Raw genomic sequence first — 97,035 nt, 5'->3', positions numbered from 1 at the left:
CAAGACTGTAATCCTTACAAGTCCGCCTACGATAATCACTAACTCCTGTATCTAACATATAAGTCAACTTTTGTGTCAACCTATTTTAGGACGAGGCAATTTGTTTAATAGGAAGGTCGCCTCTGTGGGACCTTTTTTGTTTCCCGGTATTTCCCGAAGGCCGGCGGCGTTAGCATTGTTCCGCCAGCTCTAATTCAGCAATTTGAAATAACACACCGAAACTTCTGTCAGGCGTAAGCAACAAACCTGAAATCCGAAATCACACGTCTGAAATCCTTCGTCGTGCGTCAGCCTTACATCTGAAATCTGAGATCATCGATCTGAGATCCACTAAATAAAAAGCCCCGACGATACCGTCGGGGCTTTTTATTTAGTGGCAGTTGTGTTAGAAGTTCACACGCACACCCACCTGGCTGATCCAGCGGGCGGAGATGCCCGGGGCGGTGCTGGTGCTCAGGTTGTAGGGGGTGCCGGCCTGCGGCGTAAACTGGTAGCGCGGAGTCAGGTCGGTCTGGCTGTTGAAGCGGGTGACCGTGATCAGCGAGTAGTTGTCGTTGGCCAGGAAGTAGGTACGACCCCAGTTGCGGTTGATCATGTTGCCGAAGTTGTACACGTCGTAGGTGAGCTGGAGGCTGTACGTACGGCCACCGAGCTTCAGGTTGAAGTCCTGCTTGATGCCAAGGTCTATGATGTGCTGGAAGGGGAGGCGGTCGCCGTTACGCTCGGAGAACTGGCCGCGGCGGGTGCTGAGGTAGCGGTTCCCACCGATGTAGTTCTCGAGGAGGGCGCGCTGCTGGTCGGGCGTGTAGGTAACGCCGTTCGAAGTCACGCTCTCGAAGGTCATGGTGCTGATCTCCTGGGACGTAGGCACATAGATCAGGTCGTTGCTGGAGTTGAATCCGTCGTCGCCCATGATGCTGTTGCGGTATACATAGCTGAAAGGCTGACCCTGCTGGCCGTTGTAGTTCAGGGTGATGGTGGTGGCAAGGCGGCCACCGGCATAGGTGAAACGCTTGGAGCCGTATACCTGGAAGCGGTGACCCATATCGAAGTCGGAGCGGGAAAGCTCAACGAAGTTCTTGCCGCGGACCGTTTCCATGAAGCGCCACTGCGAGTTGTTCTGCGAGGAGGTGCCCTCGTTGGTCACCTGGGAGTTGCCCCAGTTCCAGCTGGCCTGCACCGAAAGGCCACGCGTGAAAGCCTTGTTGATGGTGGCGCTTACGTTGTAGGAGTAGCCCTTCTTGCCGGGGTTGTTGTACAGCAGGAACACGCCGGTGTAGGGGTTCGTGCCGTTGGAGCGCATCGGGATGAAGTTGTTGCGGGATTGGTTGTTCGTAGCGTTGTAGCCGTACACCGGGCGGGCACCCGGGCCTTTCGACATCAGGGTGGCCGGCAGGATGTTTACGTTCTGGTAGTAGATCTCCTGGATGTTCTTGGTGAACATGAGGTCGAGTGAAGCCGTCCAGCCGTTGCCGATACGCTTGTCGATACCGAAAGAGGTGCGCAGGATCTTGGGGAGCTGGAACTCTTTCGCCATCAGGTCCACCTGGCCCTTGGCGTTGGTAAGCGGGATGCCGAAGTCCTGCGCCGTGTATTGGCCGAAGGGATCGTCGCGGAAGGGAACCTGCTGGGCAGCAGTGGGCGGGTTGAGGTCGATACCACCAACCGACACGCCGTTGTTGTTATACACGCCACCAGGCCATACGAGGGGCATACGGCCGGTGAACATACCGATACCGCCGCGGACCGTGATGTTCTCGTCGGGCATCTGGTACGTGAAGCCGATGCGGGGAGAGATCGACCAGGGAACCGTGGTCTTCTGTCCCGAGCGGGCGCCGCGCAGATCGTAGTACGTGCTGATGGCCTTGATGGCCGTATCGTTGAAGAAGGCGTCCGTGCGGGGCGTGTTCAGGAACTCGGTCTTGTCGGCGCGAATACCAAAGTTGATCGTCAGGCGATCCGTCACCTTGAACTCGTCGTTCACGAAGAAGGCCAGGTTCAGGTACTTAACGGCAGCAGCAGCAGCCGTGTTCTTCTCGTCCTTGAAGTCGACAAGGGGGAAGGAGCGCTGGTAGCGGCGGGGCTGAGCGCCGCTGTAGAAGGCGTCAAGGCTGGCATACTCGTAGGTGCCGTAGAAGTCGCGGATGAAGGTGTTCACCGACTCGTTATACAGGTTGTCGGTACCAACGGTGATGAGGTGCTTGCCGGCCGTGATACGGAAGGCGTCGAAGATCGACAGGTTCTTTTGTCCGAGGTAGTTGGCGCCGGAGAAGTTCTCGGTGCCGAACACGAGGCGGCCGGCGCCGTCGTTGATCGTCACGCGCGGGAACGGATCGCCGATCGGGTCGCGGTTGTCTTCGACGTCGGAGTAGGTGATCAGCAGTCGGTTGGAGGTGCCGCTGTTGAAGTTCGAGCGGAGCTCACCGGTGAAGGTGTGGGCCTCGGTCGGGAAGATGTAGCCGTTGTTGTAGTAGTTGATCGTGGTGCTGCCCGAGGAGCTCGTGTTGAAGCGCTCACCCTGGTTGTAGCGGTAGCTGAGCGTGAACTTGTTCTTGGCGTTGATGTTCCAGTCCAGCTTGGTAACGATACGGTTTGCCTTTACCTCCTCGGGGTTGTCGAGGAACTGGCCGGGGTTGTAGGTGTAGCGACGACGAAGGGTATCGGCGAGGGCGTTGACCTGGGCGAGCGTGGCGTTGCCGCGGTAGCCGGAGAAGTCGAAGGGCTGGGGACGGATGTCGCGCTGGATCTCGCCGAGCACGAAGAAGAACAGCTTGTTCTTGATGATCGGGCCGCCCACACGGAAACCGTAGATCTGGTTGGAGAGGTCGCCGAGGCGGGTACGCTGTGCTTTCGGAACGTCGCCCGGGGTCTTGCCCGCAAGGTTCTCGTTACGGTAGTAATACCAGGCAGAACCGGTGAGGGTGTTGGTGCCCGAGCGGGTAGTGGCGTTGATGCCGCCGCCGGTGAAGCCGCCGATGGAGGCGTCGAAGGGCGATACGATCACCTGCATCTGGTCGATGGCGTCGATGGAGATCGGGTTCACGCCGGCTTGTCCGCCGTTGGTGCCGGAGGCGGCAAGGCCGAACACGTCGTTGTTGATGGCGCCGTCGATGTAGAAGGCGTTGTAGCGGTTGTTCTGACCGGCGATCGATACGCCGCCGTCGCCCGTGATCTTGGCCTGGGGCGTGAGGCGGATATAGTCGTTGAGGCTACGGTTGATCGTTGGGAGGTTCTGGATGCGGTCGCGGGAGATGTTCGTTTCCACACCGCCGCGGGCTGTGGCAGCCACCCGGCGGCTCGATACCACCACCTCGGTGAGGTTGCCGGCCTGGTTGGCGAGTGCGAAGTCGAAGCGGTGCTTCTCACCCAGGTTCAGGTACACGTCGTTGCGGGTCTCAGGAGTGTAGCCCACATAAGTAATCGTGAACGTGTAGGGCCCGCCCGGGGTCATGTTGTTGATGTCGAAGCGGCCGCCCGTACGCGAAACGACGCGGTAGGTCGTTCCGGTGGGCCCGTGCACCGCCGTTACGGTGGCGCCGGTTAAGGCGTCGGCCGTGGCTCCCTTCACAATACCGGTAACGGAGCTGTTGGTTTCCTGGGCGAGGACGAATGAACTGGAAAAAAGCAAGACTAAGAATAAATGCAGGATTTTCTTAAGCATAGGAAGTCTTTGTTTCTGGCTGCAAAGAAAGGTAAAAAAAACAAGACGCTTAAGGACTTTATTAACATTTAAAGTAGTAACAACGGGGGCTGGCGGCGCCCCGGGAGGCCCGCCGATACTTCGTTTGAGGGGCATCCGGTTTGGGCCTAACTTTGCACCATGACCCGCATACTGCACTCCATCGAAAGCGCCATCGAGGACATCCGGAACGGCAAGATCGTGATCGTCGTCGATGACGAGGACCGCGAGAACGAAGGCGACTTCATCGTGGCCTCCCACCACGTCACCCCCGAGGTGATCAACTTTATGAGCAAGCATGGCCGCGGCCTCATTTGCATCGCCCTCCTCGAGGACCGCTGCACCGAGTTGGGCCTCGAGCTGATGGTCAACAACAACACCGCCCTGCACGAAACGGCCTTTACCGTATCGGTGGACCTCCTCGGCCACGGCTGTACCACCGGCATTTCTGCCCACGACCGCGCCAAGACCGTGCAGGCGCTCATCGACCCGGCCACCCGCCCCGACGAGCTCGGCCGCCCCGGGCATATCTTCCCCCTCCGCGCCAAGAAGGGCGGCGTACTTCGCCGCGCCGGCCACACCGAGGCCGCCGCCGACCTCGCCCGCCTCGCCGGCTTCGCCCCGTCGGGCGTGCTGGTGGAGATCCTGAACGAGGACGGTACGATGGCCCGCCTGCCCCAACTCATCGAGGTGGCCGAGAAGTTTGACTTCAAGATCATCTCCATCAAGGACCTCATCGAATACCGCCTGAAGCGCGATTCCCTCATCGACGAGATCGTGCGGGTAGACATGCCTACGCAGTTCGGGCACTTCAAGCTCATCGCCTTCCAGGAGAAGGGCTCGCCCAACGAGCACCTCGCCCTCGTAAAAGGGGAGTGGTCCGCCGGCGACCCGGTGCTGGTGCGGGTGCACTCGTCCTGCTTTACCGGCGACATCCTCGGGTCGCTCCGCTGCGACTGCGGCGAGCAGCTCCACGGCGCCATGCGTATGGTGGAAGAGGAAGGCCGCGGCGTCATCCTTTATATGAACCAGGAGGGCCGGGGCATCGGACTGCTCAACAAGCTGAAGGCCTACCGCCTCCAGGAAGAGGGCATGGACACGGTGGAGGCCAACCTGCACCTCGGCTTCCAGATGGACCAGCGCGATTACGGCGTCGGTGCCCAGATCCTCCGGCACCTCGGCATCCAGAACATCCGCCTCATCTCCAACAACCCGCGCAAGCGCGTCGGCCTCCTCGGCTACGGCCTTGAGATCGTGGACAACGTGCCCCTCCGCATCGAGCCCAACCCGCACAACCACCAGTACCTCGAGACGAAGCGCGATAAGCTCGGACACGAGTTGTGATCTCAGATCTCGGATCTGGGATCTTAGATCTGTTCAAAGCAGTATGGCCGTTCCGCGAGGGGCGGCCTTCTTTTTTCTGGTGCGCGTGGAATTATCCGGTGCGATCGCGCTTTGATATTTAAACGCCTAAACGATAGCAACAGTTTGCTACAGGTGGAATCGCAGGAAACGAGCCCCCATCCGACCATGGTTGTCTTGCGCCAGCCCAGATCCCAGATCCGCGATCCGGGATCTGAGCTCCTCCCCCGCGGTCCCGTTTTTGCAAGCCCTGCGGCTACATGAAGCCGTTTCCGAAACATCGTGCCTCCACCCGGTGGCTGCTCCTGCTGCTGGCGGCCCTTTCCGGCGCGCAGGCGCTGGCGCAGGACACCTTGCCCCACGACCTTAAGTACATCACCTTTCCGCTGGCGCCGCAACGACCCTGGACGGTAGGCGTGGGCATCACGGCCACCACGATGCCCTACGAGGTGACCGAGGAATTTCACTACCAGGTGCCCGCCGTCGAGGTGCAGGCCCTGCGCCGCCTCGGAGCCGGCTTCTCGCTCCAGGGGCGCGCTTCCCTGCAAGTTTTCCAGAATTACTTTTCGATCGGGCCACGCTGGAGCGCCCGGATCACCGACCGCATTTCAGCCGGTGTGGGCAATGATGTGGCGTTCTGGTTCGGCTCCGTCAACGTGGAGGGCTTCCGCACCCGCGCCACGGGCTGGCAGAACTTCCCGAACGTGAGCGTCGGCTACCGCTTCGGGCGGCAGGTGCTGCTCACCCTCCGCGCCGAGTCGATCATGACGCTCGACATCTCGCCGCGCGCGGGCGACATCAAGATCCGCGACGACTACCGCCTCTTCAGCGGCTCCGCCTACACGCTCCTGCTCGAGCAGCCGTTCTACGGGCGCAACAAGCGGCTCGCCCTCGGCCTCCGCGGCATCTATACCTCCTCGTTCTGGCAAACCTGGAGCATCTTCTCCGCCCTCGACCGCAATTACTTTTACCCTCAATTCATCGCATGCCTTATTCTCTGACGCGAACCACCTTCCTCGCGCTGGGCCTGCTGCTGCTCGGCGCCTGCCGCCGCGACTTCGACGTGCGCCTCCCCGACAATCGCTGGGAGGCTTTTGAAGCCCCCGGAACCGCGCCGCTCGGTGCTTCCGTGGCGGCGCGCATGGAAGGCGTCTACACGGTTGCCGCCGGCTCCGACCGCTTCGGCGCCGATGCGGTTGGGAAATGGAGCCATACCGCCGCTGGTGCCGACACGGTTTTTCATTTCTCGCTGTTTTTCGGAAAAGACATCAGCTACCTCGTGCTCGAAGGTCGGCGTCGCGACTCCACCCTGCTGCTGCACGGCTACTGGCGGAGCATGACCGGTATCGAAACGGGGGCAGTGCGCCTCACCGTGACGCCGGAGGCCGGCGGACGGGCTCTGCTCCTGGGCACGGCCATCGGAGCGGGCGGCTTGGTGCTCGAGGGAGCGTATGGCGATGGGAACGGCACACCCGACCGGCCGCTGCGCTTCAGCTTCGACCGGCCGCTCGCAGCGAGCCGCCCGCTCGAGATCGTAGCCCACCGCGGCGGCGGCACCTCCGCCGACCTGCTGCCCGCTTCCGAGAACTCCCTCGAGATCCTTCCGTACGCGGCCCGCTTTGGCGCTACCGGGGTGGAGATCGACGTGCGCCTTACCCGCGACGGGGTGCCGGTGCTGTACCACGATGCGACGCTGAACGAGCGGCTCATTGTCAAGAACGGGCTCGTAGGCCCGATCGAGAATTACACGTTTGCCCAGCTCGACGGGCTCGTGCGGCTGGTGCGGGGCAATGAGCGGATCCCCACCCTTCGTGCCGCGCTCGAAACCATCCTCACCCGCACGCCGCTCCGGTTTGTTTGGCTGGATACGAAGTTCGACGCGCCCATCGACGGGCTGCGGGCCCTGCAGGCCGAATTCCAGCAGCGCGCCGCCGTACTCGGCAGGCCGCTCGAGATCGTGATCGGCATCCCCGACGAGCAAGTGCTGGAGCGCTTCCGCGCCTTGCCCGGTCACCGCGATGTGCCGTCGCTGGTAGAGCTTGAAACCGCCGATGCTGAAAGCGTCAACGCCCGTATCTGGGCACCCCGCTGGACGCTCGGCCTGCAGAACGACAAGGTGGCCGCCATGCAGGCGCAAGGCCGCCGTGCGTTTGTATGGACGCTCGACCTCCCCGAGAACGTTGCCTTATTTCTGCGGGAGGGCCGCTTCGATGGCATTCTTTCCAATTACCCTACCGCTGTAGCTTATGCGCACTATATCCGTCCGTAACCACGTCACCTTGATCCTGTCCTTGCTGCTGTCCCTCGCAGGCGCGGCCCAGGATACCACGGAATTTACCTCGAAGCCCGGAAGGGCGGGGCGCTATTCGCTGGTGGCCTATTTCAATGCCGGGGGCAGTTATTATTCCGCAAACCGCGGCGCGCCCGCCTACCTGCAGCCGTCGCTGCGCCGCGTCAATCCCCTGGCTACCGTGCGCGTGCTCTGGCACCCCGACCGGCAGCTCAAGGCCGGCCTCGAGTCGGGCTTCATGACGTTCTATTCCTATGGGCTCAAAGACAGCCTCGGCAAGAAAGGGCGCGTGTCGCTCGACGCCGTGCCGGTGCTCCTGGTCTGGTCGATGTCGGTGACGGACCACCTCAACATCTTCGCCGGGTCGGGCGCGTACTTTCTCACCACGCACCTCGACTACGAGGGAAAGTCGAAGGCTTCGCGGCTGGCGATGGGCTGGATGGCAGCCGCCTCCTATATCTGGCCACTCGGAAAGAACGCGGGCCTCGGCACGGAGTTCAAGTGGATGTATGCTTCCGGCACCTCGAGCGGTGTGCTGGCGCTGCAGGTGCAGTACGTCTGGAAGTTCGCGCACTGGTGATCCCTGCGCTGCGCTACGCGGTGACAAAGGCGCTCACTTACATCATAGAAACGGTCGCTGCGCTACGGGATGACAAGGCACTTACCCTGATCAGGGATACGTTCGCTGCGCTACGGGGTGACAAGGGCTCTCCAACCAATTTGGGTTACGGTAGCCACGCTGGTAATAATACTATAAAACTCGAATCGGACAGGTCATCAATATGCAGCCGCCTATGGCGTGCTTAGCGCCAGTTTGTCATTGATCTTTCCGCCGTCCAAACAGGAACAGCAGCGGCTCTTCGAGACGGGCTGCCCAGGCTCTTTCGGAATGGTCGGCACCGGGGAAAACGAGTGTGCGGTAATTCCGGGAGCCGTATTCACGTTTTTTCGCGATGCTATCAATGACGGGCTGGAACGGCGCGTAAAAACTGTCCAGTGTTCTGTCGCCGCGGTCGAAGTAAAGACGTCGTTTTCCCGGCTTTTTCAGGCGTAAGCCGACGTATTCCTTGATATAGGGAAAGTTCGTTTCGGTACCCGAAAAGCGCTTGAGGCTGCCGGGCCAGTGGGTAGAAAGGCAAGCCGCGCCGCCGAACACTTTCGGGTATTCCGTAAACCCATACAAGGAAATGAGCCCGCCCATACTAGAGCCCGCGATAAAGGTATGTGCTGCGTCTGTATAGGTGGCGAAGTGCCGGTCGATGTAGGGCTTCAGCTCCTCCGTAAGAAATTTCATGTAATAGAAGGAGCGTACCCGGCCCTGCAATTCAATACGCAGGGAATCGATCCGAGTGAGGTTCACCGACATTACCTTAGCCGCGATCGAGGGAAAGTATTCGGCAAACCGGTACTTCGGGTGATTCGGTATCGCTACGACAATGAAAGGGATAGTCAGGCCTTCGCGCTGCAACCGTCCCGCTGTCTCGTCCACTCGCCATTCCTGCCGGTTCCAGGTAATCGTGCTGTCGAACAGCATCTGCCCGTCGTGCATATACAGCACGGCGTATGTTCCGGCGGCAGGATAGCCATCCGGAAGCCACACGTCGATGTTCCTGGCGTCGACGTATTTCGACGGAAACGCTTCGAGCCGTTGTATCGATCCTGACGAAACCTTCGGCACCTGCGCGCGAACGAGCGTGGAGATCAGGAGCAGGAGAAAACTAAATAGCCGTTTCATGCGGACAAGTTACAGTCTTTGTACATGTTCGTAGTTGCCGGGAAACACCGGGGAACACGGATCTGACGGGTGGTGCGGATTAGGACGGATCGCCCATTAGCACATCAGCACATTAGCACATTCGCACATTAAACTACCCGCTTACGATCAGCACCGGGATACGGAGGGAGTGCCGCACCGAATCGATGGTTTGCCCGTAGAGCCAATCAAGTACCCCGCTGTGTCCGTGTGCGCCGATGATGAGGAAGTCGGCACCGGATTCCTTTACGAGGCGTACGATTTCGCGCGAGCGGCTCCGGAAGCCCAGGTGACATACCGCTTCAAATCCGCGCTCGCGCAGTTGCGCCGCATAGGCCTCCAGCTGCTCGAGGTCTTTGCGCGTCTCGAAGTCGTCGGTTTCAGTGCCCAGCACTTTAGCCGGCGCACTCTCCACCACATGGATCAGCACGAAGCGCGTGCCTTCGGTGGCGTGACCCAGCGCATGGGCCAGCAGCGTTGCGTCGAACTTGCTGAAGTCGAGTGCCATGGCAATGGCCTTATAGTGCGGAACGATTGGTTCCCCGATCGCCGTTTCTCCATGCTTGTGCACCCGGAGCGGGATGGCTTTGACGTCTTTTTTCAGCAGCGGGTACAGGATGGTGATGAGCAACAGGGCCACGAAGCCCAACACGCCTCCGATCATCAGCACTTTGACCCAGAAGTTGCCGTCGCCCCGGAAGTAGCCGGCCATCTGCTCCAGCACCATCCGCAGGTTGAGGTACACGAGCACCGCCGCGATGACCCAGGCCGCGATCTTCATCCAGAGCGGGATCACGAAGGCGCCCATCGTTTTTTTATCGCTTACGAAGTGGATCAGCGGGATGATGGCGAAGCCCAGTTGAAGACTGAGGATCACCTGGCTCAATACGAGGAGCGCGTCGATGTTGTTCTCCCCGTTGATCAGGATCACGATCACCGCGGGGATGATGGCTACGGCCCTGGTAATAAGGCGGCGGATCCAGGGATTGATGCGGAGGCGCAGGTAGCCTTCCATCACGATCTGGCCGGCCAGCGTTCCGGTAACCGTGGAGCTCTGTCCCGCCGCGATGAGTGCCACCGCGAAGAGGATCGGGGCGAGCTTGCTGCCCAGCATGTCGTTGAGCAGCGTATGGGCCTCCTTGATCTCGGCCACGTCGGTGCGCCCTTTATAATAAAAGGCCGTTGCCGCCAGCACCAGGATGGCCGCGTTCACGAAGAAGGCCGCGTTGAGGGCGATGGTGCTGTCGATGAAGTTGAGCTTGAGCGCGCGCTTGATGCCTTTTTCGTCGCGCTTGATCTTGCGGGTCTGCACGAGCGCCGAATGGAGGTACAGGTTGTGGGGCATCACCGTGGCGCCAATGATGCCGATGGCGATGTACAGCGCCGTGTTGTTCGGTATCGACGGAACGAAGCCCTTCACTACTTCGCCCATATCGGGCCTTGCCAGGAAGATCTCGATGGCAAAGGAGATGCCGATGATGGCTACGAGCGTGATGATAAAGGCCTCCATCACCCGCATGCCGAGGCGCTGCAGGAAAAGGAGCAGGAAGGTGTCGAGCAGCGTGATGAGCACGGCCCAAAGGAGCGGCATGCCGGTGAGCAGCTGGATGCCGATGGCCATGCCCAGCACCTCGGCGAGGTCGGTGGCCGCGATGGCTACTTCGGCCAGCAGGTACAGCATGAAGTTTACGCCACGGGGGTAGGTCTCGCGGTTCGCCTGCGCGAGGTCGCGGCCCCGCACGATGCCCAGGCGGGCCGAGAGGCTTTGCAGGAGCAGGGCCATCAGGTTGCTCATGAGGAGCACCCAGATAAGGCGGTAGCCGAACTGCGAGCCGCCGGCGAGGTCGGTGGCCCAGTTGCCGGGGTCCATATAGCCTACGCTCACGAGGTAGGCGGGGCCGAAGAAGGAGAGGATCCGCCGGAAACGCGACTTTCCGCCGCCGGCGGTGGTGTCTACCGACCCATGTACTTCACTGAGGGATTGATCGGATAATGGCTTCATAGCTCGATAATGATGGTTTGCGCCAGCTGGGCGCTGATGGTTTCTGAACGGTTGGGGCGCACCTGCACCTGCAGGGAGCCGTCGTAGGTGAAGCGGCGCCGCACTTCCACGCGCGTGCCGATGCCGATGCCTTTTTCGCGCAGGAGCTCGAGCAGCTCGCTCGACTGCCCGGCCACGCGGCACACGCGCGCCGGCTGCTGCAGCGGCAGCTCGCTGAGCGGCACCGTGCCGGCCTTGTCCATACGGCCCTTGCTGTCGGGGATGGGGTCGCCATGCGGGTCGAAGCGCGGAAAGCCGAGAAAGGCGTCGAGCTTATCCACGAGTTTTTTGTGGCGTACATGCTCGAGTTCCTCGGCCACAGGGTGCACCTCCTCCCAGGCGAAGCCCAGCTTCTCGGCCAAAAAGAACTCCCAGAGACGGTGGCGGCGGATGATGCCGAGGGCGGCCTTGCGCCCCTCCGGGCTCAGGGTGAAGCCATAGTAGGGCCGGTAGTGGAGCAGCTTCTTGGCGTCGAGCTTCTTCATCATGTCGGTGATGGAGGCAGGCCGGGCCTGCAGCGACTCGGCCAGCGCTTTCGTCGACACATTGCCTCCCCCGGCCTGGAGGTGGTAAATCGCCTTGAGGTAGTTTTCCTCACTCGCCGAAAGATTAAGCATGGCTAATGAAATATTTAGGCGAATCTAAAAAAACTGTGCCGTATGGCCAAGCCCGGCCGGGGCGAGTCTGGCGGTATTTCCGTTTATTTACAGCAAATTGGAAATATGCGCCTTTGGGGGATCCTGCTCGCTTTGACCGGATTGGCAGCTTGCTCGGACGAGAAAAAGCCGGCTGTGGCTACAGACGAAAAGGGTACGGGCAGCACCGCTGCCACCAGCTTTGGAGGCTTCCGCGCCGCCAGGGTTCCGTACAGCCTGTCGGACACCGCTTTGCTGCGGCACAGCGACACGACGGCGCTCGATGCCGACCGGTTCACGGGTTACCTGCCCGATTCACTCCGCAGCGCGCTTTTCGGCAGTGCCCGGATCCGGTACAGCCCGCTGGCGCGCATCGGTGGCGAGGAGGGAAGCGAAACTTATTACGTGGTGAAAGCCGCGGCAGGGGCGCGCCAGGCGGCCCTGCTGTTCGTGTTTGATAAGCAACAAGCCCTCGGGGGCGCGTTCCCGTTCCTTGCTCCCGACAGCGACCCGTCAACGGCACAGACGTCCGGCATCGACAAGTCGTACTCGATCGTGCGCAGCGTCGTCCGGAAAAAAACGAACGAAACCTCGTCGGACGGCAAGGACGTGTTCATCTACAATGCGGCCGCGAAGACCTTTACGCTCATCTCCACCGATCCGCTCGAAGACCGGCGCGACGTGCTCAACCCGATCGATACGATGAAGCGCACCCACCCGCTCGCCGGCGACTATGTTCGTAACGAGCGCAACTTCATCTCGGTGCGCGATGCGCGCAGCCCGAGCGAGATCTCCTTTTTCGTGCATTTCGAGAAAGACGAGGACTGCAGCGGCGAGCTGAACGGAACGGCGCTCCTGACTTCGTCGAGGACGGCTGTATACCGCCAGGGCGGCGACCCCTGTGTGCTGGAGCTGACGTTTTCTGCCAACTCGGTGAGTATGAGAGAAATGGAAGGCTGCGGCTCGCACCGGGGTGTTCAATGTTTGTTTGAAGGCAAGTTCCCGCGCAAAAAGGAGGTTTCACCGAAATCCACCCCGAAGAAAAAAGGGAAAAAGTAGTTTCGGCATCCTGAATGTGTAGCAAAGACACGATTTATCCAATTGCCTTATATTGCGCAGCTAAAATCCACCACTAAATGAATTTCAGATCTTTCCAGGTCCCCTATACGATCGACGATCGGTTCAACAAACGCGTCGCTTACTTCTCGATGGAGTTCGCGATCCACCAGCCGCTGAAGATCTATAGCGGCGGCCTCGGCTTCCTTGCCGGCTCGCACATGCGCTCCGCCTTCGAGCTGCGCCAGAACCTGGTGGGCATCGGCATTCTCTGGAAATACGGCTACTACGACCAGGCGCGCAACCAGGACCAGACGCTCCAGGTAACCTGGATGGAAAAGATCTACAGCTTCCTGGAAGATACCGGTATCAAATTCGAGATCACGGTGCACGAGCACCCGGTGTGGGTGAAGGTGCTCTACCTGCCGCCGAACGTGTTCCAGTCGGCCCCGATGTTCCTGATGACGACCGACATCCCGGAGAACGACTACGTATCGCAGACCATCACCCACCGCCTGTACGATGCCAACGTGGCCACCAAGGTCGCGCAGTTCATCCTGCTCGGCGTAGGCGGCGCGAAGCTGCTCGACGAGATCGGCTTCAACCCCGAGGTATACCACCTCAACGAGGCCCATGGCCTGTCGTCGGCCTTTTACCTCTATAACAAGTTTGGCCGCAAGATCGAGGAAGTGAAGAAGCGCCTCGTGTTCACGACGCATACCCCTGAAGAAGCCGGCAACGAGAAGCACGATATCTACCTCTGTCATAAGATGAGCTACTTCTGCGGGCTTTCCGTAGAAGAAGTGAAGCGCCTCACCGGCATGCCCGACGACCAGTTCAACCACTCGCTGGCTGCCCTTCGCTTTGCGCGCATCGCCAATGGCGTGTCGCAGCTGCACGGAGAGGTGAGCCGCCACATGTGGGCCAAGTACGATAACATCTGCGAGATCCTCGCCATCACCAACGCGCAGAACTGGCGCTACTGGGCCGATAAAGCACTCTACCGCTTCCGCGAGGATGGCGACGACAAGGGCTTCGACGACCGCAAGACGTGGATGAAGAAGCGCGCCTTCGAACTCGTGGCCGACCAGACCGGGAAGATCTTCGACCCCAACGTGTTCACCATCGTATGGGCCCGCCGCTTCGCCGGCTACAAGCGCGCTAACCTCATTACCCGCGACATCGAGCGCTTCAACAAGCTGATGGCCGATACGAAGTACCCGGTGCAGATCATCTGGGCCGGCAAGCCCTACCCGGTCGATTACCCGGCGATCTCGGAGTTCAACGAGCTCGTGCACCTGAGCAAGAATTACAAGAACATGGCCGTGCTGATCGGCTATGAGCTTGCTCTTTCGAAGCGCCTCAAGCAGGCCGCCGACTGCTGGCTCAACAACCCCCGCGTTCCGCGCGAGGCCTCCGGCACTTCGGGTATGACCGCCTCCATGAACGGCGCGGTGAACGTATCCACCAACGACGGCTGGATACCTGAATTTGTGCACCCGGGCAACAACGGCTTCATCGTGCCGCCGATCGACTATACCAAGATCAGCACGCCGGAGCAGGACGAGTATGACCTCGACCAGCTGTACGAGCTGCTGAACAAGCAGATCCTGCCGCTGTACTACGACGACTACGACACCTGGCGCCAGATCGTGAAGAACGGTATGCGCGACGTGCAGCTGCAGTTCGACTCCAACCGCATGGCGGAGGAATATTACAACCTGCTGTACCTGCGTCCGTATAGCGCCTAAGTAAAGACGCGTTCCTATGCGTCTCCTTGAATATCGGATATCCAACAAGAAATACTGAATAGCGAAGTAAAAGGCCCCGCAATGCGGGGCCTTTTCAGGTCATTGCGAGCGAAGCGAAGCAGTCTCCTCCATTACGCGGAGGGTTCGCAAAGCTTCGGTTACAAAAACACTCCGTAAGTTGTGGAGATTGCTTCGCTCGCAATGACATTTACGCGAACTGCGCCGTTACTTCCTCTACCGTTTTGCTGCCAGGATAGAAGGTTAACAGTCTGCGGATAATCCCTTCCACCAATGCATCCGGGCAGGAGGCGCCCGAGGTGATCAAAATGGTTGCCGGTTGTTTTGCGGGCAGGTATCCTTCCGTTACGTTCTCGGTGCCGTTGTGGAAATTGTAATGCAGCACCGTGTCTTTCGACAGCAGCTTCGCCTCCTCGTTGATGAAGTAGGTAGGCAGCTTTTCCTCGCACAATTCCACGAGGTGGGAGGTGTTGGAGGAATTGTAGCCACCGACCACGATGGCGAGATCGGCATCGACACCGAGCATACCGGAAACGGCCGTCTGGTTGTCGTTAGTGGCGTAACAGAGCGTGTCGCGCGTATCGGCGAAATGCTCGCGGGCATTGGCTTCCGTAAGCCCGTATTTTTCGATCATCACTTCTTTCAGGTAGTCAGCGATCGCCTGCGTGTCGGAGGCCAGCATCGTGGTCTGGTTTACCACGCCGATGCGCTGCAGGTCGCGCAACAGGTCGAAGCCTTGGGAGTACTGACCGGCGAATTCGGTGTAAAACTGCGCCGCGTCTTTTTCGCCCCGGATATACTTCGCGAGCTCGATCGTTTGCTTCATATCCTCTACTACCACCGACGGAGCGTCTTTGGACGCATGGGAGAAGGTAGCTCTCGTTTCCTCGTGCTTCGGCTTACCGTGGATCACGATGCTGTAGCCTTTCTGTGCGATGCCCTCGCTGCGGTTCCAGACCTTTTCCACGAAGGGGCAGGTGGTGTTGTACAGCTCGGTGCGGATGCCGATGTCGTTGAGCCGCTGCTCGATGGCGAGCGTGGTGCCGAAGGCGGGAATGAGCACGATGTCGTCGGCCGTCAGCTCCTCGAAGGGCACGATGGCCTTCCCCTTCGTATCCTGGAGAAAGCGTACGCCGGCGGCCACGAGGTCGGCATTCACCTGCGGGTTATGGATCATCTCGGAGAGCAGGAAGATGCGGCGGCCCGGGTTCTCGGCCACGGTGCGGAAAGCGATGTCGATGGCATTCTCCACCCCGTAGCAAAAGCCGAAGTGCCGCGCGAGGTAGATGCGCACCGGCCCGAAGTCGAGCAACGTCGGCGCAAAATCCTTTTTCATACGGTCGGCCTCCTTGCGCTTCTTCTTGATGGCGGAGATCAGCGGGCTGCGGTACACAACGGGGACATCGAAGGTTTTCATGCTGGGCAAATTTACGCCATAGGGAAGGAATGTTGCGGCCAGGCTTCGGATTTAGCATTTTAAGGGGCACGCGGAACACGCGGAAAACGCGGAAATTTTTTGGTGCTGGTTACGCTGGTCTGGTACTTTTTCCTTTTGCTTCCAGCTCCGGCAGCTCTTACCCGACGGGAGCTTTACCCAGGTGCAACTGTTTCTTAAAACGCGGAAAAGCCCGCAAGCGGGCTTCCGGCGCCAGGTATGCCAGGATCTATAATTGCATGGACATTTTGGGCGCATTGCGCCTTTCTGCGTTTTATTAAAGTTTCCCGGAGGATGATATACGTGTTGATCAGGAGCAGTCGTTTTAAAGCTGTTACGGACCAGGTCAAGTACCCATCGGAAAGAGAACTCCCGCCACCTATTTTCCGCGTTTTCCGCGAATTCTGCGTGCCCCTTCCCACCAACACTTAGATTTGACCCATGACCCCTGAAAAGTCCTGGATCCTCCATACGAACGTGTACGAGGTGAACCTGCGCCAATACACACACGAAGGCACCATCAATGCCTTCCGCCCGCACCTCGCGCGTCTGCGCGATATGGGCGTGGAAACGCTCTGGTTCATGCCCATCACACCCATTGCCCAGAAAGAAAAGAAGGGCTCGATGGGTTCCTACTACGCCTGTTCCGACTATACCGCGGTGAGCCCGGAGTTCGGCAGCCTCGAAGACTTCCGGGCGCTCGTGGAAGAAGCGCATGGCCTGGGCTTCCGCGTTATCCTCGACTGGGTGGCCAACCACACCGGCTGGGACCACCGCTGGACCTGGGAGCACCCCGAATGGTTCGAGCGCAACGGGGCGACGGGCGACTTTGTGCGGGCCCATGGCATGGACGATATCATCGAGCTCGACTTCAACAACCCCGACATGCGGCGGGCGCTGATCGACGCGATGCGCTGGTGGGTGGAGGAGACCGGTATCGACGGCTTCCGCTGCGATCTTGCCTTTTGGGTGGGGCTCGACTTCTGGGTGGAGGCAAAGGCGGCGCTCGATGCCGTGCGGCCCCTGTTCTGGCTCGGCGAGCTCGACCCGCTCACGCATCCCGAATATATGCAGGTGTTCGATGCCGCCTATACCTGGAGCTGGATGCACAGCGCGCAGGAATATTACCACGGACGCACACCGCTCCAGGACCTGTATGCACTGCTCGAGCGCTACCGGACGGCCCCGGGGCTCCCGGCCTGGTTCACCGCCAACCACGACGAGAATTCCTGGAATGGCACCGAGTTTGAAAAGTACGGCGCGGCGGCACCACTTCTGGCCGTGTTCAGCTGCACCTGGCCGGGAATCCCCCTGCTCTACAGCGGGCAGGAGCTGCCCAACGAGCGCCGGCTGCAGTTCTTCGAAAAGGACCCGATCGGCTGGACGCAGGAAGCCCCGCAGTTTCACCGCTTTTACCAGTTGTTGCTACAGCTCAAAAGTGCGCACCCGGCCCTGGCCGCAGATGCCGGCTGCACGGTACTTGAAACGAACGCCGGGAAAGGGGTGCTGGCCTTTCTCCGCCAGGCCGGAAACGATGAAGTGCTGGTGCTGCTGAACCTGACGGGCCGCCTGCAGGACCTGGCGCTCGCGGCTCCGCTGACCGGTGCGTGGCGGGAGCTCTTCAACGGGGCCAGGTGGAGCACGGCTGAACCGGGGCAGCTGCTGCCTCCCTGGGGTTTCGCCGTGTACACGCGCGGCTGAGGCAGGCCCCGCCTTGCGGTGCAACGTGGCAGGGTCGCCACAATGCGCCTTCCGCAGGCTTGCTTCGCGGGCTTGAAAAGTTTGGTATAATATTCGATTTTAATGTATTGAGCGTCCGCCGCCGCTGCTTCCCGCAAACCGATTCCCTTTGATTTCGGGTTCAGCTGCCGGCAACAGGAGGACGTGTTGGTTTTTCGTGGTGATTCAAGAGAAAGAGGCAGCCCGGAACGTGCTGCCTCTTTCTCAAACTTATTGTGGTGCATGTATCGGAACGGCCGGGTATTCCCGGCCGTTCCCATGTCAAATCGGTGATCGCAGATCTGAGATCTTCCTCCGGTTCCGCCTTCACCCCGGCAACGCACCTAAAGCTCGGGCATCAGTAGTGCATCTTTGAACGGAAGCAGCTCACAGATCCGAGATCACAGTTCTGAGATCCTCCTCTGGCTCGATTGTTAAAGTAGTACGTTTGCATACGGCGACCCGCGAGGGCGGCGTTATTCACTGCAGGTTTCAACTTCAACCAACGTGTTCAACTTCAAAAACACCTGGAACCTATGGCAGATGACAGCAAGCAGGAGCGGGCCTACGGCTACGACTCCTTCGATGGACGCGGACCGCGCTCCGGATCCAACTTCTTATGGTGGTGCGCCGGCGCGCACCAGCCACTCCTGAAACAGTATCCTTCCGAAGGCGTCAAGTACGGCGGCCTCGGCGGCGTGCTCCTCGCCACCTTTGCGCTGGCTACCCTTTCGTCCGGCTATGCGTTTTACAGCATTTTCGGGCATGCCGGCTGGGCAATTCTGTTTGCGCTCGTCTGGGGCGCCATCATCTTCAACTTCGACCGCTTTCTCGTGAGTACGATGCGCAAGTACGGGGTGTCGCGCAACCGGCAGCTCCTGCTCGCGCTGCCCCGCCTCGGACTTGCGCTGCTCATCGGGCTCACCATCGCGCGCCCGCTCGAGCTCAAGATCTTCGAGAAGGAGATCAACGTGAAGATGGTGGAGAACACGCACCGTAAGATCCAGCGTAACGACTCGCTGCTCGCCCTCGAAACGAAGCAGCAGCTGGCAGCGGCAGAAAGTGAGCGGGCCCGCATCACGGCGCGCCGGGCGGCGCTCGAAGACACGCTCCGTGGCCTCCAGAGCGCCTATGTGCAAGAGGCCGACGGCACCGGCGGCTCGGGCCGCCGCGGCATCGAGCAGCTGACGCGGCTCAAGATGGGGGCCTGGCAGTCGGCACAGGCCCAATACGCACCCGAACTCGCTGAGCTGTCGGCGGGGCTGCGTACGCAGGACTCGCTCATTGCTATGGCAAGAGCCGTGATGGAAGAGAAGCGCCGCGGCTACGAAGGCACCGCGTTCGCCAACCAGGGATTCCTCGAGCGCAACAAGGCGCTCAGCGACCTGGCCGACGAAGAATCCAGCGTGTGGTGGAGCAGCCTCATGATCTCGCTGCTCATCATCCTGCTCGAGATCGGGCCCATTCTCTCGAAGCTGATCATGCCGGTTGGTCCTTACGATATCGCCCTTGCCCGGGACGAATTACTACAGATGGCCGCCGACGAGAACGCGATGTTCAAGGGCCGCGACCTGCTCTTCGACAAGAAGAAACGCTTTTACGACCGCCAGCGCGAACTCTCCACTGAGCTCGTCGACAAGCTCACTGCCCTGCAGCGCAAGCACATCGACGAGGAGCTCGACAAATGGGAGCGGGGCGAGTGGAACGCGAAGGAGTACCGCGCCTCGATGGACGAAGTGCTGCGGAAGATCCGGAAGAACTACCAGGTGGATGATGAAAGCCTCTTGTAGATCTAAGGTCTGAGATGGCTGAATTGTGATCTGTTGGAATGGAAGATGTGCTGATACGATGGCCCGCCCGTTTCTACTACCCGCTGATGCGTGCCGGCAACAGTACGTGAAAGGTTGCCCCTTCGCCTTGGCGGCTCCGTGCATAGATGTCGCCGCCATGACGTTGCACGATGCGCTTGCAGAGCGCGAGCCCGAGCCCCGTGCCTTCGTAGCTGTCGCGTGTCGGTAACCGGGTAAATACGGCAAACATCCGGTCGGCTTGGTCCTGGTCGAAGCCAATGCCGTTATCGCGCACCTCGAAATGCCAGAACGCCTTGCGCTGCCCGTCGGTTCCGCGCTCTTCCTGGCGTGCGCTGATATGTATATGGGGTGCCGTGCCGGGCTTCGTGAATTTGAGCGCGTTATTGAGCAGGTTGGCAAACAACTGGTGCAGCAGCAGCGCGATCCCGGGTACCACCGGCAGGGTTCCGAACTCGATGCGCGCACCCTTTTGCAGGATGGCCAACTCGAGGTCGCTTTGCACGTCGCTAAGCACGCGGTTGAGGTCAACGGGCTCGTTGGGGTGCTGTGCGGCGCTGAGGGTGGAGTAGGTGAGCACTCCTTCGATCATGCCCGCCATCCGGCGCGAGGCGTCGGAGATCTTTTCGAGGTAGATTCTTCCTTTTTCGGTCAGGGTCTCTTTCTCGTTCTCGCTGAGGATGCCGCTGAAGGTGCTGATCTTCCGGAGCGGTTCTTTCAGGTCGTGGGAAGCCACGTGGGCAAAGCGCTGGAGATCTTCGTTGGAGCGGGCGAGTTCTTCCGTGCGGACGGCTACGAGGTGTTCCATTCGCTCCCGGTATTGACGCAGTGCTTCCCTCATCCGAATCAGGGCCTGGGCCAGCAGGTCATGTTCGCTGCGCGGGGTGATGACCGCGTCGAAGTCACCCCTTCCGATGGCGGTGGCAGCGTTGGCGAGCGCCCGGTTGCTTTGGTCGATGGTCGATATCGAAACCGCGAGCGAGCCGAGGGCATCTTTCGATTCGGGTTGCAGCGACTCGCCGGCCTCGCCTTTTGCAATGCGCTCGGCGGCCCGCCGGAGCCGCAGCAGCGACTGGGTGATGAGATAGACGATATAGGTCACGGCGGTGATCACTGAAAGAAGCGAAAGCACCATCAGGACCAAGGTGCGCCTGCGTGCTGCTTCTTCTTCCTGGTGTAAGGTATTCACCGTCGTATTCAGGCGGTCCCAGATGCGGTGCTGGAAGTTCCGGAGCGCTCCCACGCCTTCGTCGGACACTTTCCACCAGGCCACCGCCGTATAAGTACTGTCGAACGCAAAGCGCTTGAAGAGGCTGTCGATATAAGCCGTGGTATGCCCGAAGGGTGTACTCCTGCGCAGTCCATCGTATTGGGCCAGCATGTCGGGTGTGGCCTTTGCCCGGAATTCCGCTTCGTAAGACCGGTACACGTCGTATGCGCCTGCGGAGCCGGCGAGCGTCTCCGTCGCATACCTGCCGGTATGAAGTACGTTGTAGATATTGCTGCGGATGATCCCGAGGTAGGTCATCATCTCCGACAGGATCTTCTGGGCCACCAGGTCTTTGTACACCGGGTGCAGGAACGCGGTGTTGGCGGGTGGGAGGGTATTGAGCGTGTTGAGGCGGAACACGGTATTGCTATAAAAGTGCATCACCCCGTTGGGCGCCGTGCTGAAACTGTCGATGCCGTTCCGGATGCTGTCGAGCTGCCCGAGCCGCGTGTAGCCGGTGAAGCCTTCCAGCGCCGGGTCGCCGCAACGGAGCAGCCGGCGGATCAGGGAGTCGGTGCGGGGCCGCTGCCGCTCCAGCTCAGGCCGCATGCTGCGCGTCATCGCATAGTCGAACGAATACTTGCGCTCTTCCTGGAGCGCGTCGATGAGCGCGTTTATGTCAGCCGATTCGTCAATAAAGGAATGATATTGCCGGAACAGGCGCAGTTTTTCGGTCTTTTCCTGGTACACTTCGATGGTGAGGAAGATGAGGAAGCACAACGGAATGAACCCGATGAGCATCAGTTTGGCCAGGAGGGGTAATCGCCGGAAGAATGCGTTCATGCAGGGGGGCAAAGATTGATCGGGCTAAAATAGACAAACTTATCTTCGCCCGCATGGCCATGTCGTTCGACTCGATCTTTACCCACCGCCGCACCGGCACCGATAAAATACCCGAGGGGCCCCGCTCCGGCTTCCAGCGCGATTTCGACCGCCTCGTGTTTTCGTCGGCCTTTCGGCGCCTGCAGAACAAGACGCAGGTGTTCCCGCTGCCCGGCACGGCCTTCGTGCACAACCGCCTCACGCATTCCCTCGAGGTGGCTTCCGTGGGCCGCTCCCTCGGCAAGATGATCGGGGAGGAGATCTCGAAAGACTACCGCGGCAACGACGACGTGTACGAGTTCTACCGCTACGAGCTGCCCAACGTCATCGCCGCCGGCTGCCTCGCCCACGACATCGGCAACCCGGCCTTCGGCCACTCTGGTGAAAAGGCCATCTCCGCCTGGTTCATCGAAAACGAGCAGGTGGAGATCGGCGGACGGCCGCTGCGCTCCTTTTTTGGCGATACCGAGTGGCGCGACGTCACGGCTTTCGAAGGCAACGCCAACGCCATCCGCATCCTGACCCACAGCTTCCGCGGCCGCTTCAAGGGAGGCTTCGGGCTCACGTATACCACCATCGCGTCGATCCTCAAGTATCCCTGCGAGTCTACGGCAGTGGACAAGGGCTGGAAGCACCGGAAGAAATACGGGTTCTTCCAGAGCGAAAAGGAAACGGTGCTGGAGGTGATGCGGGGCTGCAACATGATCCCGGAAGGGGAGTCCCCCCTCGTGTACCGACGCCATCCCTTCGTTTACCTGGTGGAAGCCGCCGACGATATCTGCTACTCCATTGTAGATATGGAAGATGCCCACCGACTCGGCATCCTGTCGACGGAAACCGTCCGCGACGCCTTCCTGGAGGTGTGGGACAAGACCCGGCCTGCCGGCGACGACCGTACCCGCGACCATTATACGAGCATCTCCGATGTGAACGAGGGCATCGCCTTCCTGCGGGCCCGCGTCATCAACGGCCTCGTGCAGGCCTGCACCCGCATCTTCCTCGACAACCGCGCGGCCATCCTTGCCGGGACCTTCAACGACACCCTGATCGACCACCTGCAGGACGCGACGGGCTGCCTTTCGACGGTGAAGGCCCTGTCGGTGGAAAAGATCTACCGCCACGACACGGTGCTGCAGATCGAGCTGGCCGGGTATAACGTGATGTCGGAGCTGCTCGGGCTGCTCGTGCCGGCGCTGCTCCGGGATCGCCCGACGCACAAGGAGGGGATCATCCTGCAACTGTTCCCCTACCAGCTCACCGAGTTCCGGGAAACGACGTCGGGCTATGAGAAGGTGCTCAGCGCCCTCGACTTCCTGAGCGGCATGACCGACGAGTACGCCACCGAGATCTACCGCCGGCTGAAAGGGATTTCCACACCGGTACACGGGTAAAACTCACGCCCATACCCAATTAAGGGTACGTTTTCAACGGCCAAAGCACCCGTTCCGGCCGCTTATCCGACGGCGATATAAAAGTTTTCTCTTATTTTTAACTTTGCAACCGTCCCTTCTATAATCACCAAATGCTGTCATGAGAAAGATTTTCGCACTCTTCCTCGGAGTGATGCTCTCTGCTTATGGGAACGCTCAGTCCTCGGAGGCCACCTATGATTCCAACACCTCCAACGGCCGCCAACCCGGCTCCGGGGCAGCCGGCTTCGCCGGCGCCGGCCGTGTCTTCAACACCGACAGTATCGCCTTTACCGGACCGGCTACGGCCGGATTCTGCCCGGGCGGCAACCTTCGCCTGCAGGCAAAATATTCGACCCCGGGGTCGCTGTATCAATGGCTGCTGAACGGCAACCCCATCGGCGGCGCTACCGATTCGCTCTACACCGCTACGGCTCCCGGCGACTATTCGATCGTGGTGACGGCGCCCGGCGGCACCGTGTATAACTGGCCTACGCTCACCGTGGTGGAATTCCCGGTGCCGGCGGCCCCCTCGTTCACGTTTACGCCCAATAACCAGTGCTCGATGCAGGACATCACCTTCACCAACACGACCGGTGACCCGAGCCTGACCTACGCCTGGGACTTCGGCGACCCCAACTCGGGCGCGCTCAACACCTCCACGGCCAGCAACCCGGTACACCACTTCGTGGGCGGTGCCTTCGGTGGCACCCAGACCTTCGACGTGGGGCTGAAGGCAACCAACTCCTTCGGCTGCTCCACTACGGCCACACAAACCGTAACCACACTTTCCCCCAGCACCAAGCTGGGTGGCACGGGCCTCGTGGTGTATAACGGCAACCCGGTGTTCACCTCCTGCAATGCCACCGGCGCCACCCTCACCTTCGTGAACGAGTCGACCTCGAGCAATTCGGATTACACCATCATCTGGGGCGACAATACGCCCAACTTCACCGGTACCACCTTCCCGACACCGAACATCACCCACCCGTACAGCCCTGGTAACTACACCCTCCAGTTCATCGTAACGGGCACCAACGGCTGCCGCGATACGGGCTATTATTCCGTGTACATCGGCTCGAACCCCGCGGTGGGCCTCACCAACCCGGGAAATACCGTTACCTGCTCGGAAAGCAGCCTCACCTTCCCGATCACCAGCACCTCCGGCAACTCGCCCGGCACCATCTATACCATCACCTTCAACGACGGCTCGCCCGCGCAGGTGTTCCCGCACCCGGCGCCGGCCAGCGTTACCCACACGTTCAACCTGTCGTCCTGCGGCACCACGAGCAGCTCGGGCGCCAATACGTACCCGAACTCCTTCTCGGCGGCGATCAAGGCAACCAACCCCTGCGGCTCGTCGAGCGCCAACGTGGTACCTATTTATATATCCAAGAAGCCGCGCGCCAACTTCACGGTGAACCCCGGCAACCGCGTGTGCGTGAACTCGCCGGTGAACCTGACCAACTCGTCGGGCAACATGTCGAGCGTAAACAACGGCACCTGTACCCCCGGCAAGGTGGTCTGGACCATCAGCCCCGCCACCGGGTGGACCAACACCGGTAACCTCGGCAATAACAACAACTCCGCGGACCCCGCCTTCTGGACCGGCGGCTCCAACTCGCTCAACGTCACCTTTACCGTGGCGGGTACCTACACCGTAAGAATGCAGGCCGGCAACACGGCGCTTTGCCAGACCGACGAGATCATCCAGACCATCTGCGTCAGCGAGCTGCCGGTAGCGTCCTTTACGCTCAGTGACCTCCAGGGCTGCGGCCCGCTGCTGGTGACGAGCACGAACACATCGCCCGCCTCGGTATGCGGCGCCGACAGCTACGCCTGGACGGTATCGTACGACAACTTCGCCAACTGCCAGCCCAACGCCAGCAGCTGGACCTTTGCCGGCGGCACCAGCGCCACCTCGGCCAACCCGCAGATCAGCTTTACCAATCCCGGTATTTACACGGTGCAGCTCGTAACGACGCGCCCGGGTAACGTGTGCTCCAACAGTACGAGCCAAACGGTGACGGTGAAGTCGAAGCCCAACGTGACCTTCGACCCGATCAACCCGATCTGTCAGGGCGACTTCAGCCCTGTGGCTACTGCCAACGACTGCTATTCCAGCACGCCCTCCACCTTCCAGTGGAGCTTCGCAGGCGGCACACCGGCCACGGCCGTGGGTCCGGCGCCGACGGTAAACTATGCCAGCACCGGTACGTTCAACATCCAGCTCGACGTGATCAATGAGTGCGGCACCACCACGGTAACGCAGCCGGTGACCGTGAACCCGACACCCGAAGTGACCCAGCCCGGCAACTACGTGTTGTGCAACGGCGCACCGTTCCCTGGTGTGGCGTTTGCGAGCCCGCTTCCCGGCATCACCTATACCTGGACCAACGACGACCCGGGCATCGGTCTCGGCGCCTCCGGCTCGGGCAATATCCCGCCCTTCACCGCGAGCAACTCCACGTCGGTGCCCCGGGTGGCCACCATTACGGTGACGCCCAGCTCGAGCACCTGCAGCGGCCCGGCACGCACCTTCACCATTACCGTTAACCCGACGCCCCCGATCAACGGCGGCCCCGACCAGATCATCTGTAACGCGCCCACGGCCACCATGCAGGCGGTGCTGGCTCCCGGCACCACCGGCGTCTGGACACAGGTGTCCGGCCCCGCCAGCACCATTACGTCGCCTTCGTCGCCCACCACTACGATCACCGGCCTCAACGCAGGTACGTATCAGTATCGCTGGACCGTAACGGGCTCCGGCATCTGCCCAACCGTGGAGGATATCGTAACGATCCTGAACCGCCCCCTGCCGACGGCATCGGCTGCAGGCCCCGACAGCGTCATCTGTGATTACACCGCGGGCAGCGCCCTGGCCTTTACGCTTAACGCCAATAGCGTGGCACATAACTGGGAGCTCGGCACCTGGACCGTAGTAAGCAATACCACGGGTGTGGCGGTGACCCTCGCCAACCCCAACGACCCGCATACCCTGCTTTCGGATGCCGGCCTCGCCGCAGGTGTGCCGCAAGGCGCCATCACACTGCGCTGGACGATCGTGAACGACGCGGGTTGTACCCCGTCGGCGGACGACGTGGTGTTCACCATCGCGCAGCAGCCTTCGGCGGGCACCGTAGGGCCGCTGGCGGAGCTTTGCTACGAAAACAGCGTTACGCTCACTGCAACGGGCTATACCGGCACCATCCTCAAGTGGCGCCGTAAGGACGCACCGCTGGCCACCAACCCCTTCGTGGATGTTGCGAACAATACGCCGTCACTCAACCTGAACAACCTCACCGGATCCGTCGAAGTACAGTTCATCGTAGGCTCGCCCAACGGCACCTGCCCCCAGCGGGATACGGTCACGGCGATCGTTCCGGTTGCCGCCCCGATCGTGAACACCATCAACGGTCGCGTGGATTCGGTTTGTACCGGCGTGTCCTACAACACCGGCATCGTGCTCGCGTCCGGCGGCAACGGCTCGGCTCCCAGCTACCAGTGGCAGCTCAGCGACGACGGCATCGTGTTCAACGACCTCGTAACGCATACGCTTTCGCATTACACCTTTACCCCCGTTCAAACCGTATGGCTGCGCCGCGTGGTGACGATCGGTACCTGTACCTCGATCAGCGACACCATCAAAGTGTGGGTAGAGCCTCCGGTCGCCAACAACAGCATCGGCGCCGACCAGACCATCTGTATCAACACGGCCCCGGCCCCGATCACCGGCTCGGTACCCACGCCGGCAAACATCAACCTGAGCTTCCAGTGGCAACAGAGCACCAACGGCGGCTCCACCTGGACCGACATCGCGGGTGCTACGACGCAGGACTACGCCCCGGGCGTGCTGTCGCAGACAACGATGTACCGTCGTGTCGTGAGCTCCGAGCGCTGTCCGTCACCGACAGGCGGCGTCTCCAACGAGGTCACCATCAGCATCACCCCGCGGCCGGCGCCGGCCTTTGCGCCAAGCACCGTGCTCGGCTGCTCGCCGCTTACCGTGACCTTCACCAACAACACCACCGGCCTCGGAAACACGTATGTGTGGGACTTCGGTGATGGCAGCGCGCCGCTCGCCACCGCCAACAACAACCCGGTGACACATACCTATACGGTAGGTGTCCAGACCACGTTCACGATCACGCTCACCGCCACCAACGGCTGCGGCGTGGAATCTACCCAGCTTAACGTGATCGTGGTGCCCAACAGCATCGACCTCAACGTAACGGTGAACGCGACCCAGCTTGCCGGCTGCGCCCCGCACAGCATCAAGGTGTACAACGCGTCGCAGGGCGGCACCATGTTCGTGTACGACTTCAACGACGGCTCGCCGGTGGTCAGCAACCCGAACAACATCGACTCGGTGGCACACACCTTCCTCGCCCCGGGTGCCTATAACATTTCGATCCGCGCCACCAACAACTGCTCCGACACGACGGCCTACCGCGTCATCAACGTGTACGCCACGCCGACGCCGGCCTTTACCCCGAGCACCCTGCAGGCTTGCGTGGGTCAGGACTTCACGTTCACCAACGGCTCCACCGGCGCCACCAACTACCAGTGGGACTTCGGCGATAACCAGCTCTCGTCTGCTACGAATCCCACGCACAGCTATGCGGCGCCTGGTACGTACACGGTGAAGCTGCGCGCCTTCAATACCAACGGCGTGAACGTGACCTGCGTGGACAGCGTATGGATGGACGTGACCGTGCTTCCGAGCCTCGTCGGCTCCATGACCGTTTCGGGTACCGGCAGCACCTGCGCACCGTTCACGGCCACCTTCACCAACAACACGACCCCTGCCACTTCCGTGACCTGGGACTTCGGTGATGGCTCCGCACCTTCGACCCTCAACTCCGTGTCGCACACCTTCACGCGCTCCGGCACCTTTACGGTGACACTGACCGTGATCGCCCCGGGTGGCTGCCGCTACGTGACCACCCAGGATATTACCGTGGGCGGTCCGGCCGGTCAGCTGCTTTATACACCGGGCTATGTATGCGCCGGTCAGAGCGTGCGCCTCGAAGTGATCGCCACCGGGGCCACCACCTATACCTGGGACTTCGGCAACGGCGTTACGCAAACCAACTCGAACACCGTGGTCAACTATACCTACCCGGACCCCGGCACCTTCCTGCCTTCGGTAACACTCAACGGCGGCGGTTGCTCGGTATTGATCAAGAACATTCCCGATTCGGTGCGGGTGGACCGTACGATCGGCGCCTTCACCGCGGTGCAGACACGCAACTGTGGAAATACGGTGCTGACGCTCACGGATACCTCCACCGTCTTCTTCGGAAAGGCGCTCGTGGAGTGGGACCTGGGCAATGGTGTCTTCACTGCCGGCCCGGCTACGGTGACGCAGAACTTTACCGTATCGGGTAACTATACCGTGCGCCTCCGCGTTACGAGCAACAGCGGCTGCATCACAGTGAGCACGCAGGATGTGGCCATCGTGGTCAACAATACCCCCGTGATCACGCTGGTGCCCCCGGCCGGATCGACTGCCTGCGCCCGTGTGCCGGCCTCGTTCAGCGCCGTGGTGAACTCGGTGGATGCCATCGCCAACATTCAATGGAATACGTCCAACGGCATTACCGGAAGCGGCGCCACCTTCAACCCGATCTTCGGAACACCGGGCGTTTTCAACGTAGTGCTGACGGTCAATACCGTGAACGGCTGTACGGCCACCACGAACCTCGATGTGACGGTGAACCCGACGCCGACCGTGAACCTGGTGAACGACCAGGAGCGCATCTGCCGCGGTGCGAGCGTGGGCCTTTTTGCCACCGGCGCTCCGGCGGGCGGCACTTATCGCTGGGATCCGAACCCCGGCCTGAGCTGCTACGACTGCCCGAACCCTGTGGCTTCACCGCTCACAACCACCATTTTCAAAGTATCGCTCACCAACGGCTTCGGCTGCGCCTCGACCGACAGCGTGCTGGTGCAGGTGGTACAGCCGCTTGCTATCGAAGTGGATCCGCCGAGCGACTCGCTTTGCCGTGGCGACTCCGTGCGCCTCATCGCCGGCGGTGCCGAAAGCTACACCTGGTCGCCTGCAGCCGGCCTGAGCTGCACCGACTGCCCGAACCCCTGGGCTAAGCCGAATGTGACCACCATCTACACGGTGACCGGCATCGGCGAGTTTGGCTGCTTTACCGATTCGAAGCAAGTGACCATCGGGGTGGGCGACGTTCCGACGGTGAACCTTGGTCCGGACCTGCTGCTGGCTACGGGAACCGTGCGGCCGCTGACAGCTTCTGTGACCGGAGGACCCATCGCCTCCTGGAGCTGGACGCCGGCTACCAACCTGAGCTGCGCCAACTGCCCGCAGCCGGCCATGACCGCAAAAGACGCCATCACCTATATCGTGCAGGTAACCACCGGCTTCGGCTGTACGGCTACCGACACGCTCAACGTAAAAACCTTCTGCGCCAGTACCCAGGCCTTCGTGCCCAATGCCTTCAGCCCCGACGGCGACGGCATCAACGACGTCCTGATGGTACGCGGCACCGGCATCTTACAGGTGAAGTCCTTCCGCATCTTCAACCGCTGGGGCGAGGTCGTGTTCGAGCGCGCCAACTTCGCGCCCAACAACCCGAGCTTCGGCTGGGATGGTAAGGTGAAGGGCACCGTGACGCCGCCTGACGTGTACGTGTACACCGCGGAGGTGATCTGCGAGAACGGGATGACATTCACTTATAAAGGAAACGTGTCGGTATTAAAATGATCTGTGCCATGAAAAAGAAAAGCTTATTGCTGGGAACCCTCCTGACTGCATCGGTGGCTACGATGGCCCAGGACATCAACTTCTCCCAGTTCTATGAAATGCCCCTGCTCCGCAACCCGGCGCTTTCCGGTATGTTCCGCGGCGACCTCCGCGTGTCGGGCGCCTTCCGCAGCCAGTGGAATAGCGCTACCTCCGCCTACAAGACCCAGGCCCTCGGCGTGGAGTCCAAGTTCGGCGTCAGCGCCAACACCGACGACTACATCTCCTTCGGCCTGCAGCTGACCAACGACATCGCGGGCGATTCGAAGATGGGCAAGACGCAACTCCTGCCGGTGCTTGCCTATCACAAGTCGATGAGCTCCGAGAAGGATGCCTACCTCTCCATCGGGTTTATCGGTGGCGCCGTTCAGCAGCGCTTCGACCCTACGGGCCTCAAGTTCGACGACCAGTACGTGAACGGTGCTTACAGCCCGGCCAACCCGACGCGGCAGACCTTCTCCAACACGAACCTCATTTACTGGGACGCAGGCGTGGGCCTAGCCTACAGCAGCGAGGCGGGGTCGGACCTGAAGTATTACGTGGGCGCATCCTACTACCACTTCAACCAGCCTAAGGTAGCGTTCAACCCGGTGAGCGACGTGCGCCTCAATTCGAAGTTCTCGGTGAATGCCGGCCTGTCAGTGCCCACCAGCGAATACGACAACCTGATGGTGTTCGGCGACCTGTTCGTGCAGGGCGGCCACAGCCAGGCCCAGGGCGGCTTCCTGTTCCGCCACGACCTCAGCCAGCTGGGCGACGAGGGCGAAACAGTGAGCATTGCGGCCGGCGCCATGTACCGCCTCAACGACGCGGTAGCCCCGGTGATCAAGCTCGATTACTACCAGTGGTCGATCGGCGCTTCCTACGATGCCACGATCTCCAAGCTGAAAAATGCCAACGGTGGTCGCGGCGGCTTCGAGATCACGCTGAGCTACAAGAACTTCCTCAACATCCGAAACTCCTCGGCCGATAAGATGCGTTGCCCGGTGAGCTTCTGATCGGGAATCGGCAATCGGTAATCGGCAATCGGCAAAAGAACCCCTCGCAGAGCGAGGGGTTCTTTTTTTGGGGCGCAAGCATTCCCGATTCCCGATTCCCGATTGCCGCTATTTTTGCCCCATGCAGGAATACACCATCGACGTCACACAGGTGGAGGAATGGCAGACGATCCGTGACATTGATTCGCTCGAAACGATGTTCCAGCGGGCGAAGAGTACCATCGTCAACGGGGAGCGCGTGCTGCTGGTGCGCAGCGACCGACAGGGTAACCAGGCGCAGTTCGATGAGCTGACCACGCTCGAGGACCTGGAGCGTTACCGGGCCTCTGTGTTCCGGTACCTTTAAGCCAGCTTTCGAGGGGCGCGGGCCGCCTTTTTTGACGGTTCATCCGCTCCCTGGCGGGTTCCGTCACAGTAGCGCAGCCAGCCCCGGAAAAAACCGCCACCTTCGTGTAACGCAGCTCCCACCGGCTGCGTCCCACCAATATGCAAACGATGCTGCGCCCCGAGTGGAGCCGGAAAATGCGGTTCTTCTCTTTTGTTTCGATGCTGCTGCTGGTCTACGTACACGGCTACGACCTCAACGACCGCTATCTTCAGCCCTTCGGCCTCGTGCAGGAACGCACGACGTTCACCACCTTCTTCGAATACCTGACCGCCAACGGGCTCTTCCGCTTCCGCATCCCTATGCTGTTTGCCATTTCCGGCTACCTCCTTGCCCGCGGCGACGAGAAAGGCTATCTCCGCATCATCGGCAAACGATTCCGCACGATCGCCATACCGTATTTCCTCTGGAGCGCCATCGGCATTCTGATCGTTTTCGCACTCCTCCAATGGTCGTTCACCCGCGACGTTGTGGCAACGCAGCTGCCGCCCGACAAGCGCTCGCTCGGCGACGTAACGGCGAACGACTGGTTCCAGATCATGACCGGCGGCGGCATTTCGTACCAGCTTTGGTTCATCCGCAGCCTGTTCATCCTCAACCTGCTGTACCCGGTGCTGCGGTTGGGTGTGCTGAAGGCGCCGAAGGTGCTGTTCCCGGTGCTGACACTGCTTTGGCTGGCGACCCCGATGTCGCTGTTCGATACCCTTCCGCAGCAGTTCCAGGGTCCGTGGCGGATGCTGATCGATGGCGAGGGCCTGCTGCCCTTCTGCCTCGGCATCTGGCTGTGCAAGCGGGGTAAGGATCTGTCCCGGCAACCACGTTGGTTTTCGATGAAAGGCGCCGTTGCCGTGCTGCTGGTGCTGAGCATCGCCAAGACCTGGATTGCCCTCAACGCCGGTATTTTCCCCGGCGAAGCAATTCCCCGGATCACGATCTGGGTGATGCATAAGTTCGTGGTGGCGTCCGGATTGCTCGTGGCCTGGTACGGTGCCGATCGCCTCTCGGCCTGGGCGATGTCGAAGCGCTGGTTCCGCGCTGCCAGCGATCAATCCTTCATGATCTATGCCCTGCACGTGCCGCTCGTTACCTACCTGATCGACCCCGTACACGGCCTGTTGCAGCCATTCCGCTACTACCGCCTTGCTACCTACTTGCTGCTGCCTGCGGTGCTGATCCTGTTTTGCATGGCCGTAGGCGCCCTGCTGAAGAAAGTAGCTCCTCCTGTGTTCGGCATCCTCACCGGCAACCGCGGGTTGACGCCCTTGCCGGAGCCGCCCGCGGCAACCAGCGAAGAAGGCTCGGTGCGTGTGCTGCCGGTGGATGCGCCTGCAGTTCGCTGACCGTAATGATACAGCATAAAAAAAAGGAGCCCGCCAGGGCTCCTTTTTTTGTTTGCTTTTTCGGGTCAGATCAGGTTCACGCTGCGCTCGACGAATGCCGTGAGGTCGGCGCCTTTCAGCATGCCCTGCGAGAGGAGGGCCAGGTCGAAGGCCTGGCGGGCGAGCCTGGTGCCTTCCTCTTCGGGAGCGGAAAGGATACGGGAGATCAGCTTGTGGTTTCCGTTGACGGCCACCTTGTAGGAGTCGGGCAGCGATCCGTAGAATTGCATGCCACCACCACCGAGGCGCGCCATGTCTTTCATGCGGCGCATCCATTCTTCCATGGTGATGGTCACCGGCAGCTCCGCGTCGGAGAGGGCTTCCACTTCCACCTGCATGTGCTCGTTGGCAATGGCTTTCTGGAAAATGTCCTTCACCTTACTCTTCTCGTCGTCGGAAAGCTGGTGCTGCTGCGCGTTTTCTTTCACGATCAGCTTGTCGAGGATGTCGGCGTCCACGCGCTTGAAGGAGGTTTTCTCCAGCTTCGACTCGAGGTGCTGCGTAAAGTGCGTGTCGATAGGCGAGTTCATCAGCAGCACGTCGTAATCGCGCTTGTTGGCAGCCTGGATATAGCTGTCCTGGCGCTCGGCGTCGTTGGTATAGAGGTATACGAGGCGACCGTCCTTGTCGGTCTGGAAGTCCTTGACCTTCGCATTGTATTCATCGAGCGTATAGTACTCGCTCTTCGTGTTGTTCAGCAGCACGAAGTCCTTGCCCTTTTCCCAGAACTTGTCGTCGGAAAGCGCGCCGTACTTCACGAACAGGCCGATGTCGTTCCACTTTTCCTCGAATGCCTTGCGGTCTTTGCGGAACAGCTCGAGCAGCTTGTCGGCCACCTTGCGCGTGATATAGGAGTTGATCTTCTTTACGTTCGAGTCGGCCTGCAGGAAGGAGCGGCTTACGTTGAGCGGAATGTCGGGCGAATCGATGACGCCGTGCAGCAGCATCAGGAACTCGGGCACGATGTCCTTCACTTCGTCGGTGATGAACACCTGGCGCGAGAAGAGCTTGATTTTGTTGCGCTGCACCTCGAAGTCGTTCTTCAGCTTCGGGAAATAAAGCACGCCCGTGAGGTTGAACGGGTAGTCCACGTTGAGGTGGATCCAGAACAGCGGGTCGTCGGAAAGCGGATACAGCTCGCGGTAGAAATTGAGGTAGTCCTCGTCGGAAAGCTCGGTCGGCGCCTTCGTCCAGATCGGGTTCGTGTTGTTGATGATGTTGGGCACCTCGACCGTCTTGTATTTCGGCTCGCCTTCCTCGTCGGTGCCGTCTTCCTCCGTGCTGTTGCGAGTGCCGAACTGGATGGGCACGGGCATGAACTTGGCGTACTTGTCGAGGATCTGCTGGAGGCGCGAGCGGTCGAGGAACTCCTCGTTATCGGTGTTGAGGTACAGGACGATGTCGGTGCCGCGCTCCGTGCGGGAACCCTCGGTCAATTCAAACTCCGTGGAGCCGTCGCAGACCCAGCGGGCCGGCTCGGCGCCTTCCTGGTACGACAGGGTCTGGATCTCCACCTTATCGGCCACCATGAAGGCGGAGTAGAATCCGAGGCCGAAGCGCCCGATGATCTCGTTGGCGTCGCGGGCTTCCTTGAATTGCTCCATGAACTCGGTGGCGCCCGAGAAGGCGATCTGGTTGATGTATTTCTTCACCTCCTCGGCGGTCATGCCGATGCCGCGGTCGGAGATCGTGATGGTCTTGGCGGCTTCGTCCACGCTCACCTGGATCGTAGTGTCGCCGAGCTCCGCGTTGTACTTGCCAAGTGCGGCAAGCCGGCGCATCTTCTGGGTGGCGTCCACGGCGTTGCTCACGAGCTCGCGGAGGAAGATCTCGTGGTCGGAATAAAGGAATTTCTTGATGATGGGGAATATGTTCTCGGTGTGGATCGAGATCGTCCCTTTCTCTTGTACCATATCGGGTTGCAGTTGTTTAAAGAATGATGCTTCCCGGGAGCAAGCGACGTTCCAAAGCAGGTCAGCTTGCCAGAATGACAGAAAACCCTGCTGAGAAGCCGCGGCGGGGCTCGCTGACCTGTCCGGATTTCCGGTCAGCCCTTCTTTTTTCCGGTGGTTCCCGCCAGGGTTTCGTTTCGCTGTCTTCGGCAATGAAGCGCACCGGCAGCAACAGGTGGCGGCCAGGGGCGGCAGGAGGGGAACTTAGGTTCCGGATATGGAGGGGACATCGGCGGAGGCCGCTGGAACGGCGTTCCGGCGGGGAGTGGTCAGGACGGATGCTTACCCGGCGCCTGCTCGTTGCTCGCAATGGCCTCGGCCAGCCGCGCCTCGGCGCGCCACACCGACTCCGGCAGGTCCTGGTGCAGGATCTTCCAGTTGCCGCGCGCATTACGCTTCATCCGGAAAATGATCCGCTGGCTCAGGTTGGTTACGTGAACATGATAGGCAAGCTCTACCTCGGGGTGATACATGCGCCGGAAAATAAAAGTGATCCCATTCTCCACCAGCGTAAATTCTTCATTCATCATCACGCCGCAATTTATAGGGGTCGCCTTTCCCTGCCGTTCCGCATTGCCCTTATTTTTAAGGGGGTAAGAGAATGTACGGGAAGCGCCTGCGCGTTTTTGCTTACCGCGGTGTAAAGGTCTGGTAGCAAATGACTTGCAGCGACAAATTACACTCCGGGCGGGCGCGGGCCGTCAGCGCCTCTTTTTCTTGTACCGGATCTCCACGCGGGCAACGCCGCTCTGGAGCAGGCCGAGGTCACTCGCCGCAGCGCGGCTCAGGTCGATGATGCGGCCTGCCACAAAGGGCCCGCGGTCGTTGACCTTTACCTTCACCGTTTTGCCGTTGTCGAGGTTTTTGACCTTCACTTTGGTGCCAAAGGGCAGGGTGCGGTGGGCCGCGGTGTACTTGCGCTGGCGGAAGACGGCCCCGCTCGCCGTTCGGCGGCCCTCGAACTTATCGGCGTAGTAGGAGGCCTTGCCCGATTCGGTGAGGGAGCCGGCGCAGGAGGCAAGCAGCAGCAGGAGCAGCGGAAGCAGCAGGAGGCGCATCACACAAACTTAGCGAACCGGCGGCACGATGGCACCAATTTGGAGGCAATGCCGGTAAAATACGGTTATGGAAAAGGACCAGGAACACTACAAGGTGCGGGAACCGAAGCTCGAGCCACCGGCAGACGGCCACCGCGACAAGCACGTGAATTTCCGGGCTGCTGAGGAGGAGCGCCGCGACGTAAGCAGCCACGAGGGACAGGACGACTACAGCGCCGACCGGCGCCGGGAGCGGGAGGAAGGCCTCCGCAAAGGTGGCGCGGCGGCTGGGAACGAATGACGCCCCAGGGCTGCGTATCATCATCAGCAAACAGCAAAAAACACAACAAGATGACCAACGATCGCAAGCACGAAGAGCACCGCCCCGGAGCGGGCACCCAGGAACCGGTGAAAAACCCGTTCAAGCAACCGGAGGCGGCGCAGCCGGAACCTTCGGCAGGGGAGGAAGCGGATGCAGAGCAGCAGCGCAAGGAAGCGCTCACGGAGCGGGATTAAAAACGAACCCCTTTCTTTGCGGCATGGACCCCCTGCCCCTGCTTCCCTGCACCATTGAACTCGAAGGCAGTTCACTGACCTTCCTCGTACCGGATGCGGCAGCAGTGCAGGAGCGGTACCTCGCCGCGCAGGCGGCGGGGGACGCGCCTCCCTTTCCTTACTGGACAAAGCTGTGGCCTTCGGCGAAGGTGCTGGCGGCATTCGTGTTGCGGCACCCGGGATTTTTTGCCGGCAAGCGCGTGCTGGAGCTGGCGGCCGGCCTCGGTCTGCCGGCTCTTGCCGCGGCGCGGTACGCGGCGCACGTCACCTGCAGCGAGTACCTGCCCGAAGCGCTTGAGGTACTGTCGGCAACCTTTGCCCGCTACCCGGAGCTGCCTGTAGAAATACGGATGATCGACTGGAACCACCTCCCCGGCGACCTCGATGCGGAGGTGGTACTCCTGAGCGACGTCAACTATGCGCCCGGTGATTTTCCCGCCCTCCTCGACGCGCTGCAGCGCCTGCTGGCGCAGGGGGCATTGCTGCTGTTGGCGACCCCGCAGCGTCTTGCCGGCCGTGACTTCCTCTCCGCCCTGCAACCCTGGGTGCGGCACCAAGAACTTCACACAGCTCCGGACGGCGCAGACATTCAATTGCTCGTACTTAGTGCGGACAAGGAGGTTTTGGACGGTTTTGAGGGGTTTTGAGAGGTTGGTGTGCCGTTGCGGAAAGAAGCAGTTGGAACAAGAGTCAAGGATACTTTATTACCCCATCATCCCATTACTCCATTACCCCATCAGCACATTACCCCATTACCCAATTACTGCATCGCTTTCCATTCGTGGGAGAGGATGCTCATTTCGCGGAGGCTCCAGTATTCGTCGCCATAGCGCAGGATATCGCGCTGCACGCCCTCGCTGACGAAGCCGGCCTTTTCGTAGCAGCGGATCGCCGATTTGTTGAAGTCGTAAACGCCAAGCGAGATCCGGTGCAGGTTCAGCTCTCCGAAGCCCACGCGCAGCACGGCACGGATCATCTCGGTACAGATGCCACGCCCTTTGTGTTGCGTATCGCCCACAAGCACACGGCTGATGCGCGCCGAGTGGTTCTTGCGGCTGATGCTGCCGAGCGACACATGGCCCACCGTTTCGCCGCTGGCCTCGTCGATCGCCTTGTACACGAGCGCGTCGGACTTTTCCAGGTCGTTAGTGTCTTCCAGGTACCACTCGAGGCTGTCGCGGGTAAGCGGGAACCGGAACAGGGAGCCGGCCCAGTTGGTGAGCAGGTACTCGTCGTGCACCCAGGCAATCAGTTGGTCGAAGTCGGCGGGGGTAAAGTATGCTAGTCGGATCATGGCGTGTTGTGCGGTGCGCGCGAAAGTAACACCGAACCGCGTTGTTACAATCGGCAGACCTCCCGCTACCTTTGTGCCGGCCGTCGGATCTTGCCCCGCCACCCCACACTGCCACCATGAAAAAGACCTTGTTTCTTGCATTCCTGCTCGCCTCCGCCTGTTGCGCCGTTGCCCAGGAGGCCCTGCTGCGTCCCGGCTTCGATGCCCGCGAATACCGCGACCTGCTGGCGATGAACTTCAATACCTACGACAGCCTGCAGCGCGCCTCGGGTGAGGCGGTGCGCTTCCGCCGTACGTATACCTCGCGCGTGACCGGGCTCGACAACCGCTGGTTCCTCTGGCAGGCTGCCGATGCACCGGTGGCCGTACTCTGCATCCGCGGCACCGTGGCCACCAAATGGAGCTGGCTCGCCAACCTCTACTCGGAGATGCAGCCCGCTGCCGGCACCCTGCAGCTCGACGACAGCACCCGGGTCGACTACCGCCTTGCGGCCGCTGAAGGCGCTGCGGTACACACCGGCTGGCTCATTGCCCTGGCCTCCATGAGCGGCGACATCGAGCGGAAAATCCGTGAGCTGTACGACAAGGGCACGCGCGCCATCTACGTAACCGGCCATAGCCAGGGTGGGGTGCTCGCCGCACTGCTGCGCTCCTGGCTGCACTACCGCACGCTTCAGGGCGCTCTGCCGGCCGGCATTACCTACAAGACCTACAGCAGCGCGGGACCCAAGCCGGGTAACCTGCAGTTTGCCTACGATTACGACTTCATCAACCGCGGCGGCTGGGCCTTCAACGTGGTAAACGCCGCCGACTGGGTGCCCGAAACCCCGCTGAGCCTCCAGCAGATCCGCGACCTCAACCCGAACAACCCTCTGGCCGACGTGAAAGGCGCCCTGCGCAACCAGAAGCTCGTGGTGCGGCTATACGGCGCGATGATGTACAACAAGCTGACGCGAAAGAGCCGCAAAGCGGTCGGGAAGTACCAGAAATATTTCGGGGGACGCGTAGGCAAGGAAGTGCGTAAAAAGTTGCCGGCACTGCGATTGCCCGGGGCGACGCCCGGGCTCGACTATATGCGGGCGGGGGGGGCGGTGGTGCTGATGCCCGACAGCGCCTATTACCGGCAATACCCGAACGATACCTCCGGTCTTGGGGTGTGGAAGCACCACACGTTCGGGGCCTACCTGACACTGCTCCGGAAAGATTACCTGCAGCCCTGATCTGTGAATGCCGCCAGGGCATTGGAGGCCGTAATTTCCCGTAGTGCGGGAAAAAGAAGGCGGTAAAGCGCGGGACTGGCATAATTCTGCGTCCCGCTTCTGTAAAACAAGGATATGGATAAGCAGTATAACGATCCGAAAGCGCCGGGCCCCGTAATGCCCGGGGAGGTGCTCAACGCCGCGCAGGACCCTGCTTCGATGAAGGACCCGCTGCAGCAGGAACTCGAAAAAACGGAGGGCAACCAAACCGAAGCGGAGCGCCAGACGCTGGATCGCCTGCGGAAGCAATACGGCCCCGACGGGAACCCCGAGCCCTGATGTGGGGCCTTTTTTCTGGCGTCTCTTTTGTCTTAGCTATTGAAACGGAAGGCCATGAAAAAGATCCTGATGAGTGCGGCCCTGGTGGTCCTGACAACGGTGGCGGCCTCGGCACAACATAAAAAGACGAAAGGCAAAACGACGGTGGCTTCAGACAACGCGCCAACGCGCCTCACCAGCACTTCGGCCAATGCGGCCTTTAGCGGGGCAGCCGAGAGCCGGAGCACCGGGTTCTCGATTGCAGACCCGAAGGTGAACTTTCTCAACGGCCGCGCGGCCGGGGTCATACCCGATGAGCGCGTAGAGCGACCTGTGATCAATATGCCGAAGCTGCGGTATGGGATTGCCCGCGGGCACCTGCTGTTCTATAATACGACGGCGCCCACGATGGGCTCCTTTACAGGTACCGGCTCGGTAGGCACCGGCTCCTCGATCGGGAGCGTCGGCACGAGCGGGCGGGCGACAGGGGTAAACGGAAAAAATCCGTATGCCGGTCCGGGCATTTACGGAAACAGGGTAGGGGTAAGCGGGGCACCGGTCAACCTTCCGCCGACCGATACCCGCGATTGATTCAGAGGCCCTGGTAGTTGCCTACGGGACCATCCTTGCTGTAGGACGCGGGGTAATACACCGGGCGCGGGTTCAGGGTGAGCGGTCCGGTGAGATTGCGGGTAATGAGTTTTTCGGTCTTGATTTTGGAGTGTACGATCTTGAGAACTGAGGTGTTGACCTGAAGGGCTTCGGACGTGTTGGTAAGGTTTCGCTTTCTCATAGCGAATGAAGGAGCAAAAAGTATTCCTACCTGTGCCGTATTGGCTCTGGAACGAACATATTTATGTGCGCCGCTTTAGAGCGACGCATTTTTTATTTCCGCCCCCGCAGGCGATGCAGGAAACCCCTTAGCAAACGGCTGTTACAACGTCGAATGTTGGGGATTTAGTTCCCTAATTACCCATGCCGCGCTTCGTATTTTTCACAAGCGGCGAACGAACCGTCGTTATCAGCACAGGCGATCGCAGTACCCGGAAGCAAGTAATCCACAACGGGTAGAAATACGGTCAGGGTATTCAGCATCAGAAAAACATTTTCTGTGCCGGAAATGTGTTGACCGTACACAAAGTGCGTTTCTTTTTTCCGGCCGCACCTTTTCTGCAACGGGGCAACCACCTGTGCATGATATAAGGTGTTGGGACAATGCGATGCCCGCTTTTCCTTGCCCGGAGCGGATTTCCGCAACATTTTCTTTTGTGGCTGAGTCGCCGTAGGCATCATCCTTGTTTGTTAATCGCTAAACCTTCATTAAAAAAGCGATCTATGAAAAAAACAATTCTTGCTTTGGCCATGATGAGTTGCGGAGCAATGGGTTGGGCGCAGAATACCACGGGCACCAACAGCACCTCGACCAACACGACCAGTAACAGCAACACGACTTCGAGCAATACAACAAGCTCGACGACCACGAACAACGGAACGACCACCAACGGCACGACGACGACCAGTGGTACTACGACCAACGGCTCTGACCTGAATTCGGGCACCAACATGAACACCGGCACCAATGTGAATGCGGGTGTGAACAGCAACACGAACCTGAACTCCGGCAGCAACACCTCTGTTCCGCCGAGCGGCACGATGAACTCCACGAATGCAACGGTCAATGGCAGCATGGGCAACACCGCTATGGACGCCAACGGCTCCGTGAACGGCAGCACCCAGCTTTCCAGCACCGGCAACTACGCCGCCTATGGCAACGTGACCAACATCCCGGGCAACCTCAGTATGTCGCTGCAGCGCGATTATCCCGCGGCATTCAGCCCCACCTGGCAGCAGGCCGGCGACTGGTACCGCGCTTCCTTCAACAACCAGAACCGTAACATCATGGTGTATTATGCCCCCAACGGCAACAGCTACTCCGTGGCGCTCCCGGTGGTTCAGGGCTTCGTTCCCGAGGAAGTGATCACCCGCTCGCTGCAGACGTACGGCAACAACATCTACTCGATCAGCCGCGTGCGCGCTGCCAACGACTCTGATGTGTACCTGGCTACCATCATCGAGAACGGCGTATCGCGCAGCGAATACCTCACCGAAGAAGGTACCACAATGGCTGCCATCGACGTATTCCGCAACGACGCCGAGCTGCTCAACAGCTCCTCGAGCAACGCTGCAAATGCAGACATGAATGGCGGCACCCTGCAGGGCAGCAGCTCCACGCTGAGCACCGACTCTTCGATGAGCACCGGCACCGATATGAATACAACAGCTCCGGCCAGTTCATCGTCGGACCTGAACAGTAACATGAGCGGCTCCACGACCACGGATAGCAGCGGCACGAGCTCCGACTCCGGCAGCACCGGTACGGACGTGAACGCCAACACCGATATGAACCTGAATAGCAGCAACAGCGGCACCGAGATCAAGGCGAAGACCAAGATCAAGGACGCCAACGGCAACACGATTCAGAAGATCAAGCACAAGGAAGGCAAGACCAAGGTCAAAGGCGATGCCTCCGGCAGCACTTCCACCAGCGGCAGCACCGGTGGTGGCTACTAAGCCAGGAGTTAGATGGAAACCATACGCGCGCCGGGCAATGCCCGGCGCGCTCTTTTTTGGACAGGGCCATCGTGGTACGGCGCTTGCACCGCAACTTCTAAAGGAACCACATGAAAATACTTCTTGCCGCAACCCTGGTAGGCGCTGCGATCGCCGGACTCATACTTTATGCCCAGCGCCCTGTTCGTTCGGGTAATGCGCTTCCCGGAGGTCCCGATGCGGAGCCGCTGCCCGACACCGCACGGGGCACGCATGCCATGGGTTAAGGAACGCGGGCCGGGCGGGAGGCCCGGCCCATCCAATGGCACGCTTCTTTTATACCCAACCGTAAAACGGCATTTATGCATTACCTGTTCGAACGCCGGCTCAACATGCTCGAAGTGGCCCTGCACGGCCTCAGCGACGCGGCCCTGGCCGACCCGGGCCTGCCCGAGAACCTCCAGCGCGATTACGCGATCCACATCCCGGAGCTCGACACCCATAAGGTAAAGGAAGAGCACTCCAAAAAGGAACTGGTCCCTAACGAAACGCCCGAAGGCTTTCACCTGCGGAAGAAAGGAACCTTTTACGTTTTCACCTATACGGTGCCCTATACCTCGAAGGAGTTTATCACCGACATCCTCCCGATGCGCAGCTGCGACGAGGGCCTCAGTATCGGCGCCGACAACGTGGTGTACCGCGAGTGGGACCATGAGCCCATCGAGGGCAATACGCGCGAGTTGCTGCGCCTGCGCGCCAACGCGGAGAAGGCCCTTGCCGATGTACAGCTCACGCTCGACGAATACGCCGCCAATGCCCTTGAGTTCAACCAGCTGGTGCTCCCCGTGGCCATCATCGAAAAGATCCAGGCAGAGCGCCTCCTGCGTTTCGAGCTCGAAGCGCGGCGTGCCGAGGGGAAGCCCTCCTTTGCCAGCAAAGAAGACTAGGCATCAACCAGCTTCATTCAACGAAGTAGCCCCGGCATCCGCCGGGGCTACTTCGCTTTCCGTTTAGCTACGCCTTTTCAAAAGAGCTTTCCTCGAGGCGGTACACCTTATTAAGGTCGAACGAGACGCTGAGCACACAGCCGGCGCCGGGAGCCGTCTGCAGCGACAACACCCCATGGTAGATGTCTGCGCGGTTCATGATGTTGGTGATGCCGATCCCCTTGCGGTTCTGTTCCGGGTCGAAGCCGACGCCGTTGTCGGTGATGCGCAGGCGTATTTCGCAGCCCTCTTGTTCCAGCTCCACCGATGCTTCGGACGCACCTGCATATTTAAGGATATTCGTCGTTTGCTCCTGGATGATGCGCAGCATCGTGAGCTTGAGTCCGGAAGGCAGGCCGTTCTCGTCCAGGCCGGAGTGACTGAACGTAAAACGAACCGCACCGAGGTTGTTGAGGCCTTCCACAAGGTCGTCGACCGCCGAAGTAAGGCCAACGTCGTTGAGGGCGTGGGGTACCAGCGAGCGCGACAGGCGCCGTATTTCCTGGATGGCGGAGGCTACCATCTGCAGGCTGTGTACGCGGTGCTTTTCCGCATCTGCTCCCGGGGTGCCCATGATCTCGAGGTGCAGCTTCACGGAGGTCAATACCTGGTTCACGTTGTCGTGCAGCTCGCGCCCGATCTCGTTGCGCTCTTTTTCCTGCACCACCACGGTAGCCCGGGCGATGGAGCGCTGGTGGGCGATCTTTTCCTCGAGCAACTCGTGCTGCAGCTCGATGTTGCGCGTTATGTCCTTGGCCAGCACGAGCACCGCCGGCCGCCCGTTGTACTCGATGCTGTGCGAGATCACCTCCACGAAGATGCGACGTCCGTCGCGGAGCAGGTGCGTCCACACCCCCTGTTGCAGGCGCTCGCCGGAGCGGGGTGCCTGCGTTACCTGGAGGAGCCGTCCATGGTCTTCGGGTGGGCGAATGTCGAGGATGGTCATGGTTGCAAATTCGGCCGCACTGTAGCCGTAATGGGCCACCGCCATGGCGTTGACCTCGAGGAAGCGCAGTGTGTTGCGGTCGAAGATCCACATCGGCATCGGGTTGCTTTCGAAAAGGCCGCGGTACTTGCGCTCCGACTCCTGGATCTGCCGCTCGGCCTCTACAAAGGAGGTGATGTCGTGCACCCGCCCGAAGTAGCCCAGGTGCCCGCCCTGCCCGTTGCGCAACAGGGAGCGGTGCAGCGTGAGGTAGCGGGTGCCCCCCGGGCCCTGGACGGTGGCCTCCATCAGCTCCTCGTCCTGGTTGCCGGGCGCACTCCAGAAGGCGTCGTGGCCGGGTGCGACGCCCTGGAGCAGGGTGGGCGCCATGCCGCGGCCTACGAGGGCTTCGGGGGTGGTGCCGAGCTCAGTGGCGAGCGCCTGGTTGACGAAGCGGAAGCGCTGCTCCCCGTCCACTACGAACATGAGATCCGGAGTGGCGTCGATCACCGTGCGGAGCAGGGCGCCCGAATCGCGGACCTCTCCGAGCGAGCGCTGGAGCTCTTCGTAGGTGCGCGTGCTCTGGCGAAAGATCGGGGCGATCACAAGTATAGCGAGGAACAGCAGGCAGGCGATGAGCGAGATGATGGTGGCCCGGTTCATCGTTTCGATGCGCGCCTGGGTATTCTGCTCCATGTGAAGAAACTGGGCGTGCAGCTGCTGCATCAGCGGCAGGTATTCGCCGGTGGCCGCGTGAAACGGCACGGGGTCGCCGGGGTCGGTGCGGTTGGCGACGGCACTTTCAAGCGCTTGGTGCGCCCGCGCCTGTACGATGGCATAAGCGGCTTCGCTGCGGCCAAGCAGCGCCTGTACCCGCGTCGCATCCTCGCCGGCCGCAAGTGCCCGCCCGATCTGGCGCAGCTCTACCTGGCCCGCGCGGAAGTGAGCCGCGGCCTGTTCGAGGTATTTGAGCTGGTTATTGAACTGGTCGGTTGAAAAATGATGGTGGATGGACAATGCCGATACCTTGCCGGCCACCTGCTGCAGGTACACCTGCTGTCTGGCCGAGCTGTTGCCGCCCGCCTCGCAGAGGCGGTTCTGAGCCGACAGCTGCGTCACCGAAAACCAGCTCGCGATGTTGAACAGGATCACGAGGAGCAGCAGCACAAACGAAACGCGGACAAGCCTTTTTAATGGGGGCATGTGGTTACAGTTTTGGTGTGTGGAGGGCGCGGATCGGAAACATCAAATGTAAAAAAATCAGATGGCGTTTCCGGTTATTTCTGTGAGCGGCAAGCGATGCGCCTCGGCCGAATTCCGTTTCTTTGCCCTCCCGGGAACCGGCAACCCTTCCTGTAAAAACGTTCCTCCTGTATATGAAGCAAGTCGTCATCGTAACCGGCGCGTCGAGTGGCCTCGGTGAGCAGATCGCTACCCACCTGGCCGCAAAAGGGCATATTGTGTACGGAACTGCCCGCTCGCTGGGCGGCCAGGAGCGCCCGTTCCGGACCCTGTCGATGGACGTGGGCTCCCCCGAAAGCATAGCGGCGGCCGTAGCACAGGTACTCGCCGCCGAGGGGCGCATCGACGTGCTGGTGAACAATGCCGGCCTCGGGATCGCCGGCCCCGTAGAGACGCTTTCGATCGACGACTGCGCCCGCGTGCTCGACACCAATGTGCTGGGCGCCCTCCGCGCCGTGCAGGCCGTGCTGCCCGCCATGCGGAAGCAGGGGAGTGGCAAGATCATTAACATTTCGTCCATCGGCTCCGAGATCGGCCTTCCCTACCGCGGTATGTACAGCGCCAGCAAGGCCGCGCTCGACCGCCTTACCGAGGCACTCCGCACCGAGCTGGCGCCTTTTGGCGTGCAGGCCTGCGTGGTGCAGCCCGGCGGCGTGCGCACCGACATCAACGCCAACCGGCTCCGCAGCGAGCTGCCGGCAGGCAACCCCTACAAAGAGACCTTCGAAACAACTTATGCCCTTATTAACGAGAGTGTCGACGGCGGCCTCGATCCGAAGGTATTCGGGACCCTGTTGGAGCAATTGCTCGAAGCCCCGGTGCTCCGCCGGGTGTACCGGCTTGGCAAGCCGCTCGAGAAGTTTTCGGTGCTGCTAAAGCGGCTGTTGCCTTCCGGCGCCTACGACCGGATGATCCGTAACCACTACCGGATCCCCCGGAAGGGCTGATCCCTTGGGTATCTTGTACGAACGGCGCCGTGACGCGTAGTTTGGAACTATTTTTTCGGCTACAGGAAAAGTACGTTCATGAAAGCGCTGCGCCTGTTGATCGTCCTGATCTGCTTTACCGCCTGCACCGGCACCCCGGCCAAATCGCCCCCGCCGAATAACGAAGACAGCACCCAGCAGCGCCACAATACCAAGGCCGCGGGACACGACTCACTGAGTGCGCACACCCATGCGGGCGGCTCGCTGCGATAAGCATAAAGCCGGCCTTTGGTTGCGTTCCGTTTCCAGCGCAAAGGCTGGCCGCCGGTGCGCCGGAGCGTTTTCGCGCTAGCTGCTTCCCCGATCGGGTTTTTGTTTCGGGCCAGGATCCGCTGCGCTTCCGTAGCCCGTATAAATACGGGGCGGGGAAGTTGTCGTACCCGCCCGCACGGGAAAGCCGGGCCGGGTGATGCTCCTTACGACGAAGGACGGCCCATGCCGTCCTTCGTCGTTATATCTGTTTCCTGATTGCGATCAGGCGGCAGCCACCGGGCGGATCACTTTCAGCTTATGCAGTCCCTTGATGATCGGGTAGCAAGGGTCGAACTCGCCGGGCGCCGATGCAAAGTTGGGGCGCGACGGGTGCACGTGGTGGTTATTGTGATAGCCTTCGCCGAACATCAGCCAGTCGATGCGGAACAGGTTCTTGGAGGTATTGTCTGTTTCGAAGTTGACATGGCCGTACTTGTGGGCATACCAGTTGATGATGACGCCGTGCAGCGGGCCCATCACGGCATGGAGCGGCACCAGGATAAGCCACCAGAGCGAGGGAGCCAGGAATACGTACAGGGCGGTATAGGCCGCGATCCAAAGCAGGCGCGAGAAGCCGGACGACGCAAAGCGGTCGAAGCTGCGCCACTCGGGGATGTTCTTCTTGAAGCGGTCTTCCACGGGAGTGCGGTCGTTCAGGATGTCCTGGAAAATCTTTTTGGTGCGCCACATCATGGCGAACAGGTTCTTATCGTAGGCGGGACTGTGCGGGTCGTGCTCGGTATCCGTAAACGCATGGTGAATGCGGTGCATGATGCCATAGGCACGGGGACTCAGGTAGGAAGAGCCCTGCGTGATCCAGGTGAATACGTAGAAAAAGCGCTCCCAACCTTTGCTCATCGTAAACGAGCGGTGCGCCGCATAGCGATGCAGGAAGAAGGTCTGCGAAAAGAGCGACAGGTACCAGTGGGCGACGAAGAATAGAAGAATCCAGAGCATAGGCGTAACAAGAAAATAAGGGGCCAAAGGTAAGGGACGGCAGCCGCACCCGTGCGGCCGGGCTTGCGGATTGGCGGAAGTTTAAGGGAATAGCTCATCAATTGCTTATATATGTAAACAAGGGACTATATTTAATTTCTAAACCAAAAACCGACCACTATGGGCTTTTTCGACCGTCTTTCCAATGGCTGGAACATCACCATGAGCAGCTTCAAGGTGCTCCGGGCCAACAAGCAACTGATTGTATTTCCCGTGCTTTCCGGCGCCGCATTGGTACTGATCATGGCTTCCTTCGGGCTTGCCATACTCGCCGCCTTCGGCTTCGACGTTGAGTTCCTCGAATCGGAATTCTTCGGCGCAGAAAGCTCCGGCAGCATGGTGCTGAACTATGGCCTGATCTTCTGCTTTTACGTCGTCAACTACTTCGTGATTACCTTTTTCAACATGGCGCTCATCCACTGCGCCCGCCTGTATTTCCACGGTGAGGAAGTGACGGTGTCGGCCGGGCTCCGCTTCAGCCTTTCGCGCATCGGCGTCATCTTTTCCTGGGCACTCTTCGCCGCTACGGTAGGCACCATCCTCCGGGCCATCCAGGAAAACACCGGCATCGTCGGCAAGATCATTACCGGCCTCATCGGTATTGTCTGGAGCATCGCCACCTTCTTCGTGGTGCCGGTGATCGCTTATGAAAACTGCGGTCCCATCGACGCCTTCCGCCGCTCGGCGCAGCTGATGCGCGAGAAGTGGGGTGAGAGCCTCGGCTCCCGCATCGGCTTTGGCGTGGTGAACCTGCTTGCCTTTATCTTACTGGCGGTGGTCGTCGTAGCCCTGGGGGCCACGGTGCATTGGGCGCTGGGGGTGGCGATCGCCGTGATGGGCGCGTTCTCGATCATGATCGTGATGAGTGCCGCCGAAACGATCTTTATCGCTGCCGTGTACCACAACGTTACGGGTACCCCGGTAGAGCATTTCAACCAGCAGCTGATCGACGGCCTTTTCGAGCCGAAGAATTAAGCGAGCTCTCTATAAATGAAAGGCCCCGGCACAACTGCCGGGGCCTTTCATTTATAGGTCATGGTATTCGATTGCTGCGGTCAGCAACGGCTACCCGATGCGTTCTACAAGGAAGCGCTCGAAGTGCTCCCACCCGTTGGCCGACAGGTAGCGCTCGAGTGCGGCGCGGCTTACGGGCTCCTCGATGGCGTTGAGCCGGGCGATCAGTGCGGGCAACTCGTCGAAGCTCCGGTAGGTGTAGATGAGCCCAAGCTCACCCAGCTCCTTGAAGCAGCCCGTGTGGGGCCCGATCACCACCTTGCCGTGCGCGAGGCTGTGGCACAGCGCTGCGGAGCTCAGCACAGAACCGGGGGCATAGCAAAAAAGCACGTAGCGACTCCGCGCATAGAAGTCGCGCAGCTCCTCGTCGGCCACGGTATGCCCGCGGATCTCCCAGCCACCGGGGGCCTGGCTCCGGATCCGTTGTTCCAGGCCGGCGTCGGCGAAGCGGCCCGCGATCAGTACACGCAGGGCCTGCAGGCTGGGCTGCCGGGCCGCGAAAGCGGCGAAGCGGTCCACCCCCTTGTAGGGACTTACGGTGCCCCAGATGAGCAGGTCCCAGTCGGGAGCGGCCGGCTGCGGCAGCAAGGGCGCCCGCTCCACGGGGTGATCGAAGCAATGAAGGTTGCGCAGCCGCTGCAGGCCACCGATCTCCCGCGAGTGCGACAGGGTCACGTCGGCGAAGCTGCGCATCAGCACCCGAACAATCCGCTTGGCTACCCGGTTGGTCTTGTAGTGCGAGAGATTATTGTGTACGAACCAGACGATCTTTTTGCGGCTCAGCTTACAGGCGAGCAGTACCGTCAGCAACATCGGGATCTGCAGGTAGCCGAAGCGCCGGTCGGGAACGTCCTCGATCCAGTTGAAATAGACGCGGTCGTACCGGGGCAGCTTCAGCAGCAGGTCGGCCATGCCGAGGCTCGTGCCCTTGTTGACCACGCGGTAGTGGCGGTCGAGGCAGTCGCGCAGGCGAACCATATAATCGTTGCTGCCGGGGCGGTGACCCTCGGCGGAGATGGGGTATAAATACAGGGTGTTTTTCGGCGGTTTCATATGGAGCAGGTGCGCTGGGGGCGGTTTTCCGGGAGTTCTCCTAAAGAAAAAATAATGCCGGAAGCGGCGTGCCGATCTTATTTCCGGCATTTGACAAAAGAAAAGCCCCGGCGCAGTGCAGGGGCTGGTTTTGTCGGGTGCTTCCTGCTTGCGCAAGCCGGGCAGCGATGAACGACAGGAGGGAGCCGGAATACAAAAAGCTGTCAGAATATGGCCGCAATACCGGGCCCGGCCGTGCCGTTGCGCCGTTGCGGGTTGAGGTCCTGGAGGGCCTGCGCCAACACGGGAACCGATAATTCACTCAGACGCGCGATCGGGTCGCTTTCGCCGGCCCCGAGCAGCAGTCGGTGCTGCTGGAGCACTTTCTCGCCGGCCCCCTTCCATTCATGCAGCGTGATGGTGCCCCTGAGTCGCCCGGTATCGTCGGGAAGCGACTCGAACCCGAAATGGACGTTCCAGGAGCGGCAGGGCATGCGGTCGATCAGAGAAGGGGTAATGCGCAGAGGGAAGCCGTACCGCAGCACCAGATCGGGGGCCGTTTCCTGTATCAGCTCCGAAAGTTCGGCGTCTACACTCCCTGCGTCGACCTGCCAGCAAGGGATGCCCTGCACTTCGGCCCATGCCTGGAGGGCTTCGACGTCGCTGCTGCATTGATCGCCGCCCGGGGGGCAAAGTAAGGTCAGCATGCAGCCCTGGCGGAGTAGCCAGTCCATGCAGGGCATCGCGGCGCTCGTGGCGGAGAGCAGAACAATCTTCATTCGGGTGGGAAGGTCCGTGGTGGCGGCTTCGTGCCGAAGATAGCCGGCTCCGGGAGTCGCGGCTGCCCGGTGGGAGGGGAGCGCGCCGTTTTGGGAGCGAAGCCCCCTTTGCCGGGACGGAATCGGTTCCGCCTTATCTTGCACCGAACTGCTAAACCAAAGCGCATGACCGACGAGATTGCGGTACTGATCATAGAAGACGAGCCACTCTGGGCCCAGGGGCTCGCCCAGAACCTGGATGCCTTCGGCTTCTCGGTAGCCGGCGCCGCCCATGACTTCGAATCGGGGGCCCTGGCCCTGGGCAGCCTTCAGTACGATATCGTGCTGCTCGACATCCACCTCCAGGGCCGTGAGAGCGGCATCGAGCTCGGGCAGCTCCTGAGCACCGTGTACCAGAAGCCCTTCATCTTCATCACTGCCTCCTACGATGCGGCCACGGCCCTCAACGCCCTGCGGGCGCGCCCCTCGGCCTACCTCACCAAGCCCGTTAACCCAGCCTCGCTGTTCGCCACCATCCAGACCGCCCTGCACAATTTCAGCGCGCGCGCGGCGGCCCCGGTTCCCCGCGAGACGGCACCGGCGCCGGATTCCTTTTTCGTGAAGCAGGGAGACAAGTACAAGAAGGTTTTCTGGAAAGACGTGGTCAGCCTGCGCTCCGAGAAGAACTACACCGGCGTGCTCAATGCGTCCGACGGCACCACTTCCTACATTCGCAGCACGCTTCCGAAGACCTTGCGCTACCTGGTGCCCGCCGGGCTGCAGGAGGCATTCATCCAGGTCAACCGTGCGGAAGCCGTGCAGCTTTCTTTTATCCGGGAGCTCGCTCGCGAGGAGGTGCGCACCGCGTTCGGTTCCTTCAGCGTTACGGAAAGCTACCTGAAGCCGTTGAAGGAAAAGCTCCGGATCCTGGGCTGATCGGCCTGCTCGCCCATCGATTCATTTCGGCCCCGTTTTATCAGGCGCTCACCCTGTGTTGAGCGGTAACCTGACCACGAAGGTGGTGCCCACACCCGTGCCGCTCTCGACGATGATGCTGCCGCCGTGCGCCTCCACGATCTCGCGGCAGATCGACAACCCAAGCCCGACGGAGCGCTCGCCCCCGGTGCCGGTGCGCCGCGCTGCGGAGAAGGGAGCGAACAATACCCCCCGCAATTCTTCCGGGATGCCGATGCCCTCGTCGCGCACCGCGATCCAGGCCGCCGTATCTACCCGGGTGACCTGTATTTCTACGGAGCTGCCCGCTGGGCTGAACTTCAGGGCGTTGGAGAGCAGGTTCACCACCACGCGCTGCAGCCGGTCGGGCCACCCGAGCAGGTACAAGGGCTCTTCCGGTGCAAACATGCGGATCGTTTGGCCTTTTTCCAGGGCTTTGGGGTGCATCAGGGTCACCGCGGCGCGCACCAGGGCGTTCAGCTCGGTGCGCCGGCGCTCGATCGGGGCGGCGTCGCTCTGGAGCCCGAGCAGCTCGTTGGTCAGCGCGAGGGCCATACCCGAAGCTTCCTTGATCATCCGCAGTGGTCCCTCGTTCTCGCTCGTCTGCTCTTCGAGCAGCATCTGGTCGGCCAGGTAGGTCGTCACCCCGATGGGATTGCGCAGGTCGTGGGCCACCACGTGGAGGATGCGGTCCTTTTCGCGGTTGGCGGCTTCCAGTTCTTCCTTTTGCTGGCTCACCCGCTCGTTGAGCGCCCTGAGCGCGGCGATGTTCCGCTTGCTGCGGCGGTAGTTGTTCCAGATCAGCAAGATGATGACGACCGCCATCAAGGCCAGCAGCACCGACACCCAGAGGTAGATCTGCGCGAGCTGGTTGTTCTTGCGGAGCAGCCGGATCTGGAGGTCCTGGTCCTTGTCGCGCAGCTGGCGGGTAATGTCTGCCTGCTCCAGTTCCTTCTGGTGCGTGGCCAGCGAGTCGCGCAGCGCCACGTAGCGCTTGAAGGTCGGCAGCTCCAGGAGCGGCTGCTTCGTATCGCGGTAGTAGATATACTGGAGCCGGAGCCAGGCTTCCTCTCCTTCGATGTCCCTGATGGTATCGAGGGCGATACGCACGCTGTCGAGGAGCGGGCGCATGGCGGCATAGCGCTGCTGGCGGTCGTACACCTCGGCGAGCTGGAGGGCCACCAGCTGCGCGTCGCGCACCTCGTAGCCCTTGCGGTTGTTGAGCGCGAGGCTTTTCCGGAACAGGTGCTCTGCCGAATCGAGCTGTCCGCGTCCGACGTACACCTTCGCCATATTGCCGTACACCACGCCGTGGATCATATCCATCCCCACCGGCCCCAGGGAGTCGCGGAAGCGATTGGCCACGTCGAGTGCATTCCGGAAGTGAAACAGCGCGCTGTCGGGGCGCTTCAGGTGCACGTAGCAAAGCCCGATATTGCTCTGGATCTCCTGCTGCTGCAGGCCGATCGCCGCGCTCTGGTTGGGGCAGAGGTCCTGCGAGCGGTAGGCCTCCAGGAAGTTGCGGGCCGAAAGGGAATAGCTTTTCTGCCGGTACAGTACCATGCCCAGCCGGTAAAAAAAGCCGGAGCGCTCGCAGGGCTCCAGGTAGGCATAGGCCGTACTGCGTGCCCGGAAGTAGTATTCGTTGGCCTTGTCGTACAGGCGCATCTGGAAGGCAAGCTCGCCGCCGTGCAGCATGTTGCCCATATAGGCACGCGGGTAGCAGGCCTGCAGCTCCCGGGTGTTGAAGTAGGAGAGGAAGGTATCTACATGCCGGGCGGTGGCAACCGTGTTGGGGTTGATGAAGTAGTAGTAGTACCCGAATACCGCCGAGCGCTGGGCCCGGATGAAAGGTGTGCGCGGGCCGGGATCCCGGGCCAGGAGCGAGTCGTAGACCCGGAGCCCTGAATCGAGGCTGCGGGTGCGCTCGATGGTCTGGTAGGTAGGTCGCAGCACCCGGCTGTCCCAATAAACCACTTCCTCCTTTTCAGGCAGGCACTCACGCTGGCGGCACCCGGCGAGCAGGAAAAGAAAAAGGAGCAGGAATGTCCAGGAAGCGGGTCGGAACATGGAACAGCAGCAGTTGGTGCCGCAAAGATACGCCGTCCGGGTTGCGGCAGAGCTTTGCCCGCACGATTCATTGCCTGTGCTCCTCCCGCTCCGGCGCGCGGCTCACTTCCGCGCAGCGCCCTATGCCGGCCGGATGATCCCTGCCAGGCAACACTCCTGTGCCGAAACGCCTGGTACCGGCGCTCCGCCGGACCGTGCCACCCCGCGGTGGCTGTACGATCACGGAGAGCCCTTTTGTTCCGGGCCGGACCCCTTCGGCATGCAGGGGGTGCTTGCCTTTCCCGCGGCTACAAGAATGGCTTACGAAGCACGGATGCCGGCTGTGCAGCTGCAATTGCTGGAACAGGTGCGGGTCGGGCGGAGCGCGGGTACGGATCTCGGCAACACCGACCTTGCGGAGCGTTCTTCGGGTCGTACCGGCAACACATCCGCGTCCGGGCATGGTGCGGTCGTTCGCGGGGTATCGGCGGCCTGCCGGCCGGGAGGAGGTGCTGCGCCTTTTGCCCCTGTTCTTCGATGCGCGGCGCCGGGATATCCCCGTCTGCTTCTTCATCAATGCCGGCGCCCGCGCTGTCGCTGCGCCTGTGCGACGACGGCAACCTGCATGATCATTGCTCCCCGGAGCTGCACGACGCGCTGCCGGCCGCGGCCACCGAGGCTCATTTCGTAGCCGGCGATACCGAATCGTGTTCCACCTTCACCGTGGCGTACGTGGATAATGATCGCTCCGCGTAGCTACGACGCGCTTCGTTTTATCGCTCCTTTTGTCAGTTGAGCGGGCCGGTACTTCAATCCAGTCGCTGTGTGGTTGCGGCGACCGCAGGATGCTGCTATTTTGCTGCAGCAATCAAAACCCCCGACAACGCCATGAACCAACAGCAGATCGCCCTTGTCAAAGAGACCTGGAGCACCGTAGCCGCCCTCGACCCCCTGGTGGTCGGAGACCTGTTCTACAACCGTCTTTTCACGATCATCCCGGAAGTGCGCCCGATGTTCCGCGGCGACATCCCGGAGCAATCAAAGAAGCTGCTGCACATGTTGCATTATGTAATCCGCAAGCTGGATCGCCTCGACGACATCATGGACGAAGTGCGGAAGCTGGCCCAGCGCCATGTGGGCTACGGCGTACAGGCTACGCATTACCACTCCGTTGGCTCCGCCCTGTTGTGGACGCTGGAGCAGGGCCTCGGCGAGGCCTGGACGGAAGAAGCGCAGGAAGCCTGGATCGCGTGCTATACGTTGCTGGCGGGTGCCATGATCGGGGCGAGCGCCTACGAAGTGGCTGCGGCCTGAGCCGGTAACACTGGCTAGGCAGGGTCCGTGTTGCCAGCAGGGGCATCCGCAGCCTTCCGGAGCGGCACGGTGATGCTTAACCGGAAGCCGCCCAGGGCGCCGTTGCTAACGTCGACGGTACCGCCATAAGCTTCGAGCCGCGCCATTACCTGGTGGATACCTGCGCCTACGCGGAAGCCTTCCAGGTTCACGCCCCGGCCATCGTCTTCAACACTCAGCGACAAGGTGGCCGAAGCCTGCACGCGCACGCGCACCTGTGTAGCACCCGCATGCTCGCCAATGTTTTTGAGTTGTTCTTCAAGACAGCGGTACAGGTCAACCGCGATGCCCTGGGGTACCGGCCGGCGGCCTTCGAAGTGGAAGTCGACCCGGATGCCTGTGCGGTTGTGGAAGCGGCTCAGCAGGATGTCGAGTAGCTCTTTGAGATCGTATTCCTTCAGCGTCGAAGGCACGATGGATACCGTCAGGTCGCGGATGTTGCCGATGGCACGGCGCACGGCTTCACGCGAGCGGTGCAGGAGCTCGGAGCCGTCACGCGCCGTGGTGGCAGCCATCTCCAGGTAGAATTGAGCTGCGGCGAGGTCCTGCGCAATATGCTCGTGGAGCGTATTGCCGATGCTCTGGCGCTCCTCGTCGCGCTGCTGCAGCACCTTTTGCAGGAAGGATTTTTCGAGCACGAGTTGCTCTTCCGCCTTCTTCCGGAGCAACTGGTTTTTAAGTCGCAACTCAAGAAGCCTGCTGATCTGCTGCGACAGCACTTCGAGCAGGCGTTGCTCGTTGGGTGCCAGGTGACGCGGCTTCCGGTCGATGATACAGACCGAACCAAGCCGGTAGCCGCCTGCCGACACGATCGGCGCGCCGGCATAGAAGCGGATGCTGGGCTCCCCCGATACCAGTGGGTTGTCGTGAAAGCGCTCGTCCTCGAGTGCATTCTCCACGATCATCACTTTGTTCTGCAGAATGGTGTGCGCGCAAAAGGCAACATCCCGGTCGGTTTCACGGATGTTGAGCCCGGTCGATGACTTGATCCATTGCCGCGTTTCGTCGATGAAAGTGACCGCTGCGATCGGGCATCCGCAAACTTGCGTGGCGATCTCGAGCAGCTCGTCGAAGTCGTGCTCAGACGTGGTGTCGAGGATGTCGTAGGAATAAAGATCCTGGAGGCGGAGTTCTTCATTGAAGGGCAGGGACGCTACACGCATACGCTTGTTTTGATCGACCCGGTTGCGGGTAGGCATCAAAGATAGTTCTGCCGGTAGGTTCGGCCGCGTTCAAAGCGTTAAGGTTTCCCTGATTCCGCGTTCGGAATAAAGCTGTGTAAATTTTTCCGGTACGCGTTCAGCGTCCGGGTAACACAGGCCATTATCTTTGAAACAAGCGGCCGCTTTTACGAGGCGGTTCGCGACGCCACCTAAACACCGGACCATGAACATAGATCTGACTGACTCGTTTGAACGCATTCCCGTACGTATTGTGGCTGCGCCTGTGGATGGCGCCCGCTGGGTAGCTGCGGAGGTGGCCTCGGCCATCCGGCAGCGGGCAAGCGAAGGCAAGGGACTCGTGCTGGGCCTCGCTACCGGCGCCACGCCGCGCGGCCTCTACAATGAGCTCGTGCGCCTGCATCGCGAAGAAGGCCTTTCCTTTCAGAACGTCACCGCTTTCAACCTCGACGAATATTATCCCATCGAGCGCGATGCCTTGCAGAGCTATGCGCGCTTTATGCGCACCCACCTCTTCGACCGCGTCGACATCGACCCCGCCCGCTGCCACATCCCCGACGGCGAAGTGGCGAAGGACCAGCTGAAGCCCCACTGCCGCGCCTACGAAGCCCTCATTGAGGAAGCGGGCGGCATCGACCTGCAGATCCTCGGCATCGGAAATAACGGCCACATCGGCTTCAACGAGCCCGGCTCTTCGATCCACTCCCGCACCCGCCTCGTCAACCTTGATATTTCTACCCGACTCGCCAACGCCTACGAGTTCCAGGGCGTGTCCGAGGTGCCGCGCCTCGCCCTCACCATGGGCATTGCCACCATCCTGCGCGCCCGCCGCATCCTGTTGATGGGCTGGGGATCGCAGAAAGCCCCCGTCATCCAGCGCGCCGTGGAAGGCCCCGTCACCGAGTCGGTGCCGGCGTCGCTGCTGCAGCAGCACGACGACTGCACCTTCGTGGTGGATGCGGCCGCCGCCTCCGAGCTGACACGCATCAAAAGTCCCTGGCTCACCTCGGGCGAGATCGAGTGGACGCCCAAGCTGATGCGGCGCGCCGTGGTAGACATGGCCCTGAGGCTGCGCAAGCCCATCCTGAGCCTTACTAACAACGATTACAACGAGCACGGGCTCAGCGACCTTTTGGTGGAGGAAGGCGACGCCTACGCCATCAACCTGCAGGTCTTCTACGGGCTGCGCGATTCCATCACAGGCTGGCCCGGCGGCAAGCCCGGGGCGCAGCTGCCCGCGCACCCGGAACGGGCGGAGCCCTTCCCGAAGCGCGCCCTTATCTTCTCGCCCCACCCCGACGACGACATCATCTCCATGGGCGGCACCTTCCAACGCCTGCACGATCAGGGCCACGAAGTGCATGTGGCCTACCAGACCTCCGGCAATATCGCCGTCACCGACGAGTTCGTGACCCGCTTCCTGGACTTTGCCGTGGGCTTCGAGGGCCTGTTCGGAGGCGATGCGCGGCCGGCCGAGGCGGTGCTGCGGGATGCGCGGGCGTTTATTGCGGGCAAGCGGCGCCACCAGGTGGATACGCCGGAGATCCGGGCCATCAAAGGGCTCATCCGCCGCTGCGAGGCGCGGGCCACCTGCCGCCACGTCGGGCTTGGCGACGAGCGTATCCACTTCCAGAACCTGCCCTTTTACGAAACGGGCACCATCGAAAAGAACCCTATGGGCGAGGAAGACGTGCGCCTCACGATGGAGCTGCTTCGAAAAATCAAGCCCCACCAGGTTTATGCGGCCGGTGACCTCGCAGACCCGCACGGTACGCACCGGGTGTGCCTGGACGTGGTGCTGGAGTCGCTGCGGCGCATCAAGGCCGAAGGCGCGGAAGGCGACGAATGGATCGCGGAATGCTGGCTCTGGCTGTACAAGGGCGCCTGGCAGGAGTGGGACATTGCCGAGATCGAGATGGCCGTTCCCATGAGCCCCGACCAGGTGCGGCAGAAGCGCTTTGGCATTTTCATCCACCAGTCGCAAAAAGACACGGTGCCCTTCCAGGGCGCCGACGACCGCGAGTTCTGGCAGCGGGCCGAAGACCGCAACGGCCATACCGCAGACCTTTACGCACAGCTCGGACTCACCCGCTACGCCGCCATGGAGGCTTTCGTCAGGTGGCATTTTTAGCGGCAAGGAGCAGCTAACGGGCAGGGAAGAACGAAGCAACGAGGCAGGAAGCACACGCCGCGTCCGGCACGGGCGTACCTTAGGGCGGGGCAACCCTTAAAACACCCTCGATCATGAAACAATACTTCTCCCTGCTCGTGGGTCCGCTGATGGCGGCCTGCGGCGCGCCTACCAATTCAGGACAGACCAGTACGACCACGGGCGACACGTCGCGCCCGGCATCCGTAGAAACCCGGAAGCCCGTTACCGACTACACCCCGGCCTTCCCCGGCCAGACCCGTGCCGCGGCGGTTTCGACGGCTACGCCCTGGGCGGGCACCGTGCTGACGCGCGACCTCGACAAGCCTTGGGGGATCGGCGTGCTCCCGGACGGACGCCTGCTGATCACCGAAAAGAAGGGCACGATGCGGCTCGTAAGCACCGGGGGTGCGGTGAGCGGCCCCATCACCGGCATTCAGGCAGTGAACTCCTCTGGCCAGGGTGGCCTCCTTGGCATTGCCATCGACCCCGACTTTGCTAATAACCGCACCATCTTCTGGTCGTTCTCCGAGCGGCTTCCCGAAGGCAATCTTACCGCAGTCGCCCGCGGCCGCCTGGCGGCCGACGAGCGGACCATCGAAGGCGCCACCGTCATCTACCGGGCCACGCCGGCGTACAGCGGCAACCTGCACTACGGGTCGCGCATCGTGATCGATAAGGAGGGCAACTTGCTGGTAAGTACCGGTGAGCGCTCCGACCTCGAAACACGGCCGCAGGCCCAGGACCTCAACTCTGCGCTGGGAAAGATCGTGCGCATCACGAAGGAAGGTAAGCCGGCCGCGGGCAACCCGTTTGCGGGCAGGGCCGGGGCGCGTCCTGAATTGTATTCCTACGGGCACCGCAACGTGCAGGGCCTCGCCTTTCACCCGGTTACGGGCGACCTGTGGGAGAACGAGTTCGGACCCCGCGCCGGCGATGAGCTGAACCGCGTGGAGCCGGGAAAGAACTACGGCTGGCCCACGATCACGTACGGGTACGAATACAGCGGCGCCCGCATCGGTGATGCCCTCACTGAAAAGGAAGGCATGGAGCAGCCGGTCTATTATTGGGATCCCGTGCTGTCGCCGAGCGGCATGACCTTCTACAGCGGCAACGCCGTTGCCGAATGGAAGCACAACCTCTTCATCGCCGGCCTCAACTCCAACCATATCGCCCGCCTGGTGCTACGCGACAACCGCGTGGTGGGAGAGGAGCGCCTCCTGCGCAGCGAAGGCCAGCGTTTTCGCGATGTGGCGGAGGGCCGCGACGGCGCGCTCTATGCCGTGACGGACGAAGGCCGCCTGTACCGGATCGCAAAGAAGTAGCGATCGCTTCAGGTACTATTTCCACGAATGAAAAGCGCCCCGTTTCCGGGGCGCTTTTTTTATGGGCCGTAACCAGCGGGGATTACAGCTTGACGATCTGCTTGCGCTTGCTTTCACCGCTGCGTGTGTCGGTAACCAGCAGCACGTAGTTGCCGGGCGTAAGCCCTGCAAGGGATACGGTGCAGTTCGTGCCGCCGAAGGCCTGCGGACGGCCCACAGGGCTGCCCCAGGCATTGATCACCTGCACGGTGTAAGCGGCCGCCTTGCGTGCGTTGAGCACCTGCAGCGTCACCTGGTCGCGCGCGGGGTTGGGAGCCGCGGACACCGTGGCTGCGAACGTCGCCGAGCGGGCCGCGTCGGTGCCGCCCTCGCCGGTGCCGCCGCCGTTTTGTGCCACGCAGTTGCCCACCTGGTACTGGAAAGTGATGGGGGCGCCCACGCACTTGTTGGCCACGGGGGTCACGGTGATAGTCGTGGACACAGTGCCTGCGGTCGGGTTCACAGTCGTAAAGGCCGGTACTACGTCCGCTCCGCGTCGCTGCAGGAGTCCGGTAGCCGTAGTGGAGCTCGTCCAGTTATAGGTAGCCTCCGTACCCATGTTGCCCGTGAGGGGCACCGGGGCCGTGACGATGCCGCGGCAGTATACCTGGTTGCCTGGGTTGGTTGCCGTGGGCGTCGGGTTTACGGTGATGCGGAAGCGAACCGGCTTGCCCGTGCAGGTTGTCGTACCGTTGCCCTGGGGCGTTACGTTGATGAAGGCGTATACCGGCGCAGCCGTATTGTTTACTGCCACAAACGAGGGCAGGCTGCCTGATCCGGACGCGGCGAGACCGATAGACGGGTTGTCGTTGGTCCAGGTATAACCCGCGGCGCCGGTAAAGAGCTGCGCCGGTGCCGAGGCGCCGTTGCAGTATACCGGGTTCGACGGGGCATCCATCTGGGCACCCGGGAGTATAGTGATCTGTGTAGTGGCGATACCGGAGCAGGTAGCGTCCGTCAGGGTGTAGGTCACCGAATACGTACCGGGGTTGGAGAGCGCGAGGTTCACTTCGCCCGTGCTGCTGTTCATCAGCAGGCCTGCGGGAGCCGATGTGTACGTACCACCACCGCTACCGAGGTGGCTGGGGTAAGCCGCACCTGCCGGGCAATAGGGTGATCCGCCGTAGCTGATGGCGCCTGCCGAGGGTTGCGTGCTGATCGTGAACGTCATTGGCATACCGCTGCAGCTGTTGGCGCGCGGGGTCACCGTGACGTTGGCCACCTGTGTGGTAGCGGTCTGGTTCTGCGCCGTAAACGCCGCGATGTTGCCAGTGCCGATGCTGCCAAGCCCGATCGCCGTGTTGTCGTTGGTCCAGCTGAAGATGCTTCCGGGGAGGGCACCGGTAAACGTGACCGGCTGCGTCATGGAGCCGGCGCATACCGTCTGGCCCAACACCGTATTTACGGTCGGCATCGGGCGTACGGTGATCCGGAACACGAGGGCCTTGATCGGGCATCCCGTTCCACCCGTGGGCGTAACGGCGATCACGGCTTCTTCCATCGTGGTGCCGTTGTTGACGGCGGTAAAGGCGGGGATGTTACCGGAGCCCGAAGCGGCGAGCCCGATCGAAGGATTGTTATTCGTCCAGGTTACCGATACGCCGGTGAGCGTGCTGAAGTTAGCCGGGGCCGTCGCCGATCCGGCGCAGACCACCTGGTTATTCTCGGGCACCATCAGGTAGGTGGGGCGAACGGCGATCTGGGTGGTGGCCGCAGCGCCGCAACCGCCGCCAGCGCCGATGCCGTAGCTCACGGTGTAAACTCCCGGGGTGGAAGCGTCAAGATCGACAGCGCCCGTAGCCGGGTTGATCGAGAGGCCGGCAGGAGCTGCCGACCAGGAGCCGCCGGTCGTGCCCGACTGCGTGGGCAGCACGGTACCAGTGGCGTCGCAGAACGGGGTGCCCGGGTAAGCGATCGTGGCATTGAAGGAGGCCTGTATTTCTACGGTAGTGGTGGTGGTGAACTGCGGGCAGCTTCCCGACGCCGCGAAGCTGTAGGTGACCGTGTAGGTACCCGGGGCAGAGGCAGAGGGGTCGATAGCGCCCGTGGCACTGTTGATGCTGAGGCCGGCCGGCGACGCGCTGAAGTTGCCGCCGGTGCTGCCGGTAACGGTTGCGTCTACCGAAGTGCCACCGGTGCAGAACGGGCTGCCACTATAGGCGATGCTGGCCGTGGGAGCAGCGCCAACTGTGATGGTAAAGGAGATCGGCGTGCCGCTGCAGGCGCCCGAAGTGGGCGTCACGGTAATGGTGGCGGTTTCCGCCGAGATGCCATTGTTGACGGTAGCGAAGGAGCCGATATTACCCGTACCGGAGGCGGCGAGGCCGATGGCCGTGTTGTTGTTGGTCCACTCGTAGGTCGTAGCATTGCCGGTGAAGCTGATGGCCGCGGTATTGCCGCCTGCACAAACCGACTGGTTGCCCACGGCATTCACCAGGAGCGCATCGGGCTCGGATACGGAAATGTTGCTGACCGTGCTTTCACAGCCATTGTCGTCCGTGATGGTCACGGCGTAGGAGCCGCCGTTGAGGCCGCTGCGGTCTTCGGTGGTAACGCCATCATTCCAGAGGAAACTGTAGCCGGGAGTGCCACCGGTGGGGGTGAGGTTAATGGAGCCGTTGGCAGCGCCGTTGCAGGTGACGTTGCTCACCACGGTGGCCCCGGAAACGGCAGACGAGGGCTGATCGATCGTGATGTTGCTGACGGTAGTTTCACAACCGTTGGCATCGGTGATGGTCACCGAATAAGTGCCTGCGGCAAGACCGCTGCGGTCTTCGGTGGTGACGCCGTTGTTCCAGAGGAACGTATAACCGGGTGTGCCGCCCGTGGGAGTGAGGTTAATGGTGCCCGTGCTGCTGCCGAAGCAAGCAACGTTTGTCACAATGGTAGAGCCGGAAATAGCCGTTGCGGGCTGGCCTACGGAGATATTGGCGATGGTGGTCTCGCAGCCGTTGGCGTCGGTGATGGTAACCGAGTAGGTGCCTGCAGCAAGACCGGAACGATCCTGCGAAGTTGCACCGTCATTCCAGAGGTAGGAATAGCCGGCAGTGCCGCCGGTGGGGGTCAGGTCGATAGTACCCGTAGTGCCGCCGAAGCAGGCTACGTTCGTGACCACAGTGGATCCCGAAAGGGCCGCACCGGGCTGGCCCACGGAAATATTGCTGACCGTTGACTGGCAGTTATTCGCGTCGGTGATCGTAACTGAGTAGGTACCGGCAGTGAGATTGGTGCGGTCTTCGGTGGTGGCGCCGTTGTCCCACACAAACGTGTAGCCGGGTGTGCCGCCTGCCGGTGTCAGGTTGATCGCACCGGTGTTACCGCCGAAGCAGGCTACATTCGTGACGACGGTCGAGCCCGAAACCGCTGCGGAGGGCTGGCCTACGGAGATGTTGCTGATGGTGGCCTGGCAGTTGTTGGCATCCGTGATGGTCACGGAATAGTTACCTGCAGTAAGGTTGCTGCGATCCTGGCTGGTAGCGCCGCCATTCCACATATAGGTGTAGCCCGGGGTGCCGCCCGCGGGTGTCAGGTCAATAGAGCCCGTGTTGCCGCCGAAACAGGCCACACTGGTCACCCCTGTAGTACCCGACACGGCGGAAGCCGGCTGGCCTACGGAAATATTACTAATGGTCGATTGACAATTGTTGGCATCGGTGATGGTCACCGAGTAGGTACCGGCAGTGAGGTTCGTACGGTCTTCGGTAGTAGTGCCGTTGTTCCAAAGGAAGGTATACGATCCGGCGCCTCCTGAAGGCGTCAGGTTGATGGCGCCCGTATTTCCGCCGAAGCAGGCCACGTTGGTCACCACCGTGGATCCGGAAAGCACCGCAGAAGGCTGGCCTACACTAAGCGGGAACAGCGTGGTCGCGCACCCGTTGGCATCGGTAATCACCAGGCCATAGGTGCCGGCTACCAGGTTGGTTCGGTCCTCGGTGGTGACGCCGCCGCCCCAGTTGTAGCTGTAGCCGGGAGTTCCGCCCGAAGGGGTGATGTTGATGGCACCCGTGTTGCCGCCAAAGCAGGCTACATCGGTAATGGCCGAGGAGGCGGATAAGGCGGATGCCGGCTGGCTAACGCTGATGTTGTTGATCGTGTTGGTGCAACCCGCCGCATCAGTGATCGTTACCGAATACGTGCCTGCAGTAAGGCCGGTGCGGTCTTCCGAGGTAGCACCTCCGTTCCACAGGAATATATAGCCTGGAGTGCCGCCGGTCGGCGTCAGGTTGATGGCTCCGGTATTGCCGCCAAAGCAGGCGACGTTGGTAACGACCGAGCTGGCCGACGGGCTCGGGTTAATGGTGAGGTTGGAGCCGTTGTCGGTGCTGGTAGTGGAAGGGCTGGACGACGTCAGGCGAATCCGGTAGCCCGTGCCGGAGATGTTCGATGGGAGGGTGGCGCTGATCGTGCCTGAAGTGGCATTGCTGCTGATCGCACCGATAGCGGTAGGCGCCGCAAAAGAACCGGCGCTGTTAGAGAGTTGCGCAGTATAGGTGTTGCCGGCGTTCATGCCGGATGCCGTAAAGGGAATGCTTAAAGTTGCGCCGGCGCAGAACGTGGTGCCGGAGAGGCTGCCCATGGTGAGCCCCGTCGGCACCGATGCGCTCGCATTTGAGATCGTAATGTTCCAGAAGGTCATATCGTCGGGCTGGTTGCCTTGTTCGAGGAGCTGCCAGGAGATCTCCACAGACGCGGCATTCGGGAAGCCGTTCGCCGGCCAGGGAGTGGTATAGTTAAACGTGGAAATGTTGGTCAGCTGTTCGGTCAGCGGCTGGGCCGCAGCCAGGCTCCGCTCGCCGATGAGGCCACCGGAATAGTCGTACACCCTGACCGTGAACACGCTGAGGTTGCGCGTGATCTGGTTGCCGAAAATGTCCACCTGCATGTTCCGGAAGGTGAAGGTCCGCAGCACGCTGCCGCCTTCCGCCCGGATCACCACCGTTTCAATGGCGCCCTGCGTCCGGTTGTCCACGTACATCGAATTCCCTGCATCCGGGATCAGTTTGTTGGACACTTCGAATTTGTCGCCCTGGGTTTTGAAGCCGGTGCCCCCCGAGTTGTCCGCGCCAAGGTTCCGGAAGTCATAGGTGCCGTCGGCGGTGCCGGTGCCGGGAGGCTGCGCCAGCAGCCCGCTGTAGATTCCCAGGCAGAGCAAAGTGCACAGGCACCTGAAGAGTGAAGTTCTTTTCATGTTGCAGTTGTTTAAAAAAGAAGGAATGGCTTGCAGTACCGGTATGGCTACAGGGTACCGCATTGCGGGTGATTGATATCGGTGGTGTGATCAGGGGCTCGGCAGTGCCGGGCAACAGGAATTTCAGGGGAGCCTGGCAGTCAGTGATACCAGGATAGCAAAAAAAGGAAGGCCGTATTATTACTGGCCTTCCGGTTTTTTTAGTCGCGGCTCGGGTAGATGCCCTGAAGTGCGATAATGTAGTTCAGCGCAAGATATGGCTGCATGTTGTCGTGCGGCTGGCTTCCGCCTGCTACCCCGGTGTTGCCGCTCATACCCACGGAGCTTGCAGCAAGCGCCGTGTTGGTTGTTCCGCCCGAGAAGAAGGTGGCGTAGGCCGAGGCGCCGCGGCCGCCGGTGTTGACCGTGGCCAGCGATGCACCCGCAACCGGCGCGTCGATGTCGGCGTTGCCGTTGTAGACATTGAGCGTTGCGTGGGCATTGCCGTCGATCGGGTGTGCGTGCATCGGGATCTGGGTGCTCACCAGGCTAACGTTCTCCGTTCCGGCCATTTCGCCCTGGCTGCGGTTCGTGAGGCCCGGTGCCTGGCCCATGCCGATGGCCGTGCGGCCGCGAAGGTCGGGAAGTCCGAACGTGGTCACGCCGTCGCCACCGTACATGGTGCCGAGTAGGGAGAACAACGCCGAGTTTTGAGCGATCGACAGAAGCTGGCCTTGGCACATGGCCCAGCCGCGGGGTGCGAAGTTGCCGCCGAAAATTTTAATCTCGCCAATGAAAGGATCCATAACAAAAGGGGTTTAGTGGTGAATGAATGATGGTGAAAGAATTACAGGTTGTTGTTGCGGGGGCAGGTCGAAGCGGTCGCCGGCGCGGAAACCGAGGGCGCTCAACTTACCGCCGGAATACCAGCCCTCACGAAGCCCGAGCACATTGAGGCGCAGCAGCCCTCCGTCGGCACAGATCACAAAAAGCCCTTGTGCCGCATCGGCATGAACGATCGTGCCACCGGGGGTGCCTGCGGCAACGGCGCCGTCGGCGGGCGTTACCTCCAGGAGGCGCACCGGCTGCCCGCGAAAGAAAGTGAGCGCGCCGCCGGCTCCTGGGTTACTGGCATTCACGAGCTGCTCTGTTTCGGCGCCACTGAAGCGGTCCCAGTAGATATACAAGTCCTCTGCGCGGGGGCGTGGCCGGTAGCTCCGGTCTTCGGCAGGCTGGGGCGTCAGCCGGGGTAGCCTTCCGGATTGGAGCTCTGTTACCAGCGCCTGCACCAGCGGCACCGCCGCGGCGGCAAGCCGGGTGCTGTACAGTCCCTCGTTCTCTCCCGGCAACAGCGGCACTACCGTACTGCCGGCTACAGGGCCGCCATCGAGCGTGCTCGTTAGCTGGTGGAGGGTGACGCCACCCTTGGTGCACCCGTCGCGCAGCTGCCAGAAAAGGGGTGTCGGGCCGGCATACTGCGGCAGCAGGCTGAAATGGACATTGAAAAAGCGCGATGGCCCATCCGCCAGCAGCGCCGTCGGGATCCGCCACGGAAAGCAGAAACTGAGTACGAGGTGGTTGGGAAAGGCGCTGGTGAACCCACGGAGTTCTTCTTCGAGCAGGTGCTTTTCGATCCGGAAGAAAGTAACTGCGCGGCCCGCCGCCCAGTCTTCGAGTATGGGCGTGTCGGCGTTGGCAGGCAGCGGCGCGATGATGGCGCTGAGCAGCTTGCGGTCGGCAAGAAACCCGAGGACAGGCAAGGAGGCGCAGTTGTTGGTAAGCACGAGGACGTTCATGGGTCGCCTTTTGGAGGTCTGCTTTGGTAGGTGCAATGTACCCGGAACGAACATCCGCCCAACAGGTATTAGTACCTGATGGAGTTGCGTAGAATCCCACTGAAATTACACGGTAAAAGGGGGCGAAAACTCAGACCCGGTGAAGGCCGAATTTGATAGCGTAAGCGATGATGTCGGCGAGATTATGTGCCCTGATCTTGTTCATGATCCGCTCACGGTGGCCGTCTACCGTGCGTTTGCTGATCCGGAGCGCGTCGCCGATCTGTTTGTTGCTGAAGCCCTTGCACAAAAGTACAATGACCTCGCGTTCCCGTTCGCTGAGTCCTTCCCCGCGTGCGTTGGCGAGGTTGTGTTGCATCCATTCTTTCAGCTGCGCGGCCACGCCGGGCGTAAAATAGGTGCCGCCGCGCGCTACGGTGCGCACGGCCTGGAGCAGCTCGCCACGCTCCACGCTTTTCAGGAGATAGCCGCGGGCGCCGGCAGTGATCATTTCAGAGATCGAGGGAAGGTCGTTGTGCGAGGAAAGAGCGATCACCGGAATTTCCGGGTGCTCTTCCCGTAGCCGGGCGGTGGCCTGGATACCGTCCATCACCGGCATTTCAATGTCCATGAGCACCAGGTCTACCGGCACGTGCTGCAGTACCTCGAGCGCGGCCCGGCCATGCGGAGCTTCCGCCACCAGCAGCAGGCCCTCGGCTGCAAGGCGCCCGATTGCCAGCTGGAGGCCTTCGCGGAAGATCCCGTGGTCATCGGCGACCAGGATACGGATGCTCGCTTCGGAGGAAGACATGGTTTTGGTATGTAGGCGCTAAATAAGAGAAAATCAGGTAATCGCGCAAGCAGGAGGAATCCCGCTGCCGGGTGGGCGCGTCCGGCAACCAGACTACGGTCCTGGGGAGGGTATTCGCGCAAACGAACCCTGCGTCCGGCGCGCCGCTTACGGATTTGTCGGTTGCCGGGCAGATCTCTGATACCGGCCCGGTTTCCATTTTTTATCAGCGTAAGCATCCGTTCGTTCGTTTCTGTTTGGAAAACGTAGCTCGGCAGTAGAAAAAATTAATCAAAAGTTTGCTTAACAAGTGTTTAACAATCTGTCCGTTACTTAATTTTCCAGTCGCATTCCCCCTCTGCTTGTTTCGTCGGGCAGGGCAGGAACAGTTGACATCCGACAAAGAGCACCACGAGAATACCGGCTTCGTGCCGGCTTTTCCGTTCAGACTTTTCCGGCCTGTCAGCTGATCAAAAGACGCCTTAACCCTAATTATTCGTATGAACTATTTCTACCCGCGTCCGGCTACCGGCGCCCCGGGTGCCTCAACGGCCGCTCTGTTCGACCCTTCGCTGCTTCGTCGCCAAGCCCCAAGTAGCACCACGCGCTTTTTCCTGGTCCTGCTCTTCCTTGCCGGCCTGCCCCTTGCGCTGCTGGCCCAGCAGGCGCCGACGGCCCTCCGCTACCCGACGCCGAATGTATACGTTGCCGGCGTCAGTAACGTTTTCCTGTCGCCCACCGTTTCCGGCAATGTAACGGGCTACTCCATCAGCCCGGGCCTGCCCAGCGGGCTAACGTTCAATACAAGTACCGGGGTCATCTCCGGCACGCCCACTACCACCAGCCCGGCAACCACCTATACGGTGACGGCCTCCAATGCGGCAGGGTCCACCTCCACTACGCTCAGCATACAGGTGACCACCAGCTTCTATAACAATAATAACAACCAGCTCTCCTTCGATAATGCCACCCAGATAACGGGCACGAATGGTGGGCGGTCGGTAGGAGACCGGATGTTGTATACCAACGTGGTCAACATCGGCGGCACCCGGATCGACGCTATCATTACAACGACGGCGCTTACGAACGTGAGCTCCTTCGACGCCTACGACCAGCCTGCTGCCTCGGGTACGAACTTCAACTCCAACGACCCGAAGTTCTTCTCGCCCCAGTTCCAGTTCAGCGCTGCGGGCCTCGCCCGGTTCGACATTCAGTTTATCCTCGGCACCTCCTACAACGCCAGCACCAACCCCAACGGCACGCCGGTGATCCTGCAGAACGTGCTGGTGAACTCCTACGACATCGACGGTAACGGCGGCGCCAATTCCAACCAGTACAACCTGTTCGGGGGCTTCAATACCTACGCGCTCGGGAACCCCACCAATATCGCGGTCACCTACGACCCGACCACAACGCTGACGCGCTTCCGCTCTACCACCATCAACAACAGCACGACGGTGACCGCGGACCCGCACCGCATCCGCCTCACGTACAACAACGTGAGCAACTTCCCGCTCATCCTCGGGACAGATGGCAGCGGCGTCGCCCTTTACTTCGTCGACTTCAGCGCCGGCCCCACGTTTTCGACGGCAGTGGTCAACACGGCTCCCAGCATCGAGCTGAATCCCAGTACCACGGGTGTGAATAACGAGGCCACGGGTTGCGCGTCCGCCTTCAACTTCACCAGCGGCGGAACGAATGTGGCTACCCCCTCAAATAATACCTTCGACTCCCTCGTCGTGCGCATTCCGGTATCCGAAGTGCTCAACGGCGCAAGCGAGCAGCTCGTGATCACCGGTTCCACCGGAGGCCCGATCACGCTTGCGAACTCCTCGGGAACGATCACACTCGGCGGCATCAGCTATGCTTACCTCGTTACGGTGCGGAACGGAATCCGGAACGTGCGCTTTACACGCGCCGGCACCACGGCTGCGCAACTCGAGTCACTCCTCGACGCGCTGCAATACCAGAACACCGCCACCTCCATCTCGAACGGAACGCGCAACTTCACCGTCAACGCCTACACACCCGGCTTTGAAAGCCCCGATGCCGTGTTCAGCGTCACGCTGAACTGCGTCGGGATTTCCGGCAACATCTTCCGCGATGCGAACGGCCTCACCGACAATACGGTGAATGCCATAGGCACCCAATTCGCGGCCAACGCCGCCTACGCCGTGCTGGTCAATGCCAGTAACAACCAGGTGGTGCGCTCGGTGGGTATCGCCGCCGGCGGCGCTTATGACCTGGGCACCGTAGACGCGGGCAGCTACATCATCTACGTACGCAACAGCGCTGCCACCGCGGGCTCCGTGGTCACCACACCCACTTACCCCACCAGCACCTCGGGCAGCTTCGTGCCGGTAGGTGAGAACGTAGGAGCAGGAGCCGGTAATGACGGCCTTGTAGACGGCAAGATCATCCTGACGGTCGGTTCCACTTCGGTCACCAACGCCAACTTCGGCCTCGAGCTGCCGCCCACCACGCAAAGCGGCACGATCAGCGGTGTGGCCAACCCGGGCGGCTTCAACGCCTACACGATCCCGACCTCGGGCGGTTTCACCTATGCCGATGAGGACGGCACGGTTTCCTCCATCACCATCACCAGCTTCCCCACCGGCGCCAACTACATCCGCCTCAACGGGATCCTGTATACCAATGGCGGCACCTGCCCGCCGCAGTCGACCTGTACGGCCTTCCCCGGTGGCGGCGTAGTGGTACCCGCGGCGAATATTTCCTCCATTGCCGTTGACCCCACGGGTACCGCCGCCACCTCGGTGGTGATCCCATTCCGGGCAACCGATAATGCCAACGTGCAGGACGTGAACGCATCGCCGAGCACCCTCACGGTGAATTTCGTCGGCCAGGCCGTCCCGATCAGCGTGTCGGGCAATGCCTGGGACGACGTGAACGGCAACGGCATCAAGGAAGCGGGCGAAGCCTACGTAAACCCGGCCAACCCGGGCGAGACGCTCTATGCCATCCTGGTGCAAACCACCAATAGCTATTCGGGCGCCGCTACCGTGTACACCTCTACCCCCGTTACTGCGGGCGCCACGGGCTATACGTTCAACAGCGTTCCGTCGGGCAACAACTACGAGGTACGCCTCGCCTCCCTGGCGGCGCAGCCCACAGCAGGGGTTGCACTGAGCAGCATTACCACAACGCTGCCCACGGGATGGGTAGACGTGAGCTACAATAACAACGGGGCCATTACCACGGGCCTGAATACCACCACGCCCGTGATCACGCTCGGCACGGTGACGTCGACACGCAGCAACGTCAACTTCGGGCTCGACGCGCGCCCCACCGCCGTAACGGCGCCCACGGTATCCGTAACGAACCCCGGCGGGACCGGCACGGTAGCCGTGCCCGTAACGGCCTTCAGCGGTACGGACGCGGTTGACCCATCGGGCGGCATCATCAGCTATGTGCGCATCACGGCCTTCCCTTCCAACAACGTCAACAGCATCACCATCACCGGCAGCACCACGCCCGGCGGCCCGGTAACGACCACCACCTATACGGCAGGCGACTTCCCGGCTAGTGGTGTGTATGTGGCCACGACCAGCAACGGTAACCTGGCCGACGCCAATGCCGTGCGCATCGATCCGGTCAGCGGGGCTACCACGGTGGCGATCTCCTACCGTGTTGTAGACAATGCGAACATCGAATCGACCAACACGGCCACGGCCAACATTACGGTGAACGACCTCACGATCTCCGGTACGGTATTCGACGACGCCGACGGCGTCACCGACGGCCTCATCGACGGTACGCCGATCTCGAATGCGGGAGGCGTGCTGTTCGTAAACCTGGTGAACACGGCCACCAATACGGTGATTGCCAGTACGGCCCTGAATAACGGCGCCTTCGACTTCGGCACCATCAATGGCCTGCAAAGCAGCGTCACCACCTACCGCCTCGTATTGAGCGCAAGCTCTACCTCCACCGTGCCTTCGCTGCCCTCGGCAGCCTGGGTGAACACGGCGGAGGGCCTCGCTGGTACAGCCGGCGATGGCACCGGGAACGGCCTTTACGACTTTGGCGGCGCCATCACCAACAACACGGTGGTCAATTTCGGCATCGATGCGCTTCCGTCGACTACGATCCTGAGCACGGCTACCCCGCAGGTAAATCCCGGCGGAACCCGCAACGTTACGGTACCGGCGTCCACCTTCTCCGGAACGGATGCAACCGACCTTGCCGGCGGCCAGATCTCCTATGTCCGCATCACGGCCTTCCCGGCCAATGCCACGTCCATCACACTCACCGGCGCCACCACGCCCGGCGGCCCGGTAACGACCACGACTTATACGGCGGGCACCTTCCCGGCCGGTGGCGTGTATGTGGCCACCAATGCCAACGGCAACCCGCTAACCCCGGTGCTGGTTGACCCGGTCAACGGCGCGGTGAACGTTGACGTCACGTATAAGGTGGTCGACAATGCCCTTAAGGAAAGCGCCAACACGGGTACTGCCCGCCAGCCCCTTACGGAGCTCAGCCTCAGCGGTACGGTATACGACGATGTGAACGGCGGCATCATCAACGGAACACCCATCTCCAGCGTAGGCGTGCCGGTGTATGTGAACCTGGTGAACGGCACCACCTTCGTGGCGAGCAGCCCGGTGGTGAACGGTACGTATAACTTCACTACGGCAGACGGCCTGGAGTCAGGCATCACAACCTATAAGCTCGTGCTGACAACGGACCCGGGCGGCGTAACCTCACCGCTTCCGCCCACCTTTGCCAATACGGCGGAAGGCCTGACCGGCACTACCGGCGACGGCACCCCGAACGGGACCTTCATCTTCGGCGGCGCGGTGAACACAAGCCAGACGATCGACTTCGGCATCAACGCACTGCCCACGGTATCGGCCCTGAATACGGCTCCCGCACAGGTGAATCCCGGCGGAACCACAAGCGTGGTAGTGCCCGCCGCTACGTTCAGCGGCGCCGATGACGGCGATATCAGCGGCGGCCAGGTGTCCTATATCCGGATCACCAGCTTCCCGACCAACGCCACGTCCATCACACTCACCGGCGCCACCACGATCGGCGGCCCGGTAACGACCACTACGTACACCTCGGGCACCTTCCCCGGTGGCGGCGTTTATGTGGCTACCAATGCCAATGGCAACCCCCTCACCGATGTGCTCATCGACCCCCTGAACGGCGCTGTGACCGTCGAAATTTCGTACCGCACGGTCGACAATGCCGGCATGTCGAGCACCGCAACGGGCATCGCCCGCCAGCCCTTCACGGACCTCACGATCTCGGGAACCGTGTACGACGACGTTAACGGCGGCATCATCAACGGTACCCCGATCTCGAATGCCGACGGCCCGCTATTCGTGAACCTTGTCAACACGGCCACCAACACTGTGCTGGCCAGCCAGGCGCTCACCAACGGAACCTACTCGTTCGGTACCGCCAACGGCCTGAGCAACGATGTAAGCACGTACGCAGTCGTGCTCTCCAAGACAGCGGGCGGCACCACGGGCACGCTCCCGTCAGACGACTGGGTGTTCCTGGCCGAGGGCCTCTCCGGCACTACCGGTGACCCCAACGCAAACGGGCGTTACACCTTCGGCGCACCGGTAACCGGCAGCGTGGTGGTCGATTTCGCGATCGATGCCCGCCCGACGCCTGCTACGCTGACCGTTGCCGCACCGCAGGTGAACCCGGGAGGAACGGCCACGGTGACAATCCCCGCGGCTACCTTCTCGGGCACCGATGCCGAAGACCTCAGTGGCGGTGAGATCGACTATATCCGCATCACGTCGTTCCCGACCAACGCCACTACCGTGAGCTTTGCTGCGGCATCCACGACGCTGGGCGGCGCCACAGGCCCGCTGAGCTATACGGCGCTGACCTTCCCGGCCGGTGGCGTGTACGTGGCCACAAACCCTGCCGGCAACCCGCTCTCCGCGATCTCCGCGGATCCCATTGACGGCGCCGTGAACGTGGATTTCGCTTATGCTGTTGTGGACAACGCCGGTGTGGAAAGCAATGCTACCGGCATCGCCCGGCAACCGCTCACCGACCTCACGATCTCGGGCACCGTTTACAACGACGTGACCGCAGACGTGATCGACGGTACGCCGATCTCCGATGCTGATGGGCAACTATACGTAAACCTGGTCAACACCGCCAACAACACGGTAGTGGCCAGCCGGGCGCTTACCAACGGCACCTATAGCTTCACTACCGCCGATGGCGTAGTCAGCGGCGGCGCCTACCGCCTCGTGCTGACGAGCAGCGCGACGGCTACCGGCGCTACCCTGCCCGACGCCGGCTGGGTATACATCGCGGAAGGTATTTCGGGTACAACTGGCGACGGCAGTGCGAACGGTACCTACACCTTCGGCGCACCGGTAACGACGGCGCAGACCATCGACTTCGCCATCGAGGCGCTCCCCGTGCCCGCGGCGCTTACGGTAGCCCCCGCGCAGGTAAACCCCGGCGGCACCAACCTCGTTACGATCCCGGCCGCAACCTTCGTGGCCACCGACAATAAGGACCTGGCCGGAGGCGCAGTGAGCTATATCCATATCATTTCCTTCCCGACCAACACCACGACGGTGAACTTCGCCTCGGCCGCCACTTCGGTGAATGGTACCTACGGACCGTTGTCCTACACGGCCGGCACCTTCCCGGCAGGCGGCGTATACGTGGCTACCAACGCCAACGGCAACCCGCTTTCGGCCATCACCGTTGACCCGGTGGACGGAACGGTGAACGTGGACTTCACCTATACGGCCATCGACAATACGGGCCGCGAGAGCGGCACGAGCGGCATTGCCCGCCAGCCGCTAACGGCGCTGAGCATCTCGGGTACGGTATTCGACGATACCGACGGCAATACCGACAACACGATCGACGGAACGCCTGCCAGCGCAGCCGGCGGCAGCCCGCTCTTCGTGAACCTCGTGAGCGGTGGGGTAGTGGTACAAAGCGTGCCACTCACCAACGGCACCTTCACCTTCAGCAACCTCGTGTCGGGCGGTAATTATACGGTCGTACTCAGCACCTTGGCCACCGGTACCACCGGTCTCCTGCCCCCCGGCTGGGTGAATACGGCCGAAGGCACCACGGCTGCCGGCGACGGCGCCGCCAACGGCCTCGTGACGGTCAACGGCATCAGCACGTCGCAGACCGTGAACTTCGGCTTCAACGGCCTGCCCACGGCCATCAGCGTGACCACCACGGCGCAGAACAACCCGGGCGGCAACGTCTTCATTACCGCGCCTCCCTCCACCTTTGCCGGCACTGACCCGGATGTGAACGGGGAGATCGCGCTCATCCACCTCACGGCCTTCCCGGGCGGCGTCACCACCCTGCAGGCCTATTCCTCCGAAACGGTTGACGGCACTCCTGTGATCAATACCTACACGGTGGGAACCTTCCCGGCCGGTGGCATCTACATCCCCACCAGCGGTAACGGTAACTCGTTGCCCGTTGACGCAGTTAAGATCGACCCGGCCGCGGGAGCAACGCAGGCGACATTCATATACACCGTCATCGACATCGCGGGTTATGAGAGCGCTGCCACGGCAACGTCCACTGTTCCCTTCGTTACCGGAGCCATCAGCGGCGTTGTATACAACGACGTGACAGCCCTCCTCGACGGCGCCATCAACGGAACCGGCTTCGACCTTGGCAACACGCTCTTCGTGAACGCCGTGAATGGCAGCAACGTGGTTGTCGCTTCGGCCAATGTAGCTGCCGACGGTACTTACGTCATCGAAGGCCTGGGCAACGGCACCTATACGCTGGTACTCACCACGTCGGCCGTTTCCAATGGGGCCACACTGCCCGCAGGCTGGGTCAATACGGGTGAAGGCCTGACCCCCGCCGGCGATGGCACGCCCAATGGCAGCATCACCGTGAACCTGACCTCTGCCGGTGTGGACGATGCCGACTTCGGCGTCAATGCCCGCCCGACGGCTGCTGCCAACACAGCCCCTGCCCAGGTGAACCCCGGCGGCACCAACAACGTGACGATCCCCGCAGATGCCTTCTCCGGCACCGACGCGGTGGATGTGTCCGGTGGCGAGATCGACTATATACGGATTACGGCGTTCCCGGCTAACGCGACCACGATCACGATCACAGGTGTGACGACGCTGGGCGACCCGGTAACTACGAACACCTATACGGCGCTGAACTTCCCGGGCACCGGGGTGTTTGTGGCCACCGACCCCAACGGCAACCTGGCCAATCCGAACGCGGTGCAGGTAGACCCGCTCGACGGCGCCGTGACCATCACGATTCCCTACCGCGTCGTGGACAACGGCGGCCTCGAAAGCACCAACACGGTGAATGCCACCCAGCCGCTGAGCGACCTCCTCATCACCGGTACGGTGTATAACGACGTCGATGCAGGAACCATCAACGGAACGCCGATCTCGAACGTGGGCACGCCCCTGTTCGTGAACCTGGTAAGCGGCGGCAACGTGGTGGCCAGCCAGCAGCTCACCAACGGTACCTTCAGCTTCAGCACCGCCAACGGTGTCGAGAGCAACGTGAACAACTATACGCTGGTGCTCGCCACGAGTGCGACGGCTACCACCGGCCTCTTGCCGGCCACCTGGGTCAACACCGCCGAAGGAACTACCGGCAGCAATGGCGACGGAAGCCCCAACGGCGTGTACAGCTTCGGCGGCGCCGTCACTTCCAACGTCACGATCGACTTCGGTATCGACGCGCTGCCCACGGCGGTAACCGCAACAGCGCCCAGCCAGGTGAACCCCGGCGGCACCAATACCGCTCTTGTGCCTGCGGCCACCTTCTCCGGAACGGATGCCGTTGACCTCGCGGGCGGCGAGATCGACTATGTGCGGATCGTTTCCTTCCCGACGAATGCGACCTCCATCACGATCACCGGCTCCACTACGCTTGGCGGACCGGTTACGACCACGACCTATACATCGGGTACCTTCCCCGGCACCGGTGTGTTTATCGCCACCGATGCCAACGGTAACCTTACCGACGCCGACGCGGTACGCGTTGACCCGGTCAACGGTGCGGTGACGGTAGCGATCTCCTACCGTGTAATCGACAACGCGGGAGAAGAAAGCACCAACACGGCGATCGCCAACCAGCCCTTCAGCGATGTACTCATCACCGGTACGGTGTACGACGATGCCGACGGCACCAAGGATGGCCTGATCGACGGTACGCCGATCTCGAATGCCTACGGCCAGCTCTATGTGAACCTGGTGAATACCACCACCGGTACGGTAGTGGCCAGCCAGCAGCTTACCAACGGCACCTTCAGCTTCTCGACGGCCGACGGCATCGAAACGGACGTCGCGACCTACCACCTCGTGCTTACCGAGTCGGCCACGGCAACCACCCCTGGCCTGCCCAACGCAACGGCCTGGGTGAACACGTCGGAGGGTATCTCAGGCACAGCCGGGGATGCCATCCCGAACGGACGCTTCGTTTTCGGCAGCGCCCTCACGACCAACCTCACGATCGACTTTGGTATCGACGCACGTCCGACCGTTACGATCGTCAGCACCGCGGCTTCCCAGCAGAACCCCGGCGGCACCGGCCTCGTAACGATCCCGGCTTCCGTGTTCAATGCTGCGGATACCGCTGATATCAGCGGCGGCGAGGTGGACTATCTCCACATCACGACGTTCCCGACCAACACCACGACGGTGAACTTCGCCTCGGCCGCCACTTCGGTGAACGGTACCTACGGACCGCTGTCCTACACGGCCGGCACTTTCCCGGCTGGCGGCGTATACGTGGCTACCAACGCCAACGGCAACCCGCTCTCGGCCATCACGGTGGATCCGGTTGATGGCGCCGTGACGGTGGACTTCATCTTCCGTGCCATTGATAACGCGGGCGTGGAAAGCACCCTCACGGGCACCGCGCGCCAGCCGCTCACCGATATCCTCATCAGCGGCAACGTGTATGATGATGTGAATGGCGGCACCATCAACGGTGCGCTCATCTCGGATGCGAACGGCCAACTCTATGTCAACCTCGTGAGCGGCGGCCTCGTGGTTGCCAGCCAGGAGTTGACCAACGGCAGCTTCTCGTTCAGCACGGCCGATGGCGTGCGTGGCAACGTGGCTGACTATACGCTGGTGCTCACCGATTCGCCGACGGCCACCACGGCCACGCTGCCCGCTCCGGCCGACTGGGTATACCTGGCGGAAGGCACTCCCGGCAGCACCGGAGATGGCACCGCCAATGGTACCTTCAGCTTCGGTGGCATACTTGCCGGCGAGCAGGAGGTCGACTTCGCGATCAATGCCCGCCCGGTGGTCACCAACCTGATCACGGCTGCGCCGCAGGTGAACCCTGGCGGCACCAATCTCGTCACGATCCCCGCTGCAACCTTCGGTGGCAACGACGATACGGACATTGCAGGCGGCGAGGTGGACTACCTCCGCATCACGACGTTCCCGACCAACACCACGACGGTGAACTTCGCCTCGGCCGCCACTTCGGTGAACGGTACCTACGGACCGCTGTCCTACACGGCCGGCACCTTCCCGGCAGGTGGGGTTTACGTGGCCACCAACGCCAACGGCAACCCGCTCTCGGCCATCACGGTAGACCCGGTTGACGGCGCCGTGAATGTGGACTTCACCTACCTCCTGATCGACAATGCCGGTGTGGAAAGCAAAACGACCGGCACGGCCCGCCAGCCGCTGACCGACCTGCTGATCACCGGTACGGTGTATGACGACGAGGATGGCAGCACCGACGGCGTTATCGACGGGTCGCCGATCTCCGACGCAAACGGACAGCTCTACGTAAACCTGATCAACACGGCCAATAATACGGTAGTAGCGAGCCAGCTGCTCACCAACGGTACCTTCAGCTTCTCCACCGCCAATGGCGTGGAAGCCGATGTAACGACCTACGCCCTGGTGCTGACCAACGACCCGGCATCGACTGCCGCCACGCTTCCGGATGCGCCCGATTGGGTAAATACGGGCGAAGGACCGACCGGTACTACGGGCGATGTGAACGCCAACGGACGCTACCAGTTCGGCGGCGCCATCACCGGCAACGTGACGATCGACTTCGGTATCGATGCCCGTCCGGAGGCAGCCACCCTCACGGTAGCCCCGGCGCAGCTGAACCCCGGCGGCACCAATACCGTAACGATCCCGTCCGCTACCTTCTCGGGTACGGATACGGAAGACATCAGCGGCGGTGAGATCGACTACATCCACATCACATCGTTCCCCACCAATGCCACGACGGTGAACTTCGCCTCGGCGGCAACGACGCCGGGCGGCACCGCAGGCGCGCTGAGCTACACCGCGGCCACCTTCCCGGTTGGCGGCGTGTACGTGGCCACCAACCCTGCCGGCAACCCGCTCCCGGCCATTACGGTAGACCCTGTGGACGGTGCGGTGAACGTGGACTTCACCTACCTCGTAATCGACAACGCCGGTGTGGAAAGCCTTACGCCGGGTATTGCACGGCAGCCGCTGTCGGGCCTCACCATTACCGGTACGGTGCGTGACGACTTCAACGGCCTGTCCGACGCGCTCATCAACGGGGCCGGCACCAACGCCGGTGGTGCCCTGTTCGTGAACGCTATCGATGGCGCCAGCAACGTGATCGCCAGTGCAGCGGTAGCCGCCGACGGCACCTTCTCGCTCGAAGGCCTCACGCCTGGCACCTACACCCTGGTGGTGACCACGGCAGCCAATTCGGCATCCGCGGTGCTTCCCTCGGGTTATGCATTCACCGGTGAAGGAATCGGGACCGCCTCCGACGGCACCGTGAACGGCCGTGTGTCGGTAACCCTGGCCGCTACCGACGTAACGGGCATCAACTTCGGTCTCGACCGCCTGCCAGTCGCCGACGCGAAGACTTACCTGATGACGCCCGATACCAACCCGAACGTGGATAAGGGCCTGTCGATACCGAGTACCGCGAGCATGGGCGTGACCTACTCGGCCCGCGTGAACCTGTCGGGTGCCGCTTCCAGTGGCAGCACGCCCGGAGCGCTCACCGGCCTCGACCCCGATGGCGATAACGGCGCCCCGCTGACGCTTACGGCAGGTACGCCCAACGTGTTCCTGGTGATCGACCCGGCTTCGTATACCGGCACCCGCAACGGTTCGCCCTTTGCCGACCCCGGTATCGTAACCTACGCCGGCGTGCAGCTGCAGCCGGGTGGTTGCCAGGGCGGCGATATCGGCGACGGTGTATGTGCCTATTACAACACGTCGTCCGGCTACTGGGAGATCCCGGCCTACGACCTGTCGGCACTCAAGATCCTGCTGCGCACCGGCGCTTCGAGCTTCTCGTTCGAATACGCATGGCGCGACGAGGCGGGCATTATCGGCGACTTTACCACCTACACGCTCAACTTCGACCAGGCACTGCCGGTGCGCCTCATCACCTTCTCGGGTGAAAAGCGCAACAACACGGCAGCGCTGAGCTGGACCACGGTGAACGAGCAAAGCTTCCGCGGCTATGCCGTAGAGCGCAGCACCGACGGTAGCAGCTTCTCGGAGATCGGCTTCGTGAACGGACGCGGCAGCGCCACCGAGCAGCGCTACGGCTTCAACGACGACCTGAGTACGCTCCGCGTGCCGCGCGTCTACTACCGCCTGCGCCTTGTGGACATCAACGGCAGCTACAGCTACAGCCCGATCGTGCGCATCGACCTCAACGGCGGCAAGCAGCCTTCCGTGATCGTGCTCAGCAACCCGGTACGCACCTCCGGCATCCGCCTCCAGATCGACGCGCCGCAGGCCGCCCAGGCCCGCATCCTCGTGGTCGACAACCTCGGACGCGTGGTGAGCAGCCGCCAGCAGGCCCTCAGCCCCGGCAGCACGTCGCTCACGATCGACCTGCCTTCTTACCTGGCCAACGGTATTTATACGGTAGTCACGGAAATGAACGGCACGCTGTTCCGCAACAAGGTGCAACTCGATCGCTGATCGCCAAAAGCGTTCAATAGAAAAGGCCCCGACGGTATCGTCGGGGCCTTTTGCACATTACAGGGAGCCGGGTTATTTATTAGCCGGCGGGGGCGATTGCCACAGCACGTGCGTGATGAGCCAGCGGTCGCCGCGGCGGCTCAGGAGGATGTAGTCGGTGCCCCACCAGGCCGTGAGCTTGGCCGATGCCGTGCGCTCGAGTACGTCGTAGACTTCGATCTTTTTCGGAAATGTAGCCACCTTCGGGCTCGGGCCGCGCTTCGCTACGTTGGCGGCATAGGAGATGCACTGCCGGAACGACATGCTGTCGAGCGTATAGGTGCTGCTGTCGCGCGGGCGGTAATAGCCATGCTTCACGAGGTCGGGGGCGATGCTGCGGTGCACCTTGGCGGTATCCCCGTAGTAAAAGGCGTCCACATAGTCGCGAACTGCCCGCTCCACTTCTTCGCGCGGTTGCTGGGCCGCGGCTGCGCCGGCGCACAGGAGCGCCAGGCCGGTTAAAAGAGTTCTCATCCCGACAAGCTACGCCGTGCGAACGGTTTGCGCGCCGGATTTGGATGAGCGGCGCAGCACTTACATGATGATGTTACGGACCGGGTAGATACGGCCGGGGATGTCTTTCTCGCCCAGCATCTCGCGGAGGTCGATCTCGATGTTGCGGCAGATCGCGGTCATCGGGACGTCGTTTACGCTGTTCTCGAAGGGGTTCTCGCTACGGTCGCCCACGACTTCCATCACCAGGAAGACCCAGGAGATGAGCACGCTCATGGGGATCGTCATCCAGACATACACCTCGCCCAGCTTGGATAGCTCGCCCACCAGGCCAAAGGGCAGCACGCCCGCGAGCAGCCATACGAAGACCTCGCTGAAGAAGGCATACTGCCGCGGAAAGGGATAGCCCTTGATCCGCTCGCAGGCGCCCTGGTGATCGTAGAAGGCCTGGATCAGCCGGCCCAGCTCCACCTGCTTGAAGGTCTCGACGCAGCCTGATTCGTGCAGGTGCCGCAGGTGGCTGCTTTGCTTGCGGAGGATGTGGGTGGCCGTGTTGCTTTTGTTGTACAGCCATTCGGCTTCGTCGTCGTGCAGGAATTGCTTAATCTCCTTGAGCAGGTTCTGGTTGACGAACGGGGTCTTCTCGGTGACGATGGCGGCAAAGGGGTCGTGCTTTTCTTCCCACACCTTGCGTTGCCGGAGCTGGATCCGCAGACAGTTGATGTACGCGATGTGGCGGTAGACCAGGATGCGCTGGTGCTCCTTCAATGCTTCGGCATCGAGCTGACCCGAAGGCTGCAGGTAGTCGAGCAGCTGCACGGTGAACGTGCGGCTGTCGTTGACGAAGGCGCCCCAGAGCTTACGGGCTTCCCAGAGCCGCTCGTAGGAGGAGTTATTCTTGAAGCCGACGTAGAAGGCTACCGCCGTGCCGAGCAGCGAGATCGGGACGAAGGGAAGGGCGAGGAAGCGGAGCCCGGCGAGCTCGTAGAGGCAGGTCACGAATGTGGCATAGGCGGCGAAAACGAATACGGGCTTCGCGGCGAAGCGGAGGATAAAACCGGGGGTCAGGTTGCGGGCGGCGTACATGGTGGCTGTGGCTTTGGGTGGGAGAGGCAAGCGCTGCACTTGCAAGGATGATACCACCCCGATCCCGCAAAATGTGCCGCGTTGCGCCGAATGTCTTATTTTCCGACACTTTTTCCGGATGACTGCGACCAAACGTGCCCGATTGCTGCTGCTTACCCTTGCCCTGATGGGGGCCGGGCTGTGCCTGTGCGCCCAGCAGCGCGTGCCGCTCCCGAAACCGTTCTACCGGGCAGCCATCCGCGACGTTCGCTTCGACGAGGCCGGCTTTCTCTGGTTCGCCACCACGCAGGGCCTCTGGCGCTACGACGGCACCTCGGTGCAGCCCTTTGACCTGGCGCCCTACGGCAGGTCGCTCGCTACCGGCGCCTTCAGCTTTTTTTATTACGACGGCCTCCTGATCCTGGCCGACGGCACGGAGCTGCTCGCCCTCGACCCGCATACGCGCGCAACCTGGACCTACCCCGTGGTGGCCCTCGGCGCGCATTTCAGCATCGACCGGCAGAACCGCCTTTTTTTCGTGGGCCGCAAGGGGCAGGCGTTCACGTTCACCCGGAGAGAAGGACTGCGCGAGCAGTTTCCCTGGATCCGCCGCTCGCCGATCCCGCGCGGCGACGTGCAGGCCTATCACCTCGATACGGCCTCCGGCCGCGTTTACCTGTTCTCCGGCACCTCCGTGGGCATCGTAGAGCGCGACACCGTGCGCTGGCAGCCATTGCAGCTGCCGAAGCTGCCCGAGCCGATGACCGACGTGATGCAGGTGCTCCAGACGAAGCACCATTTCCTGGTCCGCTATTTCAACGGCTACCTGCTCGTAGACCGCCGCAGCCTGCAGGTGCTGGAGGCCTTCAACGGGCACCAGCTGGGGGCGGTGCTCCGCGATGGCGACCAGTTTCTCTTCTTCGCGCAGCCCGGGCAGGAGAACAGCGTCACCCCCAGCAGCGCCTGGTGCCGGGTAGCGCCGCCGCTCGCGGTGGAGTCGATCCGCCAGAACGGGCAGGATCTCCGGCACCCGCAAACCGGTACGCACCTCATTGCCACCGATAAGGGCCTGTTCGAGTGGCGCCCTGCCACCAAGGCGGGACCGGCGCCGCCGTCTTTCTCCGCCATCCTGCGCTCCTTCCAGGGACGCAGCATCCGGGGTATCTTCCGGGCCGCCGGTAAACTGTATGTAGGTACGTACGAAGGCTTGTTCGTCTGCACCGATTCCGTGTGCCGCAAGATCACCACCATGATCACCTACACGATCCGGCGCACCGGGCCAAACGAGCTGCTCCTCGGCCTCGAGGGAGGCCCCGGGTTTGCCACGCTCGACACCCGCAACGATCAGATCACGATGTTCCCATTCGGGAGCGCCACGGTAGAGCCGTTCTGCCTGGAGCCGATGGGGGATGGCTTCCTGGCCGGTGGGCGTAAGGGACTTTATACCATCCGGCGGAGCAACGATCGCTGGAGCTGCGTTCCCCGCCGCGCACCGGCCAACTGCGGCTATGTGCGTGACCTGCACCAATCCGACAGCGGGCTGTATATCGCCACGCAGACCGGCCTCTTCCTCGAGGATGCGCAGGGGGTCTTCCGAAAGGTCTTTCCCGGGCAGGAGCACCTGATGATCCATGCCGTGCTGCCTTCGGAGCGGGGGCTCTGGCTGGCAACCCAGGGCCGCGGGCTCGTGCTCCTCGGTCCGGGCGGCAAGGTACTGCAGGAGGTGGGCATGGACCGCGGGCTTGCCGGCCAGTACGTGTACTCCCTGCAGGAGCTCGACGGCTTCCTCGTAGCCGGCACCAACGGCGGCATCAGCGTACTGAACGGGCAGGGTGAAGTGGAGGTGTTGCCCACGGACGTTTCGGGCAGCGACCCCCTGTTCGAGCAGGAGTTCAATCACTCCGCCAGCTATTTCGACAGCACGCAGGACGCCCTGCTCCTGGGGGGCGTAGAAGGGCTCTACCGGCTTCCCCGCAGCGCCCTCGCGCACCTTTCGGAGCAGGCCAGCGCAGCGCTCCGCATCGCCTACGTGAAAAAGGGCGGGTCGGGCGCCAACGTGCTGGCGCCCGACCTGTTCGCGGGCCGCAGCCCGGAGCTCGTGGTGAGACCTTCGGAAAGCTATATCGGGATCAAGGTGGGTACTACGGTCGACGCCGGCCGGCGCACCGCCTTGTTTCGCCTGAAGGAGCGCAGTGCCGCCTGGCAGCCCTTCAGCCTGAGCCAGGACATCGGCTTTTACGGGCTGCCCCCGGGCACCTACACACTCCAGGTGCGCTTCAGCGACCAGGTGCGCGAAGCCCAGTGGCTCCAGCACCGCATCGAGGTGAAGCCTGCCTTCCACCAGACCTGGTGGTTCCAGGCGGCGCTCCTGCTGCTGGTGGCGGGCATCGGCTACGCCTTCTGGCGCGAGAAGGTGGCCAAGATGAAGCGGGAGCAGCAGCTGCGCACCACCATTGCGTCGGACCTGCACGACGAGATCGGCAGCGCGCTTACCCGCATCTCGATCAGCAGCGAGTTGCTATCGATGCAGCCCGACAGCCCGGCGCGCCCGGTGATGGAACGTATTTCTACGGACAGCAAGAAGGCCATCGCGTCGATCTCCGATATCATCTGGTCCATCGACGCGCGCAACGATACCGGCGAGGACCTGCTCCTGCGGATGAAGGAGCATGCGCTCAACCTGCTCGACCGCGAGCGCTTCGACCTGTCGTTCCAGGCCAGCGGCATGGAGGCCACGGGCACCGTGCCGCAGGCGATGCGCCAGAACCTGTACCTCATCTTCAAGGAGGCGGTGAACAATATCGCGCGGCATAATGCGGGCGGTGCGGTGCGGATCGAGCTGGAGAACGGCGCCAATGGCTTCCGCCTCTCCCTGCGCAACGAGCTGCGCCCGCCGGAAGGCAAGGCCACTGCCCACAAGGGCCAGGGGCTCCGCAACATGGACATGCGCGCCCGCCGCATCCGGGGCCGTCTGCGGGCGCGTACTGCCGACAACTGGTTCTCGATCGAGCTCGAGATGCCCCGCCTGTAGGTTACCCTATTCATGTGAGCCCGCCGCGTTGATTTAAAGCGCACTTTTGTACCATGATCGATGTGGCCATTATCGAGGACGATGCCGTGATCCGCTCCGGCCTGGAGCAATTCGTGGAGCTGCAGCCCGACCTTCGGCTCGTGGGCGCATACGAGAGCGCGGAAGCCTTCCTGATGCGCGATGAGCTTGGTCCGCAGGTCATCCTGCTCGACATCGAGCTGCCCGGCATGAACGGCCTGGAGGCCGTGTTCCACATCAAGGAAAAATACCCCGACACGCAGGTGCTGATGTTCACCGTGTACGAGGATGCGGAGCGCATCTTCCGCGCACTGCAGGCAGGCGCCGGCGGGTACCTCCTCAAGAATACGCCCTTTGTCCGGATCCGCGCCGCCATCGGCGAGGTACTGGAGGGCGGCGCGCCCATGAGCCCCGTCATCGCCAAGAAGGTGGTGGCCTATTTTGCCGGCATCCCGCCGATGGACGAGCACCGCACCATGGAAGGCCTCAGCACCCGCGAGAACGAGGTGGCCCGGGCCCTTGTGGAAGGCCTCACCTACAAGCAGGTGGCCGGCGAGCTCCACATCTCCACCGACACCGTGCGCCAGCACGTCAAGAACATCTACCGCAAGCTGCAGGTCAACTCAAGGGTGCAGCTCGTGCGCGAGTTCAACAAGGCGAAGCCCTTCTGAGCGGACGGCGGCCGTAATTCTACGGGGCGATCCGCTAAAATACCCTGTTCATGTCATTGTGAGATTTCCGGTATCGGTTAGCTTTGATCCAGCCAGAACCACTTCAACTGCATACCCGGGCGCCGCCGGCCGATCCCCCCGTATTCCAGTTCGTAGCTAAACAGCGCTCCGGCCCGTTGCTCATGATCGCTTCACCGCCCGTTATAGTTCAATACACATTTTCCCCGGCCGGCAAGACGACCGCGTGCTTCCGTGGTGGAGGCAGGTAACAGTTTGCCTGCCGTTTCGTTACTGCAACAGCCGGTAGTTCGACCGGCCGGTGCTAAGCGCAGCCAAAAATCAGATTATCGTCGGAATAGGATTTCCTATTACACGGCCCCTGCTTTCGCGGGGGCCTTTTTGTTCCGTAGAAATACGGTGTTCGGAAAAAAAGCCCCGCGGAAGCGGGGCCTGGCGTTCTGATCTATAAAACAAGAAATTAGAGGGTCGGGGGTAAAGCCTTCAGGAGCCAAAGATGCTGGTGCGGCATTAAGGTGGCCTTAGTAGCGGGTTAGCGGCGTGTTAGAAAATGGACCAGTTCCATCACGAGGAGGCGTGCGGGGCCCGCGGCCCCGTGCGGAACAGGAGCAGCCCGGTTAAGGCCGACCCGGTAGAGGCGAGCAGGATGGCCAGCTTGGAGCCGATGACGTGGGTAGGGTCGGGGAAGGCCAGGTTGGCGATGAACATCGACATCGTAAAGCCGATGCCGCCGAGGAAGCCGGCGCCTGCCAGCGCGCGCCACGTAAGCCCTTCCTGCAGGCGTGCCCAGCCGGCACGCACGAGCAGGAGGGGAGCGCCCACGATGCCCACGACCTTGCCGACGTAGAGGCCCGCGATGATGCCGAGCCCGTTGCGGCCCGTGACCCCCGAGAGCCATTCCGAAGGCAGGCGGATCGCCGTGTTGGCCAGCGCGAACACCGGCACGATGCCAAAGGCCACCGGCTGGTGCAGGAAGTGCTGCAGCTGCAGCGACACGTTGGCGTCGTCTTTCTCGTCGAAGGGAATGGCGAAGGCGAGCAGCACGCCGGAGATGGTGGCATGCACGCCCGATTGGAGGAAGCAGTACCACATCAGGATTCCGGGCGGAAGGTAAAACCACAGGGAGCGCACGCCGAGGCGGTTGAGGCCGCAGAGGGCCGCGAAGATGCCCAGCGCGCCGCCGAGCCAGCCAAAAAACACCGTTTCCGTATAAAAGAAGGCGATGACGAGGATGGCGCCGATGTCGTCGATGATGGCGAGTGCGGCCAGGAACACTTTTACGGAGGTCGGGACCCGGTTGCCTGCCAGCGAGAGAATGCCGAGCGCAAAGGCGATATCGGTGGCCATTGGGATGGCGAAGCCCGGCTGCGTGGGCGTGCCGGCATTGAAGGCGAAGTGAATGGCTGCAGGGAGAAGCATGCCGCCCACTGCGGCCGCGAGGGGCAGGATCGCCTTCCGGATGTCGGAAAGCTCACCCACGTAGAGCTCCCGCTCCACCTCCAGGCCCACCATCAGGAAGAAGATGGCCATCAGCCCGTCGTTGATCCAGTGCTCCACGCTGAAGCGAAGCCCTAGCGCCGCAGGACCGAGTTCCTGGTGCAGCAGGTGTGCGTAGGCATCGCCCGCGCCCGAGTTGGCGATGAGCAGCGACACCACGGTACAGGTCACCAGCAGGAGGCCGGCTACCTTTTCTGAGTGGAAGAAGCCTTTGAAGAGGTCGGTGAATTGGGACATACGCAGTGTGGCGAAGATAACCGCATCGCGGCCGATCAAGGGCCGTAGCGCCCGTTCTAAACTGTTTTTAATAAAGTCGTACGGCGGGAGGCTTAGTGCTGGAGCGAACGAAATACGATACCCGGACAGTTGAGAAAGATCTGGAGCTCCGTGCGCAACCCGGGCGTCGATCGAGAGCGCGTCATCCGGCTCCTGGAGCGCGGGTACCTGCCGGGCGGCCGTGTCGGCGAAAAGCGCCGCCGGGGTGCGGAGCCCGGGCCGACGCGGGGAAGCCGGCTTCGCACTATCTTACAGGCAAACCAGCCCCCATGAGCGAGCTCCGCAAAGAAGACATCCGCCAGGAAGTATTCGACCTCTACGACGATTATGCGCATAACCGGCTCGACCGCCGCACCTTCGTGCAGCGGCTCGGCACCTACGCCGTGGGCGGCCTCACGGTAGCGTCGCTGATGAGTTTTTTGATGCCCGATTACGGGGGCGCCGTGCAGGTGGCCGCCGACGATCCGCGCCTGCTGTCCGACTACATCACCTATCCTTCACCCAAAGGCGGAGGCTCCATCAAGGCCTTGCTCGTGAGGCCCGCGGCCGGGGCGGCGCACCCGGGAGCGGTGATCGTAGTGCACGAAAACCGGGGGCTCAACCCGCACATCGAAGACGTAGCCCGCCGCGTGGCGCTCGCCGGCTTCACGGCCCTCGCACCCGACGCGCTGACCCCGCTCGGCGGCTATCCCGGCAACGACGACGAAGGCCGGGCGCTGCAAAGCAAACGCGACCGCAACGAAATGCTCGAAGACTTTATCGCGGCGCATGCCTACCTCGCGGGCACACAGAAAGGGAAGATCGGCGTGGTGGGCTTTTGCTTCGGCGGCTGGATCGCCAACATGATGGCGGTGCGCCTTCCCGCGCTGGCGGCGGCCGTACCCTTCTACGGCGGGCAGCCCGCGGCGGCCGATGTGCCGGCCATACAGGCACCGCTGCAGCTGCATTATGCAGGGCTGGATACCCGGGTGAACGAGGGCTGGCCGGCCTACGAGGCCGCGCTCAAGGAGCACAAGAAAGAATACAGCGCGCAAATCTATCCCAACGTCAACCACGGCTTCCACAACGACACGACGCCCCGCTACGACCGGCCTGCCGCCGAGCTCGCGTGGAAGCGCACGATCGAATTTTTCGGGCAACGGTTGAAGTAGAACGTGGGGAGAGGGAGCACGCGGGCCTGACGGACTGAACGGATCTGTATGCATCCGTTAGATCCGTGTACTTAGCTGATCAGCCGCAGTATCCCGTCGATTATGTATTGATAGGCCTCCGGCGAATCGGGTTTCTGGAATACCGAAAGCGCTCCGAGCTGCAGGCATTGAACACGCAACGCTTCGCTGGCATAGGTAGAATAGATGAACACCGGGATCGCCCGGAACGCGGGGCTGCGCTTTAGTTCCGCCAGGGTCTCGATCCCGTTCTTGCGCGGCATGTTCTGGTCGAGCACGATCACGTCGGGCAGCCCGGTGCCCGTGAGCCCGTCGGACAGAAGCTCGATCACCTCCGCGCCATTTTCAGCCACGTGCACGAGCCCGGGCACCGGGCGCGCCGCGGCATAGAGCCGGAACAGTTCGCGGTCGTCGGAATCGTCTGCTGCAAGCAGGATCTTTCTCGGGAGCATCAGGCTGGCTTTTTTTCGGGTTGCAGCACCGGCAGGATGATCTCGAAACACGTGCCGACCCCTTCAGTACTGTGTACCTGGATCAGCCCGCGGTGCTTGTCCACGATCTTCTTAGTAATCGCCAGGCCGATCCCGGTGCCCTCGTAATGTTCTTTGGTGTGCAGGCGCTCGAAAAGCGAGAAGATCTTGTAGATATACTTCTCGTCGAAGCCAATGCCATTGTCCTGAATGGAAATCAGGCAGTAGGGGCCTTCGGGGTGCTCCACGCTGTCGAAGCCGGGGTGCAGCAGCTTCCTGCCCGTGATCCGGATCTCGGGTGCAATACCGGGCCTGGAGAACTTCAACGCATTCGACAAGAGGTTCTGGAACACCTGGCGCATCTGTCCGGGGTTGGCGTCCACGGACGGCAGGCCCGCATTGCTGATGCGCGCGCCCCTTTCGGTGATCATCAGCTCGAGGTCCTCCAGCAGCTCTTTCACGATCACGTCCAGATCGGTGCGGGTAAAGCGTTCCTCGCTTGCCGACAGCTTCGAGTAATTGAGGACGTCCCTGATGAGCTCTTTCATCCGGCTGGCCGAGGCGGTGACCTTGTTGAGGTACCGCGTTTCATCGGCATTCAGCTTGTGGAGGCAGGAGTTGCTGAGTATGTTGGTGAAGATCTGGATCTTGCGCAGCGGCTCCTGAAGGTCGTGCGAGGCCACCGAGGCGAATTGCTGCAGGTCGTGGTTACTCGCTTCCAGCGATTTGTTGAGCTGGTCGAGCTCCCGGTTGGAGTGCTCGAGCTGCTGCCGCACGTTCTTTTGCGCCGTGAGGTCGGTAATGATGACGCAGAGCGAGATGCCTTCAATGAGTTCCAGGGCGGTGCTCGAGAGCTGCACGGGTACGCGGGAGCCGGTGCCCAGCAATTCCACTTCGGCTTTCACGTCCGTACTCCACGATGCGCTGAACAATTCGTCGTAAGCGGGGTGCGATTCCGGCGTCAGGAAGTTGCGAAAGGGAAGGCCGATGATCCCGGAGAGGGGATGGCCGATCATCGTGGCGAACTGCGTGTTGGCATACAGCACGAGCCCGGATTCGTTGAGCGTGATGGCGCCTTCCGACATCTTTTCGATGAAGACGCGGTAGGCATGGTCGGCCGATTGCAGCGTGTAGAGCTGGTGCACGCCTTCGCTATGCACCACGAGTGCGTCTACCTGTCCGGTGCGGATGGCCTCGATGGTTTCCTCGGCCTCGTACAGCTGCTGGCGGGTTTCTTCCAGTTCGCGGAGCAGGTCTTCTATCGTTTGCGCGCGGCGTTCCATATTACGGGTTCAGCCCGAGAGCTTTCAGTACTTTTTCGGTTTGGGAAAGGTCGCCGATCAATTTGCGTTCGGGACCTGGACTTTTCTTTACGAGCAGGGGCAGCGCGATGATCTGCTCTTCCTGCACCAGGGTGCCCTCCTGGCTCACGTCGATGATCTTGAGCGAATAGCGCCCGGCCAGGTACCTATCGCAGATCTCCCGGATATTGCTCACCGCCCGGAGCGAGTTGGGGGTCGCGCCGGTAATGAACAGCCGGAGCACGTACTCCGCTTCCGCTTCGGGATCCTGGGGGACCGGGTCTTGCGCTTTCATCCTATTTTTTTACGGGGCGCAGGTCGAGGCCTACGAGCACCCTTTCTTCGTTGGAGAGGTCGCCGATGATCTTGCGCACGGGCACCGGCACCTTGCGCACCAGCGTGGGTACGGCCAGTATCTGGTCGCCCGCGGCCAGCTGCGGGTGCAGCAGCAGGTCGATGACCTCCAGCTCGTAGCGGTCGCAGAGGTGCTGCTCGCAATACTTGCGGAGGTTGGCGAGCGCCGTTGCCGATTTGGCGGTGTTGCCCGCGATATACAGCCGGAGCTGGTATTTGTCGGACTTCGGCTTTTTCGGGGCGGCGCTTTTCGGGGCGGCGCTTTCTTTCCTGGGTTTACTTGCTTTTGCCATTTCCTGTGTTTCGTGCGTTACGTTTTTCGGTCGCGTGCAGGCGATTCTTTTCCATGATCTCCCGGCGCAGGTCTTCCTCGTAGAACGACTTGCTCAGCTCTTCTTCCACCGATTCAAATTCCTCTTTCAGCGAAGCGATCTTGGCTTCGAGCACGGCGCGCTTCCGCTCGATCTCCCGGTCCTTCCGGGTGAGGGCATGGGAGCGGAACTCGACTCCGGTGGCCTCGGAGAGCTGCTGGGCCTCCCGTGCCGAACCCACCAGGATGCCGTTGGCGCCCAAGTATACATCCACCAGCTCGAGGCCCGATTGCGTGATCACGAACTCGCGCACCTGGTTGCTGTGGTGCATCCCGCGCGACTTCATGATGTAGATGCCCCGGTTGCGCTCCCCGTTCGATTCGATGTCGCGCACGAGGATCCAGGAATCCACCAGGGAGGACACGCCTTCGTCGGCCTGCAGCGACGAATCGTTGTTGAACACGAGCGCGGTGAACATCACGGTGATGCCTTCCTGCTGCAGGAAGTCGATGAGGCGGATCAGCATCGACTTCACCTCCATCATATTGCCGATGGTGGTGAGGTTGGTGATGGGGTCGAGGATCACGGTGCGGGGCTTGAACTTGCGTACCAGCTTGTGGATGTTCACGAGGTGCATCTCGAGCCCGTAGGTGGTGGGGCGGGCCGCGTGGATCTGCAGCAGTCCCTTGTTGATGTGGTCCTGCAGGTCGATGTCGATGGAGCGCATGTTGCGCACGATCTGCTGCGGCGACTCCTCGAAGGCGAAGTAGAGGCAGCGCTCCCGGCGCTTGCAGGCGGAGTCGGCAAAGTAGGCGGCGATGCTCGTTTTGCCGGTGCCGGCGGTGCCGGACACGAGGATGGAGCTGCCGCGGAAAAAGCCCTTGCCCGAAAGCATATCGTCGAGGGTGGGGATGCCCGAGGAGACACGCTGCGTGGAGATCTCCTTATCGAGGTGGAGCGATGTGACCGGTAATACGGAGATGCCTTCCTCGTCGATGAGGAAGGGATATTCGTTGGTGCCGTGCAGCGAGCCCCGGTACTTCACAACGCGCAGGAGCCGCGTGGAGATCTGGGCCTGCACGCGGTGCTGGAGCAGGATGACGCAATCGGAAACGTATTCCTCGAGGCCCTGCCGGGTAAGGTGCCGGTCCCCTTTCTCACCCGTGATCAGGGTGGTGACGCCTTTGTCCTTGAGCCAGCGGAAGAGGCGTCGGAGCTCGGCCCGGAGAATGCCGTCGTTGCTGAGCCCGCCGAACAGGTTCTCTATCGTGTCGAGCACTACGCGCTTCGCACCGATGCTGTCGATGGCGTAGCCGAGTCGGATGAACAGCCCGTCGAGGTCGTACTCGCCCGTTTCCTCGATCTCGCTGCGGTCGATGTGCACGTGATCGATGTACACGAGCCCGTCCTTCTGCAGCTTCCGGAGGTCGAAGCCGAGTGAGCTGACGTTGGTCTCGAGGTCTTCCGCTTTTTCCTCGAAAGCCATGATGACCCCCGGCTCGCCGAACTCGGTGGCGCCGCGCACGATGAATTCGATGGAGAACAGGGTCTTTCCGGCGCCCGCTTCTCCGCAGATGAGCGAGGGCCGCCCGGTGGGCAGGCCGCCCCGGGTGATTTCGTCAAATCCGGTAATGCCGGTGGGGGTTTTGCTGAGTTCGGCGGAGGCGGGCTTTTTTTTGGGGCGAGGCATGAGCGGCTGTTTAATTCATTAAAAATAGCCAAATGCCTAATGCATTGAAAACTAATATTTTGTTTGAGGCTCTGGGTAGCGGTCAAGCGGAGCCGCTATAGATGGGGCGTTGAGGATGAGCGGGTTAGCCGGCCATTCTGGCCGGGGTTATCGCATCCGGTGCTCCGTTTTTTTCGATCGCCGGTCACGTCGTGACTTTTCCCGGTGGCAGGATAAAGAACACAGGTCGTGCGGATGAAACGGGTGGGCCCGGATCCGCTCCCGTACCGATCCGTACAACCCATGTTGCGCGCTTCCGGCATCCTTACTTCTTCGCGAGCACCACGATCCCCATCGGCGGTACCGTAGCCACGCGCGTGGCTGCATGGGTAAACACATCGCGGTACTTGCCGGTCTTCAGCTTTACGTTCCGGAACGAGGCGTCCGTAGTTCCACGGTTGATCACCACGATCACTTCTTCCGTTCCGAGCGTACGGCTGAAGGCATAGAGCTGCCTGCTGTCGTCGGCCAGGAGCGTTTGGTAGTCGCCGAGGCGGATCGACCGGTATTTTTTGCGCAGCCCGATAAAGCGCTGGTACCAACGGAACAGGTCCGCGTTAAAGGCCACCGTGTCGGGCGCGTGGAGGCTTTGGTCGGGATTGCGGGTTTCGGGCTCGTAGCGGAGCTCGGTCCAGACCATCGGCTTGCGGCAGTCGGGGTCGTTGGCGCCCCACATGCCGGCCTCGTCGCCGTAATAGATCATGGGCGAGCCGGTATACAGCACCTGGAAGGCGGCCACCAGCTTCTGCTTCTTCACCTGCTCCGGGGTAGGCTTGCGCGCATTGTAATTCTTGTTGTTGCTTTTCTGGCTCCAGTTGAAATACTTGCCCCAGTCGCCGAAGCGGAGCCCGTCGGGGTTAGCCACCGCGCTGCCGATGCGCGTGGCATCGTGGCTGTTCATCAGGTTTTGCATGTTCAGCGCCACGCCTCGGCCGAAGGCCTCGCGCAGCTCACGCAGGCGCTTGTCGAAGGTGGTCGCGGAGGAGGCTAGCGAGTCCTGCACCATAAAATCGTGCACGATGAAGGCGAAGTTGTAGTTCATCGTCGCATCAAATTCGTCACCAAGTAAATACGGTCTCGTTTTTTCGATCGGGTCCACGAGCTCCGCGGTCATATAGGCCTCGGGGTTGATGGAGCGCACCCACCGGCGCCAGTCTTTCCAGAAGGCGTGGCTGACGTCGTAGGCCACGTCGAGGCGCCAGCCGTCGATGCCCCGCTTCGTGCCGCGGTTCATCGGGTTCATCCAGCGCTTCGTGGCATTGAAGATATACTGTTTCGGACCGGCTACGATGCCGGTGCTGTCTTCGCGGAACTCGGGCAGCGTGCGCACCCCGAACCAGCCTTTGTAACGGAAGGGCGTGCCCTTCGCCGAATCGCGGAAGCTTTGCACGATGAACCAGTCCTTGTAGGGTGAGCGCTCCTGGTTTTTCTCGAGGTCCTGGAAGGCGAAGTTGCGGATGCCCACATGGTTGAACACCCCGTCGAAGATGATCCGCATGCCGCGCCTGTGCACCTCGTCGATCAGCTTCAGGGCCAGCAGGTCGGCCTTCGTCCATACCCAGGTTTCCGGCCGCAGCGGGTCCTCGGTGGCCATGAGCCGCTTGTCGCCCTCGGGGTCGGGGCCGAAGGTGGGGTCGATGTGGTGGTACATGAGCGCGTCGTACTTATGCGAAGAGGGCGACCAGAACAGCGGCGTGCTGTAGATCGACTCCACGCCGAGTGCCTTCAGGTAATCGAGCTTGTCGATGATGCCCTGGATGTCGCCGCCGTAGCGCCGGCGCTGCAGGTTGAAGTAGATGTCTTTCTTATTCTCCTGTTCGTAGGGCTGCAGGCGGTACCAGTCGCTCGTCCAGGGGTGGATCTGAAAGGCCGACGTATCGTCGAAGGGGTAGGCGCCGCGCAGGTCCTCCTTCTTCGGGTCGTTGGCCGGGTCGCCGTTGCGGAAGCGCTCGGGGAAGATCTGGTACCACACGGTGCCCTTGCTCCAGCTGGGTGTGTGGTCGGGGGGCTGTTGCGCGTGTACCGGCGATGTGGAGAGCAGCAGTGCGGGCAGGCTGGAAAGTAGAATTCTTCGGAACATAGTTGTGAATTGAGGGAAGCGGCAGGGTCGCCATATCTTCCACAAGGTAGCACCGGACAGGATGCCGGCACGCACCATGAGGACCGACCCGGGCAAAGCTTTTGCAGCCGTGCTGGTATGAGTGAGCGCCCCGCATCCTTTTTCTCCGGCACCAGCAATATCCTCGTACCGCTCCGGCAGGCAGAGTACCCGCCCGAGTATAAGGGGGCGAGCCGGCTGACCTATTATGCTTCGCTGTTTACTTCGGTGGAGATCAATGCCACCTTCTACAAGCTGCCCCGGCCCGCCACCGTCGTTAAGTGGGCCGAGCAGGTGCCCGACGAGTTCCGGTTCACGCTGAAGGTGCCGAAGACCATCACGCATGCGAAAGGGCTGCAGTTCTCTGTCGACGACATCGCGCGCTTTCTCGAGGTGGCCGACGGCATCGGGAGCAAAAAAGGCTGCCTGCTCGTGCAGCTGCCGCCTTCGGTGAAGCGCGAGCGCCAGGAGGAGCTGGAAGGTCTGCTCGAATACCTGGCCGACGATGCGGACGGCTGGCGCATCGCCGTAGAACTACGGGACGTGAGCTGGTACGACAGCGCCGTATACCGGATGCTCCGGAGCCACGGCGTTACCCTGGTGTCGCAAGACCTGCCGGCCTCGGCCACGCCGCTTACGGTTGCGCCGGAGCGCGTGGCCTACCTCCGCTACCATGGTCCCGAGGGTGGCTACCGTGGCACCTACGACGACGAGTTCCTGCAGGGTCATGCCGCCCGGGTATCGGCGCTGCTCCGCCAGGGGAAGGACGTGTACGTGTATTTCAACAACACGGCCGGCGGCGCCTTGCAGAACCTGCAGACCCTGAATGCACTTGTACGCAGGGACCTGTCGGCATCGCCGCTTCGGTAGGAAGAGGGGTTGCCGGGTGATGTGCCTAACTGGTTGCCTGTGATGCCGTGGAGCTGCGCATCAGCCGCGCGCCAGCGGGCGGAGCCCCGGTGGTAACGGGATGGTGCCGGTCAGCACACTGTGCCGAGGCAGCGCTGCCAGCCGCGCTATATTCGCCCTGTTCGCCCGTTCGCGGGCTCCCGCACGCCCCTGATCCGGCGGCCCTCCCTATACGATCCGTGCGGCCGGTACTGCAGCCGGCGCACCCAACTTTTCATGGGGTTTCCTCATGTGCATATCGACAGGCCGGATCTTCATCCGGCCTTTTTTCATAGCTGCACCGGCGTCTTTTTTCGATGGCGGAGCGGTTGCACGGGGGAGCCGGAGCACGCCGGGACATTTCAGGATGGGTGCTTGCCGGAAGGGGAGGGCTGGTTGCCAAAGACAATCGTGATCCGCGTTCCGGGGTTCGCCGGCTCCAGGTGCAGCGATCCGCCGATGAAGCGCACGAGATCGCGTATGATGATAAAGCCGAATCCTTTTCCCTGGTTGTCGGTTTCCTTGAGCGTACCCTGTGCCGCGGGGTCGCCGGCCAGCTTGCGTTTCATGCCTTCGGGCATACCACGCCCATCGTCGGCCACCGAAACGAGTACCTGTGTGCCTTCCTTCCTGCATTCCAGCGTGCAGGTAGTGCCACCGGAGTGCGTAATGGCATTCAGCACCAGGTTATACAGGATCACCTGCAGGGCATCCTTGAGCTGGTAGAGCGAAATAGAGCCATCGCCCTGCAGCACGATGGCTTGACCTTTCGACCGGGCGACCGCTCCCAGCAGGCCCTGCACGTGCGCCGCGATCTCCGAAAAGGTAAAGGCTTCGGGTACCGCCTGCACCTGCTGGTGCTGGAGCCGGATCCAGTTGAGCAGGTTCACCGAAAGCAGCTCCAGCTCGAGCGAGGTGTCGTTGATCGAATCGACGGCTTTTTCGCGCAGCGCCGGGTCGAGCGAGCGCGCGTCGTCGCGCATCATGGTGGTGGCCCGGTGGATGTAGCGCAGCGGCGTAATGATGTTGTGGCTGATCACCGCAATAAGGCGCTCCTTCAGGTCGTGGGCTTCGGATACCAGCTTGAGTTGTTGCCCGAGCTGCTGTTTCTGCAGCTCGATCTCCCGGGTGCGCTGGGCCACGGTGGTCTCGAGCTGGGCGCTGCGGGCACGAAGCTGCCGGGTGCGTACGTAAAAGAGCAGCCACGACAGCGCGAAGCCCAGGAGCACCCAAAGCACCAGGAAGGGAAGGGTGGCATACCAGGGCGGCGCTACGTCGAAAGGAAAGGAGCGTACCGAGAAGTCGCCGGAAGTGAACCCTTTGAAGGTGCGTACCTCGAAAGCATATCGATCCGCCTTCAGTGCGGTGAACGTGAAGGCCCGCTGCCTCGCGGGGTCGAACGGGATCCACCGGCTAGCGCCGTCGGGCTCGCCCTTTCGGCGCAGTCGGTACCAGGCATAGAGGTTTTCACGCGCACCCCAAAAGGGTACTGTCACATCGAACTGAAACAGCTTCGCATCCGAGCCAAGCCGCGCCGGAAAGCTGTCGATCGGGCGGCCGTCGACCGTGGCGCTCACGAGGATCACGCCCGGTGGCGGACCGATCCGCAGCGAGTCGGGATGAAACTGTACAAGACCGTTGATCGAAGGGAACGACAGGGTTTTGTCGGGCAGCTGGAGGTAGGCCGGCTGGCCGCCGCCGTTGAGCTCGGTCTGCTCGAGCCCGTCTTCTTTTCCGAGGTAATGGTAATACACCGGCGCGCCGGTGAGTGCTGACGCATATAGCGCTTTTTCGGATACTTTGAAAATCCCGTTGTTGGTGCTGATGTAGCAGGCGCCCTGTCCGTCGGGTACGATCGCGTGCGCGAAGCGCAGGTGGCCCGACTTGTCCCAGGGCAGCCGGTAGCAACTGTCGTTCCGGAGGAGAAAGAGGCCATCGCCGTAGGTGCAGATAAAGACGCCCTGCCCCGTGCGCCACAGGTTCCGCACGGGCGCCGTTTCCGATACCTTGACCGATCGGAGGGTTTTCCGGTCGACGTCGAGGAAGCGCACGTAGTTTCCGGAGCCGATCAGCAAGGTGCCGGCCGACCACTCGATGGCCGTGTTGTTCGGCAGCAGGGGCACACCGGGGGATTCCGGGAAACGGTATACTTCCCGCAGCTCGTTTCCCGACAGCCGTGCCACCAGGCTGTGCGCGATGAAATAGAGCTCCTTCCGCATCTCCACCATCGTGCTCCAGTCGCCGTTCTC

The 97,035-nt window shown here is 61.6% G+C and carries 66 protein-coding genes (1 of these 66 cut by a window edge); 34 read left to right on the top strand and 32 right to left on the bottom strand.

From position 1 onward, the window contains the following. Positions 1 to 385 precede the first annotated feature (385 nt). On the bottom strand, positions 386 to 3,661 hold the full coding sequence (locus tag ABD937_RS05295; RefSeq protein WP_345253977.1) for a TonB-dependent receptor: 3,276 nt from the start codon (positions 3,659 to 3,661) through the stop codon (positions 386 to 388). Positions 3,662 to 3,820: 159 nt separating this feature from the next. Here ABD937_RS05295 and ABD937_RS05290 point away from each other — a divergent pair, with 159 nt between their 5' ends. From ABD937_RS05290 to ABD937_RS05275, 4 genes are all read left to right on the top strand, one after another. Beyond that, positions 3,821 to 5,023 (top strand): bifunctional 3,4-dihydroxy-2-butanone-4-phosphate synthase/GTP cyclohydrolase II, encoded by a 1,203-nt coding sequence (locus ABD937_RS05290; RefSeq protein ID WP_425475027.1) that lies wholly within the window; start codon positions 3,821 to 3,823, stop codon positions 5,021 to 5,023. Between the two features lie 278 nt (positions 5,024 to 5,301). Next, on the top strand, positions 5,302 to 6,042 hold the full coding sequence (locus ABD937_RS05285; RefSeq protein ID WP_345253975.1) for a hypothetical protein: 741 nt from the start codon (positions 5,302 to 5,304) through the stop codon (positions 6,040 to 6,042). After that, positions 6,027 to 7,310 (top strand): glycerophosphodiester phosphodiesterase, encoded by a 1,284-nt coding sequence (locus ABD937_RS05280; RefSeq protein ID WP_345253973.1) that lies wholly within the window; start codon positions 6,027 to 6,029, stop codon positions 7,308 to 7,310. The genes ABD937_RS05285 and ABD937_RS05280 overlap by 16 nt, the downstream gene beginning before the upstream one ends. A gap of 10 nt (positions 7,311 to 7,320) precedes the next feature. Continuing rightward, on the top strand, positions 7,321 to 7,911 hold the full coding sequence (locus tag ABD937_RS05275; protein WP_345253972.1) for a hypothetical protein: 591 nt from the start codon (positions 7,321 to 7,323) through the stop codon (positions 7,909 to 7,911). A 237-nt stretch (positions 7,912 to 8,148) separates the two neighbouring features. Here ABD937_RS05275 and ABD937_RS05270 read toward each other — a convergent pair whose 3' ends face one another. From ABD937_RS05270 to ABD937_RS05260, 3 genes are all read right to left on the bottom strand, one after another. After that, positions 8,149 to 9,066 carry an alpha/beta hydrolase gene (locus tag ABD937_RS05270; RefSeq protein ID WP_345253971.1) on the bottom strand — a complete coding sequence of 306 codons (918 nt, stop codon included), beginning with the start codon at positions 9,064 to 9,066 and terminating at the stop codon, positions 8,149 to 8,151. 133 nt (positions 9,067 to 9,199) lie between these two features. Next, positions 9,200 to 11,086 carry an Nramp family divalent metal transporter gene (locus ABD937_RS05265; protein ID WP_345253970.1) on the bottom strand — a complete coding sequence of 629 codons (1,887 nt, stop codon included), beginning with the start codon at positions 11,084 to 11,086 and terminating at the stop codon, positions 9,200 to 9,202. Next, a complete protein-coding gene (locus ABD937_RS05260) occupies positions 11,083 to 11,742 on the bottom strand; it encodes a metal-dependent transcriptional regulator (RefSeq protein WP_345253969.1) in 660 nt (219 codons plus the stop codon). The genes ABD937_RS05265 and ABD937_RS05260 overlap by 4 nt, the downstream gene beginning before the upstream one ends. Positions 11,743 to 11,916: 174 nt before the next feature. Between ABD937_RS05260 and ABD937_RS05255 the strand changes: the two genes are divergently transcribed. Both ABD937_RS05255 and glgP read left to right on the top strand, forming a co-directional pair. Further along, positions 11,917 to 12,819, top strand: a complete 903-nt coding sequence (locus tag ABD937_RS05255; protein ID WP_345253968.1) for a hypothetical protein — start codon at positions 11,917 to 11,919, stop codon at positions 12,817 to 12,819. Positions 12,820 to 12,896: 77 nt separating this feature from the next. Then, positions 12,897 to 14,567, top strand: coding sequence for an alpha-glucan family phosphorylase (gene glgP / locus ABD937_RS05250; protein WP_345253966.1), 1,671 nt, complete (start codon positions 12,897 to 12,899; stop codon positions 14,565 to 14,567). Positions 14,568 to 14,775: 208 nt separating this feature from the next. On the opposite strand, the gene ABD937_RS05245 is transcribed toward glgP, so the two are convergent. Then, positions 14,776 to 16,002: a 4-hydroxy-3-methylbut-2-enyl diphosphate reductase gene (locus tag ABD937_RS05245; protein WP_345253964.1), complete on the bottom strand. Its 1,227-nt coding sequence runs from the start codon at positions 16,000 to 16,002 to the stop codon at positions 14,776 to 14,778. 459 nt (positions 16,003 to 16,461) lie between these two features. On the opposite strand from ABD937_RS05245, the gene ABD937_RS05240 reads away from it, so the two are divergent. Next, positions 16,462 to 17,721 carry an alpha-amylase family glycosyl hydrolase gene (locus tag ABD937_RS05240; RefSeq protein WP_345253962.1) on the top strand — a complete coding sequence of 420 codons (1,260 nt, stop codon included), beginning with the start codon at positions 16,462 to 16,464 and terminating at the stop codon, positions 17,719 to 17,721. 554 nt (positions 17,722 to 18,275) lie between these two features. Then, positions 18,276 to 19,529, top strand: a complete 1,254-nt coding sequence (locus ABD937_RS05235; protein ID WP_345253960.1) for a DUF4407 domain-containing protein — start codon at positions 18,276 to 18,278, stop codon at positions 19,527 to 19,529. Positions 19,530 to 19,605: 76 nt separating this feature from the next. Here the strand turns inward: ABD937_RS05235 and ABD937_RS05230 are convergent, their stop codons facing one another. Continuing rightward, positions 19,606 to 21,600 (bottom strand): sensor histidine kinase, encoded by a 1,995-nt coding sequence (locus ABD937_RS05230; protein WP_345253958.1) that lies wholly within the window; start codon positions 21,598 to 21,600, stop codon positions 19,606 to 19,608. Positions 21,601 to 21,653: 53 nt separating this feature from the next. Here ABD937_RS05230 and dgt point away from each other — a divergent pair, with 53 nt between their 5' ends. The 5 genes from dgt (at position 21,654) to ABD937_RS05205 (ending at position 32,546) form a co-directional block, all read left to right on the top strand. Next, positions 21,654 to 23,030, top strand: a complete 1,377-nt coding sequence (gene dgt / locus ABD937_RS05225; protein WP_345253955.1) for a dGTP triphosphohydrolase — start codon at positions 21,654 to 21,656, stop codon at positions 23,028 to 23,030. Between the two features lie 139 nt (positions 23,031 to 23,169). Next, a complete protein-coding gene (locus ABD937_RS05220; RefSeq protein WP_345253953.1) occupies positions 23,170 to 29,784 on the top strand; it encodes a PKD domain-containing protein in 6,615 nt (2,204 codons plus the stop codon). 8 nt (positions 29,785 to 29,792) lie between these two features. Next, positions 29,793 to 30,821, top strand: coding sequence for a PorP/SprF family type IX secretion system membrane protein (locus tag ABD937_RS05215; RefSeq protein WP_345253952.1), 1,029 nt, complete (start codon positions 29,793 to 29,795; stop codon positions 30,819 to 30,821). A gap of 121 nt (positions 30,822 to 30,942) precedes the next feature. Further along, the gene (locus ABD937_RS05210) at positions 30,943 to 31,167 is read left to right on the top strand and encodes a hypothetical protein (RefSeq protein WP_345253951.1); all 225 of its coding nucleotides are present in this window, start codon (positions 30,943 to 30,945) and stop codon (positions 31,165 to 31,167) included. Between the two features lie 140 nt (positions 31,168 to 31,307). Continuing rightward, the gene (locus ABD937_RS05205) at positions 31,308 to 32,546 is read left to right on the top strand and encodes an acyltransferase family protein (protein ID WP_345253950.1); all 1,239 of its coding nucleotides are present in this window, start codon (positions 31,308 to 31,310) and stop codon (positions 32,544 to 32,546) included. Positions 32,547 to 32,611: 65 nt separating this feature from the next. On the opposite strand, the gene htpG is transcribed toward ABD937_RS05205, so the two are convergent. From htpG to ABD937_RS05190, 3 genes are all read right to left on the bottom strand, one after another. Next, a complete protein-coding gene (gene htpG, locus ABD937_RS05200) occupies positions 32,612 to 34,498 on the bottom strand; it encodes a molecular chaperone HtpG (protein ID WP_345253948.1) in 1,887 nt (628 codons plus the stop codon). Positions 34,499 to 34,806: 308 nt separating this feature from the next. Continuing rightward, positions 34,807 to 35,067 (bottom strand): hypothetical protein, encoded by a 261-nt coding sequence (locus ABD937_RS05195; protein ID WP_345253947.1) that lies wholly within the window; start codon positions 35,065 to 35,067, stop codon positions 34,807 to 34,809. A 171-nt stretch (positions 35,068 to 35,238) separates the two neighbouring features. Further along, positions 35,239 to 35,595 carry a septal ring lytic transglycosylase RlpA family protein gene (locus ABD937_RS05190; RefSeq protein WP_345253945.1) on the bottom strand — a complete coding sequence of 119 codons (357 nt, stop codon included), beginning with the start codon at positions 35,593 to 35,595 and terminating at the stop codon, positions 35,239 to 35,241. Positions 35,596 to 35,662: 67 nt separating this feature from the next. Here ABD937_RS05190 and ABD937_RS05185 point away from each other — a divergent pair, with 67 nt between their 5' ends. Genes ABD937_RS05185 through ABD937_RS05175 form a run of 3 tightly spaced genes read left to right on the top strand, consistent with a single transcriptional unit; the run spans position 35,663 to position 36,776 of the window. Then, a complete protein-coding gene (locus ABD937_RS05185) occupies positions 35,663 to 35,875 on the top strand; it encodes a hypothetical protein (RefSeq protein ID WP_345253943.1) in 213 nt (70 codons plus the stop codon). A 50-nt stretch (positions 35,876 to 35,925) separates the two neighbouring features. Continuing rightward, on the top strand, positions 35,926 to 36,090 hold the full coding sequence (locus ABD937_RS05180) for a hypothetical protein (protein WP_345253941.1): 165 nt from the start codon (positions 35,926 to 35,928) through the stop codon (positions 36,088 to 36,090). A 23-nt stretch (positions 36,091 to 36,113) separates the two neighbouring features. Further along, positions 36,114 to 36,776 carry a class I SAM-dependent methyltransferase gene (locus tag ABD937_RS05175; protein WP_345253939.1) on the top strand — a complete coding sequence of 221 codons (663 nt, stop codon included), beginning with the start codon at positions 36,114 to 36,116 and terminating at the stop codon, positions 36,774 to 36,776. A gap of 113 nt (positions 36,777 to 36,889) precedes the next feature. Here the strand turns inward: ABD937_RS05175 and ABD937_RS05170 are convergent, their stop codons facing one another. Beyond that, a complete protein-coding gene (locus ABD937_RS05170; protein WP_345253937.1) occupies positions 36,890 to 37,423 on the bottom strand; it encodes a GNAT family N-acetyltransferase in 534 nt (177 codons plus the stop codon). A 116-nt stretch (positions 37,424 to 37,539) separates the two neighbouring features. Between ABD937_RS05170 and ABD937_RS05165 the strand changes: the two genes are divergently transcribed. From ABD937_RS05165 to ABD937_RS05155, 3 genes are all read left to right on the top strand, one after another. Beyond that, positions 37,540 to 38,643 carry a lipase family protein gene (locus tag ABD937_RS05165; protein ID WP_345253935.1) on the top strand — a complete coding sequence of 368 codons (1,104 nt, stop codon included), beginning with the start codon at positions 37,540 to 37,542 and terminating at the stop codon, positions 38,641 to 38,643. Between the two features lie 114 nt (positions 38,644 to 38,757). After that, positions 38,758 to 38,961, top strand: a complete 204-nt coding sequence (locus ABD937_RS05160) for a hypothetical protein (protein ID WP_345253933.1) — start codon at positions 38,758 to 38,760, stop codon at positions 38,959 to 38,961. 54 nt (positions 38,962 to 39,015) lie between these two features. Beyond that, entirely contained in the window at positions 39,016 to 39,531 is a 516-nt protein-coding gene (locus ABD937_RS05155; RefSeq protein ID WP_345253931.1) for a hypothetical protein, read from the top strand. A gap of 1 nt (position 39,532) precedes the next feature. Here the strand turns inward: ABD937_RS05155 and ABD937_RS05150 are convergent, their stop codons facing one another. Further along, positions 39,533 to 39,733 carry a hypothetical protein gene (locus ABD937_RS05150; protein ID WP_345253929.1) on the bottom strand — a complete coding sequence of 67 codons (201 nt, stop codon included), beginning with the start codon at positions 39,731 to 39,733 and terminating at the stop codon, positions 39,533 to 39,535. Between the two features lie 176 nt (positions 39,734 to 39,909). Then, positions 39,910 to 40,233: a hypothetical protein gene (locus tag ABD937_RS05145; RefSeq protein WP_345253927.1), complete on the bottom strand. Its 324-nt coding sequence runs from the start codon at positions 40,231 to 40,233 to the stop codon at positions 39,910 to 39,912. A gap of 42 nt (positions 40,234 to 40,275) precedes the next feature. On the opposite strand from ABD937_RS05145, the gene ABD937_RS05140 reads away from it, so the two are divergent. From ABD937_RS05140 to ABD937_RS05130, 3 genes are all read left to right on the top strand, one after another. After that, positions 40,276 to 41,511, top strand: coding sequence for a hypothetical protein (locus ABD937_RS05140; protein ID WP_345253925.1), 1,236 nt, complete (start codon positions 40,276 to 40,278; stop codon positions 41,509 to 41,511). 110 nt (positions 41,512 to 41,621) lie between these two features. Next, complete coding sequence (locus ABD937_RS05135; RefSeq protein WP_345253923.1) at positions 41,622 to 41,777, top strand: hypothetical protein; 156 nt, start codon at positions 41,622 to 41,624, stop codon at positions 41,775 to 41,777. 75 nt (positions 41,778 to 41,852) lie between these two features. Continuing rightward, the gene (locus ABD937_RS05130) at positions 41,853 to 42,437 is read left to right on the top strand and encodes a hypothetical protein (RefSeq protein WP_345253921.1); all 585 of its coding nucleotides are present in this window, start codon (positions 41,853 to 41,855) and stop codon (positions 42,435 to 42,437) included. A gap of 67 nt (positions 42,438 to 42,504) precedes the next feature. Here the strand turns inward: ABD937_RS05130 and ABD937_RS05125 are convergent, their stop codons facing one another. Then, positions 42,505 to 44,604, bottom strand: a complete 2,100-nt coding sequence (locus ABD937_RS05125; protein ID WP_345253920.1) for a PAS domain-containing sensor histidine kinase — start codon at positions 44,602 to 44,604, stop codon at positions 42,505 to 42,507. 173 nt (positions 44,605 to 44,777) lie between these two features. Between ABD937_RS05125 and ABD937_RS05120 the strand changes: the two genes are divergently transcribed. Both ABD937_RS05120 and ABD937_RS05115 read left to right on the top strand, forming a co-directional pair. Continuing rightward, entirely contained in the window at positions 44,778 to 45,590 is an 813-nt protein-coding gene (locus tag ABD937_RS05120; RefSeq protein WP_345253919.1) for an SDR family oxidoreductase, read from the top strand. 78 nt (positions 45,591 to 45,668) lie between these two features. Next, entirely contained in the window at positions 45,669 to 45,842 is a 174-nt protein-coding gene (locus ABD937_RS05115; RefSeq protein ID WP_345253917.1) for a hypothetical protein, read from the top strand. 261 nt (positions 45,843 to 46,103) lie between these two features. Here ABD937_RS05115 and ABD937_RS05110 read toward each other — a convergent pair whose 3' ends face one another. Next, on the bottom strand, positions 46,104 to 46,838 hold the full coding sequence (locus ABD937_RS05110; protein ID WP_345253916.1) for an acyl-CoA desaturase: 735 nt from the start codon (positions 46,836 to 46,838) through the stop codon (positions 46,104 to 46,106). A gap of 159 nt (positions 46,839 to 46,997) precedes the next feature. Between ABD937_RS05110 and ABD937_RS05105 the strand changes: the two genes are divergently transcribed. After that, positions 46,998 to 47,852, top strand: a complete 855-nt coding sequence (locus ABD937_RS05105; RefSeq protein ID WP_345253915.1) for a DUF6159 family protein — start codon at positions 46,998 to 47,000, stop codon at positions 47,850 to 47,852. Positions 47,853 to 47,942: 90 nt separating this feature from the next. Here ABD937_RS05105 and ABD937_RS05100 read toward each other — a convergent pair whose 3' ends face one another. Together ABD937_RS05100 and ABD937_RS05095 are read right to left on the bottom strand one after the other, a co-directional pair. Continuing rightward, positions 47,943 to 48,944: a glycosyltransferase family protein gene (locus tag ABD937_RS05100; protein WP_345253913.1), complete on the bottom strand. Its 1,002-nt coding sequence runs from the start codon at positions 48,942 to 48,944 to the stop codon at positions 47,943 to 47,945. A gap of 203 nt (positions 48,945 to 49,147) precedes the next feature. Continuing rightward, positions 49,148 to 49,702: a formyl transferase gene (locus ABD937_RS05095; RefSeq protein WP_345253912.1), complete on the bottom strand. Its 555-nt coding sequence runs from the start codon at positions 49,700 to 49,702 to the stop codon at positions 49,148 to 49,150. Positions 49,703 to 49,867: 165 nt separating this feature from the next. On the opposite strand from ABD937_RS05095, the gene ABD937_RS05090 reads away from it, so the two are divergent. After that, positions 49,868 to 50,617, top strand: a complete 750-nt coding sequence (locus ABD937_RS05090; RefSeq protein WP_345253911.1) for a LytR/AlgR family response regulator transcription factor — start codon at positions 49,868 to 49,870, stop codon at positions 50,615 to 50,617. Positions 50,618 to 50,665: 48 nt separating this feature from the next. On the opposite strand, the gene ABD937_RS05085 is transcribed toward ABD937_RS05090, so the two are convergent. Continuing rightward, positions 50,666 to 52,705: a sensor histidine kinase gene (locus tag ABD937_RS05085; protein ID WP_345253909.1), complete on the bottom strand. Its 2,040-nt coding sequence runs from the start codon at positions 52,703 to 52,705 to the stop codon at positions 50,666 to 50,668. Between the two features lie 867 nt (positions 52,706 to 53,572). On the opposite strand from ABD937_RS05085, the gene ABD937_RS05080 reads away from it, so the two are divergent. Further along, positions 53,573 to 53,998, top strand: coding sequence for a globin domain-containing protein (locus tag ABD937_RS05080; RefSeq protein ID WP_345253907.1), 426 nt, complete (start codon positions 53,573 to 53,575; stop codon positions 53,996 to 53,998). A 14-nt stretch (positions 53,999 to 54,012) separates the two neighbouring features. Here the strand turns inward: ABD937_RS05080 and ABD937_RS05075 are convergent, their stop codons facing one another. Beyond that, positions 54,013 to 55,200, bottom strand: a complete 1,188-nt coding sequence (locus ABD937_RS05075; RefSeq protein WP_345253905.1) for a GAF domain-containing sensor histidine kinase — start codon at positions 55,198 to 55,200, stop codon at positions 54,013 to 54,015. 223 nt (positions 55,201 to 55,423) lie between these two features. Here ABD937_RS05075 and nagB point away from each other — a divergent pair, with 223 nt between their 5' ends. Together nagB and ABD937_RS05065 are read left to right on the top strand one after the other, a co-directional pair. Continuing rightward, positions 55,424 to 57,349 carry a glucosamine-6-phosphate deaminase gene (nagB, locus tag ABD937_RS05070; protein WP_345253903.1) on the top strand — a complete coding sequence of 642 codons (1,926 nt, stop codon included), beginning with the start codon at positions 55,424 to 55,426 and terminating at the stop codon, positions 57,347 to 57,349. Positions 57,350 to 57,462: 113 nt separating this feature from the next. Next, entirely contained in the window at positions 57,463 to 58,692 is a 1,230-nt protein-coding gene (locus tag ABD937_RS05065) for a PQQ-dependent sugar dehydrogenase (protein ID WP_345253901.1), read from the top strand. An 82-nt stretch (positions 58,693 to 58,774) separates the two neighbouring features. On the opposite strand, the gene ABD937_RS05060 is transcribed toward ABD937_RS05065, so the two are convergent. From ABD937_RS05060 to ABD937_RS05045, 4 genes are all read right to left on the bottom strand, one after another. After that, positions 58,775 to 63,919 (bottom strand): beta strand repeat-containing protein, encoded by a 5,145-nt coding sequence (locus ABD937_RS05060; protein ID WP_345253899.1) that lies wholly within the window; start codon positions 63,917 to 63,919, stop codon positions 58,775 to 58,777. 200 nt (positions 63,920 to 64,119) lie between these two features. Continuing rightward, positions 64,120 to 64,704, bottom strand: coding sequence for a phage tail protein (locus ABD937_RS05055; protein WP_345253898.1), 585 nt, complete (start codon positions 64,702 to 64,704; stop codon positions 64,120 to 64,122). A 12-nt stretch (positions 64,705 to 64,716) separates the two neighbouring features. After that, positions 64,717 to 65,694, bottom strand: a complete 978-nt coding sequence (locus ABD937_RS05050) for a methionyl-tRNA formyltransferase (RefSeq protein WP_345253897.1) — start codon at positions 65,692 to 65,694, stop codon at positions 64,717 to 64,719. A gap of 130 nt (positions 65,695 to 65,824) precedes the next feature. Then, positions 65,825 to 66,484, bottom strand: coding sequence for a response regulator (locus tag ABD937_RS05045; protein WP_345253896.1), 660 nt, complete (start codon positions 66,482 to 66,484; stop codon positions 65,825 to 65,827). A gap of 479 nt (positions 66,485 to 66,963) precedes the next feature. Here ABD937_RS05045 and ABD937_RS05040 point away from each other — a divergent pair, with 479 nt between their 5' ends. Then, a complete protein-coding gene (locus tag ABD937_RS05040) occupies positions 66,964 to 79,398 on the top strand; it encodes a beta strand repeat-containing protein (protein WP_345253893.1) in 12,435 nt (4,144 codons plus the stop codon). Between the two features lie 72 nt (positions 79,399 to 79,470). Here ABD937_RS05040 and ABD937_RS05035 read toward each other — a convergent pair whose 3' ends face one another. Beyond that, positions 79,471 to 79,911: a nuclear transport factor 2 family protein gene (locus ABD937_RS05035; RefSeq protein ID WP_345253892.1), complete on the bottom strand. Its 441-nt coding sequence runs from the start codon at positions 79,909 to 79,911 to the stop codon at positions 79,471 to 79,473. Positions 79,912 to 79,971: 60 nt separating this feature from the next. Next, positions 79,972 to 80,976, bottom strand: coding sequence for a bestrophin family protein (locus ABD937_RS05030; protein WP_345253890.1), 1,005 nt, complete (start codon positions 80,974 to 80,976; stop codon positions 79,972 to 79,974). Positions 80,977 to 81,094: 118 nt separating this feature from the next. Between ABD937_RS05030 and ABD937_RS05025 the strand changes: the two genes are divergently transcribed. Continuing rightward, a complete protein-coding gene (locus ABD937_RS05025) occupies positions 81,095 to 83,986 on the top strand; it encodes a sensor histidine kinase (RefSeq protein ID WP_345253888.1) in 2,892 nt (963 codons plus the stop codon). Positions 83,987 to 84,039: 53 nt separating this feature from the next. After that, the gene (locus ABD937_RS05020; protein ID WP_345253887.1) at positions 84,040 to 84,675 is read left to right on the top strand and encodes a response regulator; all 636 of its coding nucleotides are present in this window, start codon (positions 84,040 to 84,042) and stop codon (positions 84,673 to 84,675) included. A 582-nt stretch (positions 84,676 to 85,257) separates the two neighbouring features. On the opposite strand, the gene nhaA is transcribed toward ABD937_RS05020, so the two are convergent. Next, complete coding sequence (gene nhaA / locus ABD937_RS05015; protein ID WP_345253886.1) at positions 85,258 to 86,427, bottom strand: Na+/H+ antiporter NhaA; 1,170 nt, start codon at positions 86,425 to 86,427, stop codon at positions 85,258 to 85,260. Between the two features lie 308 nt (positions 86,428 to 86,735). Between nhaA and ABD937_RS05010 the strand changes: the two genes are divergently transcribed. Then, complete coding sequence (locus tag ABD937_RS05010) at positions 86,736 to 87,617, top strand: dienelactone hydrolase family protein (protein ID WP_345253885.1); 882 nt, start codon at positions 86,736 to 86,738, stop codon at positions 87,615 to 87,617. A 71-nt stretch (positions 87,618 to 87,688) separates the two neighbouring features. Here the strand turns inward: ABD937_RS05010 and ABD937_RS05005 are convergent, their stop codons facing one another. From ABD937_RS05005 to ABD937_RS04980, 6 genes are all read right to left on the bottom strand, one after another. Next, positions 87,689 to 88,087: a response regulator gene (locus ABD937_RS05005; protein ID WP_345253884.1), complete on the bottom strand. Its 399-nt coding sequence runs from the start codon at positions 88,085 to 88,087 to the stop codon at positions 87,689 to 87,691. Beyond that, complete coding sequence (locus ABD937_RS05000) at positions 88,087 to 89,388, bottom strand: sensor histidine kinase (RefSeq protein ID WP_345253883.1); 1,302 nt, start codon at positions 89,386 to 89,388, stop codon at positions 88,087 to 88,089. Before ABD937_RS05000 ends, ABD937_RS05005 begins: the two co-directional genes overlap by 1 nt. A gap of 1 nt (position 89,389) precedes the next feature. Then, complete coding sequence (locus tag ABD937_RS04995) at positions 89,390 to 89,701, bottom strand: circadian clock KaiB family protein (protein ID WP_345253881.1); 312 nt, start codon at positions 89,699 to 89,701, stop codon at positions 89,390 to 89,392. A gap of 1 nt (position 89,702) precedes the next feature. After that, positions 89,703 to 90,053: a circadian clock KaiB family protein gene (locus tag ABD937_RS04990; protein ID WP_345253879.1), complete on the bottom strand. Its 351-nt coding sequence runs from the start codon at positions 90,051 to 90,053 to the stop codon at positions 89,703 to 89,705. After that, positions 90,037 to 91,761 carry a circadian clock protein KaiC gene (gene kaiC / locus ABD937_RS04985; protein WP_345253877.1) on the bottom strand — a complete coding sequence of 575 codons (1,725 nt, stop codon included), beginning with the start codon at positions 91,759 to 91,761 and terminating at the stop codon, positions 90,037 to 90,039. Before kaiC ends, ABD937_RS04990 begins: the two co-directional genes overlap by 17 nt. Before the next feature lie 304 nt (positions 91,762 to 92,065). Continuing rightward, positions 92,066 to 93,880, bottom strand: a complete 1,815-nt coding sequence (locus ABD937_RS04980) for a glycoside hydrolase family 13 protein (RefSeq protein ID WP_345253875.1) — start codon at positions 93,878 to 93,880, stop codon at positions 92,066 to 92,068. A 117-nt stretch (positions 93,881 to 93,997) separates the two neighbouring features. On the opposite strand from ABD937_RS04980, the gene ABD937_RS04975 reads away from it, so the two are divergent. Next, positions 93,998 to 94,768 carry a DUF72 domain-containing protein gene (locus tag ABD937_RS04975; protein ID WP_345253873.1) on the top strand — a complete coding sequence of 257 codons (771 nt, stop codon included), beginning with the start codon at positions 93,998 to 94,000 and terminating at the stop codon, positions 94,766 to 94,768. A gap of 380 nt (positions 94,769 to 95,148) precedes the next feature. On the opposite strand, the gene ABD937_RS04970 is transcribed toward ABD937_RS04975, so the two are convergent. After that, positions 95,149 to 97,035, bottom strand: the 3' portion of a protein-coding gene (locus ABD937_RS04970; protein WP_345253871.1) for a sensor histidine kinase. 1,152 nt of this gene lie beyond the right edge of the window; 1,887 of the gene's 3,039 nt are visible here — the last part of the coding sequence; its start codon lies off the right edge, out of view; the stop codon is at positions 95,149 to 95,151.

Source organism: Flaviaestuariibacter amylovorans, from assembly GCF_039541815.1.
Taxonomy (GTDB): Bacteria; Bacteroidota; Bacteroidia; order Chitinophagales; family Chitinophagaceae; genus Flavisolibacter; species Flavisolibacter amylovorans.
The sequence above is the reverse complement of the archived record's forward strand: the minus strand, read 5'-3'. Positions and strand labels throughout refer to the sequence as shown.

What these genes read in the sequence shown, in the direction of transcription:
- ABD937_RS05295 (WP_345253977.1), bottom strand. Translation starts at nt 3,661, where the DNA reads ATGCTTAAGAAAATCCTGCATTTATTCTTAGTCTTGCTTTTTTCCAGT.
- ABD937_RS05290 (WP_425475027.1), top strand. Translation starts at nt 3,821, where the DNA reads ATGACCCGCATACTGCACTCCATCGAAAGCGCCATCGAGGACATCCGG.
- ABD937_RS05285 (WP_345253975.1), top strand. Translation starts at nt 5,302, where the DNA reads ATGAAGCCGTTTCCGAAACATCGTGCCTCCACCCGGTGGCTGCTCCTG.
- ABD937_RS05280 (WP_345253973.1), top strand. Translation starts at nt 6,027, where the DNA reads ATGCCTTATTCTCTGACGCGAACCACCTTCCTCGCGCTGGGCCTGCTG.
- ABD937_RS05270 (WP_345253971.1), bottom strand. Translation starts at nt 9,066, where the DNA reads ATGAAACGGCTATTTAGTTTTCTCCTGCTCCTGATCTCCACGCTCGTT.
- ABD937_RS05265 (WP_345253970.1), bottom strand. Translation starts at nt 11,086, where the DNA reads ATGAAGCCATTATCCGATCAATCCCTCAGTGAAGTACATGGGTCGGTA.
- ABD937_RS05260 (WP_345253969.1), bottom strand. Translation starts at nt 11,742, where the DNA reads ATGCTTAATCTTTCGGCGAGTGAGGAAAACTACCTCAAGGCGATTTAC.
- glgP (WP_345253966.1), top strand. Translation starts at nt 12,897, where the DNA reads ATGAATTTCAGATCTTTCCAGGTCCCCTATACGATCGACGATCGGTTC.
- ABD937_RS05245 (WP_345253964.1), bottom strand. Translation starts at nt 16,002, where the DNA reads ATGAAAACCTTCGATGTCCCCGTTGTGTACCGCAGCCCGCTGATCTCC.
- ABD937_RS05240 (WP_345253962.1), top strand. Translation starts at nt 16,462, where the DNA reads ATGACCCCTGAAAAGTCCTGGATCCTCCATACGAACGTGTACGAGGTG.
- ABD937_RS05235 (WP_345253960.1), top strand. Translation starts at nt 18,276, where the DNA reads ATGGCAGATGACAGCAAGCAGGAGCGGGCCTACGGCTACGACTCCTTC.
- ABD937_RS05230 (WP_345253958.1), bottom strand. Translation starts at nt 21,600, where the DNA reads ATGAACGCATTCTTCCGGCGATTACCCCTCCTGGCCAAACTGATGCTC.
- dgt (WP_345253955.1), top strand. Translation starts at nt 21,654, where the DNA reads ATGGCCATGTCGTTCGACTCGATCTTTACCCACCGCCGCACCGGCACC.
- ABD937_RS05220 (WP_345253953.1), top strand. Translation starts at nt 23,170, where the DNA reads ATGAGAAAGATTTTCGCACTCTTCCTCGGAGTGATGCTCTCTGCTTAT.
- ABD937_RS05215 (WP_345253952.1), top strand. Translation starts at nt 29,793, where the DNA reads ATGAAAAAGAAAAGCTTATTGCTGGGAACCCTCCTGACTGCATCGGTG.
- ABD937_RS05210 (WP_345253951.1), top strand. Translation starts at nt 30,943, where the DNA reads ATGCAGGAATACACCATCGACGTCACACAGGTGGAGGAATGGCAGACG.
- ABD937_RS05205 (WP_345253950.1), top strand. Translation starts at nt 31,308, where the DNA reads ATGCAAACGATGCTGCGCCCCGAGTGGAGCCGGAAAATGCGGTTCTTC.
- htpG (WP_345253948.1), bottom strand. Translation starts at nt 34,498, where the DNA reads ATGGTACAAGAGAAAGGGACGATCTCGATCCACACCGAGAACATATTC.
- ABD937_RS05195 (WP_345253947.1), bottom strand. Translation starts at nt 35,067, where the DNA reads ATGATGAATGAAGAATTTACGCTGGTGGAGAATGGGATCACTTTTATT.
- ABD937_RS05190 (WP_345253945.1), bottom strand. Translation starts at nt 35,595, where the DNA reads ATGCGCCTCCTGCTGCTTCCGCTGCTCCTGCTGCTGCTTGCCTCCTGC.
- ABD937_RS05185 (WP_345253943.1), top strand. Translation starts at nt 35,663, where the DNA reads ATGGAAAAGGACCAGGAACACTACAAGGTGCGGGAACCGAAGCTCGAG.
- ABD937_RS05180 (WP_345253941.1), top strand. Translation starts at nt 35,926, where the DNA reads ATGACCAACGATCGCAAGCACGAAGAGCACCGCCCCGGAGCGGGCACC.
- ABD937_RS05175 (WP_345253939.1), top strand. Translation starts at nt 36,114, where the DNA reads ATGGACCCCCTGCCCCTGCTTCCCTGCACCATTGAACTCGAAGGCAGT.
- ABD937_RS05170 (WP_345253937.1), bottom strand. Translation starts at nt 37,423, where the DNA reads ATGATCCGACTAGCATACTTTACCCCCGCCGACTTCGACCAACTGATT.
- ABD937_RS05165 (WP_345253935.1), top strand. Translation starts at nt 37,540, where the DNA reads ATGAAAAAGACCTTGTTTCTTGCATTCCTGCTCGCCTCCGCCTGTTGC.
- ABD937_RS05160 (WP_345253933.1), top strand. Translation starts at nt 38,758, where the DNA reads ATGGATAAGCAGTATAACGATCCGAAAGCGCCGGGCCCCGTAATGCCC.
- ABD937_RS05155 (WP_345253931.1), top strand. Translation starts at nt 39,016, where the DNA reads ATGAAAAAGATCCTGATGAGTGCGGCCCTGGTGGTCCTGACAACGGTG.
- ABD937_RS05150 (WP_345253929.1), bottom strand. Translation starts at nt 39,733, where the DNA reads ATGAGAAAGCGAAACCTTACCAACACGTCCGAAGCCCTTCAGGTCAAC.
- ABD937_RS05145 (WP_345253927.1), bottom strand. Translation starts at nt 40,233, where the DNA reads ATGATGCCTACGGCGACTCAGCCACAAAAGAAAATGTTGCGGAAATCC.
- ABD937_RS05140 (WP_345253925.1), top strand. Translation starts at nt 40,276, where the DNA reads ATGAAAAAAACAATTCTTGCTTTGGCCATGATGAGTTGCGGAGCAATG.
- ABD937_RS05135 (WP_345253923.1), top strand. Translation starts at nt 41,622, where the DNA reads ATGAAAATACTTCTTGCCGCAACCCTGGTAGGCGCTGCGATCGCCGGA.
- ABD937_RS05130 (WP_345253921.1), top strand. Translation starts at nt 41,853, where the DNA reads ATGCATTACCTGTTCGAACGCCGGCTCAACATGCTCGAAGTGGCCCTG.
- ABD937_RS05125 (WP_345253920.1), bottom strand. Translation starts at nt 44,604, where the DNA reads ATGCCCCCATTAAAAAGGCTTGTCCGCGTTTCGTTTGTGCTGCTGCTC.
- ABD937_RS05120 (WP_345253919.1), top strand. Translation starts at nt 44,778, where the DNA reads ATGAAGCAAGTCGTCATCGTAACCGGCGCGTCGAGTGGCCTCGGTGAG.
- ABD937_RS05115 (WP_345253917.1), top strand. Translation starts at nt 45,669, where the DNA reads ATGAAAGCGCTGCGCCTGTTGATCGTCCTGATCTGCTTTACCGCCTGC.
- ABD937_RS05110 (WP_345253916.1), bottom strand. Translation starts at nt 46,838, where the DNA reads ATGCTCTGGATTCTTCTATTCTTCGTCGCCCACTGGTACCTGTCGCTC.
- ABD937_RS05105 (WP_345253915.1), top strand. Translation starts at nt 46,998, where the DNA reads ATGGGCTTTTTCGACCGTCTTTCCAATGGCTGGAACATCACCATGAGC.
- ABD937_RS05100 (WP_345253913.1), bottom strand. Translation starts at nt 48,944, where the DNA reads ATGAAACCGCCGAAAAACACCCTGTATTTATACCCCATCTCCGCCGAG.
- ABD937_RS05095 (WP_345253912.1), bottom strand. Translation starts at nt 49,702, where the DNA reads ATGAAGATTGTTCTGCTCTCCGCCACGAGCGCCGCGATGCCCTGCATG.
- ABD937_RS05090 (WP_345253911.1), top strand. Translation starts at nt 49,868, where the DNA reads ATGACCGACGAGATTGCGGTACTGATCATAGAAGACGAGCCACTCTGG.
- ABD937_RS05085 (WP_345253909.1), bottom strand. Translation starts at nt 52,705, where the DNA reads ATGTTCCGACCCGCTTCCTGGACATTCCTGCTCCTTTTTCTTTTCCTG.
- ABD937_RS05080 (WP_345253907.1), top strand. Translation starts at nt 53,573, where the DNA reads ATGAACCAACAGCAGATCGCCCTTGTCAAAGAGACCTGGAGCACCGTA.
- ABD937_RS05075 (WP_345253905.1), bottom strand. Translation starts at nt 55,200, where the DNA reads ATGCGTGTAGCGTCCCTGCCCTTCAATGAAGAACTCCGCCTCCAGGAT.
- nagB (WP_345253903.1), top strand. Translation starts at nt 55,424, where the DNA reads ATGAACATAGATCTGACTGACTCGTTTGAACGCATTCCCGTACGTATT.
- ABD937_RS05065 (WP_345253901.1), top strand. Translation starts at nt 57,463, where the DNA reads ATGAAACAATACTTCTCCCTGCTCGTGGGTCCGCTGATGGCGGCCTGC.
- ABD937_RS05060 (WP_345253899.1), bottom strand. Translation starts at nt 63,919, where the DNA reads ATGAAAAGAACTTCACTCTTCAGGTGCCTGTGCACTTTGCTCTGCCTG.
- ABD937_RS05055 (WP_345253898.1), bottom strand. Translation starts at nt 64,704, where the DNA reads ATGGATCCTTTCATTGGCGAGATTAAAATTTTCGGCGGCAACTTCGCA.
- ABD937_RS05050 (WP_345253897.1), bottom strand. Translation starts at nt 65,694, where the DNA reads ATGAACGTCCTCGTGCTTACCAACAACTGCGCCTCCTTGCCTGTCCTC.
- ABD937_RS05045 (WP_345253896.1), bottom strand. Translation starts at nt 66,484, where the DNA reads ATGTCTTCCTCCGAAGCGAGCATCCGTATCCTGGTCGCCGATGACCAC.
- ABD937_RS05040 (WP_345253893.1), top strand. Translation starts at nt 66,964, where the DNA reads ATGAACTATTTCTACCCGCGTCCGGCTACCGGCGCCCCGGGTGCCTCA.
- ABD937_RS05035 (WP_345253892.1), bottom strand. Translation starts at nt 79,911, where the DNA reads ATGAGAACTCTTTTAACCGGCCTGGCGCTCCTGTGCGCCGGCGCAGCC.
- ABD937_RS05030 (WP_345253890.1), bottom strand. Translation starts at nt 80,976, where the DNA reads ATGTACGCCGCCCGCAACCTGACCCCCGGTTTTATCCTCCGCTTCGCC.
- ABD937_RS05025 (WP_345253888.1), top strand. Translation starts at nt 81,095, where the DNA reads ATGACTGCGACCAAACGTGCCCGATTGCTGCTGCTTACCCTTGCCCTG.
- ABD937_RS05020 (WP_345253887.1), top strand. Translation starts at nt 84,040, where the DNA reads ATGATCGATGTGGCCATTATCGAGGACGATGCCGTGATCCGCTCCGGC.
- nhaA (WP_345253886.1), bottom strand. Translation starts at nt 86,427, where the DNA reads ATGTCCCAATTCACCGACCTCTTCAAAGGCTTCTTCCACTCAGAAAAG.
- ABD937_RS05010 (WP_345253885.1), top strand. Translation starts at nt 86,736, where the DNA reads ATGAGCGAGCTCCGCAAAGAAGACATCCGCCAGGAAGTATTCGACCTC.
- ABD937_RS05005 (WP_345253884.1), bottom strand. Translation starts at nt 88,087, where the DNA reads ATGCTCCCGAGAAAGATCCTGCTTGCAGCAGACGATTCCGACGACCGC.
- ABD937_RS05000 (WP_345253883.1), bottom strand. Translation starts at nt 89,388, where the DNA reads ATGGAACGCCGCGCGCAAACGATAGAAGACCTGCTCCGCGAACTGGAA.
- ABD937_RS04995 (WP_345253881.1), bottom strand. Translation starts at nt 89,701, where the DNA reads ATGAAAGCGCAAGACCCGGTCCCCCAGGATCCCGAAGCGGAAGCGGAG.
- ABD937_RS04990 (WP_345253879.1), bottom strand. Translation starts at nt 90,053, where the DNA reads ATGGCAAAAGCAAGTAAACCCAGGAAAGAAAGCGCCGCCCCGAAAAGC.
- kaiC (WP_345253877.1), bottom strand. Translation starts at nt 91,761, where the DNA reads ATGCCTCGCCCCAAAAAAAAGCCCGCCTCCGCCGAACTCAGCAAAACC.
- ABD937_RS04980 (WP_345253875.1), bottom strand. Translation starts at nt 93,880, where the DNA reads ATGTTCCGAAGAATTCTACTTTCCAGCCTGCCCGCACTGCTGCTCTCC.
- ABD937_RS04975 (WP_345253873.1), top strand. Translation starts at nt 93,998, where the DNA reads ATGAGTGAGCGCCCCGCATCCTTTTTCTCCGGCACCAGCAATATCCTC.